The organism is Hydrogenophaga sp. L76 (assembly GCF_057654755.1).
The window spans coordinates 395078-510420 of sequence record NZ_CM172807.1 but is presented as its reverse complement, the minus strand read 5'-3'; the positions used below and the strand labels follow the sequence as shown (position 1 = coordinate 510420).

At 64.2% G+C, this 115343-nt stretch carries 98 protein-coding genes, 2 tRNA genes and 1 pseudogene (2 of these 101 running past the window's edge); 29 read left to right on the top strand and 72 right to left on the bottom strand.

Annotated elements, in window-relative coordinates; translation table 11 throughout:
- From der to AC23D4_RS02305, 12 genes are all read right to left on the bottom strand, one after another.
- On the bottom strand, positions 1–1226 hold the 5' portion of the coding sequence (gene der, locus AC23D4_RS02360) for a ribosome biogenesis GTPase Der (protein ID WP_472887312.1). 109 nt of this gene lie to the left of the window's left edge; the window shows 1226 of its 1335 coding nt (coding positions 1–1226); its start codon is at positions 1224–1226; its stop codon lies beyond the left edge, outside the window.
- Between the two features lie 51 nt (positions 1227–1277).
- Positions 1278–2438, bottom strand: coding sequence for an outer membrane protein assembly factor BamB (gene bamB / locus AC23D4_RS02355; RefSeq protein ID WP_472887313.1), 1161 nt, complete (start codon positions 2436–2438; stop codon positions 1278–1280).
- An 11-nt stretch (positions 2439–2449) separates the two neighbouring features.
- Positions 2450–3124, bottom strand: coding sequence for a YfgM family protein (locus AC23D4_RS02350; protein ID WP_472887314.1), 675 nt, complete (start codon positions 3122–3124; stop codon positions 2450–2452).
- A gap of 83 nt (positions 3125–3207) precedes the next feature.
- Entirely contained in the window at positions 3208–4512 is a 1305-nt protein-coding gene (hisS, locus tag AC23D4_RS02345) for a histidine--tRNA ligase (RefSeq protein WP_472887315.1), read from the bottom strand.
- A 65-nt stretch (positions 4513–4577) separates the two neighbouring features.
- The gene (gene ispG / locus AC23D4_RS02340) at positions 4578–5846 is read right to left on the bottom strand and encodes a flavodoxin-dependent (E)-4-hydroxy-3-methylbut-2-enyl-diphosphate synthase (RefSeq protein ID WP_472887379.1); all 1269 of its coding nucleotides are present in this window, start codon (positions 5844–5846) and stop codon (positions 4578–4580) included.
- 32 nt (positions 5847–5878) lie between these two features.
- The gene (locus AC23D4_RS02335) at positions 5879–6823 is read right to left on the bottom strand and encodes a RodZ domain-containing protein (RefSeq protein WP_472887316.1); all 945 of its coding nucleotides are present in this window, start codon (positions 6821–6823) and stop codon (positions 5879–5881) included.
- Positions 6816–7601 (bottom strand): type IV pilus biogenesis/stability protein PilW, encoded by a 786-nt coding sequence (gene pilW, locus AC23D4_RS02330; protein WP_472887380.1) that lies wholly within the window; start codon positions 7599–7601, stop codon positions 6816–6818. Before pilW ends, AC23D4_RS02335 begins: the two co-directional genes overlap by 8 nt.
- A 119-nt stretch (positions 7602–7720) precedes the next feature.
- On the bottom strand, positions 7721–8875 hold the full coding sequence (gene rlmN, locus AC23D4_RS02325; protein ID WP_472887317.1) for a dual-specificity RNA methyltransferase RlmN: 1155 nt from the start codon (positions 8873–8875) through the stop codon (positions 7721–7723).
- 23 nt (positions 8876–8898) lie between these two features.
- Positions 8899–9324, bottom strand: a complete 426-nt coding sequence (ndk, locus tag AC23D4_RS02320) for a nucleoside-diphosphate kinase (RefSeq protein ID WP_305360518.1) — start codon at positions 9322–9324, stop codon at positions 8899–8901.
- A 109-nt stretch (positions 9325–9433) separates the two neighbouring features.
- Positions 9434–10759, bottom strand: coding sequence for a pseudouridine synthase (locus AC23D4_RS02315; protein ID WP_472887318.1), 1326 nt, complete (start codon positions 10757–10759; stop codon positions 9434–9436).
- Complete coding sequence (gene scpB, locus AC23D4_RS02310) at positions 10756–11427, bottom strand: SMC-Scp complex subunit ScpB (RefSeq protein WP_472887319.1); 672 nt, start codon at positions 11425–11427, stop codon at positions 10756–10758. The genes AC23D4_RS02315 and scpB overlap by 4 nt, the downstream gene beginning before the upstream one ends.
- A gap of 209 nt (positions 11428–11636) precedes the next feature.
- Positions 11637–12632, bottom strand: a complete 996-nt coding sequence (locus AC23D4_RS02305) for an RluA family pseudouridine synthase (RefSeq protein ID WP_472887320.1) — start codon at positions 12630–12632, stop codon at positions 11637–11639.
- Between the two features lie 102 nt (positions 12633–12734).
- Here AC23D4_RS02305 and AC23D4_RS02300 point away from each other — a divergent pair, with 102 nt between their 5' ends.
- Entirely contained in the window at positions 12735–13514 is a 780-nt protein-coding gene (locus AC23D4_RS02300) for an outer membrane protein assembly factor BamD (protein WP_472887321.1), read from the top strand.
- On the opposite strand, the gene AC23D4_RS02295 is transcribed toward AC23D4_RS02300, so the two are convergent.
- Positions 13486–15477, bottom strand: a complete 1992-nt coding sequence (locus AC23D4_RS02295) for an ATP-dependent DNA helicase (protein ID WP_487623686.1) — start codon at positions 15475–15477, stop codon at positions 13486–13488. The two genes, AC23D4_RS02300 and AC23D4_RS02295, sit on opposite strands and share 29 nt — an antisense overlap.
- A 240-nt stretch (positions 15478–15717) precedes the next feature.
- On the opposite strand from AC23D4_RS02295, the gene AC23D4_RS02290 reads away from it, so the two are divergent.
- Positions 15718–16476, top strand: coding sequence for a PP2C family protein-serine/threonine phosphatase (locus AC23D4_RS02290; protein WP_472887323.1), 759 nt, complete (start codon positions 15718–15720; stop codon positions 16474–16476).
- Positions 16477–16581: 105 nt separating this feature from the next.
- On the opposite strand, the gene zapE is transcribed toward AC23D4_RS02290, so the two are convergent.
- The 7 genes from zapE to AC23D4_RS02255 form a co-directional block, all read right to left on the bottom strand.
- Positions 16582–17679 (bottom strand): cell division protein ZapE, encoded by a 1098-nt coding sequence (gene zapE / locus AC23D4_RS02285; protein ID WP_472887324.1) that lies wholly within the window; start codon positions 17677–17679, stop codon positions 16582–16584.
- A 13-nt stretch (positions 17680–17692) separates the two neighbouring features.
- Positions 17693–19120, bottom strand: coding sequence for a dihydrolipoyl dehydrogenase (gene lpdA / locus AC23D4_RS02280; RefSeq protein ID WP_472887325.1), 1428 nt, complete (start codon positions 19118–19120; stop codon positions 17693–17695).
- A gap of 174 nt (positions 19121–19294) precedes the next feature.
- Positions 19295–20554, bottom strand: a complete 1260-nt coding sequence (odhB, locus tag AC23D4_RS02275) for a 2-oxoglutarate dehydrogenase complex dihydrolipoyllysine-residue succinyltransferase (RefSeq protein WP_472887326.1) — start codon at positions 20552–20554, stop codon at positions 19295–19297.
- Positions 20555–20638: 84 nt separating this feature from the next.
- The gene (locus AC23D4_RS02270; protein WP_472887327.1) at positions 20639–23530 is read right to left on the bottom strand and encodes a 2-oxoglutarate dehydrogenase E1 component; all 2892 of its coding nucleotides are present in this window, start codon (positions 23528–23530) and stop codon (positions 20639–20641) included.
- A 248-nt stretch (positions 23531–23778) separates the two neighbouring features.
- Positions 23779–24153: an ArsR/SmtB family transcription factor gene (locus AC23D4_RS02265; RefSeq protein ID WP_305360507.1), complete on the bottom strand. Its 375-nt coding sequence runs from the start codon at positions 24151–24153 to the stop codon at positions 23779–23781.
- A 173-nt stretch (positions 24154–24326) separates the two neighbouring features.
- Positions 24327–26228: a propionate--CoA ligase gene (locus tag AC23D4_RS02260; protein WP_487623685.1), complete on the bottom strand. Its 1902-nt coding sequence runs from the start codon at positions 26226–26228 to the stop codon at positions 24327–24329.
- Positions 26229–26443: 215 nt separating this feature from the next.
- Positions 26444–27049, bottom strand: a complete 606-nt coding sequence (locus tag AC23D4_RS02255) for an isochorismatase family protein (RefSeq protein ID WP_472887329.1) — start codon at positions 27047–27049, stop codon at positions 26444–26446.
- Positions 27050–27240: 191 nt separating this feature from the next.
- Here AC23D4_RS02255 and AC23D4_RS02250 point away from each other — a divergent pair, with 191 nt between their 5' ends.
- The gene (locus AC23D4_RS02250; RefSeq protein ID WP_472887330.1) at positions 27241–27804 is read left to right on the top strand and encodes a C40 family peptidase; all 564 of its coding nucleotides are present in this window, start codon (positions 27241–27243) and stop codon (positions 27802–27804) included.
- 66 nt (positions 27805–27870) lie between these two features.
- Here the strand turns inward: AC23D4_RS02250 and AC23D4_RS02245 are convergent, their stop codons facing one another.
- The 5 genes and pseudogenes from AC23D4_RS02245 to AC23D4_RS02225 form a co-directional block, all read right to left on the bottom strand.
- Entirely contained in the window at positions 27871–28404 is a 534-nt protein-coding gene (locus AC23D4_RS02245) for a rhodanese-like domain-containing protein (RefSeq protein WP_472887331.1), read from the bottom strand.
- Between the two features lie 89 nt (positions 28405–28493).
- Positions 28494–28817 carry a c-type cytochrome gene (locus AC23D4_RS02240; RefSeq protein WP_472887332.1) on the bottom strand — a complete coding sequence of 108 codons (324 nt, stop codon included), beginning with the start codon at positions 28815–28817 and terminating at the stop codon, positions 28494–28496.
- Positions 28818–28912: 95 nt separating this feature from the next.
- Positions 28913–29164, bottom strand: a pseudogene (locus tag AC23D4_RS02235) (c-type cytochrome); the annotation flags it as partial.
- Between the two features lie 420 nt (positions 29165–29584).
- A complete protein-coding gene (locus tag AC23D4_RS02230; protein ID WP_472887333.1) occupies positions 29585–30229 on the bottom strand; it encodes a class I SAM-dependent methyltransferase in 645 nt (214 codons plus the stop codon).
- A 150-nt stretch (positions 30230–30379) separates the two neighbouring features.
- Positions 30380–31663, bottom strand: coding sequence for an OmpP1/FadL family transporter (locus AC23D4_RS02225; protein WP_472887334.1), 1284 nt, complete (start codon positions 31661–31663; stop codon positions 30380–30382).
- A gap of 337 nt (positions 31664–32000) precedes the next feature.
- Between AC23D4_RS02225 and AC23D4_RS02220 the strand changes: the two genes are divergently transcribed.
- The 8 genes from AC23D4_RS02220 (at position 32001) to AC23D4_RS02185 (ending at position 42010) form a co-directional block, all read left to right on the top strand.
- Entirely contained in the window at positions 32001–32783 is a 783-nt protein-coding gene (locus tag AC23D4_RS02220; protein ID WP_472887335.1) for a Crp/Fnr family transcriptional regulator, read from the top strand.
- A gap of 210 nt (positions 32784–32993) precedes the next feature.
- Positions 32994–33797 carry a Crp/Fnr family transcriptional regulator gene (locus tag AC23D4_RS02215; RefSeq protein ID WP_472887336.1) on the top strand — a complete coding sequence of 268 codons (804 nt, stop codon included), beginning with the start codon at positions 32994–32996 and terminating at the stop codon, positions 33795–33797.
- 142 nt (positions 33798–33939) lie between these two features.
- On the top strand, positions 33940–34386 hold the full coding sequence (locus tag AC23D4_RS02210; RefSeq protein ID WP_472887337.1) for a PRC-barrel domain-containing protein: 447 nt from the start codon (positions 33940–33942) through the stop codon (positions 34384–34386).
- A gap of 382 nt (positions 34387–34768) precedes the next feature.
- A complete protein-coding gene (locus tag AC23D4_RS02205) occupies positions 34769–34999 on the top strand; it encodes a hypothetical protein (RefSeq protein ID WP_472887338.1) in 231 nt (76 codons plus the stop codon).
- Positions 35000–35182: 183 nt separating this feature from the next.
- Positions 35183–37387, top strand: a complete 2205-nt coding sequence (locus AC23D4_RS02200) for an EAL domain-containing protein (protein ID WP_472887339.1) — start codon at positions 35183–35185, stop codon at positions 37385–37387.
- Positions 37380–37751: an MASE3 domain-containing protein gene (locus AC23D4_RS02195; RefSeq protein WP_472887340.1), complete on the top strand. Its 372-nt coding sequence runs from the start codon at positions 37380–37382 to the stop codon at positions 37749–37751. The genes AC23D4_RS02200 and AC23D4_RS02195 overlap by 8 nt, the downstream gene beginning before the upstream one ends.
- A gap of 6 nt (positions 37752–37757) precedes the next feature.
- The gene (locus AC23D4_RS02190; protein ID WP_472887341.1) at positions 37758–39524 is read left to right on the top strand and encodes a sensor domain-containing diguanylate cyclase; all 1767 of its coding nucleotides are present in this window, start codon (positions 37758–37760) and stop codon (positions 39522–39524) included.
- Positions 39525–39592: 68 nt separating this feature from the next.
- Entirely contained in the window at positions 39593–42010 is a 2418-nt protein-coding gene (locus AC23D4_RS02185; RefSeq protein WP_472887342.1) for a GspE/PulE family protein, read from the top strand.
- Between the two features lie 66 nt (positions 42011–42076).
- On the opposite strand, the gene AC23D4_RS02180 is transcribed toward AC23D4_RS02185, so the two are convergent.
- The 4 genes from AC23D4_RS02180 to aceE all read right to left on the bottom strand — a co-directional run bounded on the left by AC23D4_RS02180 (position 42077) and on the right by aceE (position 50349).
- Entirely contained in the window at positions 42077–43876 is a 1800-nt protein-coding gene (locus AC23D4_RS02180) for a sensor histidine kinase (protein WP_472887343.1), read from the bottom strand.
- A gap of 215 nt (positions 43877–44091) precedes the next feature.
- Positions 44092–45930, bottom strand: a complete 1839-nt coding sequence (gene lpdA / locus AC23D4_RS02175; protein WP_472887344.1) for a dihydrolipoyl dehydrogenase — start codon at positions 45928–45930, stop codon at positions 44092–44094.
- A 9-nt stretch (positions 45931–45939) separates the two neighbouring features.
- Positions 45940–47628, bottom strand: a complete 1689-nt coding sequence (aceF, locus tag AC23D4_RS02170) for a dihydrolipoyllysine-residue acetyltransferase (protein ID WP_472887345.1) — start codon at positions 47626–47628, stop codon at positions 45940–45942.
- An 18-nt stretch (positions 47629–47646) separates the two neighbouring features.
- Positions 47647–50349: a pyruvate dehydrogenase (acetyl-transferring), homodimeric type gene (gene aceE, locus AC23D4_RS02165; RefSeq protein WP_472887346.1), complete on the bottom strand. Its 2703-nt coding sequence runs from the start codon at positions 50347–50349 to the stop codon at positions 47647–47649.
- A 205-nt stretch (positions 50350–50554) separates the two neighbouring features.
- Between aceE and AC23D4_RS02160 the strand changes: the two genes are divergently transcribed.
- The 3 genes from AC23D4_RS02160 to folD all read left to right on the top strand — a co-directional run bounded on the left by AC23D4_RS02160 (position 50555) and on the right by folD (position 54664).
- Entirely contained in the window at positions 50555–53113 is a 2559-nt protein-coding gene (locus AC23D4_RS02160) for a PAS domain-containing sensor histidine kinase (protein ID WP_472887347.1), read from the top strand.
- Positions 53110–53736, top strand: coding sequence for a response regulator transcription factor (locus AC23D4_RS02155; protein WP_472887348.1), 627 nt, complete (start codon positions 53110–53112; stop codon positions 53734–53736). The genes AC23D4_RS02160 and AC23D4_RS02155 overlap by 4 nt, the downstream gene beginning before the upstream one ends.
- 79 nt (positions 53737–53815) lie before the next feature.
- Positions 53816–54664 (top strand): bifunctional methylenetetrahydrofolate dehydrogenase/methenyltetrahydrofolate cyclohydrolase FolD, encoded by an 849-nt coding sequence (folD, locus tag AC23D4_RS02150; protein WP_472887349.1) that lies wholly within the window; start codon positions 53816–53818, stop codon positions 54662–54664.
- 111 nt (positions 54665–54775) lie between these two features.
- Here the strand turns inward: folD and AC23D4_RS02145 are convergent, their stop codons facing one another.
- From AC23D4_RS02145 to rpsB, 21 genes are all read right to left on the bottom strand, one after another.
- Positions 54776–55240, bottom strand: coding sequence for a DUF4149 domain-containing protein (locus AC23D4_RS02145; RefSeq protein WP_472887350.1), 465 nt, complete (start codon positions 55238–55240; stop codon positions 54776–54778).
- Positions 55240–55716 (bottom strand): transcription elongation factor GreA, encoded by a 477-nt coding sequence (greA, locus tag AC23D4_RS02140; protein WP_472887351.1) that lies wholly within the window; start codon positions 55714–55716, stop codon positions 55240–55242. Before greA ends, AC23D4_RS02145 begins: the two co-directional genes overlap by 1 nt.
- Positions 55717–55859: 143 nt before the next feature.
- Positions 55860–59135 carry a carbamoyl-phosphate synthase large subunit gene (gene carB, locus AC23D4_RS02135; RefSeq protein WP_472887352.1) on the bottom strand — a complete coding sequence of 1092 codons (3276 nt, stop codon included), beginning with the start codon at positions 59133–59135 and terminating at the stop codon, positions 55860–55862.
- A 27-nt stretch (positions 59136–59162) separates the two neighbouring features.
- Positions 59163–59525 (bottom strand): hypothetical protein, encoded by a 363-nt coding sequence (locus tag AC23D4_RS02130; protein WP_472887353.1) that lies wholly within the window; start codon positions 59523–59525, stop codon positions 59163–59165.
- A 19-nt stretch (positions 59526–59544) separates the two neighbouring features.
- Complete coding sequence (gene carA, locus AC23D4_RS02125) at positions 59545–60705, bottom strand: glutamine-hydrolyzing carbamoyl-phosphate synthase small subunit (RefSeq protein ID WP_472887354.1); 1161 nt, start codon at positions 60703–60705, stop codon at positions 59545–59547.
- Positions 60706–60970: 265 nt separating this feature from the next.
- Positions 60971–61738, bottom strand: a complete 768-nt coding sequence (locus AC23D4_RS02120; RefSeq protein WP_472887355.1) for a TrmH family RNA methyltransferase — start codon at positions 61736–61738, stop codon at positions 60971–60973.
- Complete coding sequence (rnhB, locus tag AC23D4_RS02115) at positions 61735–62370, bottom strand: ribonuclease HII (RefSeq protein WP_472887356.1); 636 nt, start codon at positions 62368–62370, stop codon at positions 61735–61737. Before rnhB ends, AC23D4_RS02120 begins: the two co-directional genes overlap by 4 nt.
- Entirely contained in the window at positions 62342–63484 is a 1143-nt protein-coding gene (gene lpxB, locus AC23D4_RS02110; RefSeq protein WP_472887357.1) for a lipid-A-disaccharide synthase, read from the bottom strand. The genes rnhB and lpxB overlap by 29 nt, the downstream gene beginning before the upstream one ends.
- A 19-nt stretch (positions 63485–63503) precedes the next feature.
- Positions 63504–64292 (bottom strand): acyl-ACP--UDP-N-acetylglucosamine O-acyltransferase, encoded by a 789-nt coding sequence (gene lpxA, locus AC23D4_RS02105; RefSeq protein WP_472887358.1) that lies wholly within the window; start codon positions 64290–64292, stop codon positions 63504–63506.
- Positions 64293–64311: 19 nt separating this feature from the next.
- Positions 64312–64752: a 3-hydroxyacyl-ACP dehydratase FabZ gene (gene fabZ, locus AC23D4_RS02100; RefSeq protein ID WP_177134989.1), complete on the bottom strand. Its 441-nt coding sequence runs from the start codon at positions 64750–64752 to the stop codon at positions 64312–64314.
- A complete protein-coding gene (gene lpxD / locus AC23D4_RS02095) occupies positions 64749–65801 on the bottom strand; it encodes a UDP-3-O-(3-hydroxymyristoyl)glucosamine N-acyltransferase (RefSeq protein ID WP_472887359.1) in 1053 nt (350 codons plus the stop codon). Before lpxD ends, fabZ begins: the two co-directional genes overlap by 4 nt.
- A 17-nt stretch (positions 65802–65818) precedes the next feature.
- Complete coding sequence (locus tag AC23D4_RS02090) at positions 65819–66337, bottom strand: OmpH/Skp family outer membrane protein (protein WP_472887360.1); 519 nt, start codon at positions 66335–66337, stop codon at positions 65819–65821.
- Entirely contained in the window at positions 66337–68637 is a 2301-nt protein-coding gene (bamA, locus tag AC23D4_RS02085) for an outer membrane protein assembly factor BamA (protein ID WP_472887361.1), read from the bottom strand. Before bamA ends, AC23D4_RS02090 begins: the two co-directional genes overlap by 1 nt.
- Positions 68638–68649: 12 nt before the next feature.
- Positions 68650–70017, bottom strand: coding sequence for an RIP metalloprotease RseP (rseP, locus tag AC23D4_RS02080; protein ID WP_472887362.1), 1368 nt, complete (start codon positions 70015–70017; stop codon positions 68650–68652).
- Positions 70018–70099: 82 nt separating this feature from the next.
- A complete protein-coding gene (gene ispC, locus AC23D4_RS02075) occupies positions 70100–71287 on the bottom strand; it encodes a 1-deoxy-D-xylulose-5-phosphate reductoisomerase (protein ID WP_472887363.1) in 1188 nt (395 codons plus the stop codon).
- Between the two features lie 5 nt (positions 71288–71292).
- Positions 71293–72126 (bottom strand): phosphatidate cytidylyltransferase, encoded by an 834-nt coding sequence (locus AC23D4_RS02070; RefSeq protein WP_472887364.1) that lies wholly within the window; start codon positions 72124–72126, stop codon positions 71293–71295.
- Positions 72119–72889, bottom strand: a complete 771-nt coding sequence (gene uppS / locus AC23D4_RS02065; protein ID WP_472887365.1) for a polyprenyl diphosphate synthase — start codon at positions 72887–72889, stop codon at positions 72119–72121. The genes AC23D4_RS02070 and uppS overlap by 8 nt, the downstream gene beginning before the upstream one ends.
- Positions 72890–72932: 43 nt before the next feature.
- The gene (gene frr, locus AC23D4_RS02060) at positions 72933–73493 is read right to left on the bottom strand and encodes a ribosome recycling factor (RefSeq protein WP_472887366.1); all 561 of its coding nucleotides are present in this window, start codon (positions 73491–73493) and stop codon (positions 72933–72935) included.
- Positions 73494–73535: 42 nt separating this feature from the next.
- Positions 73536–74246 (bottom strand): UMP kinase, encoded by a 711-nt coding sequence (gene pyrH / locus AC23D4_RS02055; protein ID WP_305361062.1) that lies wholly within the window; start codon positions 74244–74246, stop codon positions 73536–73538.
- A gap of 177 nt (positions 74247–74423) precedes the next feature.
- Positions 74424–75341, bottom strand: coding sequence for a translation elongation factor Ts (gene tsf, locus AC23D4_RS02050; RefSeq protein WP_472887367.1), 918 nt, complete (start codon positions 75339–75341; stop codon positions 74424–74426).
- 113 nt (positions 75342–75454) lie between these two features.
- On the bottom strand, positions 75455–76210 hold the full coding sequence (rpsB, locus tag AC23D4_RS02045; protein ID WP_472887368.1) for a 30S ribosomal protein S2: 756 nt from the start codon (positions 76208–76210) through the stop codon (positions 75455–75457).
- Between the two features lie 396 nt (positions 76211–76606).
- Between rpsB and lysM the strand changes: the two genes are divergently transcribed.
- On the top strand, positions 76607–77110 hold the full coding sequence (lysM, locus tag AC23D4_RS02040; RefSeq protein ID WP_472887369.1) for a peptidoglycan-binding protein LysM: 504 nt from the start codon (positions 76607–76609) through the stop codon (positions 77108–77110).
- A 57-nt stretch (positions 77111–77167) separates the two neighbouring features.
- Here lysM and AC23D4_RS02035 read toward each other — a convergent pair.
- Positions 77168–77934, bottom strand: a protein-coding gene (locus AC23D4_RS02035; RefSeq protein WP_487623619.1) for an IS5 family transposase whose coding sequence is annotated in 2 segments (ribosomal slippage) — positions 77168–77619 and positions 77619–77934 — 768 coding nt in all. Because the reading frame shifts where the segments join, the coding sequence is not laid out codon by codon here.
- 133 nt (positions 77935–78067) lie between these two features.
- On the opposite strand from AC23D4_RS02035, the gene AC23D4_RS02030 reads away from it, so the two are divergent.
- Complete coding sequence (locus tag AC23D4_RS02030) at positions 78068–79135, top strand: NAD(P)H-hydrate epimerase (RefSeq protein WP_487623684.1); 1068 nt, start codon at positions 78068–78070, stop codon at positions 79133–79135.
- A 114-nt stretch (positions 79136–79249) separates the two neighbouring features.
- Positions 79250–82165: a Tn3-like element IS1071 family transposase gene (locus tag AC23D4_RS02025; protein WP_003049965.1), complete on the top strand. Its 2916-nt coding sequence runs from the start codon at positions 79250–79252 to the stop codon at positions 82163–82165.
- Between the two features lie 116 nt (positions 82166–82281).
- On the opposite strand, the gene AC23D4_RS02020 is transcribed toward AC23D4_RS02025, so the two are convergent.
- From AC23D4_RS02020 to AC23D4_RS01985, 8 genes are read right to left on the bottom strand one after another with little or no spacing between them, the layout of a single operon-like run.
- Positions 82282–82980 (bottom strand): DUF1269 domain-containing protein, encoded by a 699-nt coding sequence (locus AC23D4_RS02020; RefSeq protein ID WP_472890551.1) that lies wholly within the window; start codon positions 82978–82980, stop codon positions 82282–82284.
- A gap of 25 nt (positions 82981–83005) precedes the next feature.
- The gene (locus tag AC23D4_RS02015) at positions 83006–83809 is read right to left on the bottom strand and encodes a PRC-barrel domain-containing protein (RefSeq protein ID WP_236658049.1); all 804 of its coding nucleotides are present in this window, start codon (positions 83807–83809) and stop codon (positions 83006–83008) included.
- Between the two features lie 18 nt (positions 83810–83827).
- Entirely contained in the window at positions 83828–84619 is a 792-nt protein-coding gene (locus tag AC23D4_RS02010; RefSeq protein WP_472890552.1) for a phosphodiesterase, read from the bottom strand.
- Positions 84620–84634: 15 nt separating this feature from the next.
- Positions 84635–85855 (bottom strand): ABC transporter substrate-binding protein, encoded by a 1221-nt coding sequence (locus AC23D4_RS02005; protein WP_472890553.1) that lies wholly within the window; start codon positions 85853–85855, stop codon positions 84635–84637.
- Between the two features lie 60 nt (positions 85856–85915).
- Positions 85916–86749, bottom strand: coding sequence for a carbohydrate ABC transporter permease (locus AC23D4_RS02000; RefSeq protein WP_026062489.1), 834 nt, complete (start codon positions 86747–86749; stop codon positions 85916–85918).
- Positions 86746–87618 (bottom strand): carbohydrate ABC transporter permease, encoded by an 873-nt coding sequence (locus tag AC23D4_RS01995; protein ID WP_026062490.1) that lies wholly within the window; start codon positions 87616–87618, stop codon positions 86746–86748. The genes AC23D4_RS02000 and AC23D4_RS01995 overlap by 4 nt, the downstream gene beginning before the upstream one ends.
- A 9-nt stretch (positions 87619–87627) precedes the next feature.
- Positions 87628–88770, bottom strand: coding sequence for an ABC transporter ATP-binding protein (locus AC23D4_RS01990; RefSeq protein WP_017405785.1), 1143 nt, complete (start codon positions 88768–88770; stop codon positions 87628–87630).
- Positions 88763–89476, bottom strand: coding sequence for an HAD family hydrolase (locus AC23D4_RS01985; RefSeq protein WP_472890554.1), 714 nt, complete (start codon positions 89474–89476; stop codon positions 88763–88765). Before AC23D4_RS01985 ends, AC23D4_RS01990 begins: the two co-directional genes overlap by 8 nt.
- Positions 89477–89592: 116 nt before the next feature.
- Between AC23D4_RS01985 and AC23D4_RS01980 the strand changes: the two genes are divergently transcribed.
- The 3 genes from AC23D4_RS01980 to AC23D4_RS01970 all read left to right on the top strand — a co-directional run bounded on the left by AC23D4_RS01980 (position 89593) and on the right by AC23D4_RS01970 (position 93321).
- The gene (locus AC23D4_RS01980) at positions 89593–89751 is read left to right on the top strand and encodes a DeoR family transcriptional regulator (protein WP_472890555.1); all 159 of its coding nucleotides are present in this window, start codon (positions 89593–89595) and stop codon (positions 89749–89751) included.
- 114 nt (positions 89752–89865) lie between these two features.
- Positions 89866–92781, top strand: a complete 2916-nt coding sequence (locus AC23D4_RS01975; RefSeq protein WP_003049965.1) for a Tn3-like element IS1071 family transposase — start codon at positions 89866–89868, stop codon at positions 92779–92781.
- Between the two features lie 93 nt (positions 92782–92874).
- Entirely contained in the window at positions 92875–93321 is a 447-nt protein-coding gene (locus tag AC23D4_RS01970; protein WP_472890330.1) for an ADP-dependent NAD(P)H-hydrate dehydratase, read from the top strand.
- Between the two features lie 21 nt (positions 93322–93342).
- On the opposite strand, the gene AC23D4_RS01965 is transcribed toward AC23D4_RS01970, so the two are convergent.
- Both AC23D4_RS01965 and rnr read right to left on the bottom strand, forming a co-directional pair.
- Positions 93343–93894 (bottom strand): YggT family protein, encoded by a 552-nt coding sequence (locus AC23D4_RS01965; protein ID WP_472890331.1) that lies wholly within the window; start codon positions 93892–93894, stop codon positions 93343–93345.
- A 113-nt stretch (positions 93895–94007) separates the two neighbouring features.
- Entirely contained in the window at positions 94008–96308 is a 2301-nt protein-coding gene (rnr, locus tag AC23D4_RS01960) for a ribonuclease R (protein ID WP_472890332.1), read from the bottom strand.
- A gap of 59 nt (positions 96309–96367) precedes the next feature.
- Between rnr and AC23D4_RS01955 the strand changes: the two genes are divergently transcribed.
- Positions 96368–96452 (top strand) — tRNA-Leu (locus tag AC23D4_RS01955).
- 169 nt (positions 96453–96621) lie between these two features.
- Here AC23D4_RS01955 and rimO read toward each other — a convergent pair.
- The 5 genes from rimO to AC23D4_RS01930 form a co-directional block, all read right to left on the bottom strand.
- On the bottom strand, positions 96622–98007 hold the full coding sequence (gene rimO, locus AC23D4_RS01950) for a 30S ribosomal protein S12 methylthiotransferase RimO (RefSeq protein WP_472890333.1): 1386 nt from the start codon (positions 98005–98007) through the stop codon (positions 96622–96624).
- A gap of 44 nt (positions 98008–98051) precedes the next feature.
- The gene (gene phaR / locus AC23D4_RS01945; protein ID WP_177135022.1) at positions 98052–98594 is read right to left on the bottom strand and encodes a polyhydroxyalkanoate synthesis repressor PhaR; all 543 of its coding nucleotides are present in this window, start codon (positions 98592–98594) and stop codon (positions 98052–98054) included.
- 201 nt (positions 98595–98795) lie between these two features.
- A tRNA-Val gene (locus tag AC23D4_RS01940) sits at positions 98796–98872 on the bottom strand.
- Between the two features lie 60 nt (positions 98873–98932).
- A complete protein-coding gene (locus AC23D4_RS01935; protein ID WP_472890334.1) occupies positions 98933–101260 on the bottom strand; it encodes a RelA/SpoT family protein in 2328 nt (775 codons plus the stop codon).
- A gap of 19 nt (positions 101261–101279) precedes the next feature.
- Complete coding sequence (locus tag AC23D4_RS01930; protein WP_472890335.1) at positions 101280–102203, bottom strand: alpha/beta fold hydrolase; 924 nt, start codon at positions 102201–102203, stop codon at positions 101280–101282.
- A 78-nt stretch (positions 102204–102281) separates the two neighbouring features.
- Between AC23D4_RS01930 and AC23D4_RS01925 the strand changes: the two genes are divergently transcribed.
- Positions 102282–103052: a 3-hydroxybutyrate dehydrogenase gene (locus AC23D4_RS01925; protein ID WP_472890336.1), complete on the top strand. Its 771-nt coding sequence runs from the start codon at positions 102282–102284 to the stop codon at positions 103050–103052.
- Positions 103053–103114: 62 nt separating this feature from the next.
- On the opposite strand, the gene AC23D4_RS01920 is transcribed toward AC23D4_RS01925, so the two are convergent.
- A complete protein-coding gene (locus AC23D4_RS01920; RefSeq protein WP_291189195.1) occupies positions 103115–103873 on the bottom strand; it encodes an SIMPL domain-containing protein in 759 nt (252 codons plus the stop codon).
- Positions 103874–103879: 6 nt separating this feature from the next.
- Complete coding sequence (locus AC23D4_RS01915; protein WP_472890337.1) at positions 103880–104185, bottom strand: hypothetical protein; 306 nt, start codon at positions 104183–104185, stop codon at positions 103880–103882.
- 154 nt (positions 104186–104339) lie between these two features.
- Here AC23D4_RS01915 and ompR point away from each other — a divergent pair, with 154 nt between their 5' ends.
- Together ompR and AC23D4_RS01905 are read left to right on the top strand one after the other, a co-directional pair.
- The gene (ompR, locus tag AC23D4_RS01910; RefSeq protein ID WP_472890338.1) at positions 104340–105071 is read left to right on the top strand and encodes an osmolarity response regulator transcription factor OmpR; all 732 of its coding nucleotides are present in this window, start codon (positions 104340–104342) and stop codon (positions 105069–105071) included.
- On the top strand, positions 105071–106474 hold the full coding sequence (locus tag AC23D4_RS01905) for a sensor histidine kinase (RefSeq protein ID WP_472890339.1): 1404 nt from the start codon (positions 105071–105073) through the stop codon (positions 106472–106474). Before ompR ends, AC23D4_RS01905 begins: the two co-directional genes overlap by 1 nt.
- A gap of 12 nt (positions 106475–106486) precedes the next feature.
- Here AC23D4_RS01905 and ispF read toward each other — a convergent pair whose 3' ends face one another.
- Together ispF and ispD are read right to left on the bottom strand one after the other, a co-directional pair.
- Positions 106487–106969: a 2-C-methyl-D-erythritol 2,4-cyclodiphosphate synthase gene (ispF, locus tag AC23D4_RS01900; protein ID WP_472890355.1), complete on the bottom strand. Its 483-nt coding sequence runs from the start codon at positions 106967–106969 to the stop codon at positions 106487–106489.
- An 11-nt stretch (positions 106970–106980) separates the two neighbouring features.
- Positions 106981–107703, bottom strand: coding sequence for a 2-C-methyl-D-erythritol 4-phosphate cytidylyltransferase (ispD, locus tag AC23D4_RS01895; RefSeq protein WP_472890340.1), 723 nt, complete (start codon positions 107701–107703; stop codon positions 106981–106983).
- A 124-nt stretch (positions 107704–107827) separates the two neighbouring features.
- Here ispD and mfd point away from each other — a divergent pair, with 124 nt between their 5' ends.
- From mfd to AC23D4_RS01875, 4 genes are all read left to right on the top strand, one after another.
- On the top strand, positions 107828–111403 hold the full coding sequence (mfd, locus tag AC23D4_RS01890; protein ID WP_472890341.1) for a transcription-repair coupling factor: 3576 nt from the start codon (positions 107828–107830) through the stop codon (positions 111401–111403).
- Between the two features lie 115 nt (positions 111404–111518).
- Positions 111519–112025: a DUF4405 domain-containing protein gene (locus tag AC23D4_RS01885; RefSeq protein ID WP_472890342.1), complete on the top strand. Its 507-nt coding sequence runs from the start codon at positions 111519–111521 to the stop codon at positions 112023–112025.
- A gap of 37 nt (positions 112026–112062) precedes the next feature.
- Positions 112063–112788 (top strand): phosphoserine phosphatase SerB, encoded by a 726-nt coding sequence (gene serB, locus AC23D4_RS01880; RefSeq protein WP_472890343.1) that lies wholly within the window; start codon positions 112063–112065, stop codon positions 112786–112788.
- 8 nt (positions 112789–112796) lie between these two features.
- Entirely contained in the window at positions 112797–113357 is a 561-nt protein-coding gene (locus AC23D4_RS01875; protein ID WP_472890344.1) for a redoxin family protein, read from the top strand.
- 12 nt (positions 113358–113369) lie between these two features.
- Here the strand turns inward: AC23D4_RS01875 and AC23D4_RS01870 are convergent, their stop codons facing one another.
- Complete coding sequence (locus AC23D4_RS01870; protein WP_472890345.1) at positions 113370–113732, bottom strand: translation initiation factor Sui1; 363 nt, start codon at positions 113730–113732, stop codon at positions 113370–113372.
- A 59-nt stretch (positions 113733–113791) separates the two neighbouring features.
- Here AC23D4_RS01870 and AC23D4_RS01865 point away from each other — a divergent pair, with 59 nt between their 5' ends.
- The gene (locus tag AC23D4_RS01865; protein ID WP_472890346.1) at positions 113792–115039 is read left to right on the top strand and encodes a DEAD/DEAH box helicase; all 1248 of its coding nucleotides are present in this window, start codon (positions 113792–113794) and stop codon (positions 115037–115039) included.
- A 48-nt stretch (positions 115040–115087) separates the two neighbouring features.
- On the opposite strand, the gene AC23D4_RS01860 is transcribed toward AC23D4_RS01865, so the two are convergent.
- Positions 115088–115343, bottom strand: the 3' portion of a protein-coding gene (locus tag AC23D4_RS01860) for a DUF6172 family protein (RefSeq protein ID WP_472890347.1). It continues 92 nt past the right edge of the window; 256 of the gene's 348 nt are visible here — the last part of the coding sequence; its start codon lies beyond the right edge, outside the window — the gene reads right to left on this strand; its stop codon occupies positions 115088–115090.

Below are 115343 nucleotides of genomic sequence, written 5' to 3'. Positions count from 1 at the left end.
GGCACGTGTTCCAGCGAATTGCCGTGGATCACGATCACGGGCGGGTTCATGCCGCCCTGGTGCGCGTAGCGCATCTTGGGGCGGAACATGCCGCTGCGGGTGGGCGCCTGGAAGGCCACGGCTTCCATCAGCAAGCGCGTGAGCACGGGGGTGGACATCTTGCGCATGGCCGACGCATGAGCCTGCGCGATCGACTTCCAGACCGGACCCAGACCCTGGCGCTTCTGGGCCGAGATCAGGTGCAGCGAGGCGAACTTCAGGAACGCCAGTCGGGTTTCGATCTGGCGCTCGATCTGCTCGCGCTGGTAGGCATCGACGGCGTCCCATTTGTTGATCGCCAGCACCACGGCGCGTCCGCTCTCCAGGATGTAGCCCGCAATGTGCGCGTCCTGATCGGTCACGCCCTGGGTGGCGTCCAGCAAGAGCAGCACCACATGGGCGTTTTCAATCGCCTGCAGGGTCTTCACCACCGAGAACTTCTCAATGGCTTCAAACACCCGCCCCTTGCGACGGATGCCCGCGGTGTCGATCAGCTCGTATTTCTGGCCGCCGCGCTCGAAGGGCACCGAGATGGTGTCGCGCGTGGTGCCTGGCAGGTCAAAGGCCACCAGACGCTCTTCGCCCAGCCAGACGTTGATCAAGGTGGACTTGCCCACATTGGGACGCCCCGCCACCGCCAAGCGGATCACACTGGTGTCGACTTCCGCCGCTTCTTCGTCTTCTTCGGCAAGACCCGGGATCGCCTCCAGCGCCAGATCCAGCATGGAGCGCACGCCCTGACCGTGTGCGCCGGACACCGGCACCACCTCGCCAAGACCCAGCTCAAAAAATTCCACCAGTTGCAGACCCTGCGTCATGCCCTCGGCCTTGTTGGCCACCAGCACGGTGGGCTTGCCCAGGCGGCGCAGGTACTTGGCGATTTCATGGTCCTGGGCGTTGACGCCGGCGCGCGCATCGACAACAAAAATCACCACGTCCGACTCGGCCACGGCCTGTCGGGTCTGCTTGGCCATTTCCTTGTAGATGCCAGACTCGGCCGCGGGCTCGAAGCCACCGGTGTCGATGACGATGTATTCCTGCTTGCCCGATTTGCCATTGCCGTAGTGGCGGTCACGGGTCAGGCCGGCAAAGTCGGCCACGATGGCGTCGCGAGAACTCGTCAAGCGGTTGAACAGGGTGGACTTGCCCACATTGGGGCGCCCCACCAGAGCGATGACGGGTTTCACTACAGAGCTTTCGTTCAGGACCAGGCGAACCGGCGGTTCGCCCTGCAATCGTTATTGGGGACGCCAGCCGTAGACGCCGCCGTTGCGCGTCTGCACCACCAGAATCTGCCCGGCCAGCACCGGGGCACCGACGATCGGTGACCCGTCGGTTGACAGCCGGTTCATTTCGCTGCCGTCCTCGCGGGACAGCAGGTGCACCAGTCCCTTGCTGTCGCCAATGGCCACCACGCGGCCCACGGCCAGCGGCGACGTGAGTTCGCGGTATTTGAGGCGTTCGATTTCCCAGCTGCGTTCACCGTTGGCGCGTTGCCAGGCGACCACGCGGCCGTCGGACTCGGTGCCAAACACCATGCGGTCGTCGCCATGCACGCCGGTGGAACCGCGTGCGGGTTTGCTCCACACCACAGCGCCACGACTGGTGTCCACACAACCCACTGCGGCGCCAAAGGCGCGCGCACAGACACTGTCGCCCTGCCGGCTGACGGTGCCCACCAGGTCCACCAGGCGTTCGACCTCGTTGGTGCCCCGGGCGCTGGCCACCAGGGCCTCCCAGCGGATCGTGCCGTTGAGGGGATTCAGGCCGGTCAGGCGCGCGGACAAGCCGGCGACGAGGGTGTCGCCCACCGCCAGCAGCACGCCAGACTGCCCCAGCACCAGCGGTTCACCCGGGCGGGCCTGGCTCCACAGCCGGGCACCGGTCCGACCGTCAAAGGCCGTCACGCTGCGGTCCGCCGTCAGCACAAACACGCGCTGCCCCGCCACCAGTGGCGCCGTGAACGCGCGCGCCGGCAAGCGCACGCGCCAGAGTTCACGCCCCTCGGCGATGGCCACCAGGTCGTTGGTCTGCGTGATCACAGCGGCCGTCTGGCCGTCCGAACCCACGCCCGCCGAAATGCCGGTGCGCAGATCCACGCGCCACACATCCTTGCCGGTGTCGGCATCGAGCGCCGCCACGGTGCCCGTGGAGCCCGCCACGAACACGCGGCCGGGCGTGACCAGCGGCATCAAAGCGGTCCCGGATGTCCCCACCTGGGTCGACCAGGCGAGATTGGCGCCCAGCAAAGCCGCAGGTGGCGGCAGGGGCGCCGGTTCAAATTTGGCGGGCGAAGAAGAACAGGCGGACAGCCCGATGACCACGGCGACACCCAGCCCAGACAGGAGCGAACGCCTCCGTTTAGCCAGTTGCACCGAAAACCCATTTCCCTGGGGCATGATTGACTTCATCAACGCGTCACCTCCGCAGCGCCGCCCAGCGTGGAAGCATCCACCCCCAGCGACGCGAGTTTGACTTCCACCAGCTGGCGGTATTCGGTTTGTGGACCCAGCGCACGCCATGCGGCCTGGTACTGGGCCTTGGCTTCTTCGGTCTTCCCCTGGGCCAGGAACACATCGCCCCGGCGGTCCGCAGCGAGCGGTTCGAAGGCCTTGGGCATCGGCGTTTCCAGTGTCTTCAAGGCCTGGTCAAAAGCCTTGGATTCCACATCCAGCGCCGCCAGCCGCAAACGGGCAATGGCCTGGAGCGATGTGTCCGACGACTCTTCCGACACCCAGGTGAGCGCCGCGCGTGCACCATCGGCCTTGCCGGCTTCGTACAGCGTCTTGCTCGCCAGCAAAGCCCCTTGTGCGGCAAACGTGGTGCTGGCAAAGCGGTCTTTCATCTCGGCGTAGGCGCGCCCGATCTTGTCGGCATCGCCCGCCAGTGCGGCGCGCTCGATTTCTTCGTACAGGGCGGATGCCTTGGTCGCCTGATCGCGTTGCCAGTAGTTCCAGCCGTTCCAGGCAGCCAGGCTGCCAAACGCAGCGATCAAGACCCAGGTGATCAGATTGCCGTACTGGTCCCAGAAGTGTTTGATCTGGTCGAGCTGTTCCTGCTCTTCAAGGTCGAGGTGTTTGGCCATGGGTGGTAGTCAGTGAGTAACGTGGGATTGTAGGGCGCTGCCGGTCGCCAGGGCTGACCGGGGCATGCCCGGAGCAAAAGGCCTCAGCGCAGGCTCTGCGCCCAGGCGGCCAGATCGGCCAGCGGCTGGGCCACCTGGGCGGGCATGTCCCCTGCCCCTTCACCCGGACGCGAACCGCGCAAGGGCTTGACCGACACCAAACCTTGCGCCAGCTCATCGGCGCCAAAGATGAGTGCAAAACGCGCCCCGCTGGCGTCGGCCTTCTTGAATTGCGACTTCATGCTGCCCATGCCTTCGGCACCGCCAGCGTGCATCTGCACCCGCACGCCCTGCTGGCGCAGGGCGCGCAACACCGGCATGACCCGGGACACGCTGCCCGCATCGGGCACCACGGCGTAGGCATCAGGCGTGGGCTGTTCGGGCAGCCTGCCCTGCTCTTTCAGCAGCTCCAGGATGCGCTCCATGCCCAGCGCCCAGCCCACGGCCGGTGCGGCCTTGCCACCAATCTGTTCGAACAGGCCGTCGTAGCGGCCACCGGCGCAGACCGTGCCCTGCGACCCCAGCTGCGTGGTCACGAACTCGAACACGCTGAGGTTGTAGTAGTCCATGCCGCGCACCAGGCGCGGGTTGATGCGGTAGGCGATGCCGTGCGCGTCGAGCAGACCACGCAGGCGGTTGAAGTGGTCCAGCGACTCGGTGCCCAGGTGGTCCATCAGGCGCGGCGCCGCGTTGACGAGCGCCTGCATCGCCGGGTTCTTGGTGTCCAGGATGCGCAGCGGGTTGCTGTGCAGACGGCGCCTGGCGTCTTCATCGAGCTGGTCAGCGTGGCCTTCCAGGTAGGCAATCAGCGCCTGGCGGTGCGCCTGGCGCTCGGCCGGCTGGCCCAGGCTGTTGATTTCCAGCTCGATGCCTTCCAGACCCAGTTCAGCCCAGAGGTCGCAGGCGAGCACGATCAGCTCGGCGTCCACATCGGGGCCGACAAAGCCCAGCGCCTCGGCACCGAACTGGTGGAACTGGCGGTAGCGGCCACGCTGCGGGCGCTCGTGGCGGAACATCGGCCCCATGTAATAGAGGCGCTTGCCACCGTCGTACAGCAGCGAGTGTTCAACCGCAGCACGCACCACACCGGCGGTGTTTTCCGGGCGCAGGGTCAGCTGCTCGCCGTTGAGCCGGTCTTCGAAGGAATACATCTCCTTCTCGACGATGTCGGTCACCTCGCCCAGGCCGCGAACGAACAGTGCCGTGGGCTCCACGATGGGTGTGCGCAGGTTGCGGTAGCCGTAGCGCTGCATGAGCGAGCGCAGTTTGTCTTCGAGCCACTCCCAGTGTGCGGACACGGGAGGAGCGATGTCGTTCATGCCTTTGACGGCGCTGAGTTTTTCTGCCATGGGAATGCGGTGCGACCGGGCACCATCTGAAATGCCGGCACCGTCCAGCGGCACCAGAGACAAAGTCAGACAGCTGCGCCGAATCTCTTTTCTATGTAGTTTTCAACGATCTGCTGGAATTCGCGGGCGATGCCTTCGCCGCGCAAGGTCATCGCCTTCTGGCCATCGATGAAGATGGGCGCAGCCGGCGCTTCGCCGGTACCTGGCAGGCTGATGCCGATGTCGGCGTGCTTGCTTTCACCGGGGCCGTTGACGATGCAGCCCATCACCGCGACCTTCAGGTTTTCGACGCCAGGGTAACGCTCGCGCCAGACCGGCATCGACGAGCGCAGGTAGTCGTCGATCTGCTTGGCGAGTTCCTGGAAGGTGGTGCTGGTGGTGCGGCCACAGCCCGGGCAAGCGGTGACACTGGGCACGAAGGCACGCAGGCCCAATGACTGCAGTATCTCGGCGGCAATCACCACCTCCTGCGTGCGGGCCTCGCCGGGCTGCGGCGTGAGCGAGACGCGGATGGTGTCGCCGATGCCCTGCTGCAGCAGCACCGACAGCGCCGCCGCCGATGCCACAGCGCCCTTGGTGCCCATGCCGGCCTCGGTCAGACCCAGGTGCAGCGCGTAGTCGCAGCGCTGGGCCAGGGCCTGGTAGACCGCGATCAGGTCCTGCACGCCGCTGACCTTGCAGGACAGGAAGATGTTGTTGCCGTTCAGACCCAGTGCCTCGGCCTTGGCCGCGGAATCGAGCGCCGACATGATCAGCGCCTCGTACATCACCTGGCGCGCGTCCCAGGGCTCGGCACGCTGCGAGTTCTGGTCCATCAGGCGGGCCAGCAGGTCCTGGTCGAGGCTGCCCCAGTTCACGCCGATGCGCACGGCCTTGTCGTGACGGGCCGCGATCTCGACCATCTGGGCGAACTGGCGGTCGCCTTTTTCGCCCTTGCCCACGTTGCCGGGGTTGATGCGGTACTTGGACAAGGCCTCGGCGCAGGCCGGGTGGTCGCTCAGCAGCTTGTGGCCGTTGTAATGGAAATCGCCGATCAGGGGCACGTTAATGCCCATGCGGTCCAGCTGCTCGCGGATGTGGGGCACCGCCCTGGCCGCTTCGTCGTTGTTGACCGTGATGCGCACCAGCTCGGACCCGGCGATGGCCAGCTCCTTGACCTGGATCGCGGTGCCGATGGCGTCGGCCGTGTCGGTGTTGGTCATGGACTGCAGGCGCACCGGCGCGTCACCACCCACCGTCACGTGATGATCACCCCAGGACACCACCCCCTGCCGCGTCCTGCGCGGTCGGGCGCCAGCCAGTGCGACCGGTGCAGCGGTTGGGTTGTTCTCCATCACAGACCGGTTGGCTACAGGCATGTCCATGGTCATTTCACCTCGAATCGGGCCACGCTGTTGCGGGCAAAAGGCGTCACGTCAAATGGACGCCCGCGCACCTGAACCTGCACCGCATCGGCGCGACCGAGCACCACCGAATAGGGCGGCGGGCTGGAAAAATTCAGCGCATCACCCGCTTTGAGCATGCGCTGCACCTGCACCTTGCCCGTGCCGTCGATCACTTCGACCCAGGAGTCGCTGGTCGCCTGCAGGATCAGGAGGCTGCCCGAAGCGACCGGTTCAGCGAGCGCAACGGGTGGCGTTTCAGAAAGCACTGGAGCCTGAGCCAGCACAGGCTCGGCCGGTGCGCCAGAGGCTGGCGCAGCAAGCACGTCGGTCACAGTGGACACCTGCGACACGGCGCTGGAGTCCGGCGAGTCTGAACCCGGCGCAGGTGGCACAACGGTCGTCACCACTTTGCCAGTCGTGGGATCGCTGCTGAAAACACCCGTGGCGCCTGTCAGCAGGTCCTTCCCCGGCAAGGCACTCCAGTCGGGCACCAACGCAATCAACAGCGCTCCCAGCAGCGCCAGCGAAGCAATCAACACCGCCGGACGGCGCAGTCCGTCCAGGGGACTGAAGGTCGACGCACCCTGATCGCCCTTGAAAGGCGCATTGATGGTCAGTCGGGAGTCGCCCAGCACAGGCATGTTCCCCTGGGGAATCTGTTCGAGGATGGGACCCGGGTCGGTCTTGAGCTGGCGGCAGGCACTGGACGCCAGTGCACGTGCAAACGTCAGGTCGGGCAGCTCGTCATAACGCCCGGCTTCCAGCGCTTCCAGCTTCTTGACCGGCACCTTCAGCGCCGCCGCCAGTGCGGCGATGTGCAGGCCCGCGGCTTCCCGCGCCTGGCGCAGCAGCACCGGTGCGGACCAGACCGGTTCGACAGCGCAGGCGCCGTTGACCTGTTGATCGTGGATCACCGACTCATTCATGGAACGAACCCCGTTGGTAGGCCGCCCATTCACGCGACTTCGGATACCGCCGCTCCAGCTGTTGCGCCAGCTGGCCGACCGCAGCGGTGTTGTTCAACTTGCGCTCAACCTTGATGCCCAGCCACAGCGTCTCGGCATTGGCCAGATCGGAGTTGTTCAGACGCCGGATATAGAACTGGGCACGCGTGTCGTCACCCCGTTTGAAGAGCAGCGCCGCCAGGTTGTAGCCTGTGATGGGGTTGGCGGCGTCCAGCTCGTAGGAGCGCGCAAAACTGCCTTCGGCCTCGGCCAGCTGGCCCATGCGGGTCTGGCAGATCCCCTTGGCCATGTAGGTCTTGGCCTGGCCTCCGTAGACCGGGCTGGCCAGCGCCCGGGTAAAGAGCTGGATGGCTTCGGTGTAACGGTTCTGGTTGCAGGTGAACCAGCCGTAATTGTGCAGTGCGTCCGGGTCACGGGGATTGATCTGCAGGGCGCGGCGGAAACTGTCCTCGGCCAGCCGGGCATCGTTCAGCCGCATGTAGACGAGCCCGCGCAACACGTACGCCGGCCCGTAGCCCGGGTCGGCGGCCAGCGACTGCTTGATTTCGTCCAGCGCCACCGTGTTTTGCCCTTGTTCAAAATAGCTCGACGCCAGCTCCAGGCGAATCCGGGCCCGCTTGCGCGTCTCGGGTTCATCGGAATCGGTGATCGGCTCGGCCGTGGTCGTGGTGGCCGAAGCCGGTGCCCCGGCGCAAGCCGACAACAGTGCCACACCGGCGGCCAGCAGCAGCCACAGCATCACGGTGCTGACCCAGAATCGCTGTCCTTCGCCGTTTGACCGGGCGCCGGGCACCACACACGAGGCGGCCGGCAACATGGAAGGAGCGCGATCCCGGTGGCTGTGGGCAAATGCGTCTGTCATACCTGTGGGTCCTTGGCTGTGTGCACGAATCGGATGGGTTGCACGGCGGCGTCCTGGCGGCGCTCGGCCAGGCGGCGGGCTGCGTCGGTGCGGTCGAGCACGTCGCCCGCCAACTGGCCGCAGGCAGCGTCGATGTCATCGCCACGGGTCTTGCGCACCGTCGTGACCACCCCGCCCTCGTTGAGGATCTGCCCGAAGCGCAGTACCACGGCACGCGGTGAGCACTTGAGCCCCGAGTCAGGGAAGGGGTTGAACGGAATGAGGTTGATTTTGCACGGAACGCCGCGACCACCGTGCGTCTTGACCAGCTTCAGCAATTGCTGCGCGTGCTCGGGCTGGTCGTTCACCCCCTCCAGCATGCAGTACTCGAAGGTGATGAAGTCGCGCGGCGCGGCCGGCAGGTAACGCAGGCAGGCGTCGAGCAGCTCGGCGATCGGGTATTTGCGGTTCAACGGTACCAGCGAGTCGCGCAGGGCATCGTTGGGCGCATGCAGCGAAACGGCCAGCGCCACCGGCACGTCCTGCGCCAGGCGGTCGATCATCGGTACGACACCCGAGGTCGACACCGTGACCCGGCGGCGTGACAGGCCATAACCGTGGTCGTCCAGCATCACGCGCAGGGCGGGCACGAGGGCGCTGTAGTTCTGCAGCGGCTCGCCCATGCCCATCATCACCACATTGGTGATCACGCGGTCGGCGGACTTCAGGTGCTTGCGCAGGAAATGTTCGGCGTGCCAGAGCTGCGCCAGGATCTCGCCGGTGGTGAGGTTGCGCGAAAAGCCCTGGTGGCCGGTGGAGCAGAAACGGCATCCCACGGCACATCCGGCCTGGGAAGAAATGCAGAGGGTGCCCCGATCGTCTTCAGGAATGAACACGGTTTCCACCGCGTTGCCGTCACCCACATCGAAAAGCCACTTGATGGTGCCGTCGGTCGATTCCTGGCGCGAGAGCACCGGCAGGTCGGTGATGTGGCAGACCGAGGGCAGTTTCTCGCGCAGGCTTTTGGCGAGATCGGTCATCTCGTCGAAACGAGAGGCCCCTTTTTGATGGATCCAGCGAAACAGCTGGACGGCGCGGAAACGCTTTTCGCCCAGCTGTTCGCAAAAGGCGGCCAGGCCCTCAAGATCAAGGTCGAGCAGGTTGGCCGTCATCACATGATCAACGCGCGGCTGTTTCAGCGCGTGTAGACGTTCATGCCGGCAAAGAAGAACGCCACTTCAGCGGCGGCCGTCTCGGGGGCGTCAGAGCCGTGCACGGCGTTGGCGTCGATGCTGTCGGCGAAGTCGGCGCGGATGGTGCCGGCTGCGGCCTTCTTCGGGTCGGTAGCACCCATCAGGTCGCGGTTCTTGGCAATCGCGCCTTCGCCTTCCAGCGCCTGGATCATCACCGGGCCGGAGATCATGAAGTCCACCAGGTCCTTGAAAAAAGGACGCTCTTTGTGCACAGCGTAGAACTGTTCAGCTTCGCCGCGCGACAGGTGGGCCATGCGGGCGGCCACGACCTTCAGGCCGGCAGCTTCAAAACGGGCGTAAATCTGGCCGATCACGTTCTTGGCAACGGCGTCGGGTTTGATGATCGAGAGGGTGCGTTCGATGGCCATGGTGGTCCTTGAATTTATTGATAAAAACGATTTTTTCGCGGTGCTGCAAAGCCTTTGATTCTACATCGCCCCGTGACTTGCACGGGGCACGCGCCGCAGCCCTGGAAGCTCAGCGCCCGCCAGAACGCCCGCCACCGCCACCACGGCGGCGACCACCGCCGGACGGACCGCCACGAGCGCCATCCTGCTCGCGCTTGCGCTGCAGGGCGTCCTGGCCGATGTAGCCGAACGAGGTTTTCAAGGGATCAGGTTGGGCAGCGCCGCCGCCCTGCCCGCCGGGCTTGCCGCCACGGGCCTTGGGGTTGTCGGAGGGTGTCCCAAACATGCTGCTGCGCCGCACAGCGGGCGCTTCACCCCGGCTGCCGGGCGGGTTGCCGTAGTTGCGCCCGCCACCCTTGGGTGCCGGCTTACCGCGCGTGGCCGGGTGCCGGCCACGGGGTGCACGATCGTCGCCAGTGACTGCCGGCATGCCGGCAGCAGCGGTCAGTCGGTCGATGTCCTGCTGGTCCAGCTCCACCCAGACACCCCGCTTGAGCCCCCGCGGCAGCATCATGGCGCCGTAACGGATGCGGATCAGGCGGCTGACCGCATGACCCACGGCTTCGAGCATGCGGCGCACCTCGCGGTTGCGCCCCTCGCCGATGGTCACGCGGTACCAGCAGTTGGCCCCTTCACCGCCGCCGTCTTCGATGCTCGAGAACTGGGCCACACCGTCGTCCAGTCGCACACCGTCGAGCAGGCGCTGTTTTTCTTCATTGGACAAGGCACCGAGCACGCGCACCGCGTACTCGCGTTGCAGACCGAAACGCGGGTGCATCAAGCGATTCGCCAGTTCGCCCGAGTCGGTCAGCAACAGCAGGCCTTCGGTGTTCAGATCGAGTCGCCCGACCGATTGCCATTTGCCCTGGTACAGGCGCGGCAGGCGGCGAAACACGGTGGGGCGGTTCTGCGGATCATCATGGGACACGACTTCGCCTGCAGGCTTGTGATAGGCCAGCACGCGCGGCGGCGGCGGTGTCATGCGCACACGCACCTGCTTGCCATTGACCTTGATCACATCGCCAAACTGGATGCGCTGGCCCACGTGGGCGGGCTCGCCGTTGACGGAAATGCGACCTTCCAGGATCAACTGTTCCATCTCCAGCCGCGAGCCCATGCCCGCCTGCGCCAGCACCTTGTGCAGCTTCGGCGAGTCGGCTTGGGGCGCGAGCACGCGTTTGGTCGGCAGTGGCAGGTCCTGTTCCTGCTCAGCATCAAATGCGCCACTGACCACGTCATCGAACTGCAATGCGACGGGTGCTTCGACCGGGGGCCGGGCCGGCGCCACAGGGACATCACTCTGCGCCTGCGGCGCGGTCGTGTCGTGGCCGACGGGTTCGACCATTTCGACCTCGCGGGGGGTGTCTGGAGGTGTGGGGGTGTTCGCCATGGTCATGGTGTTCCTGTGGAAGGCTCGGGCATCTCGGTCGCGGTTTCGGATTCGGTGGGTTCGGCGTCTATCAATGACACCTCAACGGTTTCGCCCGCCTCGGGCACCAGGCTCGATGAAAGCGCCTCGAAGTCCAGTCTGTCCAGCGCGGACTCCTGCACCTCGCTGCCTTCGAGCGGCGGCAGCTGGTCCAGCGAAGCCAGGCCCAGATCGTCCAGAAACTGGCGGGTGGTGGCAAACAGGGCCGGTCGTCCCACCGTTTCGCGGTGACCGATCACTTCGACCCAGCCCCGGTCTTCAAGTTGCTTCAGGAGCAGTGAGTTGATGGTCACGCCGCGGATGTCTTCCATGTCACCCCGGGTGACGGGCTGGCGGTAGGCGATGATGGCCAGCGTTTCCAGCGTGGCGCGGGTGTATCGGGGGGGCTTCTCGGGGTGCAGCCGGTCCAGATAGGGGCGCATTTCAGGCCGGCTCTGGAAACGCCAGCCGCTGGCCACCTGCACCAACTCCACGCCGCGACCAGCCCACTCCAGCTGCAGGTCAGCCAGCAGGCTCTTGAGGGTGTCGGGCGAGACCTCCATGTCGAAAAGCACGCCCAGCTCCCGCACGGAGAGCGGTTGCGGCGCGCAGATCAAAGCGGTCTCGAGGACGCGTCGGGCATCCGTGGTGTTCATCGCTGGTGTCTGTCAAAAACCGGTTGTCCGGTCCGGGCTGCGGAGGATGCGAAGGCTGCTGGTGTGCCCGCCCGGCGGCGGGGCTGGGTCACCAGGCGGTCCGCAACATCAGGGCATCGGGCGGAGCCATCCGGGTGGGGCTGTCAAAATCATCGGGAACCATCCCGAAAAAGCGGCCTGCTGAAGGCTTTTGCACAGCCAGGGTGGCGTCACCCCAACTGGGCATCATTGTAATGGAGCCCGGCCTGTTCCAGTGCTTCCTGAAAATCGCCCGGTGGCGCGGACTGGAATGCGAGCTGAACGCCCGAGATCGGGTGCAAAAGACGCAGGCGCGTGGCGTGCAAGGCCTGGCGCAGCATACCGAACAAAGGTTTGCCGCCGTACAGCGCATCACCCGCCAGCGGATGCCCCAGCCAGGCCATGTGCACCCGGATCTGGTGCGTGCGGCCGGTGTGCAGCTTGCAGGCCACCAGGCAGGCCTGGTCGTTGCCGTCGAGCAGCCGGATGGTGGTCTGGGCGGGTTTGCCACTGGTGGCACCGGGCCGCAGCACCGCCATGCGCAAGCGGTTGTGGGTGTCGCGGCCCACAGGCTGGTCCACCACCTGCTCGGCCGCGCCCTTCCAGCGGCCCTGCGCCAGCGCGAGATACCCGCGATGCACCTCGCGTGCAGCGATGGCACGCACCAGGGCGTCCACCGCCGGCCGGCTCTTGCCCACCAGCATCAGGCCCGAGGTGTCCTTGTCGAGCCGGTGAACAATGCCCGCGCGCGGCAACTGGGCTGCAGCAGCGTGGTGGGCCAGCAGCCCATTGAGCAGCGTGCCGCTCCAGTTCCCGGCCGCCGGGTGCACCACGAGCCCGGCGGGCTTGTTGATCACCAGCAGGTGCGTGTCTTCGAAAACCACGTCCAGCGCGATCGGCTGGGCGACGAAGGCCATGGCCTGCTGCGTGGGGCGCAATTCGACCCGCAGCAGATGCCCCACCTGGACGCGGGCCGACGGCTTGTGGACCGTGGTTCCGAGCAACTGAACCGCACCATCGGCCATGAGCTGCTGCAGGTAGGAACGCGAGAACTCGGGAATCAGGCGGGCCAGTGCGCGGTCGACCCGCCAGCCGTGCATCTCGACCGGAATTTCGCAACAACGGGTCTCGGTTTCCAGCAGGACGTCATCGCCGCCGTTCATTGGCTCGGAAGGCTCAGGGGTCATCCCCGGTGTCGGCTGCCCCCCCGTCGATATAATTTCTGCTGCCAAGACCTGTTTTCCTGTTGTAAAGGTGTGCGTGTGAAGCGTTCGTTCAGATTATCGGCTGTGTCTTTGTGCACGCTGGGACCATTGCTCGCCCTGTGGGGGTGCAGCAGCACGCCGGTGGACGAAACCGTGGGCTGGAGCCCCAACAAGATTTACAGCGAAGCCATTGAAGAGCGCGATGCCGGCAACTTCGAAAAGGCCGTGACGCTGTACGAAAAGCTCGAAGGCCGTGCAGCCGGCACGCCGCTGGCCCAACAAGCCCAGCTTGACAAGGCCTACGCCCACTACAAAGCCGGCGAACAGGCACAGGCCCTGGCCGCGCTCGACCGCTTTCTGCGCCTGCATCCCGCCAGCCCCGCGCTGGACTACGCGCTGTACCTCAAGGGCCTGGTCAACTTCAATGACAACCTGGGCCTGTTCGGTTCGCTTGCGCGGCAGGACCTGTCCGAGCGCGACCAGAAGGCGGCCAAGGCCTCGTTCGAATCGCTGCGTGAGGTCGTGACACGATTCCCCGATTCGCGTTATGCGCCCGATGCGCGCGTGCGCATGACCTACATCGTGAACTCACTGGCGCAGTACGAGGTACACGTCGCCCGCTACTACTACAACCGGGGCGCCTACGTGGCCGCCATCAACCGGGTGCAGAGTGCCTTGACCGACTACACCGACGCCCCGGCACTGGAAGAAGCGCTGTTCATTCTGGTGCGCAGCTACGACGCACTCGGCATGACCCAGTTGCGTGACGATGCCCGCCGGGTGATGCAGGCCAACTACCCGCAAAGCGCCTACCTCGGCCAGGGTGGCAAGTCCGTCAGCGAGCCTTGGTGGAAGCTCTGGTGAGCGCGAGCTCTTTCAGCGCGCGCATCACTTCGTCTTCGTCCACCAGTCGCAGCATCGGTGGCAGCGCGGCCAGCAAGGCATTGCCATAGGACCGGGTCAGCAGACGCCGGTCTCCGATCACCAGCACCCCGCGGTCGGTTTCGCTGCGGATCAGGCGCCCGACCCCTTGCCTGAGCGCCAGCGCTGCCTGGGGCAGATAGACACCGTTGAACGCGCTGAGCCCGGCATCGGTGTGTTTCTGGGCCCGCGCCTCGATCAAGGGATCGCCGGGTGAGGGAAAAGGCAGCTTGTCGATCACCAGCAGCTGCAGCACATCCCCTGCCAGATCCACACCCTCCCAGAACGACGCAGACGCCACAAGGATGGCACCCGGCTGACCAACGCCGGCAGCCGCGCGGAACCGCGCCAGCAGCGCACGCCGGGACAAACGACCCTGGCCCAGCACCTGCAGCGCAGCGCCCGAGCCGATGGGCAACATTTCAGCGAGCAGATCGGTCATGCGGCTGGCCGCGCGCAGGGTGGTGGTCAGTACCAGGGTGCGCCCGCCCAGGCGCGACGCCCAACGCGCAACCGCCTGCGCCAGCCGCGGCGTGTGATCGGGTTCACCGGGTTCCGGCAGGTCGTGGGGCACATACAGGGAGGCCAGCGAGGCGTGGTCAAACGGACTGGGCAGTCGCAGGGTGCGCAACTCCTCGTGGTGTTGCAGGCCCAGCGGCTCGGTGAACCAGCGCAGCGCATCGTCGCCGCCCAGCGTGGCCGAAGTGAATATCCAGCTGCGCGCCGCCTGAGGTGCCGTGCCCGCCAGCGCAAAGCGGGCCGAAGCGTCCGGCGGCACGCTGACCAGGCGCCAGCCACCGGCCTCGTCCACATCGGCCCAACGCACGGCTTCACGGGCTGTGCTGGCCGTCGGTGGTTCTGTCCAGCGGGGCCAGTCGGCCAACAATCCGCGCACGGTGTCCAGGAGGCGCTGCAGCTCGACCGCAGCACCCTGGGTAGCCTCCAGCGCCTGCTCCATGGCGCGCAGGGCCTGGGCCAGGCCATGCAAGGCCTGCGTCCAGAGTCGCGGATCCAGCCCCTCGGGGGTTGGCGACGACCAGCGACAACGCCCAGCGGGTACCGCACCCGACCGTGGAACCCGCGCCAGGTGGTGTACGGCCTGCTCCAGCTCCAGCGCCAGATGCGCCCAGGGTCGCTGACCGCGCGCCCACACCGGCCCCTGGCTCGCCAGTTCGCGCGCCAGCGCGCGCAATCGCCCCGAGTCCAGCGATACGCCCATGAACTGCACCCCGATCTCGTTGAGCCGGTGGGCCTCGTCAAACACCACCACCTCAACCTGCGGCAACAGTTCCGACAGGCCAGACGCCTGCACGGCCTGATCCGAGAAGTACAGGTGGTGGTTGATCACCACCCAGTCGGCCTGCTGGGCCGCACGCCGGGCCCGGTTCACATGACAGCTCGCCAGCCGCGGGCAAGCGTCCCCCAGACAGTTCTCTCGCGTGGAGCTGACCCAGGGGCGCAGCGGCGAGCGCTCATCAAGCCCCGGCAATTCGGCGAGGTCGCCCTGCACCGATGCGCTGGCCCAGCGTTGCACGTGCTCCAGCCCGGCGGCCAGCGCCGGGTCGCGCAACGTGCCGGCCACAGGCCCGCTGCGCGCCTGCTCCAGCCGTTGCAGACAGACGTAGCTGGCGCGGCCCTTGAGCAAGGCCACCCGCACCGGAAGACCCAGCGCCCGGCTCAGCGCCGGGATGTCGCGCGCAAACAGCTGTTCCTGCAGAGACTGGGTGGCGGTCGACAGCAGGGCTCGGCGTCCGCTCAACAACAGCGGCGCGAGGTAGGCAAAGGTCTTGCCCACACCGGTACCGGCCTCCACCGCAAGCCAGGTCTGCGCCTCCAGGGCCTCGGCCACGGCGCGCGCCATGTGAATCTGCGCCTGGCGCGGCTGCAGACCTCCGGGGGTGGTCACAGCCAAGGGTCCATCGGCGGCAAAAACAGCCTCGACCGCGTCCACAAAACGGGTCAAACGACGCCTCCCGCTGGCACCGACAACCCGATGGTGGACAAGGCGCAACAGGACACCACACACCACGGCCCGCCAGCCGGATGAATCAAGCGCATTTGGTGATAGTCTCGGTCTCTGTAGGGAATTCTCGTTACCATTCGCATCGCCTCGACACCGCCTGTGTCGCCCTGATTTTTGATCCACATGTCCAAAGGCTACCGCATCCACGCGTCCACCGGCATCCACCGGGGTGATCGCGATTACCAGCAGGATCAGGTCTGCCTGCTCCACCACCAGCGCCACGACGGCTGCCTGCTGTCGGTGATCGCCGATGGCATGGGGGGACGCAGCGGTGGGCGCAAGGCATCGGACCAGGTCATGCTGACCGCGCGACAGCTCTTTGAACGCTTTGATCCCGAGACCGACGACCCGTCGGCGATGCTGCGCCAGATCGTGGAAGAGTCGCATCTGGTCATCAAGCTGACAGCGGTCTCTGCCGAACAGGAACCGCACAGCACTGTCGCAGCCTTCCTGGTGAACCCGGGTGGCGACAGCCACTGGATCCACGCTGGCGATTCACGCATCTACCACTTCCGCAACGGTCAGATGATCTTTCGCACCATGGACCATTCCTATGTGCAGACCCTGGTCAACCAGGGCGAGATCACGGAAGAAGAGGCGCTGGACCACCCCCACTCCAACATCCTCATGGGCTGCCTAGGTACCGACAACGATCCCCCGGTGGACATCCACGTGGCGCACAAGCTCGGGCCGGGAGACGCCCTGCTCGCCTGTAGCGACGGTGTCTGGCACTACTTCACGCCGGCAGAACTCGCCAGTACGGTGGCCATGCTCACCCCGCGTGAAGCGTGCGAATTCCTGATCCAGAAAGCGCGTTCGCGTGCCAAAGGCATGGGCGACAACCTGTCGCTGACCATCGTCAAGTTTGACCCTTTGGGTTGAACGCTTTTCTGCGCCATGCGGGTTTCGCCGCCGGGCTGCCCCAAGGCGAAACAGCCCCCTTGGGGGCAGCGACCCGCGCAGCGGCGGAGTGTGGGGGCTACGCCGTCAAGTAAGACCGGTATCCACCTGCCGGTGTTCCAATGTCAGGTATTCGGCCGACTGCATCTCGCCCAGGCGCGATACCGTGCGCGGGAACTCGTGCGACATCGGCCCTTCCAGATACAGCTGCTCCGGCGGCACGGCGGCCGACATCACCAGCTTGACACGCCGGTCGTACAGCACATCGATCAACCAGGTGAAGCGCCGTGCCTCGGACGCCTGGCGCACCGCCATCTGCGGCACGTTGGACAGCAGCAGCGTGTGGAACTGCGACGCGATTTCCAGGTAGTCGTTCTGCGAGCGCGGCCCGCCACAGAGCGTGCGGAAATCGAACCAGATCACGCCACCAGCGCGGCGCAGCGAGCGGATTTCGCGCGACTCGATGTGCATCACCGGGTCCTGGTCGGTCATTTCGGCCAGTTCGCCAAAGGTCTTTTCCATTGCCGCGTCGGCCGTCGGTCCCAGCGGGCAGTGGTACAGCTGGATGTGCGTGAGCGTGCGCTGGCGGTAGTCGGTGCCGTTGTCCACGCTGAGCACCTCCAGACGCGATTTCAGCAGCTCGATGGCCGGCAGGATGCGGTCGCGGTGCAGACCGTCCGGGTACAGGCCGTCCGGATGGAAGTTGGAGGTGGTGACGAAGCCCACGCCGGCCTTGAACAGCGCGTCCAGCAGGCGGTGCAGGATCATGGCGTCGGTCACATCCGCCACATGGAATTCGTCAAAACAAATCAGCTTGTAGCGCTTGGCGATGCGCGCGCCCAGCTCGTCCAGCGGGTTCACTGTGCCCTGCAGGTCGCGCAACTCCCGGTGCACCTCGCGCATGAACTCGTGGAAGTGCAGCCGCGTCTTGCGGCGCAGCGGGACCGCGTTGTAGAAGCAGTCCATCAGGAAGCTCTTGCCCCGCCCCACCCCGCCAAACATGTAAACCCCGCGCGGGATCTCCGGGTTGACAAACATCTTCTTCAGCGCGTTGGAGCGGCGCTGCTTGTACGTTGCCCACTCGGACGCACACCGCTCCAGCGCATCGATGGCACGCTGCTGGGCGGGGTCGGTGGTGTAGCCGCGCTCCTTGAGCGCGGCTTCGTAGGTGCTGCGGACCGACAAGGGCGAACCCGGATCAGAAGTTCAAGGTGCGCTTGTCCACCGCGAGTGCGGCTTCCTTCGTGGCTTCCGACAGCGACGGGTGCGCATGGCAGATGCGCGCGATGTCTTCCGCACTGGCCTTGAACTCCATGGCCACCACCGCTTCGGAGATCAGCTCTGAAGCCATCGGGCCGACGATGTGCACGCCCAGGATCTCGTCGGTGGTCGCATCGGCCAGGAACTTGACCATGCCGGTTGTGTCGCCCAGCGCGCGGGCACGGCCGTTGGCCAGGAACGGAAAGGTGCCCGCCTTGTACGCCACACCGTCCGCCTTGAGCTGCTGTTCGGTGCGGCCGACCCAGGCGATCTCGGGGCTGGTGTAGATGACCCAGGGGATGGTGTTGAAGTTGACATGCCCGTGCTGGCCCGCGATGCGCTCGGCCACGGCCACGCCCTCCTCTTCCGCCTTGTGCGCCAGCATCGGGCCACGCACCACATCGCCCACCGCCCACACGCCCGGCAGGTTGGTCTTGCACTCGGCGTCCACCATGATGGCGCCGCGCTCGTCCAGCGCCAGGCCCACGGCTTCAGCGTTCAGGCCGACGGTGTTGGGGACGCGGCCGATCGAGACGATCAGCTTGTCGGCGTCCAGCGTCAGAGCTTCGCCCTTGGCGTTGGTGTAGGCCACGCTCACCCCCTTCTTGCCGGTCTTGATCTCGCCGACGGTCACGCCGAGTTCGATCTTCAGTCCCTGCTTGTCGAAGGCCTTCTTGGCTTCCTTGGCGATCTGCTCGTCCACCGCGCCGAGGAAGGTCGGCAGACCTTCGAGGATGGTGACGTCAGCGCCCAGGCGGCGCCAGACCGAGCCCATTTCCAGGCCGATCACCCCGGAGCCGATCAGCACCAGCTTCTTCGGCACGGCGCCAATGCGCAATGCGCCGTCGTTGGACAGCACGTTGACCTCGTCGAACGGCGTGCCGGGCAGCGCGCGGGCGTTGGAGCCGGTGGCGATCACGATCTGCTTGCCGGTGAGGACCTCTTCCTTGGCACCCGATACCTGGACTTCGTAGCCACCGTCAGCCGCCTTCAAGAACGAGCCACGGCCGTGGAAGAAGGTGATCTTGTTCTTCTTGAACAGGTAGAGGATGCCGTCGTTGTTCTGCTTCACCACGGTGTCCTTGCGGCCCACCATCTTGGCCACGTCCATCGTCACCTTGCCGGTGCTGATGCCATGCTCGGAGAAATGGTGGTTGGCGTGCTCGAAGTGCTCGCTGGACTGCAGCAGGGCCTTGGACGGAATGCAACCGACGTTGGTGCAGGTGCCGCCCGGGGCCGGGCCGCCAGCGGCGTTTTTCCACTCGTCGATACACGCGACCTTGAAGCCCAGCTGGGCAGCGCGGATGGCGGCGATGTAGCCGCCGGGGCCGGCGCCGATCACGACGACGTCAAATGCTTGAGACATGTTTGTTCTTTCAATGAGGTTTTTCAAACCCCGGAAGGAACGTCAACGCAGACACGCGACGCCACAACTTCCAGAAATCCCGCGGAACCGGCTTCGCCGGGCCGCAGGGATTGCCCCCTTGAGGGGGGATTCGGCTACACGAAGTGAGCAAGAAAGGGAGTGAATCCGATCTCTTCAGATGTCGAACAAGAGGCGAGCCGGATCTTCCAGCGCTTCCTTCATCGCCACCAGACCCAGCACGGCTTCGCGGCCGTCGATGATGCGGTGGTCGTAGGACATGGCGAAGTAGTTCATCGGGCGCACCACCACCTGGCCGTTTTCGACCATGGCGCGTTCCTTGGTGGCGTGCACGCCCAGGATGGCCGACTGCGGCGGGTTGATGATGGGGGTGGACATCATCGAGCCGAAGGTGCCGCCGTTGGAGATGGAGAAGGTGCCACCGGTCATGTCGTCCATGCCCAGCTTGCCGTCCTTGGCCTTCTGGCCGAATTCGGCGATCTTCTTCTCGATCTCGGCAAAGCTCATCTGGTCGGCGTTGCGCAGGATGGGCACCACCAGGCCGCGCGGCGAACCAACGGCGATACCGATGTCGAAGTAGCCGTGGTAGACGATATCGCTGCCGTCCACCGAGGCGTTGAGCACCGGGAACTTCTTCAGCGCGTGCACGGCGGCCTTGACGAAGAAGCTCATGAAGCCGAGCTTCACGCCATGTTCCTTTTCGAAACGCTCCTGCATGCGCTTGCGCATGTCCATGACCGGGGCCATGTTGATTTCGTTGAACGTGGTCAGGATGGCGTTGGTCGACTGCGACTGCAGCAGGCGCTCGGCCACGCGGGCACGCAGGCGCGTCATGGGCACGCGCTCTTCGGGGCGGTCGCCCAGATCGGGGGCCACGGTCGCCACCTGCGGCAGCACCTTGGTCGGCGCGCCCGTCGGGATCGCCACGGGCGCGGACACGGCGGCCTTGGGCGCCGCAGCGGCGGCGAGCACGTCACCCTTGGTCACGCGGCCGTCTTTGCCGGTACCGGGCACTGAGCCCGGTGCCATGCCGCCGTCGGCCATCAGCTTGGCAGCGGCGGGCATGGCCACGCCGGCCTTGCTCGTGGAGGCTGCGGCGGCAGCAACGGCCACAGGTGCCGGTGCTACTGCGGCAGGTGCAGCTGCGGCGACAGGCGCAGTGGCACCGGCCACGGCGGCGGTGTCGATGCGGGCGATCAGCTGTTCTGCAGCCACGGTGGCGCCATCACCTTGCAGGATTTCCACCAGCACGCCGGAGGACGGCGCCGGGCATTCCAGCACCACCTTGTCGGTCTCGATCTCGATCAGAGTCTCGTCGGCGGTGACGGCGTCACCGACCTTCTTTTTCCATTGCAGCAGGGTGGCCTCGGCCACGGACTCGGAGAGCTGCGGAACTTTGACTTCTACGATTGCCATGTGTCTTCTACCTTGATTTTTTGCGATTCGCGCCAGCCATCTTCGCGCCCCTTGACGGAGGCACCAGGCCGGCGCGGGTCCGGATTATTTGGTGAGGATGAAGCCCTTGAGCTTGCTGAAAGCGGCTTCGATCAGGGTCTTCTGCTGCTCCTGGTGCAGGTGCGCATATCCCACTGCGGGCGAGGCCGAAGCGGCCCGGCCGGCATAACCCAGCTTCTGGCCATCGAGCATGTTCTCGTGGATGTAATGCTGCACAAAGAACCAGGCGCCCTGGTTTTGCGGCTCGTCCTGGCACCACACGATGTCGGTGGCGTTGGGGTACTTCTTGATCTCGGCACCGAACACCTTGTGCGGGAACGGGTAGAGCTGCTCCACACGCAGGATGACCACGTCGTCATCGCCACGTTCCTCGCGCTTCTTGACCAGGTCGTAATACACCTTGCCCGAGCAGCAGATGAGGCGCTTGACCTTGTCCGCGTTCTTGACCACGGCGGCGTTGCTCTCGGGAATCACCGTCTGGAAGCTGCCCTTGGTGAACTCGGACAGCGGCGACGTGGCGTCCTTGTTGCGCAGCAGCGACTTGGGTGTGAAGATCACCAGCGGCTTGCGCAGGTTGCGGATCACCTGGCGGCGCAGGATGTGGAAGATCTGGCTCGCCGTGGTGGGCTGCACGATCTGCATGTTGGTGTCGGCGGCCAGCTGCATGAAACGCTCCAGACGCGCCGAGCTGTGCTCGGGGCCCTGGCCTTCGTAACCGTGCGGCAGCATCAGCGTGATGCCGTTGACACGGCCCCACTTCACTTCGCCAGAAGCGATGAACTGGTCGATCACCACCTGGGCGCCGTTGGCGAAATCGCCGAACTGGGCTTCCCAGATCACGAGCGTGTTCGGGTCGTTGGAGGCATAACCGTATTCAAAGCCCAGCACCGCCTCTTCGGACAGGATGGAGTCGATGACCACAAACGGCGCCTGGTTGTCGCCCACGTTCTGCAGCGGCGTGTAGGTGCCGGTGTCCCACTTCTCACGGTTCTGGTCGTGGATCACGGCGTGGCGGTGCGTGAACGTGCCACGGCCGCAGTCTTCGCCGGACAGACGCACCGGGAAACCACTGGCCACCAGAGAGGCAAACGCCATGTGTTCGCCCATGCCCCAGTCCACCGGGATATCGCCACGGCCCATGGCCGCGCGGTCGGCGTAGACCTTCTTCACCAGCTGGTGCGGGCTCACGCTGTCCGGGATGGTGGTCAGGCGATCGGCCAGGCGCTTCCACTCCGCCATCGGGATCGCGGTATCACCCGCGTCGGTCCATTTCTTGCCGAGGAAGGGCGACCAGTCGACCGCAAACTTGCTCTTGAAGTTGGTCAGCACCGGATCCACCGTGTGGCGGCCAGCATCGAGCGCGGCGCGGTAGGCCTTGGCCATGTCATCGCCCAGCGTCTCGCCCAGACCCTGCGCGGCCAGCTTGTCGGCGTAGAGCTTGCGGGTACCGGGGTGGGCGCTGATCTTCTTGTACATCAGCGGCTGGGTCAGGCTCGGCGTGTCCTGCTCGTTGTGGCCCAGCTTGCGGAAGCAGATGATGTCCACGACCACATCCTTGCGGAAGGTCATGCGGTACTCCAGCGCGAGCTGCATGCACAGCACCACGGCTTCGGGATCGTCACCGTTGACGTGCAGCACCGGGGCTTCGACGCCCTTGACGATGTCGGTGCAGTACAGCGTGGAACGCAGGTCGCGCGGGTCGGAGGTGGTGAAACCGATCTGGTTGTTGATGATCAGGTGCACCGTGCCGCCCGTGGTGTAGCCACGGGTCGCGGCCAGCGCCAGGGTTTCCTGGTTCACACCCTGACCGGCAAACGCGGCGTCGCCGTGCACCAGCACCGGCAGCACCTGCTTGCCCTGGGGGTCACCGCGGCGGTCCATGCGGGCGCGCACCGAACCTTCCACCACCGGGTTCACGATTTCCAGGTGCGAAGGGTTGAAGGCCAGCGAGAGGTGCACCGGACCGCCAGGGGTGGTCACGTCCGAGCTGAAGCCCTGGTGGTATTTCACGTCACCGGCGGGCAGGTCTTCAGGAGCGGTGTGGTCGAACTCGGCGAACAGGTCCTTGGGCATCTTGCCCAGGATGTTGACCAGCACGTTCAGGCGGCCACGGTGGGCCATGCCGATCACGATTTCCTGCACGCCCTGTGCGCCGGCCTGCTGGATCAGCTCGTCCATGGCGGCGATGAAGCTCTCGCCACCTTCGAGCGAGAAGCGCTTCTGGCCCACGTACTTGGTGTGCAGGAAACGCTCCAGGCCTTCGGCCGCGGTCAGGCGGTCGAGAATGTCCTTTTTCTTCTCGGCATTGAACGCAGGTTTGCTGCGGATGGCTTCCAGCTTTTCCTGCCACCAGCGCTTTTGGATCTGGTCGCTGATGTACATGTACTCGGCACCCACGCTGGCGCAATAGGTTTCGCGCAGCGCGTTGAGCAGATCACGTAGCGACATGACTTCTTTGCCGAAGAAGGTGTTGCTGGTGTTGAAGACAGTTTCGAAATCGGCGTCGGAGAAACCGTAGAACGCGGGATCGAGTTCGGGAATGCTGTCACGCTCGGTGCGCTTGAGCGGGTCCAGATCGGCCCAGCGGGAACCGACGTTGCGGTAGGCGGCGATCAGCTGCTGGACGGCGACGCGCTTGCGGCCCAGATCGGAGTCGGCGCCCGCGGCCACAACGACCTTGGTACCGCCTTGTTTGGCGCGCTCGGCAAAAGCATTGATGACCGGCTGGTGTGGGACGTCGCGGGCGTCGGAGCCGTCACCGGCAGGCACGTGCTGAAGGGCGTCGAAGTAACCGCGCCAGTTGTCCGGCACGCTGCCTGGATTTTCCAGGTAGTTTTCATACATCTCTTCCACGTACGGCGCGTTGCCACCGAAGAGATAGGAATTGTTCTGGTAGGCAACATAGACGTTGCCCCCATTCGATGGGGAATTGCTCATAGATTCGCTGACCTCCGCTTCCCTCTGGGAAACATTAGCTGGTTAAAGAAACCTCCCGCGACACGGCTTAACCGATTGGCGGATGCGACAGTGACTGTGGAAGGACCTGACTGCAGCCCGTGATTGTGCCACCTGAGCGCAGGCTCAGGGAAAAAGAATGCAGTGAAGAAGCCCGTGGGGTGGAATCACCCGGGCGATGTTGCAGCCGCGCGATGCGACAGCACCGTGTCAGGCGCAACGATCTGGAATCAGGAAACCACGCGTGGCGAAAGGCGCTCGGAAGCCGGCACAGCGCTGGGTTCGTCCATTTCGATCGCGATTTGCGTGCAGACCGTGCGGCACAGCGTGACCGCCTTTTCGCTCTGCACCCGGTAGATGACCTGGGTGCCTTCCTTGCGCTTGGCCAGCACACCCGCCCGGTACAGCAGGTTCAGATGCTGGGACAGGTTGGGCTGGGTGGTGTTGATTTCCTGCAGCAGCTGGGACACCGATTTTTCCTTGTCGCACAGCGCGCTGAGGATGCGCAGCCGCATGGGCGTGGCCAGCACGCCAAACAGCTCGGCGGCCATTTCGAACACGCGCACCTTCTCGACATTGGCATCGGACTCGATCATTTGTTCCATGGCAGACCACACTTTTGTCAATATAAGCATGGATCATACTTACAAAACCGGACTTTGACCATGCGTTTTTGTCGGGATTAACCCCCTGTTGAACAACCCCAAAAAGAAACCCGGTGCGTCTGGCGACGCCACCGGGTCTCAACGGAATGCTGGCGGCAAGCCAGCGGTGAATCTCAGCCCTGCAGATCCTTGATCTGCTGCAATGCGGCCGGGTCGTCCATGGTGGTTAGATCGCCCGGATCGCGGCCTTCGCAGACCGCCTGGATGGCGCGGCGCAGCAACTTGCCCGAGCGCGTCTTGGGTAAGACGTTGACAAAGCGCACCCTCGCCGGGCGAGCCACGGCACCCAGCTGCTCGTCCACCAGCTTCATCACTTCGCCTTCCAGCTTCTGGCGCGCGGCATCGTCGGTGAGCACGGAGGCGTCCTTCACCACGGCGAACGCCATGGCGACCTGCCCCTTGAGCTGGTCCGCCACGCCCACCACCGCCACCTCGGCAATCTTCGGGTGGCTGGAAATGCTCTCTTCGATTTCGCGCGTGCCCAGCCGGTGGCCAGCGACGTTGATCACGTCGTCTGTACGACCCAGGATGAAGTAGTAGCCGTCCTCGTCACGGATGCCCCAGTCAAAGGTGCTGTAGACCATGCGGCCCGGCACACTGGACCAGTAAGTCTTGACGAAGCGGTCGTTGTCGCCCCAGATGGTCTGCATGCAACCGGGCGGCAGCGGGCCCTCAACGGCCACGACACCCTTCTGGTTGCCGCCCTGCAGCTCTTCGCCGGTCTGGTCGTCCAGCAGCTTGACGTTGTAGCCATAGACCGCCTTGCCCGGCGAGCCGAACTTGCTGTCGGCCTTCTCCACACCGTTGCAGATCGCCAGAATGGGCCAGCCGGTTTCCGTCTGCCAGTAGTTGTCCACGATGGGTTTGCCCAGTTCGTCGGAGATCCACTTCGCGGTGGTTTCGTCCAGCGGCTCGCCGGCAAGAAACAGCGCCTTGAGGCTGGAAAGGTCGTATTTCTTGATGAAGGACGAATCGTATTTTTTGAGCACGCGCACCGCCGTGGGTGCGCTGAACATGACGGTGACCTTGTACTTCTCGACCAGGCTCCACCAGATGCCGGCATCGGGCCGGATCGGCAGGCCTTCGTACATGATGGTCGCCATGCCACCGATCAGAGGGCCGTAGATGATGTAGCTGTGCCCCACGACCCAGCCAATGTCGCTGGTGGAGAAATAGGTCTCGCCAGGCTCGCCCATGTAGATGTGCTTCATGGACGCCGCCAGTGCGACGGTGTAGCCGCCGGTGTCGCGCTGCACGCCCTTAGGCTTGCCGGTGGTGCCACTGGTGTAGAGCGTGTAGCTCGGATGGGTTGCATCCACCCACTCGCAGGGCACCACGGTGTCCATGTGGCGCGCGCGCTCGGCGCTGTAATCCACGTCCCGGCCTTCTACCGTGTTGAACGCCGCCAGCCCGCGATTGACCATCACCACCTTTTGCGGCTTGTGGGCCGAGAGCTTGATGGCTTCGTCCAGCAGCGGCTTGTATTCCACCACCTTGCCGCCGCGCGACCCGGCGTCGGCACTCACGATGGCCACGGGCGACGCGTCTTCGATGCGGCTGGCCAGCGAGTGGCTGGCGAAACCGCCGAACACCACCGAGTGGATGGCACCGATGCGCACGCAGGCCAGCATGGCGAACGCGGCCTCCGGAATCATGGGCATGTAGATCAGGACACGATCGCCCTTCTTCACGCCCTGGTCCTGCAGGATGGCGGCCATGCGCTGCACTTCGGCGTGCAGTTCGCGGAAGCTGTAGATCGTTTCGACGTTGGTCTCGGTCGAAACAAAGATCAGGGCATTCTGGTCGGCACGGTCCGCCAGGTGGCGATCGACCGCGTTGTGGCACAGGTTGGTCAGACCCCCTTCAAACCAGCGGGCGAACGGCGGGTTGTCGTAATTGCAGACGCGGTCAAAGGGCTTGTGCCAGTCCACCAGCTTGGCCTGCTCGGCCCAGAAGACGTCGCGGTCTTCGATCGATCGGCGGTGGAAATCGGCGTAACCCTGAACGTTGCTCATGTGAGTCTCCTGCGTGGTGGTCGGTTGAGATGCGACAACGACCGCGCCGGGGCCCAGGGACTCCCGGCGTGGTCGAGAAAAACTGAATTCATAATTATGGCGTTCAGACTTGCGACAGTCTGACAAGACCATCGCACCACCCAACCCGCTTTCGCGGGAAGCCCGTTTGCTTCGGTGCTGGACAACCGACGCTCCATCGAGCGAATCCGTACCCCCTACTTGATCAGCGCATGAACCTCGCGAAACGCCAGGTGTTCAGCCGTGCGCAGCCACTCGAAGGCCACCATCTCCGTCGTGAGCAGTTCAGCGCCAGCCCCCGCCAGGCGGTCAAAGGCCGCATCGCGGTTGCGCTCGGTGCGCGAGCCGCAGGCGTCGGTCACGACCCAGACATCGATCTCCTGCTCGATCAGTTCCAGCACGGTCTGCAGCAGGCAGACATGGGCCTCACAACCGGCGATCACCACCGTATTGCGCTCGGGCGCCTGGCTCGGGGCGGCCTTTTGCAGGTGTTTGGGCAGGCTGCGGGCGTTGCCTGATGCCGGTCGGGTCGCAGGTCGCAACCAGTCCAGCAAACCGGCGTCGACCGCACTGAAGCTCATCTTGCTCAGGGTCTTTTGGCACAAGCCCCGCAATTCCGCGTCGTTGGCGCCGAGCTTGTCGGGGTTCTGTTCGGTGCCAAAAACAGGTACCCGAAACACGTGGGCCATGCGGGCGAGGCGCAGCGCATTGGCCAGCACCAGCGGCGCCTCGTGGATCGCGGGCAACAAGCGGGTTTGGTAGTCGACCAGCACCAGTTGGGAATCGGCGGCATCAAGCAGCATCGGACAGTCTCTTTGGTAGGTTGGAACACACCGGCCAGGTGGCGGTGAAGCCGGTCGTGCCCAGCATTGTGACAAAGGCGCATGCCTCCCGGCCAAGTCGGATGGCACAATGGCTCAATATTCAAATAAATCAACGCATTGCATGTCTTTCCTCGCTTGACTTCACAAAGCTTCACCCTTAACCTGACACCATGAAGCGTTGGATTCCTGTTCTGTTGCTGGCTGGCATGCCTTTGGCGCATGCCGTTCCCGGCGAAGTCGTCTATGAAGACATGGACGTGCTGCTACAAGAAAAAGGCGTCATCTCACGGCTGAGCGAGCAATTACAGCAGGTACGCGACAACGTGGGGGCTTCGGCCTCCACCCTCGTGATCAACGCCATGGGCTTCCTGGGCGTCCCATACCGCTACGGCGGCAACAGTGCTGAAACCGGGGTCGACTGCAGTGGTCTGGTTCGCACGGTTTTTGAGCAATCGGTGGGCAAGGTGCTGCCACGTCGGGCGGTGGACCAGGCCGCCGCGACAGAGGCGATCGATCGCAGCGAACTCAAGCCCGGAGACCTGGTTTTCTTCAACACCATGAAACGGGCTTTCAGCCACGTGGGCATCTATGTCGGCGAAGGGAAGTTCATCCATGCCCCACGCTCAGGCGCCTCAGTCCGGCTGGAAGACATGCGCGTCGCGTACTGGAGCAACCGGTTCAATGGCGCCCGACGCGTGCCAATGCAGTCATCGATCAATACGGCGGTGCGCTGAACCAGCCGCAGCCTCAGAAAAAAACCGGGCTTGACCCGGTTTTTTTTGGGCTGATGGGCAAGGTCTTCAGAGGTCATCCAGGTACATCTTGTCCTTCAAGAGCTTGTAACTCCAGAACGGGTTGGCATTTTTCCATCCATTGACCACCCGCTGCCCTTTCCGCTCGCCGTCTTTGGCGGTATCGCCCTCGAATCCGGCGATCAAGTTGTAGGCTCTGTTGAAACCGTGTTGCGCGAGCAGTCCGGCGGCGTGGTTGCTGCGAATGCCCGAGCGGCAGATCAGGACCACGGCTTCGTCTTGGCTCAGACCGACCCGGGCCAGACGATTTTCCACATCCTGAACAAAATGGGTGTTGGACAGTTGCACAAACTCGTTGCGGGCAGCTCCACTCACAGACTTCAGGAAACTCCAGGAACGGCACCAGGTGGTCCACCAAGATGGGGCCATGCCCACGTACATGGCTTCAGACCGTGTGCGGATGTCGATGAACAGCACCTTGCCCGGTGCGCCCTGCTTCATCTCGGCCGCTTCGATGGCCGCGAGGTGCAGGCCAGAGGCCGATGGTTTGGCGGCGGGGACCTTGTCCGCGTCGATGGCCATGGCCTGACCTGCGAGCTACAGCGCACCTGCGTTGAAGATGGCAACCGCCCGACCGAAACGACGCCAGGCGGATGCAAAAGGCCCGGGCTTCATTTCAGGGCTCCCAGGTATTCGGCCACGGCCCTGGTTTCCAGCTGGCTCATGCGCGCAGAGATCACGGTCATGATCGCGCTGTCGTTGCTGCGCTCGCGCTGGTGGAAATGGAGCAACTGCGACTCGAGGTAGCTGGGGTGCTGACCGGCCAGGCGTGGCATGCTGGCGCTGCCACGGCCATGGGTGCCGTGGCAGGACAGGCACGCGGGCAACCCCGCATACACATTGCCCCGCTCGTAGACGAATTGCCCCACCGCCATGAGCTGCGGGTCATCGGACGGGGTGCTGGAGGCTTTCTGGCTCGCATAGTGCGCGGCCACGAACGGATCATGCGATCGTCCATCATGGCCACCTTTTCTTTCATCAGGGGACTCTTGCGGTCTCCCGAGGCGAAGTCCTTCAACTGCTTGACCAGGTAGGTTTCGTTCTGTCCCGCCAGGCGCGGGAAATTGGGCGCCGCGCTCTGTCCGGTGGCCCCGTGACAGGAGCCGCAGTGTTCTGCGGCAAAGCGGGCTCCGGCAGCGAGGTCGGCATCCAAAGTCTGTGCATTCGCCGACCAGGCCAGCGATCCCAGCAGCGAGGTTGCAAGCAGTGCACGGAACCTCTGCAACCAGCTGACCCGCTTGCGTGTGCGGCCTGTGGTGACCACCTTGACGTTGTTGCCCATCATGTCTCCTGTCCGTGAAAGTCAGAGGCATTCTGGTCACACGATCCGGGCCGTCGATTGACGCAAGTCAATAATGACTAACTTATATTCACATCGGAAAATGAAGCGCTCCAACGGTCTTGCAGCGCGCTCACCGTATGCCCATCGCCAACCCAGACGCCATAAAAGCGAGGGAACAGTGGCTGTAGCACAACAGCTTCGTCACCGCGCTCCCGGGTATGCATGGCCACTGGACGGCGGACAGCCCAGGCGTGTTGATCGGCATCGCCAGCCACAAGCACCATCCGGACCACCAGTACTTCGTCCGTCGCACCGAAGCGGCCGCGGCGGAGGCACCCAAGGTGGGTCTGCACGCGCATCGCGTTCGCATCAAGAATACGCCGCCGCGGTGGCCGGTCCAACCGCCGCCAGGCGGCCGCGCTACGAGGGGTTACCGGTGGCCTGATGGCCCGGCCAGGTTCCGCTGGCGATGTAGATGCCGCCCATCCAGGTGGATCGGACGTCCAGCCCCGGCACGTGAGCCGCCAAGCCGCTCCAGGGCTGAACAAGGCCATCCAGGGTACTGACGGAACGCAGTGCCGCACCCCAGACAAAGAGATTGACCGGCCAGGCCCAAGGGCCGGCCCACTGCAACCCGGTTGCCACCACACGCGCACCCGGCTTGAGGTGCTGCAGCACATTGGCAATCGCCTCAGGGCGACGCAACACGTCGTGCGTGAAGTGAAACAGCGCGGCATCGGCATGCCCCGTCCAGCGCGCTGATTCGACCGGCGCATTGATCAGCGATACCTCGCAGGGCTCGACAGCCGCGAGACGTTCACGCGCCTTGACCCACATCTCCGGGCATTGTTCGATCCCCACGATCCGGCCGTGCGGACCCACGGCATCGGCGAGCAGAGGAAAACTCAGACCGGTGCCACAGCCGACATCCAGCACGGACGCACCAGGACGCAGTTGCAGACTCGCCACCGCCTCCCGGCGCAGTGGCTCGAACATCGCGAGTTCGTTGTCATACACGCCGGCCCGCAAGCGGTACTGCTCCAAGGCAAACCTGCGATCGGGCATGCGTGTTTTCCTGCGACTGAGTGATGGACTTTTCATGATCTTGCTGAACCGTGGCGATCTCCACGGTTCAGCATAGTGCGCAGACCCTCGCACCGCAAGCAGCAATGGTCTGCGTTTGTTACCGAGTGTCCCAGCGCGCAGAAGCCTTGATCAGAAGCTGTAGTTGTAATTGATGCGCAGCGTCTTCTGGCTGTGCGACACCGTACCCGCCATGCCCGGGCCGAACATGTTCGGGTTGGTGCGGGTCACCTTGGGCGCAATGGCCAGTGAGCCGGCCACCGAGTGGCCGCCGCCGATGTTCCAGCCCAAACCAAGGGTGTAGTGGGACTCGATCGTGGCCGGGAACAGCGGGTTGAGCGTGCTGTCGGGAACGGGGTTGCTGGCGTGGTTGTAGCCAGCGCGCAGGGCCAGGCCCGGCGCCAGCATGTACTGGCCGCCGATCATGATGACGGTCTGGTCTTTCCAGTTCTGCGGCATCGCGCCCACCATCCAACCCCCGCCCATGTTCATGCCCAGGCGGAAATCCTTCATGCTGTTCGACCAGGCCAGGTGCTTGATGTCGGCCGCCAGCATGAAAGTGGGCGTGGCCTGCCAGGCCACGCCCACGCCATAGGTTTCCGGCCACTGGAAGTCCACCACCTTGAATTGCGTGGGGATCTGCATACCCCCCGGCAGCATGGTGAAGGTGCCGCTGCCTTGCAGGTCGCCAATGTCGGTCTTGCTGTGGTAGGTGGCTCCAAAGGCCAGGTCATTGGAGACCTTGTAGTGGGCGCCCAGCTTGAAGGCCCAGCCATTGCCGGAAGCTTCGCCGGTGAAGTCGTTCTTGTCGCTGAAGCTGGCGTGGCCCGAGCCGTCGGGCATGAGCATCTGCACGTCCATGCTGGCCCACACATAGTCGATCTGGCCGGCCACGGTGAAGCTGTCGTTGACGTTGTAGACCAGTGGGAACATCAGCCGGCCGAAGCCCACTTCGGAGCGCATGGGCAGGCCGGTGCCACCGGACAGGAAGGAATTGCTGCCGTACTCGGTACCCATACCACCCTGGGCCAGCATGCCGGCGCCGTAGGTGAACTTGCCGGACTTGCGGATCAGGGAGAGCGAAGGCATGTAATAGGCATCTCCGCCCGACTTCGCGTTCAGGGTGCCGGCCTGCGGGTGGTTCATGCGGGTGTTCACGTCCGGCATCAACACCGTCAGGCCCAGGCCCAGGTTGCTGCCTTCCTGGCGCAGACCCAGCGTGGCCGGGTTGTTCATCAGGGCGGAGTTGCCGTTTTCATGGGCAAACGAGGCGCCACCCATGCCTCCGGCCTTGGCGCCGTAGGCTTCCAGATTCATGCCGTTGGTGGCGGCGGCGGGCAGGGCCACCAGCGCAATCGCGGCCGCAGCGATGGCGGTGCGGGTGGGGCGGTGTACGAAGCGGCGAGCGTGTGGCATGCGTGTGGACTCCTGGAGCCAAAGGATTGATGGAACCCGAAGACTACTGGCACGGGTATTTTCTGGGGAGGCGGGAAGCTTCGGGTTGACGGCCGTCTGTAAAACATATACGGATACAGGTATCAGCATTTTTCAGTCATCTCCAAAGACCATTCCGGGCTGCACCTTGTGCCGTTGGGAATCCCCCCTTGAAGTGCACCCGTATCCGCCAGCCAGACGACAAACAATCCGGACCCACAACGGTCCGGGTTTCTGTCTTGGTGAGCGCTGAAGCCGCCGGCTTCTGGGCAGGCATGTCCAGCACGCTGCTCCCTGCGGCCTTGCGCCACAATCGCGCATGACTTCAGATGCCGCCGCCACAACACCCATTGAACGTGCACCCGTCGCCGCGCTGGCCTGCACCCAGTGCCCCTTGCGAAATCTGCCCCTGTTCCAGGCGCACGAAGACGCCGAACTGGAGCTGGTGCAGTCGCTCAAGCGCAAGGACATGCACCTGCCGGTGGGCAGCACACTGATCCAGGAAGGTCAGGTCGACGCGCCGCTCTACACGCTGCAAAAGGGCTGGGCGTTTCGCTTCAAGACGCTGAGCGACGGGCGCCGTCAGATCCTGAACTTCCTGCTCGCGGGCGATTTCATCGGTGTGCAGCAGAAGATGGGCGATGCCGCGGCCCACGGCGTCGAGACGCTGACCGATGCGGTGTTCTGCGTGTTCCAGCGCGACTCGCTGTGGGAGATCCACCGCCGCTCGCCCACCATGGGCTTCAATGTGACCTGGCTCACCGCGCACGAAGAATCGCTGGTGGACGACACGCTGCTCTCCGTGGGGCGGCGCAGCGCCGAAGAGCGCATTGCCATGCTGCTGATCCTGCTGTTCAAGCGCGCCGCTGCGCTGCAGGCCGATGGCGGCACGAGCGGTGTGCCGTTTCCGTTGACGCAACAACATGTCGCCGATGCGCTCGGACTCTCGCTGGTACACACCAACAAGACGCTGCGCAAACTGGAACGCCGGGGTTTGCACACCATTGGTGAAGGTCGGTTGTATATGCGGGACGTAAAGGCGCTCGCGCGCCTGGCCGACCTGTACGGAGATGGCCGCCCCCCCGTGCGCCCTCTGGTGTGACCGTTCCACGGACCTGCAATACACCCAGTGGTCGCTGACAACCGGTAACACCTGGGTATGCATTCATGTCTTTCTACATAACGAAAGGCTGACAGGCCACCTACATTGCGTTCAACCCTGCTTCCCGCCATCCAGGCCAGCAGGGACATCGACAGTCTCATGACCTCAATGGTCGGGGCTCCGATGGAACGACATGTCCAAGGAGGCCGCATGACAGCCACCGCATCACGGTTCAACAAGAACCAACTGCTTGCCGCCCTTTCCAGCGCCGAATGGCAGCATCTCGAGCCCGACCTGGATTGGGTCGATCTGGAGGCCGGCACCGTCCTGCATTCCAGCGGCAAGGCGCTGCACCATGTGCACTTTCCGGCCAGCGCCACCGTCTCCCTCGTGTCCTCGATGGCCGACGGCGCCTCGGCCGAAGTGGCCGTGGTGGGCAGTGAAGGCATGGTCGGCGTCTGCGCCTTCATGGGCGGCGCCAACCCCTTGAGCGACGCCGTGGTGCAGCGACCGGGCCAGGCCTGGCGCATGAGCACGGCGGCCGTGCTGCACCACACGCGCCGCTCGCCCGATTTCATGCAGAAGTTGCTGGGCTACACCCAGGCCTTGTTCACCCACATGGCGCAGTGTTCGGCCTGCAACCGCCACCACGCGCTGGACCAGCAGCTGTGCCGCTGGCTGTTGCTGCACCTGGACCGCCAGGAAGGCACCGACATGCAGATCACGCAGGAACGCATTGCCTGCCTGCTGGGCGTGCGCCGCGAGGGTGTCACCGGCGGTGCACTCAAGCTGCAGAAGGCCGGGCTGATCGACTACCGCCGGGGCCACATTTCCATCATCGACCGCCGCGGCCTGGAAGCGCGCAGCTGCGAGTGTTACGGCGTGGTGCGACAGGCCTATGACCGTTTGTCGGGCGCCCACACCGCGCCTCGCCGGTCGTCAGGGGTTTCCGACCTCGGGCTGGCCACCCTGGTGGTGCACCGCCAACGCCAGCCTCTGCTGATGACCGCCTGAACTTTGCGTGGTCGCGCCGGCGGTGCCGTACGGCCCGACACGCGACCCGTTCACCCCTGCAATTGCCAGGTGTCCCAAAGCCACGCTGGCGCACGCAGACCTCGCCCCTCCATGCACCCCCTCTTTTTTTGGGAGACATCACATGAACTACGAAGAACGCGATTCCTTCGGCATCTACGCTGCCACCACCGCCATGGACGACACCGTCCCGCAGCGCAACCGCGGCCCTGGCCCGTACCTGATGGGCGCCGACACCCTGCTGGGTAACGACGTCGTCAACGCCAAAGACGAAGACCTGGGCGACATCAAGGAAATCATGCTCGACATGCGCACCGGACAGGTGAGCTACGCGGTGCTGTCGTTTGGCGGGTTCCTGGGCCTGGGCGAAAAACTGTTTGCCGTGCCATGGACCGCGCTGAAGCTGGACACGATCAACAAGCGCTTCGTGCTCGACGCGAGCATGGACCGCCTGGAGAGCGCGCCCGGCTTCGACAAGAACGACTGGCCCGACATGGCCGACACGGCCTGGGAAAAGGGCGTTCACGACTTCTACGGGACCCGGCCGTACGTGGAACCACGCGGCAACTGAGCCTTTCAAACAACCCGCCGCCTCACTGCCAACGTGAGTCGCCATGAGCCCGCGCAAGCCACCTCGCTGCGCGGGCTTTTCCCTGTGCCTGGCACCGAGCGATCGCCCAGGGCCGAACCGGCCAGTACCGCCGTATCAATCTGGCGCGTTGCCGAGGCCGCAAATGCCGATGCGTCTGCCGTGGATCCAATCCGGTTCGCTGGCGGTGGTGAGCCGCTCGGCATGGAGCAGCACCAACACGCCCAGGCCAGCGGTTGGTCCATGTTGGGGGCGCCCTGGCTCATGGCAAGGCCTTGCGTACGGCGCAGGCACTTCCGTGCGTTGACGAACCGACCCGCGAAGATGGATGTGCCAAGCTCGCGCTTTACTGAAAAGGACACACATGGCTCAAACCGCACGCATTGTGGGCAAGGTTGAATACCGGGGAGGCGACGGTCCTGCCGTGGAGATTCGCGAAGGCCCGGTGGAGGTATCGCTCTCCAATACCGACGCCACCTTGAGCTGGGTCGAGGAGGATACCCACGGCTCTGCCGCCATGCCCATTGGCGACTTCCGGCGCTACGTGAAGGAAGGGAAGCTCAAGCTCGATGGACCGGTGCAGGCCGAGGCCTGAGCCGGCACAACACGCCGACAGGCGCCGAAGTTGCCCGAACGGCGGGAGCAAACCGTGGTACAAGGAATTTTTGCAACGCAACGTGCGTGTGCAGACATACCGAAGATCCTCATTCAATGAAGACAAATTTCCCTTCCTGCTCGGCGCGAGCGGCATTGAGGTTGCCGTCAACCTGACTGACACGTGGACCAAAACCCTGCCCCAGTCGACCACATCGTGAGCAGCGGTGCCCGGTACAGCTTCCGTCTCTATGTGGCGGGCGATGCACCCAATTCGGCGCTCGCCAGAAAAAACCTGTACGCGTTGTGCAATGAACAACTGGCTGGCCGACACGACATAGAAGTTGTTGATGTCTGCCAGGAGCCTGAGCGGGCGCTGACCGACCGGATTTTCATGACGCCAGCACTGCTCAAGCTGGCTCCTGCTCCGGCGCGCGTCATTCTGGGCGCATTGAGCCACACCCAGGCTGTGCTGCCGGCACCGGACATGGCGGATGCGGCAGGCACTGCCGCCACGGCTGAAGTCGCGGCTCTGATCAGGACCTTGTTCGAGACCAGCCAGCGCCTGGAGGACCTGACGGCCGGGGAGGTGGACACTGTCGCCGACCACGAGGGCAAGACCTTCCTTCTGCGCCATGCCCAGGAGCAACTGCGGCTGACGGAGGCGGCCAAGCAGGCATCGATCCTCAATGCGTTCCCGGCCCATATTGCCGTTCTGGACAACCAGGGCGTGATCACTTCAGTCAACGAAGCCTGGCGGCATTTCGCAGCGGCCAACGGCATGGCGAGCCCGAACTTCGGTCTGGGCATGAACTATCTGGATATCTGTGGCAGCACACAGGGTGATGAAGCCACCATGGCAGGACAGATTTCCATCGGCATCCGCAGCGTCCTTGACGGCCAGGTCAAGAGCTTCGTCACCGAGTACCCGTGCCACTCGCCCACCGTGCAGCGCTGGATCCTGCTCATGGTGATGCCCCTGGCCCGGGACCGGCTGGACGGCGCCGTTGTGCTGCACCTGGACACTTCGCTCCAGCACAAGGCCGAGGAGCGGTTGCAATACCTTGACTACTATGACGAGCTGACGGGCCTGGCCAACCGCAAGCTGTTCATGGAACGCGTTGCACAGTTCGTGCGCAGCGCTGCGCCCGAACAAAACGAACTGGGTGTGGTCCTGATCGACCTGGAGCGTTTCAAGAACATCAACGACAGCCTGGGCCGCGACGCCGGCGACGAGCTGCTGAGGCAAGTCGCCGCCTGGCTGACTCAGGCCATGGACGACGCCAGCCTTGTGGCCCGCCTGGACGCGGACCATTTTGCTTTGGTCCTGCCCCAGTTCTTCCGGAAGCAGTCGAGCGTGGGCCGGATGATCGAGGACAGCACGCTCGCCTTCAGGGAACACCCCTTCATGCTGAACGGCAAGGCGTTCCGCGTGGCCGCCCAAGCCGGCATTGCGCTGTTCCCGGGCGATGGCGCCGATGCAGATGTGCTGTTCAGGAACGCCGAGGCCGCGCTCAAGCGGGCCAAGGCAGAGGGCGCAAGCTACCTGTTCTACAACCCGGAAATGAACGCCAGTGTGGGCAGCCAGCTGACCATGGAGAACCAGCTGCACCAGGCATTGACCAAGGGCCAGTTCGTTCTTCACTACCAGCCCAAAGTCGATCTTGCCACCGGCAAGCTCACCAGTGCCGAGGCCCTGCTGCGCTGGAACCATCCGGAAACCGGGCTCGTTCCGCCCGACCGTTTCATCCCCTTGCTGGAAGACACCGGCATGATCCATGAAGTCGGGCGCTGGGCGCTGGGCAAGATCGTCGAAGACTATCTGCGCTGGCGCGCGGCGGGCCTGCCTGTCGTGCGGCTGGCCATCAATGTTTCGTCCGTACAGCTGCGCGATGCCGGCTTCAGCGCCGAAGTCAGGCGCCTGGTGGCTGCCAACCCGCTCTCGCAGCAGGGACTGGAGCTGGAGATCACCGAGAGCGTGATCATGAAGGACATGGAAATCACCATCGACAGCCTGCGGGAGATCCGCGCGCTGGGCATCACCATCGCCATTGACGACTTTGGCACTGGCTACTCGTCGCTCAGCTACCTGTCCAGGCTGCCCATCGATACCCTGAAGATCGACCGCTCCTTTGTCACGGCGATGACGGACGGCCCGCAGGCGCTCGCGCTGGTGGCCATCGTCATCAACATGGCGCACACGCTCAAGCTCACGGTGGTGGCGGAGGGCGTCGAGACCGAGGAACAGGCCGGCCTGCTGCGCGGGCTGAGCTGCGACGAGATGCAGGGCTTCCTGTTCAGCAAGCCGTTGCCGGCCGATGAGTTCGAGGCGAAGTTCCTGGCCGTGCCAGGCACGGGTGACATCCCTGCGGACATCCACCATGCCTGAAGTTCTTCACCCTGCACCCGAGCCCGACGCTGCAATGCGCAGGGTGGTCAGCTATGCCGGCCTGACCGTATTGATCCTGCTGGCTTTCCTGTCTGTACGCCACGCCGGCTGGAAAAGCGACATGGTGTTTCACACCCTGCTTGAAACCGTGTCGACCATGCTGGCGGCGGTCGTGGGCTGCCTGGCGCTGGTCCGCTACTACAGCGAGAAGAAGACCATGTTCCTCTTCATCGGCATGGGGTTTGTGGCCACGGCGGTCCTGGACGGTTTTCACGGCGTCTTCAGTTCCGCCCACTTCATGCACGAGTTCCCGGACGCTTCGGCATCGCGTATCTACTGGAGCTGGGCCGTGTCGCGCACCTAGCTCTCATTGCTGCTTTGGCTCAGCTGCCTGTTCTGGCAGCGCGAACAGCGCCTGGGCCCGGCCGGCAGGATCGCCGATGGGGTGGTCTATGCCATGGTGGGTGTGCTGGCGCTGGCGTGCTATGGCGTGGTCGAACTGCTGCCCATGCCACCTGCCGTCCAGGACGGCAGCCTGATCACCCGCCCCCAGGACCTGCTGGCTGCGCTGTTCTTCCTGCTCGCCCTGCTGGCGTACCTGCGCAAGGGCCACTGGCGGGTGTACCACTTCGATCACTGGCTGGTGCTCAGCCTCATCATCGGCTTCATGGGGCAGGCGCTCTTCATGGCGACGTCGAGCGAGCTCTTTGACGCGATGTTCGACGGCGCCCACCTGCTCAAGATCGCCTCCTATCTCTGCGTCCTGATCGGCCTGCTCTTCAGCATGCACCGCCTGTACAAGGAGTCGCTGGTGCGGCAGGAGCTGGTGTTCAAGAACACCATCCTCGCAACGCAGCAGGAGCTCTCGCGCGAGGCCATCCTGGTGGTGAATGGCCATGAAAAAATCATTTCCTACAACCGCAACTTCATCGATCTGTGGGGCATCAGTCAAAGCGTGATGGACACCGGCTCGGAAGCCGATGCGCTCAGGCTCGCCGTGGCGCAGATGCAGGACCCACAGGCAGATCTTGCCCGCATCCAGTCTGTATACCAGCACAAGACCGAAAAGAGCAGCGAGGAAGTCACCCTCAAGGACGGCCGCATCATCGACCTCTACTCCGCGCCGATGCTCGGTACGGACGGCACCTACTACGGCCGGGTCTGGTACTTTCGCGACATCACAGAGCGCAGGCTGGAAGAACGCAGAGTCCAGGACGAACGCAATTTTTCGGACAAACTGATCGCCAGCCTGCCGGGCACCTTCTGCGTGTTAGACACGTCCGGGAAGTACATCCGGTGGAACGACCGGCAGAAGGAGCTGCTGGGGCTGTCGGACGCACAGATGGCCTCTTCCCATGCGATTGACTTCGTCGATGCAGCCGATCGGCCGCGGATCATGCAGCACATCCAGCAGACCCTGGAACACGGATCGGCCACGGCCGAGACCCGCGTCACCGGCCTGCGCGGCCCGCGCGACTACACCTTCAGCACCATGCGCATCAACATGTCTTCCGGCGACTACGTCATTGCCGTGGGCAGCGACATCACGCTGCGCAAGCAGGCCGAGCGCGAGGTGCAGACGCTGCAGGAACTGTTGCGCGAACAGGCCATCCGCGACCCGCTGACCGGTCTGTACAACCGCCGCTATCTGGACGAAACCATAGGACGGGAACTCATCAGGGCACGACGTTCCGGCCACGAGATGGGCATCATCATGTGCGACATCGACTTCTTCAAACGCGTCAACGACACCTGGGGCCACCTGGCGGGCGATGAGGTGCTCAAGGCATTCGCCGCCCTGCTCTCCCGCAATGCCCGGGGCAGCGACATCGTGTGCCGCTACGGTGGCGAGGAGTTCCTCCTGCTGCTGGCGGACATACAGCCCAACCTGGCGTACCAGCTGGCGTACCAGCGCGCAGAGAACCTGCGCATCGCACTGGAAGCGATGTCCATTGCATTCGGGGACACCGCCATCCGGGTCACTGCGTCCTTCGGCGTGGCGAAGTTCCCGGAGCACGGCACCACGCAGGACGAGCTGGTCCAGGCTGCCGACAGCGCCATGTACCTGGCCAAAACCGGCGGGCGCAACCGCGTGGTGATCGCCTCGACACCGGCCGCTCCAGCGCTGCCTGCCTGACAGGGTACGGTGCCCAACAGACGATGGCATGCGCGAACTGAGACTGCAGAACGCAAGGAAGCACCGACATGACACTGCCCCCCACAGACAAGCGTCCGCCGGCGGCGCCCGCGGGCCTCAACTGGCCAGCCCCCCACCACATGACCGTGCTGGACCCGGGCGCGGCCTCGCGTGCCGAGCCGTGCCTGGTCACCATGCTCAACGGGGACGAGCTCAGGGCCACAGTTGTCCGGATTGACTTCGAGGCGAGGCGCCTTGAGATGATGCCGGCCGGCGGACCGGTGCAGATGCTGCCGTTCGCGGCATTCCGCAGCCTCTACCTCACCCGTGCCATCGAGGTCGAGCCCATCGCGCTACCCGTGTCCGCCGGTTCGGCGGAGGACCGGCCCAGGCGCGAAGCACGCAGCTGCACCATCACTTTCAAGGACGGGACCGTGCTGGAGGCGCAGGTAACTTCTGCACTGTCCAGCAAGGCGGGCATGTTCCTGTTTGTCGTGGACCATGGCGGGACGGTGCTGCGCTGGTTCCTGCCTGCGGATGCCGTGGGCAGCTACCGGCTGGGCGAGCCGCTGGGGCAGGCGCAGCACTCGGCCAACGACATCACGCGGGATGCCCTGCAGGCGGCGCTCGTCACCCAGCAGAACCTGCGTACCCGCAAGGCAGGCGAGTATCTGGCGGAGCCGGGTATCGTCACGCGCGAGGCGCTTGAGGACGCCTTGCTGCGGCAAAAAAGCTCGTCAACCCGCAAGCTCGGCGAAATCCTGGTGCAGAACGGCATCATCACCGTGGCGCAGCTTGCAGAGGCGCTGGACCGCCAGGCCGGTGACCGGCGCAAGCTCCTGGGCGAGGTCCTGCTGGAGATGGGCGCCGTCACGCACGAGGTCATCCGCAAGGTGCTGGTGGAGCAGTTGGGCATGCCGACCGTGAACCTGGCGCGGTTCCAGTACGACCCCAACGCCATCCTGGCCATCTCGCCAGAACTTGCGCACAAATACCTGGTGATGCCCCTGTACCGGACGGACAAGCGGATAGCCGTCGGCATGGAGAACCCGCTGTCGTGGGAGGCGCTGCATGAGCTGGAGTTCTTCACCGGGCTCAAGGTCGATCCTGCCATGGCGGTGCGCGAAGACCTGCAGGCCGCCGTCGAGCAGTTCTATGGCGGCACGACAGAGGAGGAGCAGATCGCCAGCCTGGTGGAAAAGCTCGGTCTGGAAGGCCCCAAAGGGGTGGTGTCCGTGCTGCAGTCGGTCACCGACTCGGACAACACGCTGGTGCGCATGGTCAACAAGATGATCGTGGATGCTTTCGACCAGGGCGCCTCGGACATCCACATCGAGTCGGGCGCCGCCGACAAGCCCAGCCGGGTGCGCTTCCGGGTGGACGGTGTGATGGCGCCCTACATCAATGTGCCGCCCAACTTCCGCTCGGCGCTGGTCTCGCGCCTGAAAATCATGAGCGAGCTGGACATCTCCGAGCACCGCCGGCCGCAGGACGGTCGCATCCGCTTTGACGACTTCGGCCCGAGGCACATCGAACTGCGCGTCATCATGATGCCCACGGCCAATGGCCTGGAAGACGTGGTCATGCGCCTGCTGGCACCGCCGCGCGCGCTGTCCATTGACCAGCTCAGCCTCTCGCCGCGTGACCTGTCCGCCCTCAAGGCCATCGCCGGACGATCCTACGGGCTGCTCTTTGTCTGCGGCCCCACGGGCTCGGGCAAGACGACCACGCTGCATTCGCTGCTGAGCTTCATCAACACGCCCGAGCGCAAGATCTGGACGGTTGAGGACCCCATCGAGATCACCCAGGAGGGGCTGTGCCAGGTGCAGGTCAACACCAAGCTGGACCTGACCTTTCCCAACGTGTTGCGCAGCTTCATGCGCGCCGACCCCGACGTGATCATGGTGGGCGAGACCCGCGACCCGGAAACGGCGCGCACCGTGATTGCCGCGTCGCTCACGGGGCACCTGGTGTTCTCCACGATGCACACCAACAGCGCTGCGGAAAGCATCATCAGGCTGCTGGACTTCGGCCTGGACCCGTTCAACTTCTCGGACGCGCTGCTGGGCGTGGTGGGCCAGCGCCTGGTCAGGCGGCTGTGCACCGCATGCAGCACCGCCCGGGTGGCTTCGAGCGAAGAGATGGATGCCCTGGCCCACGAATATTGCCGGGATACGCAGGCCAACCCACAGGAGATGGTGACCCGCTGGCGCTCCCGCTACGGCGCCGCTGACGGCAGCGTGATGCTGCATGCCCCCGTGGGCTGCCCCGTGTGCGATGGCAGTGGCTACAAGGGCCGCATGGGCGTCTATGAAGTCCTCGTAGCGACGCCCGCCATCAAGGCCAAGATCCAAAACCGTGCCACGGTGGCGGAGGTGCAGCAGAACGCCATCGACGACGGCATGATCACCTTCGAGCAGGACGCCATTGAAAAAATCCTGCAGGGCTTTCTTGACCTCAAGCAGGTGCTGCTGAACTGCCGCTGAACCGGCCTGCATGGATGGCCAGGCTGTTGGCCAGCACCTCATGAACCCCTGTGCGGCCTTTGTGGTTCAGGCGGAAGGCGTCTGATCCGACCCCAGGGGGACTTGCGGCAAGGCGATACAGAACGTGGCACCGTTGCCTGGCACCGCATGTGCAGCAATCGCACCGCCATGCCGGTGCACGATGCGCTGCACAGTGGCCAGCCCGATGCCGATGCCAGGAAACTCCTCCTGGCGGTGCAGGCGCTGGAAAGGCTTGAACAGGCGCTCGGCGTGGGCCATGTCGAAGCCGGCACCATTGTCTGAAACGCAGAACCCGCGCAGGCCGCCGACCTCGCCCCAATACACGCGGATGGAAGGCGCCGCGGTCGCGCCAGTGTATTTCCAGGCGTTGTCGAGCAGGTTGACGAGGGCACTGGCGAGCATGCGCTCGTCGCCCTGCACGATGATGCCGTCCTCGACTTCGACCGCAACCCGCCGTCCGGGCTCTGCCTCGGCCAGTTCGCCCAGCCGCTGGCGCGCCAGCGCCGACAGATCGACACGGTCTTGCCGCAACTCGCCACGCGTGCTGCGCGACAAGGCCAGCAGGCCGTCGATCAATTCACCCATCTTGTGGACGGCCGCCGCGATGTGATCGAGATAGGACTTTGCCTGGCCTTGCAATGAAGCACCGAAATCCTCCTGCAGCGCCTGGGAGTAGCCACTCATCGAGCGCAGCGGCGCCCGCAGGTCGTGCGAGACGGCGTAGGCGAACGTCTCGAGCTCCCGGTTCGCGGCGGTCAGTTCGGCCGTGCGCAGGGCCACACGGGCTTCTAGGGTGGCGTTGATTTCGCGCAGAGCGGACTCCGCCGCCTTGAGCGCGTCGATGTCGGTGTGGGCCCCCAGCATGCGCAGCGGTCGTCCGTCGGCGGACCGTTCCTCGATCTCGCCCAGTGAAAGGATCCATTTCCAACCACCCTCCCGGGTGCGCAGGCGATGCTCGACGCGGTAGGCACGCAATTGCCCGCCCAGATACGCCTCCAGCGTCTTGAGCACCCCGGCACGGTCCTCTGGATGCAGGCGCTCACGCCAGGCAGCACACGATTCCTGGAACGACAGCGGATCGTGACCGAGCATGGCGGCGTACTCCGGGCTCACCGTCACCGAGCCCGTCTCCAGGTTCATGTCATAGAGGCCCTGCTTGCCGGCCGCCAGCGCCAACCGCAGGCGTTCTTCGCTGTCATGCAGGGCTTTCTCTGCTTGTCGGCGCCCGGTGATGTCGCGCGAGATGCCGAAGGTGCCGAAAGCCCTGCCCAGCTCGTCGCGCAAAGGTCCCTTGGTGGCGAGAAACACCCGCTCGCCCTCGGCGGTGTTCAATCGCTCTTCGTTGGTTTCAACCTGTCCGGAAGCGAAAACCCGGCGGTCGATGGCCATGAGCAGCGCCGCCTGCTCGTTCGGGAATGCGACACGATCGTCGTGTCCCAGCAAGTCCTCGGCGGACTTGCCCATGTACCGGGCCGCCGCGTTGTTGACCAGCAGATAGCGCCCCTGGTCATCCTTGGCAAAGATGGCGTCGTCGGAACTCTTGACGATCGCGGCGAGCAGCTGCGTTGCCCGCCACTTCTCTTCGGCTTCCGCCCGTTCACGCTGGTGCGACGCATTCAGCTGACCGACCAGGCGCGCAACCAGTACATAGAGCACCAGGGTGGTGACCGCAACGAAGAACCAGCCTTTGGCCGTGCTGGCCCACACGAGCGACTCGGGGTCGCGGAACAGCAGCCCCATGGCCCAGTCGGACAGCAGGATCCACAGCCCGGCGAAAACGGCATACAGCAGCGCCACACGAAGTGCGCCTTGCGAGGGTTTGGATGGGGCGTGGTCGGTGTTCATTGAAACCGGATTGTCAGGCACTTGGATGGCTGTTCTCTGGAAGATCTTCCCTACCCTGCTTCCCTGTATCGGCGGGTGCACGGCTCAGGCAAGCAGTGCCCCCTCGTTGAAACGCCACCACACCCTGCTCCGTTCCGATGGATGCTCGCTGACCACATGGCAAAGGCCCGAACCGCTGCCGGTTCGGGCCTTTGCTGCCTGAGCGCTGAAACGGGTTACTTCTTCCCCGGCGGCAGATCGGTACACGACCCATGCGCCACCTCCGCCGCCATGCCGATGCTCTCGCCCAGCGTGGGGTGCGGGTGGATGGTCTTGCCGATGTCCACCGCGTCGGCGCCCATCTCGATCGCCAGCGCGATCTCGCCGATCATGTCGCCGGCGTGCGTGCCGACCATGCCGCCGCCGAGGATCTTGCCGTGGCCGTGCGCCTCCGGGCTGTCGTCGAACAGCAGCTTGGTCACGCCTTCGTCGCGGCCGTTCGCAATGGCGCGGCCTGAGGCCGTCCACGGAAACAGGCCCTTCTTGACCTTGATGCCCTGCGCCTTGGCCTGGTCTTCGGTCAGGCCCACCCAGGCCACTTCGGGGTCTGTGTAGGCCACGCTGGGGATCACGCGGGCGTTGAACGCGGCCGCAGCCAGCTCTTTGTTGCCCTGCAGTTCACCAGCAATCACTTCCGCTGCCACGTGCGCTTCGTGCACCGCCTTGTGCGCCAGCATGGGTTGGCCCACGATGTCGCCGATGGCGAAGATGTGCGGCACGTTGGTGCGCATCTGGATGTCGACGTTGATGAAGCCACGGTCCGTCACGGCCACACCGGCCTTGTCGGCGGCGATCTTCTTGCCGTTGGGCGTGCGGCCCACCGCCTGCAGCACCAGGTCGTAGACCTGGGGCGCGGGTGCGGTACCGCCGGGTTCGGCGCTCTCGAACGTCACCTCGATGCCTTCGGGTGTGGCCTTGGCCCCCACCGTCTTGGTCTTGAGCATGATGTTGTCGAAGCGCTTGGCGTTCATCTTCTGCCAGATCTTGACCAGATCGCGGTCGGCGCCCTGCATCAGGCCGTCGAGCATTTCCACCACGTCCAGGCGCGCGCCCAGCGTGCTGTAGACCGTGCCCATTTCCAGGCCGATGATGCCGCCGCCCAGGATCAGCATGCGCTTGGGCACATCCTTCAAAGCCAGTGCGCCGGTGCTGTCCACCACGCGCGGGTCGTCGGGCATGAAAGGCAGGCGCACCGCCTGCGAGCCGGCGGCGATGATGCATTTCTTGAAGGCCACGACCTTCTTGCTGCCGGTTTTCTCCTGGCCGGTGCCGGTGGTCTCTTCCACTTCGACGTGGTTGGGGCCAACGAAGGCGCCGTAGCCGCGCACGGTGGTGACCTTGCGCATCTTGGCCATCGCGGCCAGCCCACCGGTGAGCTTGCCGATGACCTTTTCCTTGTGGCCGCGCAGCTTCTCGATGTTGACCACCGGACGGCCGAACTCCACGCCCAGGTCCGCCATGTGGCTGACTTCGTCCATCACGGCAGCCACGTGCAGCAGCGCCTTGGACGGGATGCAGCCCACATTCAGGCACACGCCACCGAGCTGGGCGTAACGCTCGACGATCACGACCTTGAGGCCGAGGTCGGCGGCGCGAAAGGCGGCGGAATAGCCGCCGGGGCCGGCGCCGAGCACGAGCAGGTCGCATTCGAGGTCGGCGCTGCCGCCGAAGCTGGCGGCGGCAGGGGCAACGACCGGAGCTGCGGCCGGGGCAGCAGCGGGTGCTGGCGCAGCAGCGACAGGTGCTGCGGCTGGCGCGGCGGGCGCGCTGGCAGCGCCCTCACCGTCCAGCACCAGCACCACCGAGCCCTGCTTGACCTTGTCGCCGAGCGCAACCTTGAGCTCTTTCACCACACCCGCGTGCGACGAAGGAATCTCCATCGAGGCCTTGTCGGACTCCACGGTGATGAGCGACTGCTCGGCCTTGACGGTGTCACCGGGTTTGACCAGCAACTCGATCACGGCCACTTCGTCGAAGTCGCCAATGTCGGGAACTTGAATATCGATCAGTGCCATCGTCATTCCTTAAAGAAGAACGCGACGGAAGTCGCCGAGGATCTGGCCGAGGTACGCGTTGAAGCGGGCCGCAGCGGCGCCGTCGATCACGCGGTGGTCCCAGGTCAGCGACAGCGGCAGCATCAGGCGCGGCTGGAAAGCCTTGCCGTCCCACACCGGTTCCATGTTGCTCTTGCAGACGCCGAGGATGGCGACCTCGGGCGCGTTGATGATGGGCGTGAAATAACGGCCACCGATACCGCCGAGGCTGGAGATGGTGAAGGTGGCACCACTCATTTCGGCCGGGCTCAGTTTGCCGTCGCGCGCCTTCTTGGCGAGCTCGCCCATTTCCTGGCTGATCTGCAACACGCCCTTTTTGTCGGCGTCCTTGATCACGGGGACCATCAGGCCGTTGGGCGTGTCGGCCGCGAAGCCGATGTGCCAGTACTGCTTGTAGACCAGCGAGTCGCCGTCGATCGAACTGTTGAACTCGGGGAATTTCTTCAGCGCGGCCACGCTGGCCTTGATCAGGAACGCGAGCATGGTGACCTTCACAGCGCTGGCGCTGTTTCCAGATTTCGCGCTCTTCTCGTTTTCCAGGTTGGTGGAGACGCGGAAGGCTTCGAGGTCGGTGATGTCGGCGTCGTCGTGGTTGGTGACGGCCGGGATCATGACCGCGTTGCGCAGCAGGTTGGCGCCGCTGATCTTCTTGATGCGGCCCATCTCCTTGCGCTCGATGGGGCCGAACTTGGCGAAGTCCACCTTGGGCCAGGGGATCAGGCCCAGTTCGGAGCCGCCACCACCGGTGGATGCCGGGGCCTTGGCCTTTTGAGCGGCGGTTTGCACCGCGCCGGCCATGACCGACTTGGTGAAACCCTGCACGTCATCCAGCGTGATGCGGCCCTTGGGGCCTTTGCCCTGAACTTCGGCCAGCGGCACACCGAGCTCGCGGGCGAACTTGCGCACCGAGGGTGAGGCGTGCGGCAGGCCCAGCGCCGGGGTGCCGGTGGGGTTGTGGGCGGACGCGGCTTCCACCGACGCTGTGGCGGCCGCGGGAGCGGCCACGGCGGCGGCTGGCGCAGCTGCAGAGGCGGGCGCTGCGGCTGCTGGGGCTGGAGCGGCCGCGCCAGCGGCGCCCTCCAGGATGGCCAGCAGGTCACCAATGTTGACCGTGTCGCCGACCTTGACCTTGAGCTCCTTCAGCACGCCAGCGTGCGACGAAGGGATCTCCATCGAGGCCTTGTCGGACTCGACCGTGATCAGGCTCTGCTCGACCTTGACGGTGTCGCCGGGCTTCACGAACACCTCGATGACGGCGACGTCCTTGAAGTCGCCGATGTCCGGCACAAAGACCTGCACCGGGCCTGAGGCCGCGGGTGCGGCCTCAGGTGCGGCAGCAGCCGGCGCCGGAGCAGGTGCAGCCACCGGTGCGGGCGCAGCAGCGGCCGGAGCGGCCGCAGGCGCCGGCGCAGCGGCCTCACCAGCGGCTTCCACCACCAGCACCACCGAGCCCTCTTTCACCTTGTCGCCCAGCGCGACACGCAGTTCTTTCACCACGCCAGCGGTGCTGGACGGGATCTCCATCGAGGCCTTGTCGGACTCGACCGTGATCAGCGACTGCTCGGCCTTGACCGTATCGCCCACCTTCACCAGCAGTTCAATGACCGCCACTTCATCAAAGTCGCCGATGTCCGGGACCTTCACTTCTACCAGTGCCATGTTCTTGTCTCCGGATATTTACGCGTAGAGCGGGTTGATCTTCTCGGTCTTGATGCCGTATTTGGCAATCGCCTCGGCCACCTTGGCCATCGGCAGCTTGCCCTCATCGGCGAGCGAGCGCAGAGCCGCGATGACGATGTAGTGGCGGTTGATCTCGAAGTGCTCACGCAGCTTGCTGCGGAAGTCGCTGCGGCCAAAACCGTCGGTGCCCAGCACCTTGTAAGAACGGCCCTTGGGCATGAACGGACGGATCTGCTCGGCGTAGTTCTTCATGTAGTCGGTGGAAGCGACCACCGGGCCGGCGTGCTTCTCCAGCTGTTGCGCCACGAAGGGCACGCGCTGCGGCTCGGTCGGGTGCAGCATGTTCCAGCGTTCGGCGTCCTGGCCGTCGCGGGTCAGCTCGTTGAAGCTCGGGCAGCTCCACACATCGGCCTGCACGCCCCAGTCGGTGGCCAGCAGGTCCTGGGCCGCGATGCTCTCCCGCAGGATGGTGCCGGAACCCAGCAGCTGCACGCGCTGCTCACCCTGGGCGCCCGGCTTGCACAGGTACATGCCTTTGATGATCTGCTCTTCGGTGCCCGGCGTGAGGCCCGGCATGGCGTAGTTTTCGTTCAGCAGGGTCAGGTAGAAATACACGTTGTCCTGCTTCTCCACCATGCGCTTCAGGCCATGGTGCAGGATCACGCCGACTTCGTGCGCGAAGGTCGGGTCGTAGCTGATGCAGTTCGGGATCGTGCCGGCCAGGATGTGGCTGTGGCCGTCTTCGTGCTGCAGGCCTTCGCCGTTGAGCGTGGTGCGGCCCGAGGTGCCACCGAGCAGGAAACCGCGCGCCTGCATGTCGCCCGCGGCCCAGGCCAGGTCGCCGATGCGCTGGAAGCCAAACATCGAGTAGTACACGTAGAACGGCACCATGATGCGGTTGCTGGTGCTGTAGGAAGTGGCCGCCGCGATCCAGCTGCTCATGCCACCGGCTTCGTTGATGCCTTCCTGCAGGATCTGGCCGGCCTTGTCTTCCTTGTAGTACATGACCTGGTCTTTGTCGACCGGGGTGTACTGCTGGCCAGCCGGGTTGTAGATGCCGATCTGGCGGAACAGGCCTTCCATGCCGAAGGTACGGGCCTCATCCACCAGGATGGGCACCACGCGCGGGCCCAGGGCCTGGTCGCGCAGCAACTGGGTGAGGAAGCGCACATAGGCCTGGGTCGTGGAGATTTCGCGGCCTTCGGCGGTCGGCTCCATCACACTCTTGAAGATCTCGATCGAGGGCACGGTGAAGCTCTCGTCGGCCTTGGTGCGGCGCTTGGGCAGGTAGCCGCCGAGGGCCTGGCGGCGCTCGTGCAGGTACTTCATTTCCGGTGTGTCGTCGGCTGGCTTGTAAAACGGCAGCTTGGGCAGCTCGCTGTCGGGGATCGGCAGGTTGAAGCGGTCGCGGAAGATCTTGATGTCTTCGTCGGTCAGCTTCTTGGTCTGGTGCACGTTGTTCTTGCCCTCGCCCGATTTGCCCATGCCAAAACCCTTGACGGTCTTGATCAGCAGCACGGTCGGCTGGCCCTTGTGGTTGACCGCCTTGTGGTACGCGGCGTAGACCTTCTGAGGGTCGTGCCCACCACGACGCAGATTCCAGATGTCGTCGTCGCTCATGTGCGAGACGAGCTCCAGTGCCTTCGGGTCGCGACCGAAGAAATGCTTGCGCACATAGGCACCGTCGTTGGCCTTGAAGGCCTGGTAGTCGCCGTCCAGCGTCTCCATCATGATCTTGCGCAGGGCGCCGTCCTTGTCGCGCGCCAGCAGCGGGTCCCAGTTGGAGCCCCAGAGCAGCTTGATCACGTTCCAGCCGGAACCGCGGAACTCGCCTTCGAGTTCCTGCACGATCTTGCCGTTGCCGCGCACCGGACCGTCCAGGCGCTGCAGGTTGCAGTTCACCACGAAGATCAGGTTGTCGAGGTTCTCGCGCGCGGCCAGGCTGATGGCGCCCAGCGACTCGACTTCGTCCATTTCACCGTCGCCACAGAACACCCAGACCTTGCGGTTCTCGGTGTTTGCGATGCCACGGGCGTGAAGATACTTGAGGAAGCGCGCCTGGTAGATCGCCATCAGCGGACCCAGGCCCATGGACACGGTGGGGAACTGCCAGAACTCTGGCATGAGCTTGGGGTGCGGGTAGCTCGACAGTCCCTTGCCATCCACTTCCTGGCGGAAGTGCAGGAGCTGTTCTTCGGTCAGCCGGCCTTCGAGGTAGGCGCGTGCGTACACGCCGGGCGACACGTGGCCCTGGATGTAGAGACAGTCGCCACCGTGGTTTTCGCTCTCGGCGTGCCAGAAGTGGTTGAAGCCGGCGCCGAACATGTGGGCCAGCGAAGCGAATGAGCCAATGTGGCCACCCAGGTCGCCGCCGTCTTCGGGGTTGTGGCGGTTGGCCTTGACCACCATCGCCATCGCGTTCCAGCGCATGTAGGCGCGAAGACGTTCTTCGATCTCGATGTTGCCCGGGCAACGGGCTTCCTGGTTGGTCTCGATGGTGTTGACGTAGCCGGTGTTTGCAGAAAACGGCAGGTCGATGCTGTTCTGGCGGGCTTCCTCCAGCAGCTGTTCCAGCAGGAAGTGCGCGCGCTCCGGGCCCTCGCGCTGAATCACGGCGCCCAGCGCCTCCATCCATTCGCGGGTTTCCTGGGAATCGATGTCCCCCATACCACGGTCATTGAGAGCGTCTGACGCTGACATGTCTGTCTCCTGTTGGTTTGAAATCAAGCTTAAAGCGGCCTTTCCGCGCTGTGGTGAATTTTTGCACATTGGCGGATAAATTTCAATATGTGCTTTTAATTTCTACATTATGAAATGCTAGAAAACGGGATGAAACTGCAACCCGGGGCATTTGTTCGCGGCGTTCAGAGCGGTGGCGTGTCGCCTCACGTAGACTCGATCATCCATGCCGCCCACCACGAATACCCCTTCACCGCAGCCGGACAAGCGCTCGCCTTCGGCCCTGCTGCGCCAGTGGTGGCTGCGCCTGCCGCCATCCCGCCAGGACCGCTTTGCCACCCTGGCGCCTTTGCTGGCCGTGCTGCTGTTTCTGTCGGCCATCGTGGTGGCCATCACCTACCTGCGCTACGAAGAGCTGGAGCGCGAGCAGGAAGCCGTCACCCGCGACGTGGAATACGCGCAGCAACGCCTGCGCCTGCGCCTGCTGGAACGCCAGGAACAGCTGATGCGCCTGGCGCGCGAGGTCGACAACAAGGAAATCAGCAGCGAAGAGTTCGAGTTCCAGGCCGAAAACCTGATCAGCCAGTTCCCGGAGCTGTTGGCCGTCAGCTGGGTGGACGGTCGGCGCCATGTCCTGACCACCTACGCCTCGCCCAGCGCGCCGCCCGCTCTGGTCCGGCTGCCCGGGAGCACGCTCGCCCCCAACGAAACCGATGGCTCGTTTGACCTGGCGCGCGACCTGCGTCAACCCATCTACTCGCGGCCGCTGGGTGAAGATCCGCGCCAGGCCACGCTGATGCTGCAGGTGCCGTTGACCGAGCAGGGCCGTTTCGCGGGCACGGTGATGGGCGAATATTCGGTCGACGGCCTGCTGCGCTTCGGCATTCCGCCCGAGATCATGGCGCGCTACGCCGTGGCCCTGATCGATGACCGGGGGCGCGTGCTGGCCGGCAGCCTGCAGTCGCCCAACACCGTGCTGCGCCTGCTGCCCTGGTCGTCTCAGCCGCTGGAACACGAAGTGCCTGTGTCACCGGTCGGCAACGGCCTGATCCTGAAGGCGCAGGGTTATCGCACCTCGCAGGACATCGTCGGCAGCGGCTTCTTCTGGGTCATCGGTGCGCTCAGCGCGCTCACGGTCTGGATGCTGCTTGGCACCTGGCGCCACACGCGCCGTCGCGTGCAGGCGCAGCAGGCGCTGGTGGCCGAAACCAATTTTCGCCGCGCGATGGAAAACTCCATGCTGACCGGCATGCGGGCGCTGGACCTGCAAGGCCGCATCACCTACGTGAACCCGGCGTTCTGCTCCATGACGGGCTGGACCGAGGGCGAGCTGGTGGGCCGCACGGCGCCCTTCCCCTACTGGCCGGACGAAGACCACGACCAGCTCGCTGCCCGCCTGGAAGACGAGCTCAGCGGCCGCTCCACGCCGGGCGGCTTCGAGGTGCGGGTGCAGCGGCGCGACGGCAGCATCTTCGACGCCCGCATGTATGTCTCGCCCCTGATCGACCCCAAGGGGCACCAGACCGGCTGGATGACGTCGATGACCGACATCACCGAGCCCAAGCGCATCCGCGAAGAACTCTCGGCCTCGTACGAGCGCTTCACCACGGTGCTGGAAAGCCTGGACTCCGCGGTCTCCGTCGCCCCGCTGGGCAGCGACGAAATGCTGTTCGCGAACAAGATGTACCGCCTGTGGTTCGGCACCCGCGGCCAGGGCCATCGGCACCTGGTCGACCTGGCAGGCACCCAGCCATCGCCGAGCCCGGACGACGGCGATGCGGTCGACGCTTTCGCCGGCATGCCCACCGAAACGCTGACCGATGCCGGCTCGGAAAACGCCGAGGTGTTTGTCGAGGAGCTCGACCGCTGGCTGGAGGTGCGCACGCGCTACCTCACCTGGGTGGACGGCCGTCTCGCCCAGATGGTCATTGCGAGCGACATCACCCCGCGGCGCACCGCCGAAGAGCAGGCTTCGCGCCAGGCCGAACGCGCCCAGACCGCCAGCCGCCTCATCACCATGGGCGAGATGGCATCGAGCGTGGCGCACGAACTCAACCAGCCACTGACCGCCATCAGCAACTACTGCAACGGCATGATCACGCGGCTGAGCGAGCAGCGCATCAGCAACGAGGAGCTGCTCGGCGCGCTGGAGAAAACCTCGCGCCAGGCGCAGCGCGCCGGCCAGATCATCCAGCGTATCCGGGCCTTCGTGAAACGCAGCGAACCCAACCCCATGCCGTCCGACGTGGCGCAGATGGTGGCCAACGCGATCGAGCTGGCCGACATCGAGCTGCGGCGCCAGCAGGTGCGGCTGTCGCCTTACGTGGCCGCGCGCCTGCCCAGCCTGATGGTCGACCCGATCCTGATCGAGCAGGTGCTCATCAACCTGCTCAAGAACGCGGGCGAGGCGATTGCCCAGGCGGGCCGCCCACCGGGCGAGCGCTATGTGGAGCTGCGCGTCGGCCCGCGCCGCCTGGACGACGAAGAAGTGGTGGAGTTTTCGGTACGCGACTCCGGCAACGGCGTGCCCGACGAAATGATCGAACGCATCTACGAAGCCTTCTACAGCACCAAGAGCGAAGGCATGGGCATCGGCCTCAAGTTGTGCCGCAGCATCGTCGAGTCGCACCACGGCAGGATGCAGGTACAGAACATCTACAATGGCGAAGAGGTGGTGGGTTGCTGTTTCAGCTTCTGGATACCGGTGCAAACCCGACTCCTGCCAGAAAATACGGCGCCCGCTGCACCTTCCGCGTCGTTGACGGATACAGAAAGATCGAGATGAGTTTGATCCCCAAAAAAGGCAATGTCTATGTGGTCGATGACGACGAAGCCGTTCGCGACTCCCTGCAATGGCTGCTCGAAGGCAAGGATTACCGGGTCCGCTGTTTCGAATCGGCAGAAGCCTTTCTCAGCCGCTACGATGCCCGCGAAGTGGCCTGCCTGATTGCAGACATCCGCATGGGCGGCATGACCGGCATGGAACTGCAGGAAAAGCTGATCGAACGCCAGTCGCCCCTGCCCATCGTCTTGATCACTGGCCATGGCGACGTGCCCATGGCCGTGGAATCCATGAAAAAGGGCGCGCTGGACTTCATCCAGAAACCCTTCAAGGAAGACCAGCTGGTGGCCTTGGTCGAGCGCATGCTGGAAACGGCCAAGGAGGCTTTCGCCACGCACCAGCAGGCCGCCAGCCGCGACGCCCTGCTCTCCAAGCTGACCGGACGCGAAGCCCAGGTGCTGGAGCGCATCGTCGCCGGGCGCCTCAACAAGCAGATCGCCGACGACCTGGGCATCAGCATCAAGACGGTGGAAGCGCACCGTGCCAACATCATGGAAAAGCTCGGCGCCAACACCGTGGCCGATCTGCTCAAGATTGCCCTGGGGCAGGCACCAGCCAAGGCTTGAGCAAGCCACTCTCCAGTCCAACGCCCGCCGGTGCCCTCGGCGGGCGTTTCCATTTCCAAACCACTCCACCACCCACGCCATGACCGCCCAACTGATCGACGGCAACGCCCTCTCCCGCCAACTGCGCGCCGATGTCGCCGCGCGCGTCACCGCGCTCAAGGCCAAGGGCATCACGCCCGGTCTGGCCGTGGTCCTGGTCGGTGACAACCCCGCTTCACAGGTCTACGTGCGCAACAAGGTCAAGGCCTGTGAAGACACCGGCATGCATTCGGTGCTGGAGACCTGGCCGGCCAGCATGAGCGAAGCCGACCTGCTGGCCCGTGTGGACGCGCTCAACCACGACGCCACCATCCACGGCATCCTGGTGCAGCTGCCGCTGCCGGCACACATCGACGCGCAGAAAGTGATCGAAGCGATTTCGCCCGCCAAGGACGTGGACGGTTTTCACATCGCCAGCGCCGGCGCCCTGATGACCGGCCTGCCCGGCTTCTGGCCCTGCACGCCCTATGGCTGCATGAAGATGCTGGAGAGCATCGGTTACGACCTCAAGGGCAAACACGCGGTCGTGATCGGCCGCAGCAACATCGTGGGCAAGCCCATGGCCATGATGCTGCTGCAGCAGAACGCCACCGTCACCATCTGCCACAGCGGCACGAAAGACCTCAAGGCCATGACGTTGCAGGCCGACGTGATCGTGGCCGCCGTGGGCAAACGCAACGTTCTGACGGCCGACATGGTCAAGCCCGGCGCCGTGGTGCTCGACGTGGGCATGAACCGCAACGACGAAGGCAAGCTCTGCGGCGACGTGGACTTTGCGGGCGTCAAGGAAGTGGCGGGCTACATCACCCCGGTGCCCGGTGGTGTCGGACCCATGACCATCACGATGCTGATGGTGAATACGCTCGAATCAGCAGAACGGGTGGAATAGCGCACTGGTCGGCGCGCAGGGGCTTTCTATCTCAGGGCAACCGCGGAACCGGCTTCGCCGGGCCTCCAGTGCCGCCCCCTGGGGGGTGACGCCGCAGGCGGCGCGGGGGGGTTACTTAGCTGTTCGCCAAAGCACAGCGCCCGAACACAGCCACTGCCCCAGCACCATCAGCGTGCCCAGACCGTGCCACAGGCGCAGGTCGCCGCCGGTGGCGCGTGCCGTCACGATTTGCTGCGCCACGCCGAACTCCTGCAGCAGCGCCAGCAACATGGCCGCCAGCACGAAGCCCATGGTGGTCAGCACGCGCTGCATGGTTCGCAGTTGCTCCGGATCCACGGGCTCACCCGCCAGCGGGAAGTGCCCCAACGAACGTTGACGGCGCAGGATCAGCAACAAGGCCAGACCGAGCCCGAGCCCCGCCCAGCACTGCAGCGAAAACAGCTTCGCGGCCACCGGCCCGGCCACCGCCGGGCTGCCCAGGCTGGCGAACAGTGTCGGCACGGCCACAAAACTCAAGGACGAGATGCCGCCCCACCAGAGCGCCGCCAGGAACACCGCCAGCCGCTGCATGGGCATCAGGCGTAGCGCACGGCCACGATCTCGAAGCGGCGCGTGCCGCCCGGGGTCTGGACTTCGGCGGTGTCGCCCTCTTCCTTGCCGATCATGGCGCGTGCGATCGGGCTGCCAATGTTGACCAGGCCGAGCTTCAGGTCGGCCTCGTCTTCGCCCACGATCTGATAGGTCAGGGCGGCACCATCGGACACATCCTCCAGATCCACCGTCGCGCCAAACACAACCCGGCCGCCGGCGTCCACGGTGGTCGGGTCAATGATCTGGGCGGTCGAGAGCTTGCTCTCGATCTCGGCGATGCGGCCCTCGATGAAGCCCTGGCGATCCTTGGCCGCGTCGTATTCGGCGTTTTCACTCAGGTCGCCCTGGGCCCGTGCTTCCGCGATCGCGCCGATCACCCAGGGACGGTCCACGGTCTTCAGCCGCTGCAACTCTTCCTTGAGCTTTTCTGCGCCGCGTTTGGTGATCGGAAAGGTGGACATGTGAACGCTCCAGAGTCTCGGAAAAACAGGCCCGACGGCCCGCAAGGTACAAAAGGAAACCGCCGAGCGTTGCCGGTCGGCGGTGTATGGGGACATTATGCCCCGGCGGGCATCCAGGAATCAACCGGGGCAACCCGGCGGCGTCAGATGGCCAGTTGGGCGTGCATCTCCTGCACCGAAATCACGCCCAAGCTGTCCAGGTACTTCATGCCTTCCACCGCTGCTTCGGCTCCGAAGATGGTGGTGAAGGTGGTCACGCGGGCCAGCAGCGACGAGGTGCGGATCGCACGCGAATCGGTGATCGCGTTGCGCCGCTCTTCCACCGTGTTGATGACCAGGCTGATGTCGCCGTTCTTGATCATGTCAACGATGTGCGGACGGCCTTCGGTCACTTTGTTCACGGTCACCACCGGCACGCCGGCCGCTGCGATCGCAGCGGCGGTACCCCGCGTGGCGACCAGCTCGAAGCCCATGGCCACCAACGCGCGCGCAATTTCCACCGCACGCGGCTTGTCGCCGTTTTTGACGGTCAGGAAGACCTTGCCCGACGGGCTGCCGTCGGCCTTGTGTGGACGCGGCAGGTTGGTGCCGGCACCCAGCTGGCTCTTGACGAAGGCTTCGCCGAAGGTCTTGCCCACGCCCATGACTTCGCCGGTGGACTTCATCTCGGGGCCGAGGATGGTGTCCACCCCCGGGAACTTCACGAACGGGAACACAGCCTCCTTGACGCTGAAGTATGGCGGGTTCACTTCGGCGCCGATGCCCTGGTCGTCCAGCGACTGGCCGGCCATGCAGCGTGCCGCCACCTTGGCCAGCTGGATGCCCGTGGCCTTGGAGACGAAGGGCACCGTGCGCGAAGCGCGCGGGTTCACTTCCAGCACGTAGATCACGTCCTGGCCGTCCACTTCCTGAATGGCAAACTGCACGTTCATGAGCCCGATCACGTTCAGGCCTTGTGCCATGGCCGCGGTCTGGCGCTTGAGCTCGTCCACCGTGGCCTGCTTGAGGTAGTACGGGGGCAGCGAACAGGCCGAATCGCCGCTGTGCACGCCGGCCTGTTCGATGTGCTCCATCACACCGCCGATGAAGACGCGACCGGTGTGGTCGCGGATCGCGTCCACGTCGCATTCGATGGCGTCGTTCAGGAAGCGGTCGAGCAGCACCGGTGAATCGTTGCTCACCTTCACGGCTTCACGCATGTAGCGCTCCAGGTCGCGCTGCTCGTGCACGATTTCCATCGCGCGGCCACCCAGCACATAGCTCGGGCGCACCACCAGCGGGTAGCCCAGGGCGGCGGCTTTTTCCAGCGCTTCAGGCTCGGCGCGCGCCGTGGCGTTGGGCGGCTGGCGCAGACCGAGCTCGTGCAGCAGTTGCTGAAAGCGCTCACGGTCCTCGGCGGCGTCGATCATGTCAGGGCTGGTGCCGATGATGGGCACGCCCGCGGCCTCCAGACCGAGCGCGAGCTTGAGCGGCGTCTGGCCGCCGTACTGCACGATGACGCCGGTGGGTTTTTCCTTGTCCACGATTTCCAGCACGTCTTCCAGCGTCAGCGGCTCGAAGTACAGGCGGTCAGAAGTGTCGTAGTCGGTGGACACGGTTTCCGGGTTGCAGTTGACCATGATGGTCTCGTACCCGTCTTCGCGCATGGCCAACGCCGCGTGCACGCAGCAGTAGTCGAACTCGATGCCCTGGCCGATGCGGTTGGGGCCGCCGCCGAGCACCATGATCTTCTTGTTGTTCGTCGGTTCGGCTTCGCACTCGCCATCGCCGTGGCCTTCGTAGGTCGAATACAGGTAAGCGGTGTCGGTGGCGAACTCGGCCGCGCAGGTGTCCACGCGCTTGTAGACCGGGCGGATGTTCTGCGCGATGCGGCGCGCACGCACGGTGCCGTCGTTGGTCTTGAGCAGCTTGGCCAGGCGGCGGTCCGAGAAACCCTTCTTCTTCAGGCCGCGCAGGGTCTCGGCGTCGATCGCGTCGAGGCTGGTTTGCTCCAGTTGCAGTTCGATCTTCACGATCTCTTCGATCTGCACCAGGAACCACTTGTCGATCCTGGTGAAGTGGTGCACCTCGTCGATGGTCCAGCCGGCGGCAAAAGCGTCGCCCACGTACCAGATGCGCTCGGGGCCGGGTTCGCCCAGTTCGCGCTCCAGGATCTCGCGGTCCTGGGTCTTTTCGTTCATGCCGTCCACGCCCACTTCCAGGCCGCGCAGGGCTTTCTGGAACGACTCCTGGAAAGTGCGGCCCATGGCCATGACCTCGCCGACCGACTTCATCTGCGTGGTCAGGCGGCTGTCGGCGGTGGGGAATTTTTCGAACGCGAAACGCGGGATCTTGGTCACCACGTAATCGATCGAGGGCTCGAAGGACGCTGGTGTGGCGCCGCCGGTGATCTCGTTGCGCAACTCGTCCAGCGTGTAGCCCACGGCCAGCTTGGCCGCGACCTTGGCGATCGGGAAGCCCGTGGCCTTGGAGGCCAGTGCCGATGACCGCGACACGCGCGGGTTCATCTCGATCACCACCATGCGGCCGTCGGCCGGGTTGATGGAAAACTGCACGTTGGAGCCGCCGGTGTCCACACCGATCTCGCGCAGCACGGCCAGCGAGGCATTGCGCAGGATCTGGTATTCCTTGTCGGTCAGTGTCTGGGCCGGGGCCACGGTGATCGAGTCACCGGTGTGCACGCCCATCGGGTCCAGGTTCTCGATCGAGCAGATGATGATGCAGTTGTCCGCCTTGTCGCGCACCACTTCCATCTCGTACTCTTTCCAGCCGAGCAGCGATTCTTCGATCAGCAGCTCGTTGGTGGGCGAAGCTTCCAGGCCGCGTTTGCAGATGGTCTCGAACTCCTCCGGGTTGTAGGCGATGCCACCACCGGTGCCACCGAGCGTGAAGCTCGGGCGGATCACGACCGGGAACCCCACGGTCTTCTGTACCGTCCAGGCTTCTTCCATGCTGTGGGCGATGCCTGAGCGCGCAGAACCCAGACCAATCTTGGTCATGGCGTCCTTGAACTTGAGGCGGTCTTCGGCCTTGTCGATGGCTTCGGGTGTGGCGCCGATCAGCTCCACGTCGTACTTGTCCAGCACACCGTGGTGCCACAGGTCGAGCGCGCAGTTCAGCGCCGTCTGGCCACCCATGGTCGGCAGGATGGCGAAACCACCGCTGGTGAGCGGGCGCTCCTTGGCGATGATTTTCTCCACCGTCTGCCAGGTGATGGGTTCGATGTAGGTGACGTCGGCCGTGGCCGGGTCGGTCATGATCGTGGCCGGGTTGCTGTTGATCAGCACGACCTTGTAGCCCTCTTCGCGCAGCGCCTTGCATGCCTGCACGCCGGAGTAGTCGAACTCGCAGGCCTGGCCGATGATGATCGGGCCGGCGCCGATGATGAGGACGGTCTGGATGTCTGTTCTTTTGGGCATGGTTCGCTTGTGTCTTGTTGCGCAGGCTCAAGCCTGGCGCTGGGTTTCCAGTTTGTTCAGCAGCGCCTGCACGCGTTCGGCAGGCACGTTTTTCTGCATCAGCTGCAGCAGGCCGTCGCCTTCGATCATCGGACGCAACACCTCGATTTCGGCCGGGTAGAACAGCGCGTCCCAGGCGGCCATCTCGGTGTTGAAGGTCTCGTCGTCCCAGGTCTTGCCCTTGGCCAGCAGCGTCACCAGCGGCATGGCCTTGTTCTCCACGAAGGCCTTGCGGTAGGGCTTCTGCGCCCAGCGCTGGGCAAACCAGTCCTTGTGCGGCGCCGCCAGCGTCAGCATGCGCTTGGCTATCGCCTTCTCCACCGCAAACACCGGAAAACTGAAGAGCTTCATGGAAGGACCTTGGTGGGAATCAGGCGGCCACACGCTGTTGCATGAGCGCAATGAACCGGTCGAACAAATAGCCGATGTCGTGCGGACCGGGTGAGGCTTCCGGGTGGCCCTGGAAGCAGAAAGCCGGCTGGTCGGTGCGGGCCAGGCCTTGCAGCGTGCCGTCGAACAGGCTCACGTGGGTGGCACGCAGGTTGGCCGGCAGGTCTTTCTCATCTACCGCAAAACCGTGGTTCTGGCTGGTGATGCTCACGCGACCGCTGTCCAGGTCCTTCACCGGATGGTTGGCGCCGTGGTGGCCGAACTTCATCTTGAAGGTCTTCGCGCCACTGGCCAGCGCCATGATCTGATGCCCGAGGCAGATGCCGAAAGTGGGCACGCCGCTCTCGATGATCTCGCGCGTGGCGGCGATCGCGTAGTCGCAGGGTTCCGGGTCGCCGGGTCCGTTGGACAGGAACACGCCGCTGGGCTTGAGCTTGAACACGTCGACCGCGGGCGTCTGCGCTGGCACGACGGTGATCTTGCAGCCACGCTGAGCCAACATGCGCAGGATGTTGTGCTTGACGCCGAAGTCGTAGGCGACGACGTGGAACTTCGGCGCGATCTGCTCGCCGTAGCCGAAACCGAGTTGCCACTCGGTCTGCGTCCAGGCGTAGGGCGCTTCGGCCGACACGACCTTGGCCAGATCCTGGCCCGCCATGTTGGGCGCTGCCTTGGCGGCAGCGATGGCCTGGGCGCGGTGCGCCTCGGTCAGGGCTTCACCAGCGGCCAGCGCCACGATGCAACCGTTCTGCGCGCCGTGGGTGCGCAGGCGGCGCGTGAGCGCGCGCGTGTCCAGATCGGCGATGGCGACGGTGCCTTCGCGCTGCAGGTATTCGGACAGGGTCTCGGTGCTGCGGAAGTTGGACGCGAGCAGGGGCAGGTCTTTGATGATCAGGCCAGCGGCGTGGATGCGCGAGGCCTCCACGTCTTCACGGTTCACACCGGTGTTGCCGATGTGTGGGTAGGTCAGCGTGACGATTTGCTGGCAATAGCTCGGATCGGTCAGGATTTCCTGGTAGCCGGTGAGCGAGGTGTTGAACACCACTTCGCCCGAAGTCTGGCCGGTAGCACCGATGGAAATGCCTGTAAAGACCGTGCCGTCGGCGAGCGCGAGAAGGGCTTTCGGATGGACGGGAAGCACGGTTTTCTCCAGAGATTTTTTGGACGCAACCGCGCCCGCCATGGGAATCAACCGGGGAAGATTCGCGCCCGCTCCCGGAGCGCCGCGAACGGGTCGCAGCCGGGGGAAAGGACGGGGAACCTGGGCAGGAAGCCGGGGCGGACGCAGCGGGTTGCGTCGATTGCGGGTAAACCCCGGAATTATAGCCGCTCACCCTCTGCGATCCGACTCACCACGCCCCGAAAACGGGCATGTTTCAGGGCTCGTGCAGGCGGGTAACCCGGTTTCAACGCCCGGCCGCGCTGGCATGCAGGCAGATCGCCGCAGCCGCCGCCACGTTGAGCGACTCTTCGCCGCCCGGCTGGGCGATACGCACCTTTTGCGTTGCGAGCGCTTCCAGAGCCGGGCTCACGCCCTGCCCTTCGTGCCCGAGCACCCAGGCACAGGGCCAGGGCAACCTGGCCTGGTGCAGGAAATCGCCCTGGTGCGAGCTGGTCACCAGCAGCGGTACCGACAGGCCGGCAAGATCGTCCACCGACAGCCCTTCCACCAGGTGCAGGCCAAAGTGGGCCCCCATGCCGGCGCGCAACACCTTGGGCGACCACAGCGCCGCCGTGCCCTTGAGCGCCAGCACCTGGGCAAAGCCCATGGCCGCTGCGCTGCGCAGGATGGAGCCGACGTTGCCCGCGTCCTGCAACCGGTCCAGCACCACCGCCGCCGCGCCGGTCTGCAGCGCGGCCGCTTTGGGCAGATCCCAGACAAACCCCACACCCGCCGGCGACTCGAGACCGCTGATGCCGGCCATCAGCGCGTCGGGAACGGTGACGATGTGGTCCGCCGCATCGCGCAGATCGTGCGGCGCCTGGGGCCAGAACGTCTCGGAAAAAACCGCGGTTGCCGGCCTGTGTCCACGGGCCAGAAGCGCTCGGCAGAGATGATCACCTTCCAGCCACACCTGGCCCTGTTTGCGGTAGGCCGTGCTGTCCTGCACGAGCAGCCGCAGGCGCTTGAGCAGCGGGTTGTCGCGTGAGGTGATGGTGGTGGGAACGTTCATGGTTTGGCTTGGGCGGCGGTCAGCACGCGCGCGACCGGTGCAAAGGAACGGCGGTGCTCGGGCAAGGCGCCGTGGGTTTGAAGGGCCTGCAGGTGGACCACCGTGCCGTAGCCTTTGTGTCGGTCGAACCCGTATTCCGGGTGCCGCAGGTGCAGATCTTCCAGCAACCGGTCCCGGGTCACTTTGGCCAGGATCGAGGCCGCAGAAATGGCCGGAATCAGGGCATCGCCCGAGACGATGGCTTCGGCCAGCACGTCCAGCGCCGGCAGGCGGTTGCCATCGACCAGCACCTTGTTCGGCTTCAGGCGCAGCCCCTGCACCGCGCGCTGCATGGCGAGCATGGTGGCCTGCAGGATGTTCAGGCGGTCGATCTCTTCGACCGAGGCCATCGCGACGCTGCAACACAGCGCCTTGGCGCGGATCTCGTCGTAGAGCTTTTCCCGCCTTTTGGCGGTGAGCTGCTTGGAGTCGGCCAGGCCCCTGATGGGTTTGCGTTCGTCCAGGATCACGGCCGCGGCCACCACCGGACCGGCCAGCGGGCCGCGCCCGGCCTCGTCCACGCCGGCCACCAGGCCGGGCGCGTCCCAGACCAGTGCGGCCTGTTCAGCCTTGAAGAACTTTTTCGATCGCATCGGTGGCGAGTTGGGCGGTGTCACGGCGCAAGGTTTGATGCAATTCAGCGAATCGCGCCTGCAAGGCGGTGACTTTGTCGGGAGCGTCCAGCCAGTCCAGCGTGGCGCGGGCCAGTGCCTCGGGTGTTGCGGCGTCCTGCAGCAGCTCGGGCACGACAAATTCACCGCACAGGATGTTCGGCAGACCCACCCAGGGCTGCAATTGTTTGCGGCGCATGATGTGCCAGGACAGGCGGTTCATGTTGTAGGCGATGACCATCGGCCGCTTGAAGAGGGCAGCTTCCAGGGTGGCGGTGCCGCTGGCGATCAGCGTGACATCGCAGGCGGCCAGCACGGCGTGCGACTGACCGTCGACAAGGCTCAGCGCGTCACCCAGACCGCTGGCCGCCGCCAGCTGGGCGATGCGTACGCGCAGCGCAGGCACCGCTGGCACGACAAAACGCAGGTCCGACCGGGCTTTGAGCATCAAGGCTGCGGCGGCAAAAAAACGCGCTGCAAGGTACTGCACCTCAGAGGCCCGGCTGCCCGGGAGAATCGCCACCACGCGGTCCTCGTCGCGCAAGCCCAGCTGGCGCCGGGCAGCCGCGTGATCGGGTTCCATGGGGATCACATGTGCAATCGGATGGCCCACGTAGGTGGAAGCGATGCCATGCTCTGCCAACAAAGCTGGCTCAAACGGAAAAATGCACAGCACATGGTCGGCCCCGCGCCGCACCTTCTCGATCTTCTCAGGCCGCCAGGCCCAGAAGGAGGGGCAGACAAAATGCACGGTGCGGACACCAGCGGCCTTGAGATCGGCTTCCAGTCCGAAATTGAAATCGGGTGCGTCCACGCCGATGAACAGCGCTGGCGGCTGTGCCAGCAGGCGCTCGCGCAAGCGTTTACGGATGCGCAGAATACCCAGCAGCTTGGGCAGCACCTCCAGGTAGCCCCGAACGGCCAGCCTGTCGCTGGGCCACCAGGCGTCAAACCCCTGCTCGACCATGCGCGGGCCTCCGATGCCGGCCGCCACCAGATCGGGCCAGCGCTGGCGCATGCTCTGCAACAGCAGGCCGGCGAGCAGATCGCCGGACGTCTCGCCAGCCACCATCGCAAACCGGCGTTGCACTTCCATGTAGGGGGCCGGCAAACCGTCAGCGGGCAATGCCGCGGGTCGCAGAGGCGAGGAAGCGGTTCATCATGTCCACATCGGGGGCGGCATCGGGCATGTCGCTCGCCAACGCCTCGATGCCACTGCGTGACTGTTCCAGGGTGAGGCCCTGGCGGTACAGCAGCTTGTGCATCTGTTTGACGGCGGCAACCCGCTCGGGCGTGAAGCCGCGGCGACGCAGACCCACGACGTTGAAGCCGCGCACTGCCAGCGGATTGCCATCCACCAGCATGAAAGGCGGCACATCCTGCGACACCGCGCTGGCGAAGCCGATCATGGCGTGTGCGCCCACCGACACGAACTGGTGGATGCCGGTGAGGCCGCCCACCGTGACCCAGTCGGCCAGGTGCACGTGCCCGGCCAGCGTGGTGTTGTTCGCCAGGGTCGTGTGGTTGTCGACGTGGCAGTCGTGGGCGATGTGGGTGTAGGCCATGATCCAGTTGTCATTGCCCACGCTGGTCACACCACCCGCACCAGGCACACCCAGGTTGAAGGTGCAGAACTCGCGGATGGTGTTGCGGTCGCCGATGGTCAGCTCGGTGGGTTCACCCGCGTACTTTTTGTCCTGTGGGACCGCACCGAGCGAGTTGAACTGGAAAATGCGGTTGTCCCGGCCGATGGTGGTGCGCCCTTCGATGACGCAATGTGCGCCCACCGTGGTGCCCGCACCGATCTTCACATGCGGGCCGATGACGGTGTAAGGACCGATGCTGACCGTGCCATCGATCTCGGCAGCCGGGTCCACCAGCGCCGTGGCATGAATCTGTGTCACGAACTGATCTCCGCTGCGATCAGGCGACGGTGCGCATTGTGCACATCAACTCGGCTTCGCAGACCATCTTGCCGTCCACGGTGCACACACCCTTGAACTTGAAGATGCCGGCCTTCATGCGCTCCAGCGTCACGTCCATGATCAGCTGGTCACCGGGTTCGACCGGGCGCTTGAAGCGCGCAGCGTCAATGCCGGCGAAGTAATAGACCGACTTTTCATCGGGAACCGAACCCACCACCTCGAATGCCAGCAAGGCGGCCGCCTGCGCCATGGCTTCGAGCATGAGCACACCGGGCATCACAGGCCGGTGCGGAAAGTGCCCTTCAAAAAAGGGCTCGTTCATGGTCACATTCTTCAGCGCCTTGATGCGCTTGCCCGGTTCGAGTTCGAGCACACGGTCCACCAGCAGGAACGGATAACGGTGTGGCAACTTCTTGAGAATCTGGTGGATGTCCATCATGGCTTGAGCGTGCTTTTCGTAGCTTGTTCGATGGCCTGCTCCACGGCCTTGAGCCGTTCGCGCAGGCGGTTGAGTTGTTTGAGGGAGGCGGCGTTCTTTTCCCAGCTCGCATTGTCGTCGATGGGAAACATGCCGGTGTAGTGACCAGGCCTGGAAATGGAGCGTGTCACCACGGAAGCGGCCGAGATGTTCACACCATCGGCCAGTGTCAGATGCCCCAGCACCACCGCTCCGCCGCCCACGGTGCAGTGGGCCCCGATGGTGGCACTGCCCGCCACCCCCACGCAACCGGCCATGGCCGAGTGCGCTCCGATGTGCACGTTGTGGCCGATCTGGATCAGGTTGTCGAGCTTGACGCCGTCTTCGATGACCGTGTCATCCAGCGCGCCACGGTCGATGCAGGTGTTGGCCCCGATCTCGACGTCGTTGCCGATGCGCACAGCGCCCAACTGCTCGATCTTGACCCACTGACCCCGGTGCGGCGCAAAACCGAATCCGTCGGCACCGATCACCACGCCCGGGTGCAGCACGCAGCGTTCACCCACGCTGCAGCGCTCGCCCAGGGTCACGCGCGGGTGCAGCAGTGAGTGGGCCCCGACCACGGCTCCCGCGCCGATCACCGTGTGTGAGCCCAGACGCGCACCGGCACCGATGCGGGCACCGGGTCCGACGGTCACGAAAGCGGCAATGTCCACGCCCTCGCCGATCAAGGCGTCAGGGTGGATGCTGGCCAGCGGATCGATCCGGGGTTCGGGTCGGGGCTCGTGCTGCGCGCGCCACCACTGGGTCAGGCGGGCAAAGTAGAGGTAGGGATCGTCCGTCACGATGCAGGCGCCACGAAGGGCTGCGACGGCCTGCAAGGCCGGTGGAACGATCAGCGCCGATGCGCGGGTGGTCTCGATCTGGCTGGCGTAGCGGACCTGGGCCACGAACGCGAGGTCGTGCGAACCCGCAGTGGACAGTGGCGCCAGACGCTGGATGAGTGCTTGGGCGTCGCCCTGTAACTGACCACCCAGGGCCTCAACAATAGACCCCAGGGATCTGGACACGTCAAACCCGCAACGCCTTATTTGGCGTTGTTCAAAGCATCAATCACCTTGGCAGTGATGTCGAGCTTCGGGTTGATATAGGCGGCGTCCTGAATGATCAGGTCGTATTTTTCCGCCTCGGCGACCTTCTTGAGCGCGCGGTTGGCCCGATCAACCACCTGCTGAAGGGCTTCACTCTTCCGGAGAGCCAGGTCTTCCTGAAACTCCCGCTGCTTGCGCTGGAATTCGCGATCCTGCTCGACCAGCTGACGCTGGCGGGTGATCCGCTGCGCTTCGGGCAGCGTCGGTGCCTCACGTTCAAACTTTTCAGATGAGCTCTTGAGCTGGACACCCAGGGCTTGAAGCTCTTTCTCACGCGGCGAGAAATCCTGTTCCAGTTTCGCCGTCAGAGATTTGGCCAACGCCGAGTCCCGCACAATCGAGTCCAGGTTGACCGCGCCGATCCGAACTTCTTGAGCAGACACAGACGTCCCTGCGGCAGCCATCAGGAGCACCGAGAGCAACCCATGCAAAAAGAGGCGAGGAAACTTGTTCATCAAAAGGACGTTCCGATCTGAAACTGGAATTTCTGGATTCTATCCCCGTCGAACTTGCGCACCGGGTTGGCATAGGCGAAACGCAGTGGGCCAATGGGTGAAATCCAGCTCAGGCCCACGCCAACAGAGGCCCGCATTTCGCCAAAGTCCACTTTCTGCGATTCGCCAAACACATTGCCCACGTCGACAAAGCCGAACCAGCGCAAGGTGCGGTCGTTGCCCGCACCGGGGAACGGAGCGATGAACTCGAGATTGGCCACAAAATTGCGCGCACCACCGATGTTGACGGTCTCACCCGTGGTTGAGCCGATGACCGCCGATGTGGGGCCCAGGGTACCTTGCTCGAAGCCTCGGACCGAACCGAGACCGCCACCGTAGAAGTTGCGCAGCACTGGATAAGGCTTGCCACCCATGCCTTTGCCGACACCCAGTTCGGTGTTGAAGGCCATCGTGTACTGCCGCGTCAAGGGAACGTACTGCTGAAACTGGTAGCTCAGCTTGACATAGCGCTTGTCGCTGCCCAGACCAAACTCGGTATTGATACGCTGCAGACGGCCTTCGGACGGTACGAGCGCACTGTCGCGTTCGTCGCGTGCCCAGCCGATGGTGGCTGGCAGGTAGGTGCCCCCTTGGTCGCGGTAGGCTTCGGGCAACTGATCACCCTCCTCCACCTTCACACGCTCCGCACCAAGGCCGAAAAACACGGTGTCGCGCTCGGTGAACGGCACGCCAAAGCGCACCCCCACGCCGGGGGTTGAAATTTGGTAGTCACCACCTTGTGCGTCGTAGGGACGTGTGGTCTTGTAATACAGGTCGAAGGTGCGTGAAATGCCGTCCGCCGTGAAATACGGATTGGTGGTGCTCAGCACGAACTGGCGGTTGAACTCACTGGTGTTGAGGTCCAGGCCGAGGTAGTTGCCGCTGCCGAACACGTTCTCCTGCTTGATGCTGGCGAGGAACGACAACTTGTCAGCCTGGGAATAGCCGGCGCCGATGGACAGGTTGCCGGTGGGCTTTTCTGCAACGCTCACTGTCAGGTCCACCTGGTCATTGGTGCCAGGCACGGGTTCGGTATCGATGCCGACTTCTGTGAAGAAACCCAGACGGTCCACCCGGTCGCGCGACAGGCGGATGCGGTCGCTGTCGTACCAGGCCGATTCGAGCTGGCGGAACTCGCGGCGGATGACTTCGTCGCGCGTGCGGTTGTTGCCTTCCACGTTGATGCGGCGCACGTAAACGCGGCGCGAGGGCTGGGCACGCAACACGAAGGCCACCCGGTTGTTGACGCGGTCGATCTCGGGGGCAGCCTCCACCTGTGCGAAAGCGTAGCCAAACCCTCCAAAATAGTCGGTGAACGCCTTGACCGTGCGACTCACGTCCTCGGCGTTGTAGGCCTCGCCGACCTTCAGGGTCACCAGCGACTTGAACTCGTCCTCCTTGCCCAGGTATTCACCCTCCAAGGCCACCGAAGACACCACGAAGCGATTGCCTTCGGTGATGTTGATGGTGACCGACATGTCCTGCTTGTCGGGCGAGATGGCCACCTGGGTCGAGTCGACCCGAAACTCCAGGTACCCGCGCGTCAGGTAATGCGAACGCAGGTTCTCGAGGTCGGCATTGAGCTTGGCGCGCGAGTAGCGGTCGGACTTGGTGTACCAGCTCAGCCAGCCACCGGTATCCAGGTCAAACAGGTTGCGCAGGGTGGCCTCGCTGAAGGCCTGGTTGCCGACGATGCGGATGTCCTTGATCTTGGCCACATCGCCCTCGATCACGCTGAAGTTCAGGTTGACCCGGTTGCGCTCACCCGGCGTGACCGTGGTGGCCACCTGTGCGGCGTACATGCTGCGGTTGATGTACTGGCGCTTGAGTTCCTGCTCGGCACGATCAGCCAGCGCTTTGTCAAAAGGCCGACCTTCAGCCAGACCGACATCGCGCAGGGATTTCTTGAGCACCTCGGCATCAAACTCCTTGATGCCGGAGAAACTCACATCGGCCACCGTGGGGCGTTCCTCGACGATCACCACCAGCACATCACCATTGACCTGCAGTCGAACGTCGCTGAAAAGGCCCAGACCAAACAGCGAGCGGATCGCCGTGGAGCCCTTTTCATCGTTGTATTGTTCACCAATCCGGAACGGCAACGAGGCGAACACGGTGCCGGGCTCCACACGCTGCAGGCCCTCGACGCGAATGTCTCGCAAAGTGAAGGGATCCACGGCCCATGCCGGCAATGCCGTCAGAAGGAGGGATGCAGCCGCCGTGAACGACAGGCCACGCAGTCTGTTTGTGATTATTTTCATGAGGAAGAACGTTCAGCCAGCCAAGCGGGCCACATCATTGAACAAGGCGACGGACATCAACGCCAAAAGAATCGCAACACCACCGCGCTGCAGGCGCTCCATCCAGACGTCTGACACACGACGTCCAGTCACACCCTCCCAAAGATAATACATCAGGTGCCCTCCATCGAGGACCGGCAGCGGCAGCAGGTTGAGCACCCCCAGGCTGACGCTGATCAGCGCCAGAAAAAGCAGATAAGACGTCAGGCCCAGGCTGGCCGACTTGCCCGCGTAGTCGGCGATCGTCAAGGGGCCGCTGAGGTTCTTGATCGAAGCCTCTCCGATCACCATGCGCCCCATCATCTTGAGCGTGAGCCAGGAAACCTCCCAGGTGCGCACGGCGCCCAGCCACAGCCCGTCCACCGGACCATGACGCACCAGGGTCATGGCGGGCGCTGCGCCCACATAGGCCCCAATACGCCCGACCCAGACCCCTTCGTGCTGCTCGGGTTTCGGCTGCACGGGCAAGGTCAGGCGTTCGGCGCCCCGCTGCAGCAGCCACTGCTGCACCCGAGGCTCACCTTGCGGGCCCACCGCTTCGCGAATCAGGGTCCGGAGGCTTTGACCATCGGCCACGGGCCGTCCGTCCACCTGCAAGACCAGATCGCCCGCTCGCAAGGCGGCGGCTTCACCTGCTCCGCCTGGCAGCAGATCGCCCAACTGCGGTGCGGTCCAGGGCGCCAGGATGCCGATGCGCCGGAACAGGCTCGCGTCGGCTTCGCGCACGTCCAGCGTGCTCAAGGGCAAGGTGATGGCACGCGCAGGGTCACCCTCTTCGCGCGCCACCCACAGCGTCATGTCCTCGCCCGACAGTGCGGCCTGGGTCAATCGCCAGCGCAGGTCTTCAAACGACAGCACAGCCACCGGCTCCGAATCGGCGCCTGCGCCGACTTGAGACACCCACTCCCCGCCTTGCAGCCCCGCCTGTTGCGCCAGTGAACCGGCCACCGGGGCCGCCAGCACCGGCTTGGGCTCATCCACGCCCGACCAGTTCACCACCGCGTACAGCACCACGGCGAGCAACAGGTTGGCCACAGGCCCAGCTGCCACGATGGCGGCGCGCGATTTCAGCGGCTGGGTGTTGAACGCAAGGTGCTTTTCGGCGGCATCCACCGGCGCTTCGCGCTCGTCCAGCATGCGCACATAACCGCCCAGTGGCAGCGCACACAGCACAAACTCGGTCGGGCTGCCCTTGCGCTGCCAACGCAGCAGGGGTTTGCCGAAACCGACCGAGAAACGAAGCACCTTCACGCCACAGGCCACCGCCACCCGGTAGTGCCCGTATTCGTGCACGGTGATCAGCAGGCCGAGGGCCACCACAAAAGCGATCAGGGTCAACATGGGGAGGGTCCTGCAATGACGGGGACAAGCTTGTTCAGGGACGACACCGACCGCCGGTGTCCGCGACCGTCAGGAACTCCGGTCAGGCCGCGCAACGCGCAACCACCGTGCCAGCCACTGCGCGTGCCTCGGCATCGATGGCCATCAGATCGCCCAGGCCCACCGGCTTGGAGGAGCTCATGGCGCCCAAAGTTGCATGGTTGACCGCGTGAATCTGGTCAAAACGCAGTCGCCGGTCGAGAAACGCGGCCACGGCCACCTCGTTGGCCGCGTTGAGCACGGCGGTGGTGCCGACCGGACCGGCCAGAGACTCCCAGGCCAGTCGCAACCCCGGGAAACGCTCGTCGTCCGGCTTTTCGAAACTGAGCGCGCCCAAGGTCGAAAAATCGAGCGCCGCCGCACCCGACACGATGCGCTCGGGCCAGGCAAGTCCATAGGCAATCGGTACGCGCATATCGGGCGTGCCCAGCTGGGCCACCACCGAACGGTCATGGTACTGCACCATGGAGTGGATCACGCTCTGCGGATGGATCACCACCTCGATCTGCGCTGGCGCCAGACCGAACAGGTAGCGTGCCTCGATCACCTCCAGCGCCTTGTTCATCATGGTGGCCGAGTCCACCGAGATCTTGCGTCCCATGACCCAGTTGGGGTGGGCGCAAGCCTCTTCGGGCGTCACCAGATGAAGGGTTTGCGGATCACGCTGGCGGAACGGCCCGCCGGAAGCCGTGAGCACGATCTTCTCCACCCGGCGCTCCCATGTGGCCGAATCTTCGGGCAGCGACTGGAACACGGCCGAGTGTTCGCTGTCGATGGGCAACAAAGTGGCACCACCCTCGCGCACCGCCCGCATGAACAGTTCACCGCCTACCACCAGGGCTTCCTTGTTGGCCAGCAGGAGTTTCTTGCCAGCCTGCGCGGCGGCGAGGCTGGGGGCCAGCCCGGCCGCCCCCACAATCGCCGCCATCACGGCGTGCACGTCGGGGTCGGAACTGACTTCACACAGAGCGCGCTCGCCCGCCAGTACCTGGACCGGCAAGCCCAGCTCTTTCACGCGCGCGGCCAGTTGCGCGGCATGGGACGCGCTGGCCATCACGGCGTAGCGCGGGGAAAAAGCCTGGCACTGTTGAAGCAACATCTCCACCTGTGTGGCCGCAGTGAGGGCAAACACCCGGTAGCGGTCGGGATGGCGTGCGATCACATCCAGCGTGCTGGTGCCGATCGATCCGGTCGAACCGAGAATGGTGACGTTCTGTCGAAGGGATGTCATGGTGTTCAGAGGGTGACCAGCATCATGGCCAGTGGCAATACGGGCAACAAAGCGTCCACCCGGTCCAGCACACCGCCGTGCCCCGGCAGCAGCTGGCTGGAATCTTTCATGCCTGCGCTGCGTTTGACCAGTGATTCCAACAGATCCCCCACCACGCTCATGGCGGACAGACCGATCACGGCCAACCACGCAAGCAGCTCGCCGCGCTCCTGCAAACGGGTGAACAGGCTGGGCTGATCGGTCAGACCGAGCCGATCAAACCAGAGCCATCCGAGTCCGAGCAACAGAACGCCCACCAGACCGCTGACAGCACCTTCCCAGCTCTTGCCGGGACTCAGTGTCGGTGCCAGCTTGCGGCGCCCGAACGCACGCCCGCCGGCGTACGCCGCGATATCCGCCATCCAGACGAGGCTCAAAACCGAGAGCAAGAAACCCAGGCCCAGCTGACGCGCCTGCACCAGCGCCAGCCAGGCACAGGCCAGCAACAGCAACCCCAGCCCCAACCGGATCGCCGCAGGCCATGCACTCCATCCGGCCACACCGCGCCGCAGCATCACCACCGCCAGACCCACCCAGGCCATGGAAGACAGCAGCCAGACCGACCGCCAGGTCTGGTCCAGCCCACCCAGCAGCCAGAACGCCAGCAACACCAGCCCCAGGACGAGACCCACCGCTTTGGCCATGGCCGGCGCACAGGCATTCAGCCGCGCCCACTCCCAGCCAGCTGCAACGATGAGCAGCAGCGACAGCAGCACAAATGGCTCGCTGGACGGATAGAACAAGGCGGGCAACAAGACCGCCATCAAGAGCAGCGCGGTGATGATGCGCTGTTTAAGCATGGTAGGGTCCGGCCTTGGCTTTGTCAGGCGGGTTCTTTTCCAGCTGATCAGATGTCTGACCGAAGCGGCGCTCACGGCCGGCGTAGTCGGCGAAGGCGCGGTCCAGCTCCGCCGCATCAAAGTCGGGCCACAGGCAGGACGTGAAAAAAAGCTCGGTGTACGCGGCTTGCCACAACAGGAAGTTGCTGATCCGCATCTCGCCGCCCGTTCGGATCAGCAAGTCCGGATCCCCCGAATGGGCGAGCGCCGTGGTTTCGCACAGGCTGGCTTCGGTGATCTCGCGCCCCTCGGCCGCCAGGCGGCGCGCCGCCTGCGCAATGTCCCAGCGTCCGCCGTAGTTGAAACAGACATTGAGCACCATGCGCTGGTTGTGGGCTGTGGCGTCCTGAGCACGCTGGAGACCTTGAACCACCCGGGGCGAAAGCCCGCTGCGATCGCCCGGAAAATACAGGCGCACACCGTTCTTGGTCAGCTTGGGCACCTCGCGCGACAACGCCATGACCAGCAGATCCATCAGTCCGGACACTTCGTCCACAGGACGGCTCCAGTTCTCGGAGGAGAAGGCAAAAACCGTGAGCACCTGAACGCCCCGCTCCAGGCAGGCCCGGACCGTGTTGCGCAGCGCATCGACCCCTTGTTTGTGCCCGGCCACCCGCGGCAGATGGCGGCGCTGGGCCCAACGACCATTGCCATCCATCACGATGGCCACATGGCGCGGCACGGTGTCAGGTGTTTTCGGATCGGCAGGCAAAAAATCGGCCATCAAGACTCGGGTTCAGCAAACAGGCAGGGATGACGCACCCGCGTCACACCGCCATGATGTCCTGCTCTTTGGAAGCGACCAGCCGATCCACCTCGTTGATCATGCGGTCGGTCAGCTTCTGGATGTCGTCCGTCGAACGGCGCTCATCGTCTTCCGAAGCCAACTTGTCCTTGACCAGCTTCTTGACATGTTCGTTGGCGTCACGTCGCAGGTTGCGGATCGCAACCTTGGCCGACTCGCCTTCACCGCGCACGACCTTGGTCAGCTCCTTGCGGCGCTCTTCGGTCATGGGTGGCATGGGCACGCGGATCAGGTCACCCTGGCTGGAAGGGTTCAGTCCCAGGTCGGATTCGCGGATGGCTTTTTCGATCTTCGCGCCCATGCCCTTTTCCCAAGGCGCCACGCCGATCGTGCGGGCATCGAGCAGTGTGAGGTTGGCCACTTGTGACAGAGGCAACATGGATCCGTAGTAATCCACATGCACCGTGTCCAGCAGCTGGGGGTTGGGTCGTCCCGTGCGCACCTTGGCCAGGTTGCTCTTGAACGATTCCACCGACTGCTGCATCTTGTGTTCGGCGGTTTGGCGGACTTCAGCAATGCTCATGAATGCTCCTCAATTCGACAGGTTTCGGTGAATCAGTGGACGTCAGACGTGGACCAGGGTGCCCTCGTCGCCACCGAGCACCACATTGCGCAGGGCGCCCGGCTTGAAAATCGAGAACACCTTGACCGGCAGCTTCTGGTCACGGCACAGCGCGAAGGCCGTGGCGTCCATCACCTGCAGGTTCTTGGCCATGGCTTCGTCAAAGGTCAGCGCCGTGTAGCGGGTGGCGCTCGGGTCCTTGTTCGGATCGGCGCTGTAGACACCGTCCACCTTGGTGGCCTTGAGCACGATCTCGGCACCGATTTCAGCGCCACGCAGGGCGGCGGCTGTGTCGGTGGTGAAAAACGGATTGCCGGTGCCGGCAGCAAAAACAACCACCTTGCCCTCTTCGAGGTACTGCAGCGCCTTGGGGCGAACGTAGGGCTCGACCACCTGCTCGATCGCGATGGCCGACATGACTCGCGCCACCAGGCCGGCCTTTTCCATGGTGTCGGCCAGTGCCAGCGAGTTCATGACCGTGGCCAGCATGCCCATGTAGTCGGCCGTGGCCCGGTCCATCCCCACCGAGCCACCCGCCACGCCACGGAAAATGTTGCCTCCACCGATAACGATGGCCACCTCCACGCCGAGGCGCGTGACTTCAGCGATCTCTTCCACCATGCGAACAATGGTGGCGCGGTTGATACCGAATGCATCGTCGCCCATCAGGGCTTCACCCGACAATTTAAGAAGGATGCGTTTATAGGCTGGCATGGACAACTTTCAGGAAATCAGAATCGGTAAGCTCAACCGGCAAGTGTACCGAGGAGCCGGCCCAGAACGCCCTGCAAGCGACACAATCACCGTAATGTGCAGGCATCACACAAGACAACGGGCCATGCGGCCCGTTGTCTTGTCTCGGCGAAGGAGCTGGCAGCGTCCAGCGTCAGATCAGGCGCCTTTGGCTGCGGCCACTTGCGCGGCGACTTCGGCGGCGAAGTCGTCCACCTTCTTCTCGATGCCTTCACCCACCACGTATATGGTGAAGCCCTTGACGGTTGTACCAGCGGCCTTGAGCATCTGCTCAACGGTCTGTTTGTCGTTCTTCACGAAAGGCTGGTTGAACAGGCTGACTTCCTTCAGGTACTTCTGCACCGCGCCGTCAATGCGCTTGGCAACGATCTCGGCGCTCTGCGTCGGCTTGCCAGCGGCCACAAGCTCTCTGTTGGCTTCGTCCGCTTTGGCTGTGGCCACCGAACGCTCGCGCTCGATGAACTCGGCCGGGACGTCGGCACTGGTCAGGGCCACGGGCTTCATGGCGGCAATGTGCATCGCGGTGTCCTTGGCGGGCACTTCTTCACCGTCAAATTCCACCACCACGCCAATGCGCGTGCCGTGCAGGTAGCTGACCAGCTTGGCGCCGTTGCTGTAGTGCTTGAAGCGGCGGAAGCTCATGTTCTCGCCGATCTTGCCAATCAGGCCTTTGCGCACGTCTTCGAGCGTGGGGCCAAAGCTGTCCTGACTGTAAGGCAGAGCGCCCAGCGCTTCGACGCTGGCCGGGTTGTGCTCGGCCACCAGCTGGGCAGCAGCGTTGGCCAAGGCCAGGAAGCTGTCGTTCTTGGTCACGAAATCGGTTTCGCAGTTCACTTCGATCAGGCCGCCGGTGGTGCCATTGATGAAGCTGGCGACCACGCCTTCGGCGGTCACGCGGCTGGCAGCCTTGCCCGCCTTGGTACCGAGCTTGACGCGCAGCAGTTCCTCGGCCTTGGCCATGTCGCCATCGGCTTCGGTCAGGGCTTTCTTGCACTCCATCATGGGTGCATCGGTCTTGGCGCGCAGTTCGGCGACCATACTTGCGGTAATTGCCATTTCAGTTCTCCGTTGGCCGCCTCCCCCGAATGGGCCGGGCGGACTTTTCAATTGATCAGTTTTGCTTGTAAAAAAGGGGCTACAGGAGCCCCTCTTGCGCGCAGTGGCGAGGCTCAGGCGGCCGCGCCTTCCTTGACTTCGACGAATTCGTCAGTACCTTCGGCCTTGACAGCCTTGACGATGTCGTTGCCCGCGCTGGAACGGCCTTCAAGAATAGCGTCTGCAATACCGCGGGCGTACAGCGCCACAGCACGGGCCGAGTCGTCGTTGCCGGGGATCACATAGTCGATGCCCACCGGGTTGTGGTTGGTATCCACCACACCCACCAGCGGGATGCCCAGCTTCTGGGCTTCAAGGATGGCGATCTTGTGGAAGCCCACGTCGATCACGAAGATGGCGTCGGGCAGAGCGGCCATGTCCTGGATGCCGCCGATGTCCTTTTCCAGCTTTTCCATTTCGCGAGCAAACATCAGCTGCTCTTTTTTGGTCATGCTCTCCAGGCCGGCTTCTTTCTGGGCCTGCATATCCTTCAGACGCTTGATGGAGGTCTTGACCGTCTTGAAGTTGGTCAACATGCCGCCGAGCCAGCGCTGGTCAACAAATGGCACGCCGGCACGGCGGGCTTCCTGGGCCACGATGTCGCGCGACTGGCGCTTGGTGCCCACCATCAGGATGGTGCCGCGGTTGGCAGACAGCTGCTTCACGAACTTGGCTGCCTCTTCGAACAGGGGCAGCGTCTTTTCGAGGTTGACGATGTGGATTTTGTTGCGGTGACCGAAGATGTACGGAGCCATCTTGGGGTTCCAGAAGCGGGTTTGGTGACCGAAGTGGACACCGGCTTCCAGCATTTCGCGCATGGAGATAGACATGGGATTACTTTCCTGAGGTTGGGACTAAAATCCAGCCCTGATTGCCTGGAGCGAAAGAAGCCAAACGGACTTCCTTCACATGCTCCGACAACACCCGGTTGGGCTGGTTTGCGATTACTTGGCCATCGGGCCCCCGAGTACACACTCAGAACACCCTTCAGCAAAGCCAATCGATTATAGCAGGCAGGCAGCGCGGGTCTACCGGCTGCCGGTCCGGCCAACATGTGACCCCAAAGGGACCCGCCCGCGGCGAAATCCCCTCAGAGTCTCTTCTGACTGCAGAGTATCGGACGCTGGCTGTCCTTCGCTTCAAAGGCCACCCTCCACCCGCACTTGACGCAAACGTGCAGCGCCTGCACGATGCCCTTTCCGTTCACCCCTCAAAGGAACAAAACCATGGGCATGTTCAGTTTCATCAAGGAAGCCGGCGAAAAACTGTTTGGCATTGGCATTGGCAAGGCGCAGGCGGCAGAACCCGCCACAGCCGCTCCCAGCGCGAACCAGGTTGCGGCCCTGAACCAGACCGCAGCCCAGGCCATTGCCACCTATATTGAAAGCATGAAGCTCAACGTGGAAGGGCTGGACATCACATTCGATGGCGCCACCGAAACAGTGACCGTGGCCGGCATTGCACCCGATCAGGCCACGCGGGAAAAGGTTGTGCTGTGTTGCGGCAATGTGGCCAACGTGACGACCGTCAACGACATGATGACCGTCACAGCACCCGAACCCGAATCGCAGTGGTACACCGTGGTCAAGGGCGATAACCTGTCCAAGATCAGCAAGGCGTTCTACGGCACACCCAACAAATACCCGCAGATCTTTGAAGCCAACAAACCCATGTTGACCCACCCCGACAAGATTTACCCGGGCCAGGTGCTGAGAATTCCCGCAGCCTGATCAACATGCATCGGGTTGGCGGTCATGGTTCGGAGCCACTTTATGGTCTAGGGCCTGTTAACACAAACTTCGAAGGCCATCGACCACCAGCACAAAGCTAAGAAACCCCAGGAACATCGCATCGAGTTTCTCGAAGCGGCTGAAGATGCGCCTGTAGCCCTTGAGTCGGCGGAACAGGCGTTCAACTTCATTGCGGCGCTTGTACATCTCACGGTCGTACTCCCATGGTTCGATTCGCGTCCTCAGCGGCGGCACTACCGGGATGAATCCCAGGTCAAGCGCCAACTGTCGCGTCTCGTTTCCTTCGTAGGCTCGGTCCATGAGCAGATGTACCGGCCGACTCGCTGCGCCCAGGCTCTGAAGCAACCGCCGACCTTCGGGTGCGTCATGCGCCTGGCCCGGTGAGAGGCTGAACGTTACGGCCGTTCGAGCATCCGCGGCAACCATATGAATCTTGGTGTTCCATCCGCCTCGGGACTTGCCGATGGACTGAGGTCCGTTTTTTTTAGAGCGCCTGTGCCGTCGGGATGCACCTTAATGCTGGTGGAGTCCAGGGACACCGCTTCAATCTTGATGCGCACGATCTGCTCGCGCTGCAGCGCATCAAACATCTTGTCCAGCACACCGGCCTTGGTCCAGCGACGCATGCGCGTGTAGATGGTGTGCCAGTTGCCAAACCGCTTGGGAAGTCCGCGCCACTTGCAACCGTGCTCGGCCACATACAGCATGGCGTTGATGACCTCCAAATTGCTCATGCTGACGTTGCCGCGCTGCAAGGGCAGGCAGTGTTCAATGCGCGCGAATTGCTCTTTTGTGATCTCCATGGCCGATAGTTTCGCAGCCGAGATGTCCAAAAGCAATTAGTGTTAACACGCCCTAGAGGCCACGCGCTCGATCGAGCGCATCGCCACCAGCTCCCTACCACCCCATACATTGATGGCCCGCGCTGGCCTGCGCGTGGCCGAACTCACCAGAGCCCTGGCGCCCCACGCGCGGCGCATCTGGATAGCTTGCGGCCCCGGCAACAATGGAGGCGACGGGCTCGTGGCTGCGACCCATCTCCATCGCTTCAGCCGGTCGATGGGCGGGCTGGACATTGTGGTCACGCTGTGTGGCGACCCAGCACGACAGCCCGCAGACGCGGCGCAGGCCCTGCAACAGGCACTTGCCGCTGGCGTGCAAATTCAAGACGCCCCCCCTTCGAACTTCGATTTCGCCATGGATGCCCTGCTGGGCATTGGCGGCCGTCGCCCGCCTGAAGGGGTGCTGGCCGAGCACTTGCGAGTCCTTCGGTCAAGTGACGCACCCGTGCTGAGCGTCGACCTTCCCAGCGGACTGGATGCGGAGACCGGCGTGCTGATGCGCGCTCCAGGGGCGGCCGCTCAAGCACCCAACGAGCGCCACACCTTGTCACTCCTGACACTCAAGCCCGGCCTCTTCACCGCAGATGGCCGCGACGCGGCAGGTAAGGTCTGGTTCGACGACCTGGGCGCACCGCCCTGCGACGGCGTTCTGGCCCAGGCGCAACTCCTCTGCGAGTCGCCGCATGGCGGGGCTCCGCTGCGGCGAGCCCATGCCAGCCACAAAGGCAGCTATGGCGAAGTGGTGGTCATCGGCGGACAGGACATCGCCCACGCCGGCTCGGGCATGACCGGTGCTGCCGTGCTGGCCGCCCGCGCGGCCTTGCATGGCGGGGCCGGCCGGGTCTATGTTGCGCTGCTGGGTGAGACCCCCGGCGGGCCAGCAGTGCGCTGGGACCCTGTGTGCCCCGAGCTGATGTTCCGATCGGTGCAGGCACTGATGAGCAGCGCATTGCTGCAAAACGCCAGCGTCGTTTGTGGGTGTGGGGGTGGCGATTCGGTGGCGGAACTGTTGCCTGCGGTGCTGGCTCAGGCACCCACACTCGTGCTGGACGCCGACGCACTCAACGCTATCGCCCGGGACAACAGCCTTCTAAAGCGCCTGCAGGAACGCAGATCATCCGGCTGGATCACGGGGTCTCCTCGTTTTCAGTGCAATAAGTGACGGTACGCAAAGCTAGCACTGGCGCGGGGGTGGTCTGGGTAGACCGTTGATTTCATTGACTTTCCTGTTCGCTTTGTAAACGGGTATGGTGGCCTCCCACTTTTGAGGTTCACGATGCAGGGTTGGCACACAACGTTTTTGGGGATGCGTGGGCTCCCCCGCGATATCAGCGACTTCGAGATGAAGGCATTTTTCACCTTCGATGGTGCCGAGCGCGACGCAATCAATGCACGCCGAGGTGATTCCCACAAGCTTGGTCTGGCGCTCCATATTGGTTTCCTGCGCATGAGTGGGCGTTTGCTCGGTGCCTTTCGGGTAATTCCAGTAGCCTTGTGGCGCCACCTTGGCAACGAGCTTGGCATTGCAGCACCAGAAGTCGCCTCGCTGAGAGCCATGTATGAACGCGGGCGCACGCTATTCGATCACCAACAAGTAGCCTGCACGGTCCTTGGATTCCAGTGGATGAGCGAGCACCAGCGCCGCTCACTGGTACGTGAACTGCGCGACGAAGTGGCGCGCTGCGCCGACCGCGATCAGCTACTCGTGCGGGCGCGTCAATGGCTGTACAAGAACAAGCTGGTGATCGTGCACGAGCGGGCAATTCGGACACTGATTGCGGCGGCACTTGCCCAGCTTGAAGTTGAAACAGGCACCGCCATCGCCGCCAGCGTTGATCCAGCAACACTTGATCGCTGGCGAGCCTCAGTTTCAGAGCTGCGCCCAGATGGACAAACCCAGCAGAGTTGGCTATGGGCTGCACCGGCGAAACACTCAACCCGCCAAATCAGCGAGGTACTGGAGCGCATCGACCTGCTTTACACGCTGGACGTTCATAAGCACCTGGCAGACATCCCCGATCTCATCTTGCGCCGCTACGCGCGCCGACTTGTCTCCAGGCCGCCCTCAGCCGGAGCCAAGATCAAAGAGCCAGCGCGCACCGTGGAGGTCGCATGCTTTCTTCGGTATTGCCTGTTCACCACCACAGACCAGTTGATCCTTATGGTGCAGCGCCGGATCGCCGATCTGTGGCGTCAGGCTGCCGCCGATGTCCCCGCTACCGTCAATTGGGCCGCAATGTACAAAACGCTGCTCGGCGAACTTGTTGCCTTGAGCGCGCAAGGTGCGGTGCCAGATGCTGAGTTGCGTGCCCGTCTTGAAGCCTTGATCACCGAAACCCAGAAACGCAAACCACCGAGCAGGGCCTCCCTGGTCCGCGAGGGATTGATTGATGGAATTCGCCCCGTGCGGTCGTTGCTCGTCGCCATTGCAAAGCTGCCCTGGCAGGCCACCGGCGAGCATCCTGCCATCGAGTACCTTGCCAAGCTGCAAGCTTTATATCTCAAAGGATCCAGAAAGCTGCCAGTTGAAGTGGTGGCACCAAGTCTGGGAATGATCTGGCAGGTTTCGATCTCCAGCCCAGACCGGGAACGGGCGTTTCAGGCGTTGGAGGTGGCCACCCTGTTTGCCCTGCGCCGCGCGGTGCGCAATGGCTCGGTCTGGATTGAGCACAGCCTGAGCTTTCGGGGTCGTGCGCGCTTGTTCTTCACGGACGAGCGTTGGCAGGCAGAGTCCAAGAAACACTATGCCCGTCTATCGTTACCCAGCAAGGCTGCCACTTTCTTGAAGCCTTTGCTGGCCAGAGTAACTGCCGGTGTCGATGCGGTGGCCGCTGCAGCCCGCAGTGGCGTACTGCGCGTGGATGATGAACTCCATTTGTCGCCATTGCCCGCAGAGGACGAAGACCCAGAAGTGACCAAGCTGCGCGCGGCTTTGGATCACCGCATCGGTGAGGTTCAATTGCCGGAAGTGATTCTGGCCGTTGACGCCCAGGTGCGCTTTAGCTGGATCATGCTCGGACGTGAGCCGCGCTCTACCGACGAGCTGCTGATGGTCTATGCCGGCATCATGGCCCACGGCACCAGTCTGACTGCGGTCGAATGCGCGCGCATGATTCCGCAATTGTCTGCCACCAGCATTCGCCAGGCCATGCGCTGGGCGCGGGACGAACGGCGTCTGAGCCAGGCCTGCCAGGCTGTGCTGGAATTCATGCAGCGACACCCGATTGCCGCCACCTGGGGGCGGTCCGATTTGGCATCTTCTGACATGATGAGCATGGAGACCACCAAACGGGTGTGGCAAGCCCGGCTTGATCCTCGGCGCAACACACCTTCCATTGGAATCTACTCCCATGTAAAAGACCGGTGGGGCATCTTCCATGCGCAGCCCTTTGTGCTCAATGAGCGCCAGGCGGGCGTGGCCATTGAAGGTGTCATCCGCCAAGAAAAGCTGGAGACCAGCCAGCTTGCTGTGGATACCCATGGCTACACCGACTTTGCCATGTCACATGCCCGTTTGCTTGGTTTTGATCTTTGCCCGCGGTTGAAGGAACTCAAACAGCGCCACCTCTTTGTGCCACGCGGCACCAAAGTGCCCGCAGAAATCGCTGCGGTGTGCGAAGCCAATGTCGACGTCGCTTTGATCGAAAAGCATTGGGATAGTCTGGTGCACCTGGCAGCCTCGGTCATGAGCGGACATGCCAGTGCGGTGGCAGCTCTTGCGCGGTTCGGTTCTGCCGCCCAGGGCGATCCAATCTATGAGGCTGGCGTGCAATTGGGGCGGTTGCTGCGTACGGCGTTTTTGGCTGACTACTTTGTCAAGGACGCTTTCAGGAACGAGTTGCGCCGGGTGCTCAATCGGGGCGAGGCTGTTAACGCCCTCAAGCGCGCCATTTATACCGGCCGGATCAGCCCGGCGCAGGCCAAACGTGTCGATGAAATGCAGGCTGTGGCCGATGCGTTGAGCCTGATGGCCAACATCGTGATGGCGTGGAATACCTCACAGATGCAGGCGGTCCTGGATCGCTGGTCGAACCGCCGCCAGGTCATTCCACCGGAACTGATCGGGAAGATTGCGCCCACCAGGCTGGAGAGCATCAACTTGCGGGGTGTGTTTCGCTTCCCGGTTGACCGCTATGCTGACCAAATCCTGCCTTCGCGGCCAAATGCATCGATAACTGGCACCAATGGATGAAACCGACCACGGTTTGACGCCACGAATCGCAGATTTGAAAGTGAACAGGAAAGTCAATGAAATCAACGGTCTACCCAGACCACCCCCGCGCCAGTGCTAGCTTTGCGTACCGTCACTTATTGCACTGAAAACGAGGAGACCCCGACCTGCACTTCGATGGCGCGGATCCGGGCATCCGTCTCCTGCTTGAACGCGGACAGTTTGTGCGTTGCGCTCTGCTTCGTCTTGGCCAAGTCAGCGTGCGCGGCTGCAAGGCTGGTGGCCAGGTGCTGCTGCGCTGTCCTGCTTGCATGCTTGCCTTCTGCCTCGAGCTGCGCGATCTCGGTCTTGACCGCAACGATGTCTGCGTCGAACTGTGCCTGCAAGGCGTCGATGCGGGCACGCCGGATGACGATACCGCCCAGCGCGCGCATTGCAGCATCGATCGGGGTGGCCCACTCCTCCTCGACCTCTGCAACCACGGCGGTCTTGCCAGGCTGAAGGAAGTTCGAAGCCTCTTCGACGAAGTCCAGTGCCACGCCCGCCACCCAGTAGTCGCGCACGGTGCCCAGCAACGAACCGGTCGCTGCGCCGACCGCGACGCCCAGTGGCCCGCCGAGCAGGCCGATCAGTCCGCCAACGGCCAGGCCCGTGCCTGCGCCGAGCGCGAAGGAATCCGGCGTCTTCTTGACTTTCACGGTGCCTTCCAGGTCCTTGGCGATGACGCCAAGGGCGTACAAGGTGATATCTCCCTCATCGTCGAGATGACGCAAGGCACGCGTCGCTGCCTCGGCGCTCGCTTCATTGTCGAAAACGACCACGATCATTCGGTTCATGTCTTGTTCCGGTGGATTGAAAAGATCAGCCGGTGGCGTCGCCGACCGATTTCTTCAGCCGCGCCATGGCGGCACTCACGTCGCCCTCGAACGTGCGCCAGTGCGCCACGCCTGCGCGGTTCAGTTTGGACAGCTTGTCTTCGGCGCTTCGCAGATCGACCCGCAGGTTTTCGTTCTGGCGGTCGAGCTTGGCCTTCACGTCGCCCGCTGCGTTCGACGCCTTCTTGTCGAGAACGGCCATCTCCTGCTTCGCCGAAGCGATGCCGCGATCGGCCTCTGCCACGAACCGGTCGCGTCGGGTGGTATCACTCGCGTAGTTGAAGGGCGCCAACGCCTTCAGTGCCTCCTTGGTGGCGCCCGGCATCACGATCTTGCCGGCCTCGTCGCGAATCTGCGCGATCGGCACGGCCACGTCGTGCTGTCCCAGGCCCACGAACCCACCCGCACCGATGATGACGTACGACACGTTGCGCTCGGGGTCGATGATCAGGTCTTGCACCTTTCCGATCTTGGTGCCTGCATCGTTGTAGACCGTCTTGCCGAGAATCCCCTTCTTCACGCTCCATCCAAGTGCGAGGTGATCGGTCTCGGTGATGGTGACACCGATGGTGGTCGTGGAACCTGCGACCTGGGCGGTAGCGGCGGTCAGTGTCGTGAGCATGCCGGCAATGCCGAGCGCTGCGAACAGGAGAGTTTTCTTCATGGACTTCTTTCGTTGGTTGAGATGCTTCAACGCGGTTTTACAAAGCCATGAAGCGTGGGTCTGTGCGCTGGCGCACTGCAACGTCCAAGGCGCCAGCTTCGGTTGCTGGCCGTTGACGCTGAGCATGCCGGCCCTGTATTTGGGCTATGCGCCCAACCAGAATCGCTCGCTGCGATCGAGAAAGTCATGCAGGTGCACGAGCACCGAATCCTCGTCGAGCAGCACGACGCCGTACTGTGGCGGCTCGAAGCTGCCCGGGATGTCTTCCGATTCCCGAAGGTGCAGCGCCAACTGGTGGTTGGTTCCGCGCAATGTCGAGAACGGGATGCCGCGCCAGCTGCCCGAGATGGGGCGATGAATGTGGCCGAAGAACAAGTGCTTGACGCGGTGCTCGTGGCCCTTCAACGCCGTCAGCAACCATTCGTTGTCGACCAGGCCGATCCGGTCCATGACCGGGATGCCGAGGTGGAAGGCCGGATGATGCATGAACAGCAGCACCGGCGAATCGCCCTCCGCCAGACGCTGAGAAAGCCAGTTCGCCCGCTGCTCGCAGAAGACGCCGGAATGCGTTCCCGGTTCGTTGGTGTCGAGAAACAGCGCTCTGAACTTGCCGACGGCTTTTTCGTACTGGACGAACCCGTTGTTGTCCACGCCCACCTCTGGGAAGCGTTCCCGGAAATTGGGCCGGCTGTCGTGGTTGCCGAGAATCAGATGAACGGGCATCGGCAGCCGCGCACATTGCTCCGACAGTTGGCGGTAGGCGTCCGCGTGCCCGACATGTGCGAGGTCGCCCGTGATCACGCAGAACGATGCGTCCGCGTGCTCGGCGATCACGCTGTCGATGCAGCGCTCGAACCGTTTGCCGGGGTCATGCCCGTAGAGGGCACGACCCTGCTCGACAAGATGGATGTCCGTGATGTGGATGAACTTGAGCATGGTCGTGCCTGGCGATCAGCGCGGCAGCAGTGCCTGGACCGCCTTGCTCATGTCGGTGAGGGCGACGGCGGGCTGCACCTCTTGCGAGACCACGGTCTGCAGATGATCCTTGATCACATCGGTGATCTTAAAGCCGTTGTCACCCGGAAACGCATACGGGCCCGTGAGAACCGGCATCTGCGCGATGGCGGTCAAGTGATTGGGGTTCGCCTGGTAGAAGGGCGCAAGGAGCTTCGGGTCGTTCGCCGGCAGCGTGTTGGCCGGGAAGTAGCCGGTCGCCTTCACCATGGTCGTCGCACCCAGCGGGCCGGTGGCGAACTTGATGTATTCCCAGGCAGCGGCCTGCTTGGCAGAATCCTTGGAAAACATCATCGCTGCATTGCCGCCGGCCGGCAGGCGGCCGTCCTTGGCCACGGGCATGCGGGCGGTGCGAATCTCGAACTTGCCGCCGACCTGCTTCGTGATGCTGCCCAGGCGCGCCGTGGTCGTCGCCAGTACCGCGAGCTTGCCGCTCACGAAGTCCTGCCAGGCGGCCGAATAGGCGATGTTGCGCATCTCGCCTTGCTTGACGAGCTGCTCGAGGGTTTGAATGGCAGCCTTGCCTGCGGGGCCGTCGAATGCCACCTTCTTCTCGTCGGCGGTCAACATGGTGCCGCCGTTGCTGAAGACCAGCGCCTGCCACATCCAGTTGCCGGTGATGTCCCACTCGACGTGCAGGCTGTCCGTGCCGGGGGTTGCCGATTTCGACTTCTTGGCCGCATTCATGATGGCTTCCCAGGTCGTCGGGAAGCGATCGGGCTCCACGCCCGCCTTGCGCATCAGGTCGGCGTTGTAGTAGATGACGGGTGTGGACAGCGCAAAGCCGATGCCAACCTGCTGACCCTTGACCTGCCCCAGTGACAGCAGCGCCTGGTCGTAGCCCATCCCGGCCCAGCCTTTCTCTGCCTTGATGAAGGGTGTGAGGTCGACGGCGAGCCCGCGGTCGGCAAACACGCGCTGACGATGGAGGCCCTGATAGGACACGTCGGGCAGCTGGCCCGTCACGGCCTGGCGCAAGACCTGTTGCGCGGAGACCTCGTAGTCGGAGTTGGGCGCGCGGAACGTGACCTTGTACTGGGGGAACTTCGCCATGAAGTCTCTCGCGATCGATTCATGGACCTCCTTGAAAAGATCGGCGTAGGCGTAGTCGACGACGATCTCGGTCGGTTGCTGAGCCTGTGCCAGGCCTGCGGCCATCAACATGGTCAGGGCGGCGGTTTTTTTGAACAGTTGTTTCATTGCTTGATTCCTTGCGGTTTAACCCTTGACGCCGGTGAGCGTCACACCTTCGATGAAGCGCTTTTGCGCGACGACGAACAACAGCACCAGCGGCGCCGTGATCAGCACCGTGCCGGCCATCAAAGGACCGAACGCGCTGCCTGCTTCCTCATTGCGGAAGAACATGGTTCCCAATGGCGGTGTCGCCAGATCGGGTGAATTGATGACCAGGAGGGGCCAGAAATAGTCGTTCCAGTGCCAGACCACCGAGAAGATCGAGAACGCCAGCAAGGCGGGCATGGCGGTGGGCAGCATCACGCGCCAGACGATCTCCAGCTCACCCATGCCGTCCAGCCGCGCGGCATGGATCAGGTCGTCGGGCACGGTGCGAAAGAACTGCCGCATCAGGAAGATGCCGAACGCCGACACGCTGAAAGGCAGGATCAGCGCGCCCATCGTGTCGAGCAGACCTGCGTGGTACAGCATCACGTAGAGTGGGATGGCCGTGGCCTGGTACGGCACCATGAGCGCAAGCATCACCAGGCGCCATGCCCACGGCTTGCCGCGGAACGACAGCTTGGCGAAGGCGTAGGCGGCAGGCAGCGCCACCAGGATCTGAAGCACCAGGATCCCCGCGCAGACGAGAACGCCGTTCCACAGGTAGCGCAGCAAGGGGACCTTGGTCAGCGCCAGGGTGTAGTTCTCGACCGCGGCAAAGCGCGTCGGAAAGAGATGGATCTCGCTGCCGAAGATTTCGTCGGCGGGCTTGAGCGAGGTCAGCACCATCCAGATGAAGGGCATCAGGAAGACGAGCGCCACGGCCATCAGGACCCCGTGGCGAAGGATCCGAAAGGAAGGAGAAGGACGTTTCATGCGTAGTGCGTCCGGCGCTCCAGCGCGGCGTGCTGGATCTGGGTCAAGAGGAAGATGCCTGCAATGAAGACGACCGTCATGGCGCTGGCGTAGCCCATGCGGAAGAAGCTGAAACCTTCGGTGTAGATCGTGTGGAGCAGCACCTCGGTGGCCTTGTTCGGCCCGCCCTTCGTGAGCACATGCACGGTGTCGAAGACCTGCAGGGCGCGGATGGCGCACACGGTGATGACGAACAGGGTGGTGGGGCCCAGCAACGGCCAGGTGACGAAGCGGAAGCGATCGAAGGGGCGTTCGATGCCGTCGAGTTCTGCCGCATCGCGCACGTCGCGAGGAATGCCCTGCAAGCCGGCCAGGAAGAACACCAATGCCAGCCCCGACATCTGCCAGATGCCGATCGCGGCGAGCGAGTACAGCGCGAGCCGCCGGTCGTTGAGCCAGTTCTGGGGCGAGAGGCCGACCTGCATCAGCAGGTGATTCACGAGCCCGGCGCTCGGATGCAGCAGGAACTCCCACACGACCGCCATGGCGATCAGCGTCGACGCGGCCGGCATGAAGAAGGCGGTTCGGTAGAAGCCGCGTCCCGACCGATCGGACTCGATCAACAGCGCGAGGCTCAGGCCCAGCACGATCGAGCCCCCGGTGACGAGAACAAGGTAGACGAGGGTGTTGGCGACGGACTTGCGGAACACCGCGTCCGACCAGAGTTCGGCGTAGTTCTGCAGGCCGACCCAGTTCAGCGTGGTCGCGCCGAACTGCCAATCGGTCAGCGACATCAGAACGACGGCCAGCACGGGGATGAACAGCAGAACCGTCGCAAGAAGTCCCGCGGGTGCGAGAAGCGACGCTGTGGAGAGGGGATGGATGCGCATCGTCGGCTTTCAGGCAACCCGGGCCAGGACGTCGCATCGATCGATCGACAGGCGCTGACCGCCTGCGTCGAAGACATGCAGCGCTTCCCACGGGACCGTGACCTCGAACTCGGCCCCTGCGCGCGCAGCCGTGCCGGCCGGGAGGCACACGATGCAGGCCTCGCCCTGGCTCGGCAGGGTCAGCGTGGCCATCAATTCGGTGCCCGCATATTCCACATGGCCGACCACGCCGCGCACGGTGAGGCCAGGCGCCCTCGCCAAGGTGACCGCCTGGGGCCGGAAGGCGACATGGCAGGGTCCGCTGTTCCCCGGGGTAGCCGCGATGCGTTGCGCCAGGCAATGGATCTCGCCGTTGGCGAGGATCTCGCCCGGCACGACGTTGATCCGCGGCGCGCCGACGAATCGCGCGACTTCGAGGCTTCGGGGTCGCATGTACAGATCTTCGGGTGGCGCGACCTGAAGGATGCGGCCTTCGCGCATGACCGCGACACGGTCCGACATGGACATCGCTTCATGTTGATCGTGGGTGACGTAGATGAACGTCACGCCCAACTGGTCGTGAAGCTGGCGGATTTCGGCGCGCAGCGCATGCCGAAGGTTGGCGTCCAGGTTCGAGAGGGGCTCGTCGAACAGGAAAACGGAAGGGTGGCGAACCATCGCACGCGCCAGGGCAACGCGTTGGCGCTGGCCGCCTGAGAGATGCGCCGGCTTGCGATCGAGCAATCCGTCGATGGCGAGTCGTCGTGCGACCTCCTGCGCGCTGGCATGGATGTCGGCGAGCCGTCGCCGCACCCCGGGGGACACCAGGCGTGCCCCCGGCAGGCGACCCCAGAATCCGAGGCCACGCATCACCAGTGGCATCGAGATGTTCTCGCGGACTGTCATGTGGGGGTACAGCGCATAGGACTGGAACACCATCGCGCAGTCCCGCGCGCTGGGCGACAGGGCGAGCAGGTCGCGGTCTCCCATGCGGATCGTGCCCGTGTCGGGCGTGTCCAGGCCGGCGATCAGCTTCAGCAAGGTGGACTTGCCGCAACCGGATGCGCCGAGCAGGGTGAGGAATTCGCCGTCGCGCACGGTCAGGTCGAGTTCCTGAAGAACGGCAGCGCTGCCGAAGCGCTTGGTCAGGCCCGAGATCTGGATGTCAGACATGGTGAGTCGTCTCCGCCGTTGACTGAGTCGATGTCCGGGCGGCCATCCAGCTGTGGAATTCCGCGTAGTCCGAAAACGCGACGACGTACGGGCGCAAGTCGTCGGGGTTGGCCGCGTAGCCGCCCAGGTGAGCCGCCAGCCGTACGCCGGCGGCCTGGGCACATGCCGCGTCGATGCCGGAGTCCCCGACGAAGAGAACCGTCTGCGGCGTCGCGCCCAGTTGGGTGAGTGCGAGGTGCAACGGCGCGGCGTCCGGCTTGGGATGCTCGGCATCGCCCAGGCCGACGATCACATCGAAGAAGCCGGTGAGTGCTGCCTTGTCCAGCAGCGTGCGTGTCGAGTCCTGATCGCGGTTCGTGCAGATCCCCAGGGCGATGCCCTGCGAACGAAGCATCGACAGAAGCTCGAGAGCACCGTCGTATGCCACCGCTTTGTGCAGCCAGTGCGATGCATAGCGTTGCTGGAAGGCCTTCTCGAGGCGCGAGGCCAGCGCGAGTGGCACAGACGCTGTCTGAAGCCGGAGCGCGCTCTGGAAGAGGGCGGTGATGGTCTGGCTCAAGGCCGGACGAAGATGCTGCGGCTCGATGGCCTGCAATCCGGCCAGCACAAGTACCTCATTGGCCGCCGCTGCGAGGGAGGGAAGGGTGTCGAAAAGGGTTCCATCGACATCAAAGACGACTGTTCGTATTTGATCGTTAGTGTTCATGAACTGGATGTTACGAACATGATGAGTCAAACTCGTGACAAATACGGGCGGTACAGTTTCCGCACCGATCACGCGCACACCTCGCGCGTCAACCGTCCTGAGATGCAAGAAAACAGATGCTCAAAGCAGCTCGCCAGAAAGAAATCGTCGCCCTGTTGCAAGGAGGGGGCGTCGTCGAAGTCAGCGTGCTGGCTGAGCGTTTTCAGACCTCGCCCATCACTGTGCGGCGCGACCTCATCGAATTGGGGTCTCCTCGTTTTCAGTGCAATAAGTGACGGTACGCAAAGCTAGCACTGGCGCGGGGGTGGTCTGGGTAGACCGTTGATTTCATTGACTTTCCTGTTCGCTTTGTAAACGGGTATGGTGGCCTCCCACTTTTGAGGTTCACGATGCAGGGTTGGCACACAACGTTTTTGGGGATGCGTGGGCTCCCCCGCGATATCAGCGACTTCGAGATGAAGGCATTTTTCACCTTCGATGGTGCCGAGCGCGACGCAATCAATGCACGCCGAGGTGATTCCCACAAGCTTGGTCTGGCGCTCCATATTGGTTTCCTGCGCATGAGTGGGCGTTTGCTCGGTGCCTTTCGGGTAATTCCAGTAGCCTTGTGGCGCCACCTTGGCAACGAGCTTGGCATTGCAGCACCAGAAGTCGCCTCGCTGAGAGCCATGTATGAACGCGGGCGCACGCTATTCGATCACCAACAAGTAGCCTGCACGGTCCTTGGATTCCAGTGGATGAGCGAGCACCAGCGCCGCTCACTGGTACGTGAACTGCGCGACGAAGTGGCGCGCTGCGCCGACCGCGATCAGCTACTCGTGCGGGCGCGTCAATGGCTGTACAAGAACAAGCTGGTGATCGTGCACGAGCGGGCAATTCGGACACTGATTGCGGCGGCACTTGCCCAGCTTGAAGTTGAAACAGGCACCGCCATCGCCGCCAGCGTTGATCCAGCAACACTTGATCGCTGGCGAGCCTCAGTTTCAGAGCTGCGCCCAGATGGACAAACCCAGCAGAGTTGGCTATGGGCTGCACCGGCGAAACACTCAACCCGCCAAATCAGCGAGGTACTGGAGCGCATCGACCTGCTTTACACGCTGGACGTTCATAAGCACCTGGCAGACATCCCCGATCTCATCTTGCGCCGCTACGCGCGCCGACTTGTCTCCAGGCCGCCCTCAGCCGGAGCCAAGATCAAAGAGCCAGCGCGCACCGTGGAGGTCGCATGCTTTCTTCGGTATTGCCTGTTCACCACCACAGACCAGTTGATCCTTATGGTGCAGCGCCGGATCGCCGATCTGTGGCGTCAGGCTGCCGCCGATGTCCCCGCTACCGTCAATTGGGCCGCAATGTACAAAACGCTGCTCGGCGAACTTGTTGCCTTGAGCGCGCAAGGTGCGGTGCCAGATGCTGAGTTGCGTGCCCGTCTTGAAGCCTTGATCACCGAAACCCAGAAACGCAAACCACCGAGCAGGGCCTCCCTGGTCCGCGAGGGATTGATTGATGGAATTCGCCCCGTGCGGTCGTTGCTCGTCGCCATTGCAAAGCTGCCCTGGCAGGCCACCGGCGAGCATCCTGCCATCGAGTACCTTGCCAAGCTGCAAGCTTTATATCTCAAAGGATCCAGAAAGCTGCCAGTTGAAGTGGTGGCACCAAGTCTGGGAATGATCTGGCAGGTTTCGATCTCCAGCCCAGACCGGGAACGGGCGTTTCAGGCGTTGGAGGTGGCCACCCTGTTTGCCCTGCGCCGCGCGGTGCGCAATGGCTCGGTCTGGATTGAGCACAGCCTGAGCTTTCGGGGTCGTGCGCGCTTGTTCTTCACGGACGAGCGTTGGCAGGCAGAGTCCAAGAAACACTATGCCCGTCTATCGTTACCCAGCAAGGCTGCCACTTTCTTGAAGCCTTTGCTGGCCAGAGTAACTGCCGGTGTCGATGCGGTGGCCGCTGCAGCCCGCAGTGGCGTACTGCGCGTGGATGATGAACTCCATTTGTCGCCATTGCCCGCAGAGGACGAAGACCCAGAAGTGACCAAGCTGCGCGCGGCTTTGGATCACCGCATCGGTGAGGTTCAATTGCCGGAAGTGATTCTGGCCGTTGACGCCCAGGTGCGCTTTAGCTGGATCATGCTCGGACGTGAGCCGCGCTCTACCGACGAGCTGCTGATGGTCTATGCCGGCATCATGGCCCACGGCACCAGTCTGACTGCGGTCGAATGCGCGCGCATGATTCCGCAATTGTCTGCCACCAGCATTCGCCAGGCCATGCGCTGGGCGCGGGACGAACGGCGTCTGAGCCAGGCCTGCCAGGCTGTGCTGGAATTCATGCAGCGACACCCGATTGCCGCCACCTGGGGGCGGTCCGATTTGGCATCTTCTGACATGATGAGCATGGAGACCACCAAACGGGTGTGGCAAGCCCGGCTTGATCCTCGGCGCAACACACCTTCCATTGGAATCTACTCCCATGTAAAAGACCGGTGGGGCATCTTCCATGCGCAGCCCTTTGTGCTCAATGAGCGCCAGGCGGGCGTGGCCATTGAAGGTGTCATCCGCCAAGAAAAGCTGGAGACCAGCCAGCTTGCTGTGGATACCCATGGCTACACCGACTTTGCCATGTCACATGCCCGTTTGCTTGGTTTTGATCTTTGCCCGCGGTTGAAGGAACTCAAACAGCGCCACCTCTTTGTGCCACGCGGCACCAAAGTGCCCGCAGAAATCGCTGCGGTGTGCGAAGCCAATGTCGACGTCGCTTTGATCGAAAAGCATTGGGATAGTCTGGTGCACCTGGCAGCCTCGGTCATGAGCGGACATGCCAGTGCGGTGGCAGCTCTTGCGCGGTTCGGTTCTGCCGCCCAGGGCGATCCAATCTATGAGGCTGGCGTGCAATTGGGGCGGTTGCTGCGTACGGCGTTTTTGGCTGACTACTTTGTCAAGGACGCTTTCAGGAACGAGTTGCGCCGGGTGCTCAATCGGGGCGAGGCTGTTAACGCCCTCAAGCGCGCCATTTATACCGGCCGGATCAGCCCGGCGCAGGCCAAACGTGTCGATGAAATGCAGGCTGTGGCCGATGCGTTGAGCCTGATGGCCAACATCGTGATGGCGTGGAATACCTCACAGATGCAGGCGGTCCTGGATCGCTGGTCGAACCGCCGCCAGGTCATTCCACCGGAACTGATCGGGAAGATTGCGCCCACCAGGCTGGAGAGCATCAACTTGCGGGGTGTGTTTCGCTTCCCGGTTGACCGCTATGCTGACCAAATCCTGCCTTCGCGGCCAAATGCATCGATAACTGGCACCAATGGATGAAACCGACCACGGTTTGACGCCACGAATCGCAGATTTGAAAGTGAACAGGAAAGTCAATGAAATCAACGATCTACCAACACCACCTCCGCGCCAGTGCTAGCTTTTCGTACCGTCACTTATTGCACTGAAAACGAGGAGACCCCGATCACGGTGCTGACGCCCCACCCGCTGGAAGCGGCCCGCCTGCTCGGCAGCGACACCGCCACGGTCATGTCGGACCGGCTGTCGGCGGCTCAGCGCCTGAGCGACCGGTTTGCCGCCGTCTGTGTGCTCAAGGGGTCGGGCACCGTGATCAGCGCACCGGGTCGGATTCCGATGATCAACGCCAGTGGCAACGCAGCCTTGGCCACGGCCGGAACCGGCGACGTGCTCGCCGGCATGATCGGCAGTGCCTTGGCGATGCCCGCAGGCAACTTCGAGCAAACCGTTCAACGGGTGGCTGGTGCCGTGCACCAGCATGGCCGTCTCGCCGACCGGTGGATGCAGACCAAGGGCGCTGGCCACCTCACCGCCAGCATGCTGGCCGAACAAGCCCTCTGAGCCGGCCCGGCTCCCGGCGCTTCAGCCCAGCAGGATCAGGCCCACCTGCAGCACGATCACCAACACCAGCACCGACAGGTCGACGCCTCCGATCGGCGGGATGATGCGGCGCACCGGTCGCAGAATCGGCCCACACAAGCGATCCAGCGTGGAGAGCACCGGTGAACCGGGTTGCACCCAGGACAACACGGCATAGACCAGCAACAGGATCATCAAGCCTTGCAGCACCACCCGCAGCAGCAACTTCACGGCCAGGGTGGGAATGGCCAGCACCAGAGCAGCCGACGACGCCGGTATCCCGGCGAACAGCGAGGCCAGCATCAACCAAAGCCCCCCATAGGCCAGCGCCAGCAACAGGGCCGCCATCAGGCTGCCCCAATCGACGCGGCTTTGCGCCAGGGACTTGGGGAGGATGCGCCGCACCGGTCGCACCAGCCAGTCAGTGACCGCGATGGCCAGGCGCCCGGGCTGCGCAGACATGTGGATCCGCAAATGGTTCATCCAGGCGCGCAGCAATGCGGCGGCGATCAGGAAAAAAAACAGGGTTTCCAGCAGAAAAAACAGGACACTCATGAAATCGGACCTTTGATCAGAACAAGCCAGAGAAGGCTCCGGCGACGGCGCCAGGCTCTGGGCCAGGCCGATCATCTCGCCAGCCCGCCCCCATCCAAAACAGACCCCGGTCCTTAACGTCGCCCTTTGCGCACCTTGCCCGCCGAGGGTCGCGCATTGCCCCGAGCCGTCTTTTTGCTCGCCGCACGCTTGACCGACGCCTTGACCTCCTGAACCAGGGCGTCGGCGGCACTCGCCGGACGGGGTTTTGACGCCGACTCGGCCGGGCGATTCCGCCTGGCCTTCCCCCCCCGCCCGGTGGTGGTCTCACCGTCAGCAGCAGCGCCTGCGCCGGTCTTGTCTCGCATCGCGCGCAACAGCAGATCGTCCTCACCGGTGACCAGGCGAAAGTCGATGCGCCGGCCATCCAGATCCACACGGCTCACCTGCACCTGCACCCGGGTGCCCAGCGCGTAACGGATCCCGGTGCGCTCGCCACGCAGCTCCTGGCGCGCTTCGTCGAACCGGAAGTACTCGCCACCCAGTTCGGTGATGTGCACAAGACCCTCGACGTACATCGCATCGAGCGTGACAAACAAACCGAAACTCGTCACCGAGCTCACCACACCGCTGAACTCCTCACCCAGGTGCTCGCGCATGTACTTGCATTTGAGCCAGGCTTCCACGTCGCGGCTGGCCTCGTCGGCACGCCGCTCGTTGGCGCTGCAATGCAGGCCGGCCGCCTGCCAGGCGAGTATGTCGGTCGACAGCTTTTTCACCGGCTCGCCAGCCACAGGCGGCTTGGCGCGGCTGGCCAGGCGCTTGCTGAGCTTGGCGTGCGCCTCGCCCGGCGTTGGCAGAGCCGGCAGCTGGTAGCGCTGCTGGGCCAGGATGGCCTTGATCACGCGGTGCACCAGCAGATCGGGGTAACGGCGGATCGGACTGGTGAAGTGGGTGTAGGCCTCGAACGCGAGACCAAAGTGGCCCTCGTTCATGGGTGTGTAGATCGCCTGCTGCATGGAGCGCAGCAGCATGGTGTGGATCTGTTGCGCCTCGGGCCTATCCTTGGTCGCTGCAGCGATCTGCTGGAATTCGGACGGCTGGGGGTTGTCGCTGATGGTCTGCGACACGCCCATGGCCTTGAGGTAGTTGCGCAGGATGTCCTGTTTCTCAGGCGTCGGGCCTTCGTGCACGCGGAACAGGCCCACGTGTTTGCCCTGGCTGATGAAATCGGCCGAACAGACGTTGGCCGCCAGCATGGCTTCCTCGATCAGCTTGTGCGCATCGTTGCGGGTGCGCGGAACGATCTTTTCAATGCGGCCCGATTCGTCACACACGATCTGGGTTTCGGTGGTCTCGAAGTCCACCGCCCCGCGCACATTTCGAGCCGTCAACAAAGCTCGGTACACATCGTGCAGGTTCAACAGATACGGAATCAGCGGCTTGCGTTGCGCCGCCTCCGGGCCTCGGGTGTTCTGCAGGATGGCGGCCACTTCCGTGTACGTGAAACGCGCATGGCTGAACATCACCGCTGGGTAGAACTGGTAGGCATGCACATCGCCCTTGGCGTTGACCAGCATGTCGCAGACCATGCACAGGCGCTCCACGCCCGGGTTCAACGAGCAGAGGCCATTGGAGAGCTTCTCCGGCAGCATGGGAATGACGCGACGCGGGAAATAAACAGAGGTCGCGCGGTCGTAGGCATCGATGTCGATGGCCGAGCCGGTCTGCACATAGTGGCTCACATCGGCAATGGCCACCAGCAGGCGCCAGCCCTTGCCCCGGCCCACTTTGGCCGGCTCGCAATACACCGCGTCGTCGAAGTCGCGGGCGTCTTCACCATCAATGGTGACGAGAGGCACATCGCGCAGATCGACGCGGTTCTTGTGATCGCTGGAGCGCACATGGTCCGGCAGCGCCCGCGCCTGGGCCGTGGCCGCATCGGAGAATTCGTGCGGCACGCCGTACTTGCGTACCGCGATCTCGATCTCCATGCCCGGGTCGTCAATCTCCCCAAGCACTTCCTTCACGCGGCCGACCGGCTGGCCATACAGGGCCGGCGGCTCGGTCAGTTCGACCACCACCACCTGTCCCGGCTTGGCAGAGCCCGTGGCGCCTTTGGGAATCAAGACATCTTGCCCATAGCGCTTGTCTTCGGGCGCGACGAGCCAGACGCCACTTTCCTGCAGAAGCCGCCCGATGATGGGTGACTTTGAGCGTTCGATGATCTCCGTCACCCGGCCTTCGGGACGACCCTTGCGGTCCTGCCGCACAATGCGCGCCTTCACTCGGTCCTTGTGCAACACCGCCCGCATTTCGTTGGAAGGCAGATAGATGTCGGCCTGGCCATCATCGCGGACTACAAAGCCGTGTCCGTCACGATGACCCGACACGACACCTTCAAATTCGGCCAGCAGGCTGTTTTTTTCGTTCACTTTTTGAGTTCACTTTTTGAGTTCAATTTTTGATGCTATACTAGCGTTTTTCCTGAAATGCCCAGGTGGCGGAATTGGTAGACGCACTAGTTTCAGGTACTAGCGCTGAGAGGCGTGGAGGTTCGAGTCCTCTCCTGGGCACCAATGATAAGGGCTTGCAAACGCGATGTTTGCAAGCCCTTTTTTTGTTTTTCCGAACGGAAAAACAATGAAGCCGGCACGCACACAGCGCGCCGGCTTTTCACTTTCAGATCCGGGGTTTCGCGGATGACCACCTGAAGGCCATCAGAGCGGCATGCCAAAGCGGCCAAGGTCAAAACGGCACCGCCAGCAAGTCGTGCCCCTCTGCGGCCACGATGCGCGCCTTGGTGAATTCGCCCACCTTCAGCGTCTTGCTGATCTTCTCGGGCGGCAGCAGCCGCACCACGCCATCGATCTCCGGCGCATCGGCATAGCTGCGGCCCACGCCACCCTTCTTGCCCATGCCCGGCGCCGAATCCACCAGCACCTGCATGGTCGCGCCAACGCGCTCGCGCAGCTTGTCGGCCGACACGCCTTCAGCCACCGCCATGAAGCGCGCACGACGCTCTTCACGCACCGCATCGGGCACCGGGCCGGCCAGCGCATTCGCTGCAGCGCCGCTCACCGGCGAATAGGCAAAACAGCCGGCACGGTCGATACGCGCTTCCTGCACGAAATCCAGCAGATGCTGGAACTCGGCCTCGGTCTCACCAGGGAAGCCGGCAATGAAGGTGCTGCGCACCACAATCTCCGGACACAGCTCGCGCCAACGCGCGATGCGCTCCAGGTTGCGCTCGCCGCTGGCTGGGCGCTTCATGCGCTTGAGCACATCGGGGTGGCTGTGCTGCAGCGGAACGTCCAGGTACGGCAGGCACAGACCTTCGGCCATCAGCGGAACGATGTCGTCCACGTGCGGGTACGGGTACACATAGTGCAGGCGGACCCAGGCACCAAAGCCCTTGGCCAGTTCGCCCAGCGAGCGCACCAGATCAAACATGCGCGTCTTGACCGGCTTGCCGTCCCAGAACCCGGTGCGGTACTGCACATCCACCCCATAAGCCGAGGTGTCCTGGCTCACCACCAACAATTCCTTGACACCCGCTTCGAACAGTTTGCGTGCTTCGGTCAGCACATCACCGATCGGTCGGCTCACCAGATCACCGCGCATGGACGGGATGATGCAGAAGGTGCAGCGGTGGTTGCAGCCTTCGCTGATCTTCAGGTAGGCGTAATGGCGCGGCGTGAGCTTGATGCCCTGTGCAGGCACCAGATCGACAAACGGGTCGTGCGGCTTGGGCAGGTGCAGGTGCACCGCCTCCATCACCTCGTGGGTGGCGTGCGGACCGGTCACGGCCAGCACGCTCGGATGCATTTGCCGCACCATGTTGCCACCGCCATCGGCTTCGCGAGCCCCGAGGCACCCGGTCACGATCACCTTGCCGTTTTCGGCCAGGGCTTCGCCAATCGTGTCCAGGCTTTCCCTCACCGCATCGTCAATGAAACCGCAGGTGTTCACGATCACGAGATCGGCACCGGCAAAGGTCTTGGAAGTCTGGTAACCCTCGGCGCTGAGCTGCGTGAGGATGAGTTCGGAGTCGGTCAGCGCCTTGGGACAACCCAGGCTCACAAAACCGACCTTGGGCGCCGCGGCGCCCGGGGTGGCAACAGTTTCAGTCATGGCCCGATTGTCTCAGACCCGGCTCGGAAGAACAGGTGACCGTGTCAGCGCTTGAGACCGAGTGCGGCCAGCATCTGCTCGCTGTTCTTTTGCATCTGCTCCTGCATCTGCGTGAACGCGCTGCGCGACTGCTCCATGTAGGTGCCCATCATGCCTTGCATCATGGGCGACTGCACATTGGTGAACTGCTTCCAGACTTCGGGGTTGAGGCCCTTCGTCTGCTCGGTCATCTTGTTCTGCAGATCCATGAAGATCTGCACGTTCTTCTCCAGATACGAGCCCATGAAGTCCTGCATGGCGTGACCGTAGAAGCGGATGATGTTGGCCAGCACCTGCTCGGTGAAGATGGGCACGCCCGCGGTTTCTTCTTCCAGGATGATCTGCAGCAGGATGCTGCGGGTCAGGTCGTCATTGGTCTTGGCGTCTCGCACCACAAAGTGCTCGTTGTCCATCACCAGCGCCTTGACCTCGGCCAGCGTGATGTAGGAAGAGGTATCGGTGTCATACAGACGCCGGTTGGGATATTTCTTGATGATGCGCAAGACGCCCGGGTTGGCGCTGCTGGCTTCGGCCTTGCTTTTTTGCACTGCTGGACTTTCAGAATGGGAGCGGCTCGGGAACCAGAGCTGGTCAGAGCATACGGCACATTCTAGGAACCCATCCTGACAACTGTCTGCATGGGTTTACCCTGTGGGCTACCGCGACGCCCGGCGCTGCGCTCGATCGCATTCTGGACACAAAAAAAGGCCAGACGTTACCGTCAGGCCTTTGATGCATCGGAAAAGGTTTGGTAGGCGCGATTGGACTCGAACCAACGACCCCCACCATGTCAAGGTGGTGCTCTAACCAGCTGAGCTACGCGCCTACAAACTGTCCGAAGCCTCGCAGTATAGCAGCTTTCAGTGCGGCTTTTTGCCAGACTGTTTCATTTTCGGCGCACCACGCGAACACCAGCCACATCACCCACCACCGCCATCGCTCTCGCCACCTGGCGCGAGTCGATCACCTCGATGGTGAACGTCATCCACGCAACGCCTCTGACCGACTGGGTCTGCACACCGATCACGTTCATTTTTTCGCGGGCAAACACTTCGGAAATGTCGCGCAGCAGGCCCTGCCGGTCCTGCGCTTCGACCGCCACGTCCACCGGATACACCTCGGCCGAACCATCGCGCCCACCGCCGGTCTGTCCACCCCACTGCACCTCGATGACACGGTCCGGGCTCTTGCGCTGCAGGTGGGCGAAGTCACTGCAATCGCTGCGGTGGATGCTCACACCCTTGCCGCGCGTCACGAACCCGCAGATGTCGTCTGGCGGGGCAGGTTTGCAGCATTTCGCCAGCTGCGTCATGAGCGAGTCGACCCCCACCACCAGAACACCGCCCGGCGATGGCCCGGTGCGCTTGCGCGGCTTCTTCAGCCACGCCAGCTCTTCGGCCGGCTCGGAAGGCTCAGCGGGTCGCAGATGGGTTTCGATGGCCCGCAGCGAGAGCTCGTCTTTCCCGACCTGCTCAAACAGCGCCTGCGCTGACGCCAGGCCCATGGCCGTGGCCAGGTCGTCAAACCTGAGCGCCGTGCGGCCCTCGCGCTGCAGCAGCTTTTCAACCGCGTCGCGGCCTCTGGCGATGGTTTCTTCCATGGCCAGGGCATTGAACCAGGCGCGCACCTTGCTCTTGGCCCGGTGGCTGACGAGGTAACCCAGGTCGGCGTTGAGCCAGTCCCGCGACGGCCCGCCTTCCTTGGCCGCGGTGATCTCCACCGTCTGCCCGTTTTGCAGCGGCGTGTTCAGCGTGACCATGGCGCCGTCGACGCGGGCGCCCCGGCAACGGTGACCCAGGTTCGTGTGCACGGTGTAGGCGAAATCCACAGCGGTGGCACCCTGAGGCAACTCCACGATCGCGGCATCGGGCGTCAGCACATAGATGCGGTCGTCGAACAGACCCTTGGCACTGCCACTGAGGTCGCGTTCCCAGGCCAGCAGCTGGCGCAGCACGGCGATCTTGGCGTCGTATTCCGAACTCGCCGAAACGCCCGCATACCCTTTCGCGCCCGCTTCCTTGTAGGCCCAGTGTGCGGCGACGCCGTGCTCGGCGTGGTCGTGCATGGCCTGGGAACGGATCTGGATTTCAAACGCCCTGCCCTGTTCGTCGCGCACCACGGTATGCAGCGACTGGTAGCCGTTGGGTTTGGGCTTGGCGATGTAGTCGTCAAACTCTTCGGCCACCGGTTTGAAGTGCGCGTGCACCAGCGCCAGCACTCCGTAGCAGTCGTCGGTCTGTGGAACCACCACCCGAAGCGCACGAATGTCGAACACCTGGTCAAAATCGAGCGCCTTGCCCCGCATCTTCTTGACGATGCTGTAGATGTGCTTGGGCCGGCCCTCCACCGAAGCTTTTATGCCCTGGCGCTGAAGGTCCTGCTCCAGCTGCTGGCGGACCTGTTCGACATGCGCTTCACGCTCGGCACGCTTCTCGTCCAGCAGACGGGCGACCTGTTTGTAGGTGTGAGGCTCCAGGAAACGGAAAGCCAGGTCTTCCATCTCCCACTTGATCTGCCAGATGCCCAGCCGATTGGCCAGCGGCGCAAACACATGCAGCGACTCGCTGGCCAGCGCCTCGCCCGGGTCGCCCTTGCACGCAGCGAAGTAGCGCAAAGTCTGCAGCCGGGAGGCCAGTCGCAGCATCACCACGCGCAGATCGCGCGAAAAGGCCAGCAGCATCTTGCGCACGTTTTCGGTCTGGCTTGCCGCCAGCTCCGAAACAGGCGCCTTGCCCGGTGACACAACGGGCAAGGCCTGGTCCTGCGCAGCCAGGCGCTCTTCGACTTTCTTGGCCAGCACCTCGGCCGACTTGATGCGCGCCTGATGCTGCAGCTGCACCAGCTTGGTGGTCTCCATGGCCAGAGCGGCAAAGTTGTCACCAAAGGCCTTGGCAATCACCTCCTGCGGACGGTTCAGGTACGGACAGGTGTACACCAGATAGACGGCCGCCTGCATGGCTTCGGAGCCGCCAATGTCGCTCAGGATAGCCGCCACGGCATCGGCATGGGCCAGGGTGTTTTCGCCGGTATCCAGCTGCTCGGAGGCCAGCAGCGGTTCGGCGAAAGCGCGCGCCCGCGCCAGTGCCTGCGCCTGGTGGGGCAAGCTGTCGGAAGTGGCGGCCACGATGGCCGAAGAAGTTCCCAGGCCCGTTGGGGCCACCTCAGACGGGGAAGGCGCCCCCACGGGCGGAAAAGTGGCAAGCGAACGTTTCATCTCAACTCAGTAGGTCGGCTCACACCGCCCACAAAAATTCCTGCACCACGGCGACCTGATCGGGGACCAACAGCGTCGGCGCGTGTCCGACGCCTGAAAATTCAACACAGCGCGCCCGCGGGCCTCTCTGACCCATCTCGGATGCGGTGGCACGGGTCAGCAGATCGGAGTCGGCACCTCGCAGCAACAGGGTGGGCGCGCCGATGGCATCGTAGAGCGCCCAGAGCGTGCGCTCACCGTCTTGCACAAACTGCCGAGCGGCCGCCTCTTCCATACCGGTGGTCATCGCTTTGTAGGGCTGCGCGATGGCCGGGTCGTAATGCAGCCACCAGCGACCATCGCGCTCGCGCAACATGGGCCGGGAAAAAGCCAGCCATTGGGCCGGTGAATGAGGCCCAAAGCCGGTGGAGATGGAAGCCAGATAAGCCACGGCGTCCTGCTCGCTGGCGAACGACGGATTCAGGCCCAGATAGTCGCCGATGCGCTGCAGGGCCGGCCATTCGATCACCGGACCGACGTCGTTGAGCACCAGTCGGCGCGGTGCAATCGCGGGCTGGGCCGCGATCGCCATGCCGATGAGACCGCCCATGCTGGTGCCCACCCAGTCAATCGCGGCGTCGGGAACTTCGGCCCGCACCTGCAGTACCAGCGCCGCCAGATCGGCCACGTAGTTGCCCAACTGGTACGCCATGGGATCGGCCAGCCAGTCGCTGTAACCCCTCCCGGCCACATCGACCGCCAGCACACGCGAACGCGGTGTCAGCGCCTGCGCCAGCACATCGAAATCTCGCCCCTGACGCGAAAGCCCGTGCACACAGATGACAACATGGCGCCCCTGTGCCTCCGGGTCGGAAGTCCAGTCCCAGTAAGCCATGCGGCGCACCCCCCCGTCGCGGGGAGCAGGCCCGCTGACGGGCAGAAATCGAAGCTGTGGTGACTGCATGAACCGGGCCCTTCCCTGTGTCTCCGTGATAATGAATCCAGTGTTTTCAACCTATCGTAATGGAACAGGAGCTTACCCATGCTTGCCAACAAAACTGCCCTTGTCACCGGTTCCACCAGCGGCATCGGACTGGGCATTGCCAAAGCGCTCGCGCGCCAGGGCGCCAACATCGTGCTCAACGGCTTTGGCGATGTCGAGGGCCCGAAAGCCGAGATCGTGGCCTTGGGGGTCCAGGTCGCGTACCACGGTGCCGACATGAGCAAGCCCGCCGAAATCGAAGACATGATGAAGTTCGCCGCAGAACGGTTCGGGCGTGTGGACATCCTGGTCAACAACGCCGGCATCCAGCACGTGGCGCGGGTTGAAGACTTCCCCGTGGAGAAGTGGGACGCGATCATAGCGATCAACCTCACCAGCGCCTTCCACGCTTCCCGCCTGGCGATTCCGGCCATGCGCGCGGCCAACTGGGGCCGCATCATCAACGTGGCCTCGGTGCACGGCCTGGTGGGCTCGGCCGAAAAGTCGGCCTACGTGGCGGCCAAGCACGGCGTGGTCGGCCTGACCAAGGTGACGGCCCTGGAAAACGCGACCTCCGGCGTGACCTGCAACGCGATCTGCCCGGGCTGGGTTCTCACGCCGCTGGTGCAGAAACAGGTGGACGCCAAGGCGGTTGCACTGGGCGTTTCCAATGAGGAAGCGAAGAACGTCTTGCTGGGCGAAAAAGAGCCGTCGATGCAGTTCACCTCCCCGGAGGAACTGGGTGAACTGGCCGTCTTTTTCTGCTCGCCCGCAGGCAACAACGTGCGCGGCGTGGCCTGGAACATGGACGGTGGCTGGGTGGCGCAATAACACGCCAACAACGCGAAACAAAAGGCCCGCGATGCGGGCCTTTTGCCTGGGAGCAGCGTTACTCAACGCAGCTGGATCGAACCGGACACGGTCACGCTCACCATGCTCTTGCCCGCCTCGACCGGCACCGGGGTATCGGCCATTGAGGTCTTGGCTTCCATGGCCATCATGCGCGGGCGCACCGGTCCACCGCCCTGGTCGGCCGAACTGACCGACACCTCGCGCAGGGTGTAGCCACTGAAACCAAAACCCTTGGCCACTTCAGCGGCCTTGCCTTTGAAGCGCTCGATCGCCTGCCCCTGCACATCCGATTCGAGTCGCTGCTGGGCCTTGCGCGACAGCGAAAAACCCACCTCGCCCATCGTGAGCGTCTGGACCTTGCCGGCCGTGCTGCTGATGCGACCAAAGTCGCGCCCCTCCAGCCACAGTTCGGCGCTGCCCCGCCAACCGTTGATCTTGCCGTTGGTACCGTAGCGCGGATACAGGCTGAACTGCCCGGTCCGCAGTTCCAGCAACTCCGGCTGCGCCGCCGGCCGGGCCACGGCCAGCGCCGCGTCAAGCGCCTGTTTGAGCTGATTCTGGACCGCGGTGGCGTCGTTGCCTTCGCGCGTGGTGCTCAGGCTCATGGAAAGCCAGTCCTGCTCGACCTCCAGAAAGCTGCTTGCGGACAGGTTCACCACATGAGCCGGATCATGGGCCACGGCGGGGGTCTGGGCCCATCCAGCCGACAGCAACCCACCACAAGCCAATGCGACCAGCAGCGACCGAGCAGGAACAAATGAAATTTCAGCGCCGTTTTTCTTCAGGAAGGTTTTCAGCATGGAACTCTACTTTCTCGGCTGTTGATCAAACGACTGGTTGCGCAATTGCTCACGCAACCGCTGCCGTTCTTCGGCCGAGAGTCGGTAGGGTTTGACTTCCTCCGCGTCACTGTCGCTGTCCGAATAGCGCAAGGCATCACGCAGCCGCACCGGGCCACGCGGCTCGCCCGCGGAAGACTCCAAAGGCAGCACCATGGCCGCTGCCTGAACCTGGTCCTGATGGGCGGGAACCTCCGCGGCACCGACCGTGGGCGAGAGACACAGCAAAAGACTTCCCAGAGAAAAAACCAGCTTCATGTTGGAACGGGGCATGGATAAAAGCATCATTGTGGGAGGCAAGCATGGTAACGGTCCTGACCCCTTGGGCAACAGTTGTAACAGCCTGTCAAGAACACAAAAAACGTGGCCTGACAAGCACTTGGCGCTGCCACAATGGCCTCTGTTACATTTTCCGAGAGTTGCTGCCATGCCACAAACCAACACCCGCCCGAACAAGATCCTGGTCGTAGACGACGACGTCCGCATCCGCGATCTGCTGCGCCGCTACCTGATGCAGGAAGGCTTTGAAGTGATGCTGGCCGAAGACGGCAAGGCCCTCAACCGCGTGCTGCAACGTGAAGCGGTGGACCTGATCGTGCTTGACCTCATGATGCCCGGCGAAGACGGCCTGTCCATCTGCCGCCGCCTGCGCGCCAACGCCGACCGCACACCCATCATCATGCTGACCGCCAAGAGCGAAGACGTGGACCGCATCGTCGGGCTTGAAGTCGGCGCCGACGATTACCTGGGCAAGCCCTTCAACCCGCGCGAACTGCTGGCCCGCATCCACGCAGTGCTGCGCCGCCGCCCGCCCACCGAAGTGCCCGGCGCACCGTCGCAGGATGCCGAGATGGTGACCTTTGGTCCGTTCGAGTTCGACCTGAGCCTGCGCACCCTGCGCAAGGAGGGCGTGGACCTGCCCCTCACCACCGGCGAGTTCGCCATGCTCAAGGCCCTGGTGCGCCACCCGCGCCAGCCGCTGTCGCGCGAGAAGCTGGCCCAGCTCGCCCGCGGCCGTGAGTTTGAACCGTTCGACCGCAGCCTGGACGTGCAGGTGTCGCGCCTGCGCAAGCTGATCGAAGAGGATGCAGCCTCGCCGCGCTACCTGCAGACGGTCTGGGGGGTGGGCTATGTGTTCGTGCCGGACGGCAGCGCCTGATGTCCGAAGAGTCGCGCGTTCCGTTTGAAACCCAGCCCGCTGCTCTCGAAACGGCCCCCGCGCCACTGGGTATTCGTCCGCCCAGGGAAGTCAGCCTTTTCTGGCGCACGTTCTTCCTGTTGGCCATGCTGCTGCTGGGTTGCATCATTGCGTGGCTGCAGACCTTTCGCGCCCTGGAGTTTGAACCCCGTGCGCTGCAAAGCGCCCAGCAGCTGGCCTCGCTGGTCAACCTGACCCGCGCTGGCCTGATCCACGCCGACTCCATCGCGCGGGTGTCTCTGGTCAAGACACTGGCAGACGAAGAGAAGGTGCGCATCGCACCGCGCGAGCCGGGCGACACCTACCGGCTCTACAACACCGACTCGCTCAGCCGCCGCATCAGCGAACAGGTCAAGGCCCGCCTGGGACCAGACACCGTGGTGGCCCGTGAAGTGAACAACACGGGCGGGCTGTGGATCGGATTCAGCATCGACAACGATCCCTACTGGCTGCAGACCGATCCCTCACGCGTCGAACTGGTGGCCGGCATCACGTGGCTCATCTGGCTCGGCACGGCCGCCCTGCTCTCCCTGGCCGGAGCGGCCCTGATTGCGCGGCTGATCAACCGCCCGTTGAAGAAGCTCTCGTTTGCCGCCAGCCGGGTGCGCGAAGGGGATTTCAACGCCAGCCAGCTCAATGAGACAGTGGCCACCAGCGAAATCCGCCAGGTCAACATCGGCTTCAACCGCATGGCCCAGCGACTCTCCAAGATCGAGCAGGACCGTGCGCTCATGCTGGCCGGCATTTCCCACGATCTGCGCACGCCCCTGGCGCGTTTGCGGCTGGAAACCGAGATGAGCGTGGGCGACCCGCAGGCCCGCGAGCACATGGCGGCCGACATCGAACAGGTCAACGCCATCATCGACAAGTTTCTCGACTACGCGCGCCCCGACCACCTGGAGCCCGAGCGCGTGAGTCTCAACCAGGTCATCGACGCCGCCGTGTTTTCGCTGGGCAGCGCGCCGGACGTGGAGGTGCTCACCGCCATTCCTGCCGACACGGTGGTCATGGGCGACGCGGTGGAGCTGCACCGCGTGTTCTCCAACCTGCTGGAAAACGCCCAGCGCTATGGCAGGGATCCGGAAAGTGGTCGGGTGCGGATCGAGATCGCCGCCCGCACCAAGGACGAATGGGTGCTGATCAAACTGCGTGACCACGGTACCGGTGTGCATGCGGAGATGCTGGCCCAGCTGACCCAGCCGTTCTTCCGGGGCGATGCCTCCCGTACCTCGGCCACCGGCACCGGCCTGGGCCTGGCCATCGTCGAGCGGGCGATTGCCCGCATGGGTGGGCGCTTTACCCTGGCCAACAGCAGCACCGGCGGACTGGCTGCGCACATCAAGCTGCCGCTCGCCAAAGCCTGAGGCCGAACCCGCTCAGGGTGTCACGGTCAACAAAACCACCGCCCGGGCTTCGATCGACAACCCCTGCCCTACGGGTCCGAACTTCTCGGCGGTCTTGGCTTTCACATTGACCTGGTGCACCGCCACGCCGAGTGCACGCGCAATGGCCTCGCCCATGGCGGCGATGTGGGAAGCCAGCTTGGGTGCCTGCGCGATCACGGTGCTGTCGATGTTGCCAACCTCGAAACCGGCCGCGCGAACGCGGCGCATCGCTTCGGCCAGCAACACGATGGAATCGGCACCCTTGAAGCGTTCATCGGTGTCCGGAAAATGGCGACCGATATCGCCCAGCGCAGCCGCTCCCAGCAACGCATCGGTGATCGCATGCAACAGCACGTCAGCATCCGAATGACCCAGCAGACCCATGGCGTGGGGAATGGTGACGCCGCCGATGATCAACGGACGACCGGGTACCAGGGCATGCACGTCCCAGCCCTCGCCGATGCGAAAAGACATGTGCGCGGCATTCATGTTCTGCTCCTGAGAATGGCTTCTGCCATTGCAAAGTCTTCCGGATAGGTGACCTTGAAATTCTGCGCGCTGCCGGGCACCAGCAGCGGTTGCAGCCCCGCCAGCTCCATGGCGCTGGCCTCGTCGGTCACACCGGCAAAGCCATTGTCTGCCTGGGCGGCCAGTGCCGCGCGCAAGGCGCCAATGCGGAACATCTGCGGCGTCTGCGCGAGCCACTTGTCCGAGCGGTCCACGGTCGCAGCCACCCGGCCCGCGGTTTCCACCTTGAGCGTGTCGGGCAGCTTGAGCGCCAGCAGGCCACCCACGGCATCGTGCGCGCAGGCGTCCATCAGATGCTCGATCTGCGCCGGGGTGACCAGGCAGCGCGCCGCATCGTGCACCAGCACCCAGTCGCTGTTATCGGCCCCGCTGTCCAGCAGCACCTGCAGGCCATTGAACACACTCTGAGCCCGGGTGGCACCACCACAGCGTGCGAGCTGGGTGCGTGGATCGTCCAGACTCAAAAAGTGGTCGCCGGGCGCCACCACCACCAGGCAACGCCCGATGCGCTCCACCGCCTGGAACGCGGCCAGCGTGTGCAAGACCATGGGCCGTCCGGCCACGGTCTCGTACTGTTTGGGCGCAGCGGTTCCTGCGCGCGATCCCGTTCCTGCGCAAGGCAGCACGACGTGGCAACGGGGTGCCGGGTTGGGGGGATTTGGAAGAAGGGTGTCGGTCATGGAAGTGACCGCATTCTAGAATCAGTGCTTTCACACCCCCCACCTCAACAGGCGGGGGGTGTTTGTCATGGGATCTGCAGGACCCGAGGTCTTGCACCCCGCACCGCGCGAGCCACCAACGCCCATGGAACTGCCCAAACTCACTCCCGGCAAACGCTACACCCTGCCCCGCCCGACCGGCGCCGCCGATGCGCTGCTGCTGGCCCAGCTCGGTGTGCGCGAGAAAGCGGCTGGCCGGCTCACCGCCATCGTCACCGCCGACGCCACCGACGCGCAGCGCCTGATCGACGAGATGGCGTTCTTCGCGCCCGGTCTGCGCTGCGCGCTGTTCCCGGACTGGGAGACCCTGCCCTACGACACCTTTTCGCCGCACCAGGACCTGATCTCCGAGCGCCTGGCCACGCTCTGGCGCATCCAGCAGCACGACAAGGACACCGGTGCCGACGTGGTGCTGGTGCCCGCCACCACCGCGCTGTACCGCCTGGCGCCACCTTCCTTCCTGGCCGGCTACACCTTCCAGTTCAAGGTCAAGCAGAAGCTCGACGAAGCCAAACTCAAGGGCCAGCTCACGCTCGCGGGCTACCAGCACGTGACCCAGGTGGTGAGCCCGGGTGAATACGCGGTGCGCGGCGGGCTGATCGACCTCTTCCCCATGGGCTCGCAGGTGCCGTATCGCGTGGACCTGTTCGACGACGAAATCGACAGCATCCGCACCTTCGACCCCGACAGCCAGCGCAGCCTCTACCCGGTGCCCGAGGTGCGGCTGCTGCCCGGGCGCGAGTTCCCGATGGACGACGCAGCGCGCGCCAAATTCCGCAGCCGCTGGCGCGAACTGCTCGACGGCGACCCGACCAAGAGCCGCGTCTACAAGGACATGGGCAACGGCGTGGCCACCGCCGGCATCGAGTACTACCTGCCACTGTTCTTCGAGCAGACCGCCACGGTCTTCGACTACCTCGGCGAAGCGGCCACGGTTGTGCTGCACGGTGACCTGGAGCCCGCCTTCCAGCGCTTCTGGCAGGACACGCAGGACCGCTACCGCCTCGTCAAGGGCGACCCCGAGCGCCCGGCGCTGCCGCCCGAGAGCCTGTTCCTTTCGGCCGAGCAGTTCTACACCGGTGCCAACGCGCACGCGCAGCTCGCCATCAGACCCCGTGCCCCCACGCTCCCTGCTGCGCAGGGTTCGCTGCCCCCCGAGGGGGCGCTCGCCAGCTTGGGGCGGCCCGGCGCTGGCTCGGGCGTGGACGACATCGAAGACAACGCTTTCGCGCAGAAGCTGGGCGACCTCTCGGTGCTGCGCGGCGCCGAAGACCCGCTCTCGCGCCTGCAGAGCCACATCCGCAACACACCACACCGCGTGCTGCTGCTGGCCGAGAGCGATGGCCGACGCGAGAGCCTGCTGGACTTCCTGCGCGCCAGTGGCCTGAACCCGCCGGCCTTCGATTCGCTGGCCGAGTTCCAGGCCAGCGACGAAAAGACCGGCATCGCCACCTCGATGCTCACGGTCGGTTTCAGTTCGCTCGAAGACGGCATCGACTTCGTCACGGAGACCGAACTCTTCGCCGCCGGCCCCACCACGCGCCGGCGCAAGAGGCAGGAGCAGGTCAGCGACGTTGACGCACTGATCAAGGACCTGAGTGAGCTCAACGTGGGCGACCCGGTGGTGCACAACGCGCACGGCATCGGCCGTTACCGCGGCCTGGTCCACATGGACATGGGCGAAAAGAACCCGGACGGCACGCCCGCGCTGATGGAGTTCCTGCACCTCGAATACGCCGACAAGGCCGTGCTCTATGTGCCGGTGAGCCAGCTGCAGCTGATCGGCCGCTACACCGGCGTGAGCGCCGACGAGGCGCCGCTGCACCGCCTGGGCAGCGGCCAGTGGGAAAAGGCCAAGCGCAAGGCCGCCGAGCAGGTGCGCGACGCCGCCGCCGAGTTGCTGAACATCTACGCCCGCCGCGCCGCGCGCCAGGGCCATGCGTTCCGCTTCAGTGCGCAGGACTACGAGATTTTCGCCAACGACTTCGGCTTCGACGAAACCGCCGACCAGCGCGGCGCGATCCATGCGGTGATCCAGGACATGATCAGCCCGCGCCCGATGGACCGGCTGGTGTGCGGCGACGTGGGCTTCGGCAAGACCGAGGTGGCCTTGCGCGCCGCGTTCGTGGCCGTGACTGGCGGGCGCCAGGTGGCCTTCCTCGCTCCCACAACGCTGCTGGCCGAGCAGCACTACCAGACGCTGGTGGACCGCTTCGGCAAGTGGCCGGTGAAGATCGCCGAGATGAGCCGCTTCCGCTCGCAGAAGGAAATCACCGCGGCACAAAAGGGCATCGCCGACGGATCGGTGGACATCGTCGTCGGCACACACAAGCTGCTGAGCGAGAAGACGCAGTTCAAAGACCTGGGCCTGCTCATCATCGACGAGGAACACCGCTTCGGCGTGCGCCACAAGGAGCAGATGAAGGCCTTGCGCGCCGAGGTCGACGTGCTCACGCTGACCGCCACACCGATCCCGCGCACCCTGGGCATGGCGCTCGAAGGCCTGCGCGACCTCTCGGTCATCGCCACCGCGCCGCAGCGCCGCCTGGCGATCAAGACCTTCGTGCGCAGCGAGAGCAACGGCGTGATCCGCGAGGCCGTGTTGCGCGAGTTGAAGCGCGGCGGCCAAGTCTATTTCCTGCACAACGAGGTCGAGACGATCGAGAACCGCAAGCAGAAACTGGAAGAGATATTGCCCGAGGCGCGCATCGCCATCGCCCACGGCCAGATGCCCGAACGGGATCTGGAGCGGGTCATGCGCGACTTCGTGGCGCAGCGCTACAACCTGCTGCTGTGCTCGACCATCATCGAGACCGGCATCGACGTGCCCACGGCCAACACCATCGTCATGAGCCGCGCCGACAAGTTCGGCCTGGCCCAGCTGCACCAGCTGCGCGGCCGCGTCGGCCGCAGCCACCACCAGGCCTACGCCTACCTCATGGTGCCGGACATCGAAGGCCTGACCAAGCAGGCGGCGCAGCGGCTCGACGCGATCCAGCAGATGGAAGAACTGGGCTCGGGCTTCTACCTCGCGATGCACGACCTGGAGATCCGGGGTGCGGGCGAGGTGCTCGGCGAGAACCAGAGCGGCAACATGCTGGAGGTGGGCTTCCAGCTCTACAACGAGATGCTCAACGAAGCCGTGCGCTCGCTGAAAGCCGGGCGCGAGCCCGACCTGCTCAGCCCGCTGAGCGTGACCACCGACATCAACCTGCACGCCCCCGCCCTGCTGCCCAGCGACTACTGCGGCGACGTGCACCTGCGCCTCTCGTTCTACAAGAAGCTCGCCACCGCCAAGACCACCGACCAGGTGGATGCGCTGCTCGAAGAGATCGTGGACCGCTTCGGCAAGCTGCCCCCGCAGACGCAGACGCTGATCGACGTGCACCGCCTGCGCTGCATCAGCACGCCCTACGGCGTGGTGAAGGTGGACGCGGCGCCAGGGGTGACCAACATCACCTTCAAGGCCAACCCGCCCATCGAGCCGATGCGCATCATCGAGTTGATCCAGAAGAACCGGCACATCAAGCTGGCGGGCAACGAGAAGCTGCGCATCGAACGCGCCCTGCCGGAGGTGAAAGACCGGGTGCAGCTGGTGCGCGACGTGCTGCGCTCGCTGGGGCAGCCACTGAAGCCCGAGGCTGCGCCAGCCGAGGCTTGATCTGCATCAAGGACCACCGCCGCTGGGCGCGGCGTTCACCTGCCGTTCACGTGCGCGCCAAGAAACTTCATGTTGGCGCCGCACCATCGCGGCTTCTGAACCGAAGGGAAACCCCATGAACCTGTCCACCCACCGTCCCTGGATCACGCCCGTCGTGATCGGCGCCTTTCTGCTCTCCACCGTCACCGGCGTGCTGATGTTCTTTCACCTCGACAGCGGTCTGAACAAGACCGCGCACGAGTGGCTGAGCTGGGTCATGGTGATCGGCGTCTCGCTGCACGTGCTGCTGCACATGCCGGCCTTCAAACGCTATTTCAGCCAGACCCCGGGTCGCGTGATCATGGGGGCGTTTGCCTTGGTGCTGGCGCTGAGCTTCATTCCGGCCGGCGGCAGCGCAGGCAGCGAACCTGGCTTTGCGCCACCTGTACGCGCTCTGGCCAAGGCCCCGATCACCGTGCTGGCCCAGGTGGCGGGCACCAGCACCGACGACGTCAAGACCCGGTTGCAGGCAGCCGGCTTCACCGTCACCAGCGACCAGCAATCGGTGGCGGACCTGGTGGGCGGCGATCTGAAGGTGCAGATTCGCGCGATGAGCCAGGTGCTGGCACAGCCCAAGTCCTGAGCGGAACGGTCATCCCGGCTCCCGCGATAATTCCGGGATGACTTCCACCACCGAATTCGCCCCCGGCCTCACCGTTCAAGGCTTCACGCCGCCGCTGAAACTCAAGGACTTCAAGCTCATCGCGTTCGACATGGACTCCACGCTCATCAACATCGAGTGCGTGGACGAAATCGCCGATGCCGCCGGCCGCAAGGCCGAGGTCGCCGCCATCACCGAAGCTGCGATGCGCGGCGAGATCACCGACTACAAGGAAAGCCTGCGCCAACGCGTCGCGCTGCTGCGCGGCGTGACGGTGGCCCACATGGAGCAGGTGCTGGCCGAACGCCTGCAGCTCAACCCGGGTGCCGAAGCGCTGGTGAAAGCCTGCAAGGCCGCCGGGCTGAAGGTGTTGCTGGTCTCGGGTGGTTTCACCTATTTCACCGACCGGGTGCGCGACCGCCTCGGCATCGACTTCACCCGCTCCAACGTGCTGGAAATCGAGAGCGGCCCCAACTGCGGGCAGCTCACCGGCCGCATGGTGGATCAGGCCTGGGGTGACATCTGTGACGGCGCGGAGAAGCGCCGCACGCTGCTGGAGGTGGCTTCGCTGCTGGGCATCGAACCGGGCCAGTGCATCGCCATGGGCGACGGCGCCAACGACCTGCCCATGATGGGCGAGGCGGGTCTGTCGGTGGCCTACCACGCCAAACCCAAAGTGCGCGAACAGGCCATGGTGGCCATCAACGAAGGCGGGCTGGACCGCCTGCTTGAAGTGCTGCGCTGAGCCGCCTCATGAACGCCGCTCACAGCTGGTGGGAGCGCCTGCGCCAGAACCTGCGCACACGCTGGAAAAGCCACCTCGGCACGCTGGCGATGGTGCTGGCCGTGGTGTTCGGCGTGCAGGCCTGGCAGACGCGCAACGTGCCCTCGGGCTCTGCGCCCGAGCTGGCCTTCACCCTGATCCAGCCCAATGGCAGTCGCATCGACACCACCTTGGCCGCCTGGCGCGCGCAGCACCCGGGCCAGCCGGTGGCGCTGCACATCTGGGCCGAGTGGTGCCCCATCTGCCGCACCGAGGAACACAGTGTCACGCGCCTGGGGCGCGACTGGCCGGTGCTGACCGTGGCGATGCAATCCGGTCCGCCCGATGCCGTGGCGCGTGTGCTGGTGAAACGGGAATTGCCCTGGGCCACCGCGGTCGACACGCGCGGCGCACTGGCGCAAACGCTGGGCTTTCGCGCCGTGCCCGCGTTCGTGGTGGTGGATGCCGATGGCCGTCTGCGCAGCGCCAGCGTGGGCTACACCAGCGAGATCGGTATGCGACTGCGGCTGTGGTGGGCGAAGCTCGTGTAGCGACGCGGGCGTTCAGCCCCCGGCGCGTTTGACCTTGTGCCCCTGCGCCTGCAGCGCGGTCATCACCTTGTCCACGTGATCGCCCTGGATCTCGATCACGCCGTCCTTCACCGTCCCGCCCGTGCCGCAAGCCGCCTTGAGCTGTTTGCCCAGCGCCGTCAGGCCCGCGGCATCCAGCGCCACGCCTTTCACCAGCGTCACCGCCTTGCCGCCCCGGCCCTTGGTTTCGCGCGACACGCGCACGGTGCCGTCGCCCGCGGGCACCACCGCCTGCTTGCAAATGCACCGCGCCACCGGTTGCCGGCAACCAGGACACATGCGACCCGCTTCGGTGGAGTACACCAGGCCGCCCAAAGATGACAACTTGCTTTTCATGGGCCCGCATCGTAACGCGGGGCTGCCCCGCGGGGGCCGACCGTTAAACTTCACCCCCCATGCCATTCATCTCCCTCGGGCTTGCCCCCATCCTCGCCCAGGCCGCCGCCGAACTCGGCTTCACCGCGCCCACCCCCATCCAGCTGGAAGCCATCCCCGCCGTGCTGAGCGGCGCCGACCTGCTGGCCACGGCCCAGACCGGATCGGGCAAGACCGCGGCCTTTGCCCTGCCGCTGCTGCAACGCCTGCAAACCGGGCCCATGCACACACCGCGGCGCGTGCGCGCACTCGTGCTGGTGCCGACGCGCGAACTGGCCGCCCAGGTGGGCGAGGTGCTGCGCAGCCTGGCGCAACACCTGCCCTCCCGCCCGCGCATCGCTGTGGCGTTTGGTGGCGTGTCCATCAACCCGCAGCTCATGGCGCTGCGAGGGGGCGCCGATGTGATGGTCGCCACGCCAGGGCGCCTGCTTGACCTGGTGGAGCACAACGCGCTGCGCCTATCGGCCGTGGAGCTGCTGGTGCTGGACGAGGCCGACCGATTGCTCGACCTGGGTTTTGCCGACGAGCTGGACCGCGTGCTCGCCCTGTTGCCCGCACAGCGACAAAACCTGTTTTTCTCGGCCACCTTCCCACCCGCGGTGGAAGCCCTGGCGGGGGGCCTGCTGCGTGACCCGCAGCGCGTGGACGTGCCCACACCGGCGCAGGCAGAAGCCGTGATCCTGCAGCGAGCGATCGCGGTCGACGCGAGCCGTCGCACCCAGCTGCTTCGGCAACTGATCAAGGACAACAGCTGGGAGCGTGTGCTCGTGTTCGTGGCCACGCAATACGCCGCCGAGCGGCTTGCCGCCAAGCTGCACCACGGTGATCTGTTCGCCACGTCGTTCCACGGCGGTCTGAGCCAGGGCGCGCGCAAGCAGGCGCTGCAGGAGTTCAAGGAAAAGCGCTGGGACGTGGTGGTCACCACCGATCTCGCCGCGCGCGGCATCGACATCGCGCAACTGCCCGTTGTGGTGAACTTCGACCTGCCGCGCTCGGCGGTGGACTACGTGCACCGCATCGGCCGCACCGGCCGGGCGGGCGAAAGCGGCCTGGCCGTGAGCTTCGTGAGTGCCGACACCGAGGCCCATTGGCGCCTGATCGAAAAACGCCAGGGCTTGAGCCTGCCGCTGGAACAATTGCCCGGGTTTGAGCCCACCGATGCGGCTGCGCCGGCCGGGCCGGCGGGCGGCGGCATCAAGGGCAAGCGCCCGAGCAAGAAAGACAAGCTGCGCGCAGCGGCGGCCGCGAAGACCGGCCAGCCCGAGTAGCGGCGAAGCCGTCAGCCGCCCGCTCGCCGGGCGGCCCGCTGCGAAGCCTCAGTCGTCGGAATCGGAAGGCACGGGCGAAGACCCGTCATCGTCCTTAGCCGCCAGGCCAGCCGGTCGCGGCTGGCGCACACCGGGCTTGGCCAGCAGTTCCACATAACACTGCTCGCCACCCGCCTTGGCCAACACATCGAGCAGGCCGATCAGCTCGGCCGGGTTGGCGGTTTGTGCACTGTCCTTGTCCGCACCGAAGCGGCAGTCGAAATCCCAGAACGTCGCGCCTTCGGGCAGATCGCGGCGGCGTTCG

Bases quoted from the DNA above. Each gene is read 5' to 3' on its own strand.
- AC23D4_RS02005 (WP_472890553.1), bottom strand. From the start codon at position 85,855: ATGGCCGCAGGCCTGGCACAGGCTCAGCAACCGACCGAGATCGTCGTC.
- AC23D4_RS02315 (WP_472887318.1), bottom strand. From the start codon at position 10,759: ATGACCATGGCGAACACCCCCACACCTCCAGACACCCCCCGCGAGGTC.
- AC23D4_RS01905 (WP_472890339.1), top strand. From the start codon at position 105,071: ATGTCCGAAGAGTCGCGCGTTCCGTTTGAAACCCAGCCCGCTGCTCTC.
- rlmN (WP_472887317.1), bottom strand. From the start codon at position 8,875: ATGACGGCCAACCTGCTCGACCTTGATCTTGAGGGCCTGGCCGCCTTT.
- fabZ (WP_177134989.1), bottom strand. From the start codon at position 64,752: ATGATGGACATCCACCAGATTCTCAAGAAGTTGCCACACCGTTATCCG.
- AC23D4_RS01985 (WP_472890554.1), bottom strand. From the start codon at position 89,476: ATGAACACTAACGATCAAATACGAACAGTCGTCTTTGATGTCGATGGA.
- AC23D4_RS02270 (WP_472887327.1), bottom strand. From the start codon at position 23,530: ATGAGCAATTCCCCATCGAATGGGGGCAACGTCTATGTTGCCTACCAG.
- AC23D4_RS02350 (WP_472887314.1), bottom strand. From the start codon at position 3,124: ATGGCCAAACACCTCGACCTTGAAGAGCAGGAACAGCTCGACCAGATC.
- AC23D4_RS02260 (WP_487623685.1), bottom strand. From the start codon at position 26,228: ATGAGCAACGTTCAGGGTTACGCCGATTTCCACCGCCGATCGATCGAA.
- AC23D4_RS02070 (WP_472887364.1), bottom strand. From the start codon at position 72,126: ATGCTTAAACAGCGCATCATCACCGCGCTGCTCTTGATGGCGGTCTTG.
- ispF (WP_472890355.1), bottom strand. From the start codon at position 106,969: ATGTCTTTTCGCATCGGCGAGGGCTGGGACGTGCATGCCCTGGTACCC.
- AC23D4_RS02130 (WP_472887353.1), bottom strand. From the start codon at position 59,525: ATGAAGCTCTTCAGTTTTCCGGTGTTTGCGGTGGAGAAGGCGATAGCC.
- lpdA (WP_472887325.1), bottom strand. From the start codon at position 19,120: ATGTCTCAAGCATTTGACGTCGTCGTGATCGGCGCCGGCCCCGGCGGC.
- AC23D4_RS01865 (WP_472890346.1), top strand. From the start codon at position 113,792: ATGCCATTCATCTCCCTCGGGCTTGCCCCCATCCTCGCCCAGGCCGCC.
- AC23D4_RS02225 (WP_472887334.1), bottom strand. From the start codon at position 31,663: ATGCCACACGCTCGCCGCTTCGTACACCGCCCCACCCGCACCGCCATC.
- folD (WP_472887349.1), top strand. From the start codon at position 53,816: ATGACCGCCCAACTGATCGACGGCAACGCCCTCTCCCGCCAACTGCGC.
- rpsB (WP_472887368.1), bottom strand. From the start codon at position 76,210: ATGTCTATCTCCATGCGCGAAATGCTGGAAGCCGGTGTCCACTTCGGT.
- odhB (WP_472887326.1), bottom strand. From the start codon at position 20,554: ATGGCAATCGTAGAAGTCAAAGTTCCGCAGCTCTCCGAGTCCGTGGCC.
- AC23D4_RS01925 (WP_472890336.1), top strand. From the start codon at position 102,282: ATGCTTGCCAACAAAACTGCCCTTGTCACCGGTTCCACCAGCGGCATC.
- AC23D4_RS02145 (WP_472887350.1), bottom strand. From the start codon at position 55,240: ATGCCCATGCAGCGGCTGGCGGTGTTCCTGGCGGCGCTCTGGTGGGGC.
- AC23D4_RS01885 (WP_472890342.1), top strand. From the start codon at position 111,519: ATGAACCTGTCCACCCACCGTCCCTGGATCACGCCCGTCGTGATCGGC.
- AC23D4_RS02155 (WP_472887348.1), top strand. From the start codon at position 53,110: ATGAGTTTGATCCCCAAAAAAGGCAATGTCTATGTGGTCGATGACGAC.
- greA (WP_472887351.1), bottom strand. From the start codon at position 55,716: ATGTCCACCTTTCCGATCACCAAACGCGGCGCAGAAAAGCTCAAGGAA.
- AC23D4_RS02265 (WP_305360507.1), bottom strand. From the start codon at position 24,153: ATGGAACAAATGATCGAGTCCGATGCCAATGTCGAGAAGGTGCGCGTG.
- AC23D4_RS02195 (WP_472887340.1), top strand. From the start codon at position 37,380: ATGCCTGAAGTTCTTCACCCTGCACCCGAGCCCGACGCTGCAATGCGC.
- AC23D4_RS02215 (WP_472887336.1), top strand. From the start codon at position 32,994: ATGACAGCCACCGCATCACGGTTCAACAAGAACCAACTGCTTGCCGCC.
- pyrH (WP_305361062.1), bottom strand. From the start codon at position 74,246: ATGCCAGCCTATAAACGCATCCTTCTTAAATTGTCGGGTGAAGCCCTG.
- ispG (WP_472887379.1), bottom strand. From the start codon at position 5,846: ATGGAGAACAACCCAACCGCTGCACCGGTCGCACTGGCTGGCGCCCGA.
- aceE (WP_472887346.1), bottom strand. From the start codon at position 50,349: ATGTCAGCGTCAGACGCTCTCAATGACCGTGGTATGGGGGACATCGAT.
- AC23D4_RS01975 (WP_003049965.1), top strand. From the start codon at position 89,866: ATGCAGGGTTGGCACACAACGTTTTTGGGGATGCGTGGGCTCCCCCGC.
- ompR (WP_472890338.1), top strand. From the start codon at position 104,340: ATGCCACAAACCAACACCCGCCCGAACAAGATCCTGGTCGTAGACGAC.
- AC23D4_RS02025 (WP_003049965.1), top strand. From the start codon at position 79,250: ATGCAGGGTTGGCACACAACGTTTTTGGGGATGCGTGGGCTCCCCCGC.
- uppS (WP_472887365.1), bottom strand. From the start codon at position 72,889: ATGGCCGATTTTTTGCCTGCCGATCCGAAAACACCTGACACCGTGCCG.
- AC23D4_RS01990 (WP_017405785.1), bottom strand. From the start codon at position 88,770: ATGTCTGACATCCAGATCTCGGGCCTGACCAAGCGCTTCGGCAGCGCT.
- AC23D4_RS01920 (WP_291189195.1), bottom strand. From the start codon at position 103,873: ATGCTGAAAACCTTCCTGAAGAAAAACGGCGCTGAAATTTCATTTGTT.
- ndk (WP_305360518.1), bottom strand. From the start codon at position 9,324: ATGGCCATCGAACGCACCCTCTCGATCATCAAACCCGACGCCGTTGCC.
- AC23D4_RS01935 (WP_472890334.1), bottom strand. From the start codon at position 101,260: ATGAAACGTTCGCTTGCCACTTTTCCGCCCGTGGGGGCGCCTTCCCCG.
- hisS (WP_472887315.1), bottom strand. From the start codon at position 4,512: ATGGCAGAAAAACTCAGCGCCGTCAAAGGCATGAACGACATCGCTCCT.
- tsf (WP_472887367.1), bottom strand. From the start codon at position 75,341: ATGGCAATTACCGCAAGTATGGTCGCCGAACTGCGCGCCAAGACCGAT.
- AC23D4_RS02245 (WP_472887331.1), bottom strand. From the start codon at position 28,404: ATGGCCATCGACGCGGACAAGGTCCCCGCCGCCAAACCATCGGCCTCT.
- carB (WP_472887352.1), bottom strand. From the start codon at position 59,135: ATGCCCAAAAGAACAGACATCCAGACCGTCCTCATCATCGGCGCCGGC.
- AC23D4_RS01930 (WP_472890335.1), bottom strand. From the start codon at position 102,203: ATGCAGTCACCACAGCTTCGATTTCTGCCCGTCAGCGGGCCTGCTCCC.
- rseP (WP_472887362.1), bottom strand. From the start codon at position 70,017: ATGTTGACCCTGATCGCTTTTGTGGTGGCCCTCGGCCTGCTGATCACC.
- AC23D4_RS02250 (WP_472887330.1), top strand. From the start codon at position 27,241: ATGAAGCGTTGGATTCCTGTTCTGTTGCTGGCTGGCATGCCTTTGGCG.
- AC23D4_RS02180 (WP_472887343.1), bottom strand. From the start codon at position 43,876: ATGAACACCGACCACGCCCCATCCAAACCCTCGCAAGGCGCACTTCGT.
- AC23D4_RS02160 (WP_472887347.1), top strand. From the start codon at position 50,555: ATGCCGCCCACCACGAATACCCCTTCACCGCAGCCGGACAAGCGCTCG.
- aceF (WP_472887345.1), bottom strand. From the start codon at position 47,628: ATGGCACTGGTAGAAGTGAAGGTCCCGGACATCGGCGACTTTGATGAA.
- ispD (WP_472890340.1), bottom strand. From the start codon at position 107,703: ATGACCGACACCCTTCTTCCAAATCCCCCCAACCCGGCACCCCGTTGC.
- AC23D4_RS02205 (WP_472887338.1), top strand. From the start codon at position 34,769: ATGGCTCAAACCGCACGCATTGTGGGCAAGGTTGAATACCGGGGAGGC.
- AC23D4_RS02120 (WP_472887355.1), bottom strand. From the start codon at position 61,738: ATGAACGTTCCCACCACCATCACCTCACGCGACAACCCGCTGCTCAAG.
- lpxB (WP_472887357.1), bottom strand. From the start codon at position 63,484: ATGGAAGTGCAACGCCGGTTTGCGATGGTGGCTGGCGAGACGTCCGGC.
- lpdA (WP_472887344.1), bottom strand. From the start codon at position 45,930: ATGGCACTGATCGATATTCAAGTTCCCGACATTGGCGACTTCGACGAA.
- bamA (WP_472887361.1), bottom strand. From the start codon at position 68,637: ATGAAAATAATCACAAACAGACTGCGTGGCCTGTCGTTCACGGCGGCT.
- frr (WP_472887366.1), bottom strand. From the start codon at position 73,493: ATGAGCATTGCTGAAGTCCGCCAAACCGCCGAACACAAGATGCAGCAG.
- AC23D4_RS02210 (WP_472887337.1), top strand. From the start codon at position 33,940: ATGAACTACGAAGAACGCGATTCCTTCGGCATCTACGCTGCCACCACC.
- AC23D4_RS02335 (WP_472887316.1), bottom strand. From the start codon at position 6,823: ATGAATGAGTCGGTGATCCACGATCAACAGGTCAACGGCGCCTGCGCT.
- mfd (WP_472890341.1), top strand. From the start codon at position 107,828: ATGGAACTGCCCAAACTCACTCCCGGCAAACGCTACACCCTGCCCCGC.
- bamB (WP_472887313.1), bottom strand. From the start codon at position 2,438: ATGCCCCAGGGAAATGGGTTTTCGGTGCAACTGGCTAAACGGAGGCGT.
- AC23D4_RS02220 (WP_472887335.1), top strand. From the start codon at position 32,001: ATGACTTCAGATGCCGCCGCCACAACACCCATTGAACGTGCACCCGTC.
- lysM (WP_472887369.1), top strand. From the start codon at position 76,607: ATGGGCATGTTCAGTTTCATCAAGGAAGCCGGCGAAAAACTGTTTGGC.
- AC23D4_RS01965 (WP_472890331.1), bottom strand. From the start codon at position 93,894: ATGAGTGTCCTGTTTTTTCTGCTGGAAACCCTGTTTTTTTTCCTGATC.
- ispC (WP_472887363.1), bottom strand. From the start codon at position 71,287: ATGACATCCCTTCGACAGAACGTCACCATTCTCGGTTCGACCGGATCG.
- AC23D4_RS02255 (WP_472887329.1), bottom strand. From the start codon at position 27,049: ATGCTGCTTGATGCCGCCGATTCCCAACTGGTGCTGGTCGACTACCAA.
- AC23D4_RS02015 (WP_236658049.1), bottom strand. From the start codon at position 83,809: ATGCTCAGCGTCAACGGCCAGCAACCGAAGCTGGCGCCTTGGACGTTG.
- serB (WP_472890343.1), top strand. From the start codon at position 112,063: ATGACTTCCACCACCGAATTCGCCCCCGGCCTCACCGTTCAAGGCTTC.
- AC23D4_RS02090 (WP_472887360.1), bottom strand. From the start codon at position 66,337: ATGAACAAGTTTCCTCGCCTCTTTTTGCATGGGTTGCTCTCGGTGCTC.
- AC23D4_RS01980 (WP_472890555.1), top strand. From the start codon at position 89,593: ATGCTCAAAGCAGCTCGCCAGAAAGAAATCGTCGCCCTGTTGCAAGGA.
- AC23D4_RS02185 (WP_472887342.1), top strand. From the start codon at position 39,593: ATGACACTGCCCCCCACAGACAAGCGTCCGCCGGCGGCGCCCGCGGGC.
- rnhB (WP_472887356.1), bottom strand. From the start codon at position 62,370: ATGCGATCGAAAAAGTTCTTCAAGGCTGAACAGGCCGCACTGGTCTGG.
- AC23D4_RS02010 (WP_472890552.1), bottom strand. From the start codon at position 84,619: ATGCTCAAGTTCATCCACATCACGGACATCCATCTTGTCGAGCAGGGT.
- AC23D4_RS01915 (WP_472890337.1), bottom strand. From the start codon at position 104,185: ATGCCCCGTTCCAACATGAAGCTGGTTTTTTCTCTGGGAAGTCTTTTG.
- rimO (WP_472890333.1), bottom strand. From the start codon at position 98,007: ATGACTGAAACTGTTGCCACCCCGGGCGCCGCGGCGCCCAAGGTCGGT.
- AC23D4_RS02290 (WP_472887323.1), top strand. From the start codon at position 15,718: ATGTCCAAAGGCTACCGCATCCACGCGTCCACCGGCATCCACCGGGGT.
- AC23D4_RS01875 (WP_472890344.1), top strand. From the start codon at position 112,797: ATGAACGCCGCTCACAGCTGGTGGGAGCGCCTGCGCCAGAACCTGCGC.
- AC23D4_RS02305 (WP_472887320.1), bottom strand. From the start codon at position 12,632: ATGACCCCTGAGCCTTCCGAGCCAATGAACGGCGGCGATGACGTCCTG.
- pilW (WP_472887380.1), bottom strand. From the start codon at position 7,601: ATGCTGTGGCTGCTGCTGGCCGCCGGTGTGGCACTGTTGTCGGCTTGC.
- AC23D4_RS02230 (WP_472887333.1), bottom strand. From the start codon at position 30,229: ATGCCCGATCGCAGGTTTGCCTTGGAGCAGTACCGCTTGCGGGCCGGC.
- AC23D4_RS02020 (WP_472890551.1), bottom strand. From the start codon at position 82,980: ATGAACCGAATGATCGTGGTCGTTTTCGACAATGAAGCGAGCGCCGAG.
- AC23D4_RS02000 (WP_026062489.1), bottom strand. From the start codon at position 86,749: ATGAAACGTCCTTCTCCTTCCTTTCGGATCCTTCGCCACGGGGTCCTG.
- AC23D4_RS01995 (WP_026062490.1), bottom strand. From the start codon at position 87,618: ATGCGCATCCATCCCCTCTCCACAGCGTCGCTTCTCGCACCCGCGGGA.
- scpB (WP_472887319.1), bottom strand. From the start codon at position 11,427: ATGAACACCACGGATGCCCGACGCGTCCTCGAGACCGCTTTGATCTGC.
- AC23D4_RS01870 (WP_472890345.1), bottom strand. From the start codon at position 113,732: ATGAAAAGCAAGTTGTCATCTTTGGGCGGCCTGGTGTACTCCACCGAA.